The 110095-nt window shown below is 52.0% G+C and carries 129 protein-coding genes and 2 pseudogenes (1 of these 131 cut by a window edge); 30 read left to right on the top strand and 101 right to left on the bottom strand.

The annotated features are described in order from the left end of the window. The 10 genes and pseudogenes from B5P39_RS19600 to B5P39_RS19555 all read right to left on the bottom strand — a co-directional run. Positions 1–332, bottom strand: the 5' portion of a protein-coding gene (locus B5P39_RS19600; protein WP_001071288.1) for a hypothetical protein. The gene continues 4 nt to the left of window position 1, outside the view; only the first 332 of its 336 coding nucleotides appear in the window; the start codon lies at positions 330–332; its stop codon lies beyond the left edge, outside the window. A 61-nt stretch (positions 333–393) separates the two neighbouring features. Further along, positions 394–2190, bottom strand: coding sequence for a VWA domain-containing protein (locus B5P39_RS19595; RefSeq protein WP_000039318.1), 1797 nt, complete (start codon positions 2188–2190; stop codon positions 394–396). 84 nt (positions 2191–2274) lie between these two features. After that, on the bottom strand, positions 2275–3552 hold the full coding sequence (locus tag B5P39_RS19590) for a DUF3150 domain-containing protein (RefSeq protein WP_088212679.1): 1278 nt from the start codon (positions 3550–3552) through the stop codon (positions 2275–2277). Positions 3553–3751: 199 nt separating this feature from the next. Further along, entirely contained in the window at positions 3752–4762 is a 1011-nt protein-coding gene (locus B5P39_RS19585; protein ID WP_000706865.1) for a YqaJ viral recombinase family nuclease, read from the bottom strand. Between the two features lie 463 nt (positions 4763–5225). Further along, positions 5226–5814 (bottom strand): annotated as a pseudogene (bet, locus tag B5P39_RS25255) (phage recombination protein Bet); the annotation flags it as partial. 94 nt (positions 5815–5908) lie between these two features. After that, positions 5909–6439: a single-stranded DNA-binding protein gene (gene ssb / locus B5P39_RS19575; protein ID WP_088212678.1), complete on the bottom strand. Its 531-nt coding sequence runs from the start codon at positions 6437–6439 to the stop codon at positions 5909–5911. Positions 6440–6499: 60 nt separating this feature from the next. Beyond that, entirely contained in the window at positions 6500–7408 is a 909-nt protein-coding gene (locus B5P39_RS19570) for a hypothetical protein (RefSeq protein WP_088212677.1), read from the bottom strand. Positions 7409–7418: 10 nt separating this feature from the next. Continuing rightward, a complete protein-coding gene (locus tag B5P39_RS19565; protein WP_088212676.1) occupies positions 7419–8387 on the bottom strand; it encodes an AAA family ATPase in 969 nt (322 codons plus the stop codon). Positions 8388–8606: 219 nt separating this feature from the next. After that, positions 8607–8792: a hypothetical protein gene (locus B5P39_RS19560; protein ID WP_001186917.1), complete on the bottom strand. Its 186-nt coding sequence runs from the start codon at positions 8790–8792 to the stop codon at positions 8607–8609. 303 nt (positions 8793–9095) lie between these two features. Continuing rightward, positions 9096–9416 carry a hypothetical protein gene (locus B5P39_RS19555; protein ID WP_000547566.1) on the bottom strand — a complete coding sequence of 107 codons (321 nt, stop codon included), beginning with the start codon at positions 9414–9416 and terminating at the stop codon, positions 9096–9098. Between the two features lie 293 nt (positions 9417–9709). Here B5P39_RS19555 and B5P39_RS19550 point away from each other — a divergent pair, with 293 nt between their 5' ends. Continuing rightward, positions 9710–10351, top strand: a complete 642-nt coding sequence (locus tag B5P39_RS19550) for a hypothetical protein (protein ID WP_088212675.1) — start codon at positions 9710–9712, stop codon at positions 10349–10351. A gap of 122 nt (positions 10352–10473) precedes the next feature. Next, on the top strand, positions 10474–11334 hold the full coding sequence (locus B5P39_RS19545) for a hypothetical protein (RefSeq protein ID WP_088212674.1): 861 nt from the start codon (positions 10474–10476) through the stop codon (positions 11332–11334). Positions 11335–11372: 38 nt separating this feature from the next. On the opposite strand, the gene traN is transcribed toward B5P39_RS19545, so the two are convergent. The 24 genes from traN to mobH all read right to left on the bottom strand — a co-directional run bounded on the left by traN (position 11373) and on the right by mobH (position 39488). Beyond that, complete coding sequence (gene traN, locus B5P39_RS19540) at positions 11373–14171, bottom strand: conjugal transfer mating pair stabilization protein TraN (protein ID WP_219929108.1); 2799 nt, start codon at positions 14169–14171, stop codon at positions 11373–11375. A gap of 115 nt (positions 14172–14286) precedes the next feature. Continuing rightward, on the bottom strand, positions 14287–15270 hold the full coding sequence (locus B5P39_RS19535; RefSeq protein ID WP_015060043.1) for a TraU family protein: 984 nt from the start codon (positions 15268–15270) through the stop codon (positions 14287–14289). Between the two features lie 20 nt (positions 15271–15290). Next, entirely contained in the window at positions 15291–15962 is a 672-nt protein-coding gene (locus B5P39_RS19530) for an EAL domain-containing protein (RefSeq protein ID WP_088212672.1), read from the bottom strand. After that, on the bottom strand, positions 15959–17224 hold the full coding sequence (locus B5P39_RS19525) for a TrbC family F-type conjugative pilus assembly protein (RefSeq protein ID WP_088212671.1): 1266 nt from the start codon (positions 17222–17224) through the stop codon (positions 15959–15961). The genes B5P39_RS19530 and B5P39_RS19525 overlap by 4 nt, the downstream gene beginning before the upstream one ends. Further along, positions 17187–17717 (bottom strand): S26 family signal peptidase, encoded by a 531-nt coding sequence (locus B5P39_RS19520; protein ID WP_001010738.1) that lies wholly within the window; start codon positions 17715–17717, stop codon positions 17187–17189. The genes B5P39_RS19525 and B5P39_RS19520 overlap by 38 nt, the downstream gene beginning before the upstream one ends. Beyond that, positions 17714–18031: a hypothetical protein gene (locus B5P39_RS19515; RefSeq protein WP_000351984.1), complete on the bottom strand. Its 318-nt coding sequence runs from the start codon at positions 18029–18031 to the stop codon at positions 17714–17716. The genes B5P39_RS19520 and B5P39_RS19515 overlap by 4 nt, the downstream gene beginning before the upstream one ends. A gap of 14 nt (positions 18032–18045) precedes the next feature. After that, on the bottom strand, positions 18046–20493 hold the full coding sequence (traC, locus tag B5P39_RS19510; protein WP_088212670.1) for a type IV secretion system protein TraC: 2448 nt from the start codon (positions 20491–20493) through the stop codon (positions 18046–18048). Then, positions 20490–21197, bottom strand: a complete 708-nt coding sequence (locus B5P39_RS19505; protein WP_001259346.1) for a DsbC family protein — start codon at positions 21195–21197, stop codon at positions 20490–20492. Before B5P39_RS19505 ends, traC begins: the two co-directional genes overlap by 4 nt. 148 nt (positions 21198–21345) lie before the next feature. After that, positions 21346–26832 carry an Ig-like domain-containing protein gene (locus B5P39_RS19500; protein WP_088212669.1) on the bottom strand — a complete coding sequence of 1829 codons (5487 nt, stop codon included), beginning with the start codon at positions 26830–26832 and terminating at the stop codon, positions 21346–21348. A gap of 200 nt (positions 26833–27032) precedes the next feature. Then, a complete protein-coding gene (gene traA / locus B5P39_RS19495) occupies positions 27033–27416 on the bottom strand; it encodes a TraA family conjugative transfer protein (RefSeq protein WP_000993344.1) in 384 nt (127 codons plus the stop codon). 12 nt (positions 27417–27428) lie between these two features. Next, positions 27429–28007 carry a type IV conjugative transfer system lipoprotein TraV gene (traV, locus tag B5P39_RS19490; protein ID WP_088212668.1) on the bottom strand — a complete coding sequence of 193 codons (579 nt, stop codon included), beginning with the start codon at positions 28005–28007 and terminating at the stop codon, positions 27429–27431. Next, the gene (locus B5P39_RS19485; protein WP_172693100.1) at positions 28004–29317 is read right to left on the bottom strand and encodes a TraB/VirB10 family protein; all 1314 of its coding nucleotides are present in this window, start codon (positions 29315–29317) and stop codon (positions 28004–28006) included. Before B5P39_RS19485 ends, traV begins: the two co-directional genes overlap by 4 nt. Further along, positions 29317–30234 carry a TraK domain-containing protein gene (locus tag B5P39_RS19480; protein ID WP_088212666.1) on the bottom strand — a complete coding sequence of 306 codons (918 nt, stop codon included), beginning with the start codon at positions 30232–30234 and terminating at the stop codon, positions 29317–29319. Before B5P39_RS19480 ends, B5P39_RS19485 begins: the two co-directional genes overlap by 1 nt. Then, positions 30218–30844, bottom strand: a complete 627-nt coding sequence (locus B5P39_RS19475) for a TraE/TraK family type IV conjugative transfer system protein (RefSeq protein WP_001049717.1) — start codon at positions 30842–30844, stop codon at positions 30218–30220. Before B5P39_RS19475 ends, B5P39_RS19480 begins: the two co-directional genes overlap by 17 nt. Beyond that, on the bottom strand, positions 30841–31122 hold the full coding sequence (gene traL / locus B5P39_RS19470) for a type IV conjugative transfer system protein TraL (protein WP_088212665.1): 282 nt from the start codon (positions 31120–31122) through the stop codon (positions 30841–30843). The genes B5P39_RS19475 and traL overlap by 4 nt, the downstream gene beginning before the upstream one ends. A gap of 144 nt (positions 31123–31266) precedes the next feature. Beyond that, the gene (locus B5P39_RS19465) at positions 31267–31632 is read right to left on the bottom strand and encodes a hypothetical protein (RefSeq protein WP_001052531.1); all 366 of its coding nucleotides are present in this window, start codon (positions 31630–31632) and stop codon (positions 31267–31269) included. Positions 31633–31643: 11 nt separating this feature from the next. Next, on the bottom strand, positions 31644–31787 hold the full coding sequence (locus tag B5P39_RS24740) for a hypothetical protein (RefSeq protein ID WP_172693090.1): 144 nt from the start codon (positions 31785–31787) through the stop codon (positions 31644–31646). A gap of 180 nt (positions 31788–31967) precedes the next feature. After that, positions 31968–32630, bottom strand: a complete 663-nt coding sequence (locus B5P39_RS19460; RefSeq protein WP_088212664.1) for a hypothetical protein — start codon at positions 32628–32630, stop codon at positions 31968–31970. After that, complete coding sequence (locus B5P39_RS19455) at positions 32630–33007, bottom strand: hypothetical protein (RefSeq protein ID WP_088212663.1); 378 nt, start codon at positions 33005–33007, stop codon at positions 32630–32632. The genes B5P39_RS19460 and B5P39_RS19455 overlap by 1 nt, the downstream gene beginning before the upstream one ends. Before the next feature lie 9 nt (positions 33008–33016). Next, positions 33017–33463 carry a hypothetical protein gene (locus B5P39_RS19450; protein ID WP_000122507.1) on the bottom strand — a complete coding sequence of 149 codons (447 nt, stop codon included), beginning with the start codon at positions 33461–33463 and terminating at the stop codon, positions 33017–33019. Between the two features lie 9 nt (positions 33464–33472). Next, the gene (locus tag B5P39_RS19445; RefSeq protein WP_088212662.1) at positions 33473–34102 is read right to left on the bottom strand and encodes a DUF4400 domain-containing protein; all 630 of its coding nucleotides are present in this window, start codon (positions 34100–34102) and stop codon (positions 33473–33475) included. Next, entirely contained in the window at positions 34059–34604 is a 546-nt protein-coding gene (locus B5P39_RS19440; protein ID WP_247750980.1) for a hypothetical protein, read from the bottom strand. The genes B5P39_RS19445 and B5P39_RS19440 overlap by 44 nt, the downstream gene beginning before the upstream one ends. A 49-nt stretch (positions 34605–34653) precedes the next feature. Beyond that, the gene (traD, locus tag B5P39_RS19435; protein WP_012729609.1) at positions 34654–36513 is read right to left on the bottom strand and encodes a conjugative transfer system coupling protein TraD; all 1860 of its coding nucleotides are present in this window, start codon (positions 36511–36513) and stop codon (positions 34654–34656) included. A 2-nt stretch (positions 36514–36515) separates the two neighbouring features. Next, a complete protein-coding gene (gene mobH / locus B5P39_RS19430; RefSeq protein WP_088212660.1) occupies positions 36516–39488 on the bottom strand; it encodes a MobH family relaxase in 2973 nt (990 codons plus the stop codon). Between the two features lie 167 nt (positions 39489–39655). On the opposite strand from mobH, the gene B5P39_RS19425 reads away from it, so the two are divergent. From B5P39_RS19425 to B5P39_RS19410, 4 genes are read left to right on the top strand one after another with little or no spacing between them, the layout of a single operon-like run. Next, positions 39656–40273 (top strand): hypothetical protein, encoded by a 618-nt coding sequence (locus B5P39_RS19425; protein WP_001249395.1) that lies wholly within the window; start codon positions 39656–39658, stop codon positions 40271–40273. Further along, positions 40255–40488 carry a hypothetical protein gene (locus tag B5P39_RS19420; RefSeq protein ID WP_001191890.1) on the top strand — a complete coding sequence of 78 codons (234 nt, stop codon included), beginning with the start codon at positions 40255–40257 and terminating at the stop codon, positions 40486–40488. The genes B5P39_RS19425 and B5P39_RS19420 overlap by 19 nt, the downstream gene beginning before the upstream one ends. Then, a complete protein-coding gene (locus B5P39_RS19415) occupies positions 40488–42680 on the top strand; it encodes a DNA topoisomerase III (protein WP_088212659.1) in 2193 nt (730 codons plus the stop codon). Before B5P39_RS19420 ends, B5P39_RS19415 begins: the two co-directional genes overlap by 1 nt. Positions 42681–42694: 14 nt before the next feature. Beyond that, positions 42695–43147, top strand: coding sequence for a hypothetical protein (locus B5P39_RS19410; protein ID WP_088212658.1), 453 nt, complete (start codon positions 42695–42697; stop codon positions 43145–43147). A gap of 90 nt (positions 43148–43237) precedes the next feature. Here B5P39_RS19410 and B5P39_RS19405 read toward each other — a convergent pair whose 3' ends face one another. From B5P39_RS19405 to B5P39_RS19370, 8 genes are all read right to left on the bottom strand, one after another. Beyond that, a complete protein-coding gene (locus B5P39_RS19405; RefSeq protein ID WP_227524197.1) occupies positions 43238–43516 on the bottom strand; it encodes an ASCH domain-containing protein in 279 nt (92 codons plus the stop codon). A 61-nt stretch (positions 43517–43577) separates the two neighbouring features. Beyond that, positions 43578–45005 carry a DNA cytosine methyltransferase gene (locus tag B5P39_RS19400; protein ID WP_088212656.1) on the bottom strand — a complete coding sequence of 476 codons (1428 nt, stop codon included), beginning with the start codon at positions 45003–45005 and terminating at the stop codon, positions 43578–43580. Between the two features lie 3 nt (positions 45006–45008). Then, positions 45009–45509 carry a hypothetical protein gene (locus tag B5P39_RS19395; RefSeq protein ID WP_088212655.1) on the bottom strand — a complete coding sequence of 167 codons (501 nt, stop codon included), beginning with the start codon at positions 45507–45509 and terminating at the stop codon, positions 45009–45011. Between the two features lie 8 nt (positions 45510–45517). After that, complete coding sequence (locus B5P39_RS19390; protein ID WP_002210541.1) at positions 45518–45829, bottom strand: hypothetical protein; 312 nt, start codon at positions 45827–45829, stop codon at positions 45518–45520. A 5-nt stretch (positions 45830–45834) separates the two neighbouring features. Beyond that, a complete protein-coding gene (locus B5P39_RS19385) occupies positions 45835–46341 on the bottom strand; it encodes a hypothetical protein (RefSeq protein ID WP_088212654.1) in 507 nt (168 codons plus the stop codon). Further along, positions 46334–47008: a thymidylate kinase gene (locus tag B5P39_RS19380; RefSeq protein WP_088212653.1), complete on the bottom strand. Its 675-nt coding sequence runs from the start codon at positions 47006–47008 to the stop codon at positions 46334–46336. Before B5P39_RS19380 ends, B5P39_RS19385 begins: the two co-directional genes overlap by 8 nt. Continuing rightward, complete coding sequence (locus tag B5P39_RS19375) at positions 46983–47264, bottom strand: hypothetical protein (RefSeq protein ID WP_088212652.1); 282 nt, start codon at positions 47262–47264, stop codon at positions 46983–46985. Before B5P39_RS19375 ends, B5P39_RS19380 begins: the two co-directional genes overlap by 26 nt. After that, positions 47257–47607: a hypothetical protein gene (locus B5P39_RS19370; RefSeq protein WP_369596984.1), complete on the bottom strand. Its 351-nt coding sequence runs from the start codon at positions 47605–47607 to the stop codon at positions 47257–47259. Before B5P39_RS19370 ends, B5P39_RS19375 begins: the two co-directional genes overlap by 8 nt. Before the next feature lie 345 nt (positions 47608–47952). Between B5P39_RS19370 and B5P39_RS24735 the strand changes: the two genes are divergently transcribed. Both B5P39_RS24735 and B5P39_RS19360 read left to right on the top strand, forming a co-directional pair. Beyond that, entirely contained in the window at positions 47953–48096 is a 144-nt protein-coding gene (locus B5P39_RS24735) for a hypothetical protein (protein ID WP_172693091.1), read from the top strand. Positions 48097–48187: 91 nt separating this feature from the next. Further along, complete coding sequence (locus tag B5P39_RS19360) at positions 48188–48763, top strand: N-6 DNA methylase (RefSeq protein ID WP_088212651.1); 576 nt, start codon at positions 48188–48190, stop codon at positions 48761–48763. Position 48764: 1 nt separating this feature from the next. Here the strand turns inward: B5P39_RS19360 and B5P39_RS19355 are convergent, their stop codons facing one another. The 12 genes from B5P39_RS19355 to B5P39_RS19305 form a co-directional block, all read right to left on the bottom strand. Continuing rightward, positions 48765–50378, bottom strand: coding sequence for an IS1634-like element ISAs25 family transposase (locus tag B5P39_RS19355; RefSeq protein ID WP_010674210.1), 1614 nt, complete (start codon positions 50376–50378; stop codon positions 48765–48767). 225 nt (positions 50379–50603) lie between these two features. Then, entirely contained in the window at positions 50604–50876 is a 273-nt protein-coding gene (locus B5P39_RS19350) for a helix-turn-helix domain-containing protein (protein WP_000703827.1), read from the bottom strand. Positions 50877–50924: 48 nt separating this feature from the next. Then, on the bottom strand, positions 50925–52106 hold the full coding sequence (locus tag B5P39_RS19345; RefSeq protein WP_088212650.1) for a ParB/RepB/Spo0J family partition protein: 1182 nt from the start codon (positions 52104–52106) through the stop codon (positions 50925–50927). Positions 52107–52109: 3 nt separating this feature from the next. Then, positions 52110–52895: a ParA family protein gene (locus tag B5P39_RS19340; protein WP_001151305.1), complete on the bottom strand. Its 786-nt coding sequence runs from the start codon at positions 52893–52895 to the stop codon at positions 52110–52112. 274 nt (positions 52896–53169) lie between these two features. After that, positions 53170–53547: a hypothetical protein gene (locus tag B5P39_RS19335; RefSeq protein ID WP_088212649.1), complete on the bottom strand. Its 378-nt coding sequence runs from the start codon at positions 53545–53547 to the stop codon at positions 53170–53172. A gap of 13 nt (positions 53548–53560) precedes the next feature. Then, positions 53561–53779 (bottom strand): hypothetical protein, encoded by a 219-nt coding sequence (locus B5P39_RS19330; protein WP_088212648.1) that lies wholly within the window; start codon positions 53777–53779, stop codon positions 53561–53563. A 132-nt stretch (positions 53780–53911) separates the two neighbouring features. Beyond that, positions 53912–54094: a hypothetical protein gene (locus B5P39_RS24730; RefSeq protein ID WP_172693092.1), complete on the bottom strand. Its 183-nt coding sequence runs from the start codon at positions 54092–54094 to the stop codon at positions 53912–53914. A 37-nt stretch (positions 54095–54131) separates the two neighbouring features. Next, on the bottom strand, positions 54132–54332 hold the full coding sequence (locus B5P39_RS19325) for a hypothetical protein (RefSeq protein ID WP_217895750.1): 201 nt from the start codon (positions 54330–54332) through the stop codon (positions 54132–54134). Continuing rightward, complete coding sequence (locus tag B5P39_RS19320) at positions 54329–55582, bottom strand: DNA-methyltransferase (RefSeq protein WP_088212647.1); 1254 nt, start codon at positions 55580–55582, stop codon at positions 54329–54331. The genes B5P39_RS19325 and B5P39_RS19320 overlap by 4 nt, the downstream gene beginning before the upstream one ends. Next, positions 55572–55814, bottom strand: coding sequence for a hypothetical protein (locus B5P39_RS19315; RefSeq protein WP_225452413.1), 243 nt, complete (start codon positions 55812–55814; stop codon positions 55572–55574). Before B5P39_RS19315 ends, B5P39_RS19320 begins: the two co-directional genes overlap by 11 nt. Positions 55815–55936: 122 nt before the next feature. Beyond that, positions 55937–56179, bottom strand: a complete 243-nt coding sequence (locus tag B5P39_RS19310; protein WP_011872897.1) for a hypothetical protein — start codon at positions 56177–56179, stop codon at positions 55937–55939. Positions 56180–56222: 43 nt separating this feature from the next. Then, positions 56223–56711 (bottom strand): DUF1643 domain-containing protein, encoded by a 489-nt coding sequence (locus B5P39_RS19305; protein WP_172693094.1) that lies wholly within the window; start codon positions 56709–56711, stop codon positions 56223–56225. Between the two features lie 96 nt (positions 56712–56807). Here B5P39_RS19305 and B5P39_RS19300 point away from each other — a divergent pair, with 96 nt between their 5' ends. Beyond that, on the top strand, positions 56808–57149 hold the full coding sequence (locus tag B5P39_RS19300) for a hypothetical protein (RefSeq protein ID WP_172693095.1): 342 nt from the start codon (positions 56808–56810) through the stop codon (positions 57147–57149). 14 nt (positions 57150–57163) lie between these two features. Here the strand turns inward: B5P39_RS19300 and B5P39_RS19295 are convergent, their stop codons facing one another. From B5P39_RS19295 to B5P39_RS19275, 4 genes are all read right to left on the bottom strand, one after another. Beyond that, positions 57164–57634, bottom strand: a complete 471-nt coding sequence (locus tag B5P39_RS19295; protein ID WP_088212644.1) for a hypothetical protein — start codon at positions 57632–57634, stop codon at positions 57164–57166. Then, positions 57627–57998: a hypothetical protein gene (locus B5P39_RS19290; RefSeq protein WP_088212643.1), complete on the bottom strand. Its 372-nt coding sequence runs from the start codon at positions 57996–57998 to the stop codon at positions 57627–57629. The genes B5P39_RS19295 and B5P39_RS19290 overlap by 8 nt, the downstream gene beginning before the upstream one ends. Before the next feature lie 10 nt (positions 57999–58008). Beyond that, positions 58009–58203 carry a hypothetical protein gene (locus tag B5P39_RS19285; RefSeq protein ID WP_000391491.1) on the bottom strand — a complete coding sequence of 65 codons (195 nt, stop codon included), beginning with the start codon at positions 58201–58203 and terminating at the stop codon, positions 58009–58011. A gap of 340 nt (positions 58204–58543) precedes the next feature. Next, a complete protein-coding gene (locus tag B5P39_RS19275; protein WP_001061573.1) occupies positions 58544–59092 on the bottom strand; it encodes a hypothetical protein in 549 nt (182 codons plus the stop codon). A 162-nt stretch (positions 59093–59254) separates the two neighbouring features. On the opposite strand from B5P39_RS19275, the gene B5P39_RS19270 reads away from it, so the two are divergent. Both B5P39_RS19270 and B5P39_RS19265 read left to right on the top strand, forming a co-directional pair. Further along, on the top strand, positions 59255–59605 hold the full coding sequence (locus B5P39_RS19270) for a type II toxin-antitoxin system RelE/ParE family toxin (RefSeq protein WP_000270043.1): 351 nt from the start codon (positions 59255–59257) through the stop codon (positions 59603–59605). Positions 59606–59609: 4 nt separating this feature from the next. Beyond that, positions 59610–59912 carry an XRE family transcriptional regulator gene (locus tag B5P39_RS19265; RefSeq protein ID WP_000124640.1) on the top strand — a complete coding sequence of 101 codons (303 nt, stop codon included), beginning with the start codon at positions 59610–59612 and terminating at the stop codon, positions 59910–59912. A 26-nt stretch (positions 59913–59938) separates the two neighbouring features. On the opposite strand, the gene B5P39_RS19260 is transcribed toward B5P39_RS19265, so the two are convergent. From B5P39_RS19260 to B5P39_RS19175, 17 genes are all read right to left on the bottom strand, one after another. Then, positions 59939–60232 (bottom strand): hypothetical protein, encoded by a 294-nt coding sequence (locus B5P39_RS19260; protein WP_001239998.1) that lies wholly within the window; start codon positions 60230–60232, stop codon positions 59939–59941. A gap of 88 nt (positions 60233–60320) precedes the next feature. Beyond that, positions 60321–60593, bottom strand: a complete 273-nt coding sequence (locus B5P39_RS19255; RefSeq protein ID WP_088212642.1) for an HU family DNA-binding protein — start codon at positions 60591–60593, stop codon at positions 60321–60323. 57 nt (positions 60594–60650) lie between these two features. Continuing rightward, positions 60651–61247 carry a thermonuclease family protein gene (locus B5P39_RS19250; protein ID WP_000809130.1) on the bottom strand — a complete coding sequence of 199 codons (597 nt, stop codon included), beginning with the start codon at positions 61245–61247 and terminating at the stop codon, positions 60651–60653. 161 nt (positions 61248–61408) lie between these two features. Further along, entirely contained in the window at positions 61409–62266 is an 858-nt protein-coding gene (locus B5P39_RS19240; protein WP_001167032.1) for a hypothetical protein, read from the bottom strand. Then, positions 62253–62480: a hypothetical protein gene (locus B5P39_RS19235; protein WP_001447532.1), complete on the bottom strand. Its 228-nt coding sequence runs from the start codon at positions 62478–62480 to the stop codon at positions 62253–62255. The genes B5P39_RS19240 and B5P39_RS19235 overlap by 14 nt, the downstream gene beginning before the upstream one ends. 2 nt (positions 62481–62482) lie before the next feature. Next, positions 62483–63001 carry a nitrite reductase gene (locus B5P39_RS19230; RefSeq protein WP_000210756.1) on the bottom strand — a complete coding sequence of 173 codons (519 nt, stop codon included), beginning with the start codon at positions 62999–63001 and terminating at the stop codon, positions 62483–62485. Further along, positions 62998–63444, bottom strand: a complete 447-nt coding sequence (locus tag B5P39_RS19225; RefSeq protein WP_000919345.1) for a Fe3+-siderophore ABC transporter permease — start codon at positions 63442–63444, stop codon at positions 62998–63000. Before B5P39_RS19225 ends, B5P39_RS19230 begins: the two co-directional genes overlap by 4 nt. Continuing rightward, the gene (locus B5P39_RS19220) at positions 63444–63803 is read right to left on the bottom strand and encodes a hypothetical protein (RefSeq protein WP_000422768.1); all 360 of its coding nucleotides are present in this window, start codon (positions 63801–63803) and stop codon (positions 63444–63446) included. Before B5P39_RS19220 ends, B5P39_RS19225 begins: the two co-directional genes overlap by 1 nt. Positions 63804–63859: 56 nt before the next feature. Next, on the bottom strand, positions 63860–64288 hold the full coding sequence (locus B5P39_RS19215) for a hypothetical protein (protein ID WP_000591074.1): 429 nt from the start codon (positions 64286–64288) through the stop codon (positions 63860–63862). A gap of 33 nt (positions 64289–64321) precedes the next feature. Beyond that, positions 64322–65182: a DsbA family protein gene (locus B5P39_RS19210; protein ID WP_000139698.1), complete on the bottom strand. Its 861-nt coding sequence runs from the start codon at positions 65180–65182 to the stop codon at positions 64322–64324. Positions 65183–65197: 15 nt separating this feature from the next. Continuing rightward, on the bottom strand, positions 65198–66157 hold the full coding sequence (locus B5P39_RS19205; protein ID WP_000829616.1) for a S49 family peptidase: 960 nt from the start codon (positions 66155–66157) through the stop codon (positions 65198–65200). Next, the gene (locus B5P39_RS19200; RefSeq protein WP_000539392.1) at positions 66157–67011 is read right to left on the bottom strand and encodes a hypothetical protein; all 855 of its coding nucleotides are present in this window, start codon (positions 67009–67011) and stop codon (positions 66157–66159) included. Before B5P39_RS19200 ends, B5P39_RS19205 begins: the two co-directional genes overlap by 1 nt. Positions 67012–67015: 4 nt before the next feature. Continuing rightward, the gene (locus B5P39_RS19195) at positions 67016–67309 is read right to left on the bottom strand and encodes a hypothetical protein (RefSeq protein WP_001370730.1); all 294 of its coding nucleotides are present in this window, start codon (positions 67307–67309) and stop codon (positions 67016–67018) included. Positions 67310–67319: 10 nt separating this feature from the next. Further along, entirely contained in the window at positions 67320–67793 is a 474-nt protein-coding gene (locus B5P39_RS19190; protein ID WP_000057877.1) for a hypothetical protein, read from the bottom strand. 96 nt (positions 67794–67889) lie between these two features. Continuing rightward, positions 67890–68411 (bottom strand): hypothetical protein, encoded by a 522-nt coding sequence (locus B5P39_RS19185; protein ID WP_000805800.1) that lies wholly within the window; start codon positions 68409–68411, stop codon positions 67890–67892. 2 nt (positions 68412–68413) lie between these two features. Beyond that, the gene (locus B5P39_RS19180; protein WP_000393785.1) at positions 68414–68935 is read right to left on the bottom strand and encodes a hypothetical protein; all 522 of its coding nucleotides are present in this window, start codon (positions 68933–68935) and stop codon (positions 68414–68416) included. A 4-nt stretch (positions 68936–68939) separates the two neighbouring features. Beyond that, positions 68940–69548 carry a hypothetical protein gene (locus B5P39_RS19175; protein ID WP_000849071.1) on the bottom strand — a complete coding sequence of 203 codons (609 nt, stop codon included), beginning with the start codon at positions 69546–69548 and terminating at the stop codon, positions 68940–68942. A gap of 268 nt (positions 69549–69816) precedes the next feature. Between B5P39_RS19175 and B5P39_RS19170 the strand changes: the two genes are divergently transcribed. Both B5P39_RS19170 and B5P39_RS19165 read left to right on the top strand, forming a co-directional pair. Then, on the top strand, positions 69817–70932 hold the full coding sequence (locus B5P39_RS19170; protein ID WP_000946102.1) for a phosphoadenosine phosphosulfate reductase domain-containing protein: 1116 nt from the start codon (positions 69817–69819) through the stop codon (positions 70930–70932). Positions 70933–70949: 17 nt separating this feature from the next. After that, positions 70950–71384: a hypothetical protein gene (locus tag B5P39_RS19165; protein WP_000883925.1), complete on the top strand. Its 435-nt coding sequence runs from the start codon at positions 70950–70952 to the stop codon at positions 71382–71384. A gap of 86 nt (positions 71385–71470) precedes the next feature. Here B5P39_RS19165 and B5P39_RS24725 read toward each other — a convergent pair whose 3' ends face one another. From B5P39_RS24725 to mobI, 4 genes are all read right to left on the bottom strand, one after another. Then, positions 71471–71635, bottom strand: coding sequence for a hypothetical protein (locus B5P39_RS24725; RefSeq protein ID WP_014342194.1), 165 nt, complete (start codon positions 71633–71635; stop codon positions 71471–71473). Positions 71636–72420: 785 nt separating this feature from the next. Then, positions 72421–73485: a RepB family plasmid replication initiator protein gene (locus B5P39_RS19150; protein WP_000044787.1), complete on the bottom strand. Its 1065-nt coding sequence runs from the start codon at positions 73483–73485 to the stop codon at positions 72421–72423. A 20-nt stretch (positions 73486–73505) separates the two neighbouring features. Next, on the bottom strand, positions 73506–73793 hold the full coding sequence (locus B5P39_RS19145) for a hypothetical protein (protein WP_000127321.1): 288 nt from the start codon (positions 73791–73793) through the stop codon (positions 73506–73508). 4 nt (positions 73794–73797) lie between these two features. Beyond that, positions 73798–74337, bottom strand: coding sequence for a conjugative transfer protein MobI(A/C) (mobI, locus tag B5P39_RS19140; RefSeq protein ID WP_001447712.1), 540 nt, complete (start codon positions 74335–74337; stop codon positions 73798–73800). A gap of 498 nt (positions 74338–74835) precedes the next feature. Between mobI and B5P39_RS19135 the strand changes: the two genes are divergently transcribed. Genes B5P39_RS19135 through B5P39_RS19125 form a run of 3 tightly spaced genes read left to right on the top strand, consistent with a single transcriptional unit; the run spans position 74836 to position 76550 of the window. Further along, the gene (locus B5P39_RS19135; RefSeq protein WP_000077458.1) at positions 74836–75819 is read left to right on the top strand and encodes a ParM/StbA family protein; all 984 of its coding nucleotides are present in this window, start codon (positions 74836–74838) and stop codon (positions 75817–75819) included. Between the two features lie 16 nt (positions 75820–75835). Further along, entirely contained in the window at positions 75836–76129 is a 294-nt protein-coding gene (locus B5P39_RS19130) for a hypothetical protein (RefSeq protein ID WP_000919078.1), read from the top strand. A 1-nt stretch (position 76130) separates the two neighbouring features. Further along, positions 76131–76550, top strand: coding sequence for an H-NS family histone-like protein (locus B5P39_RS19125; RefSeq protein ID WP_000651490.1), 420 nt, complete (start codon positions 76131–76133; stop codon positions 76548–76550). A 59-nt stretch (positions 76551–76609) separates the two neighbouring features. On the opposite strand, the gene B5P39_RS19120 is transcribed toward B5P39_RS19125, so the two are convergent. Genes B5P39_RS19120 through B5P39_RS19105 form a run of 4 tightly spaced genes read right to left on the bottom strand, consistent with a single transcriptional unit; the run spans position 76610 to position 78582 of the window. Continuing rightward, on the bottom strand, positions 76610–77161 hold the full coding sequence (locus tag B5P39_RS19120; RefSeq protein ID WP_001020646.1) for a FlhC family transcriptional regulator: 552 nt from the start codon (positions 77159–77161) through the stop codon (positions 76610–76612). Further along, positions 77158–77766 (bottom strand): hypothetical protein, encoded by a 609-nt coding sequence (locus B5P39_RS19115; protein WP_000891157.1) that lies wholly within the window; start codon positions 77764–77766, stop codon positions 77158–77160. Before B5P39_RS19115 ends, B5P39_RS19120 begins: the two co-directional genes overlap by 4 nt. 10 nt (positions 77767–77776) lie before the next feature. After that, positions 77777–78310: a transglycosylase SLT domain-containing protein gene (locus B5P39_RS19110; RefSeq protein ID WP_000790610.1), complete on the bottom strand. Its 534-nt coding sequence runs from the start codon at positions 78308–78310 to the stop codon at positions 77777–77779. Then, positions 78310–78582, bottom strand: a complete 273-nt coding sequence (locus tag B5P39_RS19105; protein WP_000356489.1) for a helix-turn-helix domain-containing protein — start codon at positions 78580–78582, stop codon at positions 78310–78312. Before B5P39_RS19105 ends, B5P39_RS19110 begins: the two co-directional genes overlap by 1 nt. Positions 78583–79297: 715 nt before the next feature. On the opposite strand from B5P39_RS19105, the gene B5P39_RS19100 reads away from it, so the two are divergent. Further along, positions 79298–79660 (top strand): hypothetical protein, encoded by a 363-nt coding sequence (locus B5P39_RS19100; protein ID WP_000683483.1) that lies wholly within the window; start codon positions 79298–79300, stop codon positions 79658–79660. Positions 79661–79697: 37 nt separating this feature from the next. Here B5P39_RS19100 and B5P39_RS19095 read toward each other — a convergent pair whose 3' ends face one another. From B5P39_RS19095 to B5P39_RS19035, 11 genes are all read right to left on the bottom strand, one after another. Then, positions 79698–83312 (bottom strand): conjugal transfer protein TraG N-terminal domain-containing protein, encoded by a 3615-nt coding sequence (locus B5P39_RS19095; protein ID WP_000534551.1) that lies wholly within the window; start codon positions 83310–83312, stop codon positions 79698–79700. Between the two features lie 12 nt (positions 83313–83324). Beyond that, entirely contained in the window at positions 83325–84758 is a 1434-nt protein-coding gene (locus B5P39_RS19090; protein ID WP_000256129.1) for a conjugal transfer protein TraH, read from the bottom strand. A gap of 1 nt (position 84759) precedes the next feature. After that, the gene (traF, locus tag B5P39_RS19085) at positions 84760–85776 is read right to left on the bottom strand and encodes a conjugal transfer protein TraF (RefSeq protein WP_000749520.1); all 1017 of its coding nucleotides are present in this window, start codon (positions 85774–85776) and stop codon (positions 84760–84762) included. A gap of 134 nt (positions 85777–85910) precedes the next feature. Further along, complete coding sequence (locus B5P39_RS19080) at positions 85911–87422, bottom strand: UvrD-helicase domain-containing protein (protein ID WP_000811656.1); 1512 nt, start codon at positions 87420–87422, stop codon at positions 85911–85913. A 286-nt stretch (positions 87423–87708) separates the two neighbouring features. Further along, positions 87709–88749, bottom strand: a complete 1041-nt coding sequence (locus B5P39_RS19070) for a DNA-binding protein (protein ID WP_000101568.1) — start codon at positions 88747–88749, stop codon at positions 87709–87711. 152 nt (positions 88750–88901) lie between these two features. Beyond that, positions 88902–89777, bottom strand: a complete 876-nt coding sequence (locus B5P39_RS19065) for a DNA replication terminus site-binding protein (protein ID WP_001097010.1) — start codon at positions 89775–89777, stop codon at positions 88902–88904. A gap of 326 nt (positions 89778–90103) precedes the next feature. After that, a complete protein-coding gene (locus tag B5P39_RS19060; protein ID WP_000139717.1) occupies positions 90104–90595 on the bottom strand; it encodes a hypothetical protein in 492 nt (163 codons plus the stop codon). Next, the gene (locus B5P39_RS19055) at positions 90592–91461 is read right to left on the bottom strand and encodes a 3'-5' exonuclease (protein ID WP_000997323.1); all 870 of its coding nucleotides are present in this window, start codon (positions 91459–91461) and stop codon (positions 90592–90594) included. Before B5P39_RS19055 ends, B5P39_RS19060 begins: the two co-directional genes overlap by 4 nt. Before the next feature lie 4 nt (positions 91462–91465). Further along, positions 91466–92476, bottom strand: a complete 1011-nt coding sequence (locus tag B5P39_RS19050; RefSeq protein WP_000543934.1) for a tyrosine-type recombinase/integrase — start codon at positions 92474–92476, stop codon at positions 91466–91468. 2 nt (positions 92477–92478) lie between these two features. Beyond that, positions 92479–93015, bottom strand: coding sequence for a hypothetical protein (locus tag B5P39_RS19045; RefSeq protein WP_000949433.1), 537 nt, complete (start codon positions 93013–93015; stop codon positions 92479–92481). A gap of 298 nt (positions 93016–93313) precedes the next feature. After that, positions 93314–93595: a hypothetical protein gene (locus B5P39_RS19035; RefSeq protein ID WP_000575657.1), complete on the bottom strand. Its 282-nt coding sequence runs from the start codon at positions 93593–93595 to the stop codon at positions 93314–93316. Between the two features lie 200 nt (positions 93596–93795). On the opposite strand from B5P39_RS19035, the gene B5P39_RS19030 reads away from it, so the two are divergent. Then, entirely contained in the window at positions 93796–94458 is a 663-nt protein-coding gene (locus B5P39_RS19030; protein ID WP_015063586.1) for a hypothetical protein, read from the top strand. Positions 94459–94473: 15 nt separating this feature from the next. On the opposite strand, the gene B5P39_RS19025 is transcribed toward B5P39_RS19030, so the two are convergent. Continuing rightward, entirely contained in the window at positions 94474–94926 is a 453-nt protein-coding gene (locus B5P39_RS19025) for a hypothetical protein (RefSeq protein WP_000791469.1), read from the bottom strand. A gap of 166 nt (positions 94927–95092) precedes the next feature. Continuing rightward, positions 95093–95392, bottom strand: a complete 300-nt coding sequence (locus tag B5P39_RS19020; RefSeq protein WP_011872911.1) for a hypothetical protein — start codon at positions 95390–95392, stop codon at positions 95093–95095. A gap of 473 nt (positions 95393–95865) precedes the next feature. Here B5P39_RS19020 and B5P39_RS19015 point away from each other — a divergent pair. Beyond that, positions 95866–96156: pseudogene (locus B5P39_RS19015) on the top strand (IS4 family transposase); the annotation flags it as partial. A gap of 97 nt (positions 96157–96253) precedes the next feature. Here B5P39_RS19015 and B5P39_RS19010 read toward each other — a convergent pair. The 3 genes from B5P39_RS19010 to merR all read right to left on the bottom strand — a co-directional run bounded on the left by B5P39_RS19010 (position 96254) and on the right by merR (position 98328). Next, complete coding sequence (locus B5P39_RS19010; RefSeq protein ID WP_000787563.1) at positions 96254–96526, bottom strand: MafI family immunity protein; 273 nt, start codon at positions 96524–96526, stop codon at positions 96254–96256. Further along, a complete protein-coding gene (locus B5P39_RS19005) occupies positions 96523–97758 on the bottom strand; it encodes an RHS repeat-associated core domain-containing protein (RefSeq protein WP_016808914.1) in 1236 nt (411 codons plus the stop codon). Before B5P39_RS19005 ends, B5P39_RS19010 begins: the two co-directional genes overlap by 4 nt. A 114-nt stretch (positions 97759–97872) precedes the next feature. Next, positions 97873–98328: an Hg(II)-responsive transcriptional regulator gene (gene merR / locus B5P39_RS19000; protein WP_001166628.1), complete on the bottom strand. Its 456-nt coding sequence runs from the start codon at positions 98326–98328 to the stop codon at positions 97873–97875. A 71-nt stretch (positions 98329–98399) separates the two neighbouring features. Between merR and merT the strand changes: the two genes are divergently transcribed. From merT to B5P39_RS18950, 9 genes are all read left to right on the top strand, one after another. Continuing rightward, entirely contained in the window at positions 98400–98765 is a 366-nt protein-coding gene (gene merT, locus B5P39_RS18995; protein WP_001294656.1) for a mercuric ion transporter MerT, read from the top strand. A gap of 15 nt (positions 98766–98780) precedes the next feature. Next, on the top strand, positions 98781–99056 hold the full coding sequence (merP, locus tag B5P39_RS18990) for a mercury resistance system periplasmic binding protein MerP (protein ID WP_000732275.1): 276 nt from the start codon (positions 98781–98783) through the stop codon (positions 99054–99056). Between the two features lie 27 nt (positions 99057–99083). Further along, the gene (gene merC / locus B5P39_RS18985) at positions 99084–99509 is read left to right on the top strand and encodes an organomercurial transporter MerC (protein ID WP_000522996.1); all 426 of its coding nucleotides are present in this window, start codon (positions 99084–99086) and stop codon (positions 99507–99509) included. 38 nt (positions 99510–99547) lie between these two features. Beyond that, positions 99548–101242 carry a mercury(II) reductase gene (gene merA / locus B5P39_RS18980; RefSeq protein WP_015063453.1) on the top strand — a complete coding sequence of 565 codons (1695 nt, stop codon included), beginning with the start codon at positions 99548–99550 and terminating at the stop codon, positions 101240–101242. A gap of 17 nt (positions 101243–101259) precedes the next feature. Continuing rightward, a complete protein-coding gene (gene merD, locus B5P39_RS18975) occupies positions 101260–101622 on the top strand; it encodes a mercury resistance co-regulator MerD (protein WP_001277456.1) in 363 nt (120 codons plus the stop codon). Next, positions 101619–101855, top strand: coding sequence for a broad-spectrum mercury transporter MerE (merE, locus tag B5P39_RS18970; RefSeq protein ID WP_000993386.1), 237 nt, complete (start codon positions 101619–101621; stop codon positions 101853–101855). The genes merD and merE overlap by 4 nt, the downstream gene beginning before the upstream one ends. Further along, positions 101852–102559: an EAL domain-containing protein gene (locus B5P39_RS18965; RefSeq protein ID WP_000204520.1), complete on the top strand. Its 708-nt coding sequence runs from the start codon at positions 101852–101854 to the stop codon at positions 102557–102559. Before merE ends, B5P39_RS18965 begins: the two co-directional genes overlap by 4 nt. Before the next feature lie 74 nt (positions 102560–102633). After that, a complete protein-coding gene (locus B5P39_RS18955; protein WP_000179844.1) occupies positions 102634–104313 on the top strand; it encodes a Mu transposase C-terminal domain-containing protein in 1680 nt (559 codons plus the stop codon). Between the two features lie 2 nt (positions 104314–104315). Continuing rightward, the gene (locus B5P39_RS18950) at positions 104316–105176 is read left to right on the top strand and encodes a TniB family NTP-binding protein (protein WP_000344784.1); all 861 of its coding nucleotides are present in this window, start codon (positions 104316–104318) and stop codon (positions 105174–105176) included. A 50-nt stretch (positions 105177–105226) separates the two neighbouring features. Here B5P39_RS18950 and B5P39_RS18945 read toward each other — a convergent pair whose 3' ends face one another. Next, positions 105227–106771 (bottom strand): IS3 family transposase, encoded by a 1545-nt coding sequence (locus B5P39_RS18945; protein ID WP_000287615.1) that lies wholly within the window; start codon positions 106769–106771, stop codon positions 105227–105229. 122 nt (positions 106772–106893) lie between these two features. Between B5P39_RS18945 and istA the strand changes: the two genes are divergently transcribed. Both istA and istB read left to right on the top strand, forming a co-directional pair. Further along, on the top strand, positions 106894–108417 hold the full coding sequence (istA, locus tag B5P39_RS18940) for an IS21-like element IS1326 family transposase (protein ID WP_001324342.1): 1524 nt from the start codon (positions 106894–106896) through the stop codon (positions 108415–108417). Continuing rightward, on the top strand, positions 108404–109189 hold the full coding sequence (gene istB / locus B5P39_RS18935; protein ID WP_000983249.1) for an IS21-like element IS1326 family helper ATPase IstB: 786 nt from the start codon (positions 108404–108406) through the stop codon (positions 109187–109189). The genes istA and istB overlap by 14 nt, the downstream gene beginning before the upstream one ends. Positions 109190–109364: 175 nt before the next feature. Here the strand turns inward: istB and B5P39_RS18930 are convergent, their stop codons facing one another. After that, on the bottom strand, positions 109365–109865 hold the full coding sequence (locus tag B5P39_RS18930) for a GNAT family N-acetyltransferase (RefSeq protein WP_000376623.1): 501 nt from the start codon (positions 109863–109865) through the stop codon (positions 109365–109367). Between the last annotated feature and the right edge of the window lie 230 nt (positions 109866–110095).

Below are 110095 nucleotides of genomic sequence, written 5' to 3'. Positions count from 1 at the left end.
CTGCCCCGTCTTTTCAGTTCTTCGACCAGATGTTCAGGCACCTTACTCGCAGTACAGGCCAGCAATACATCGAGGCCTACCGGCTTGTGAAAGCGCTTATTTGACCAGGAATCGCCAACTGATGACTTTGCCCAGTCGATTGCTTGCCCAAGACTGTGGAACTGCCGCCTGCCTGTGTATCCCATACGACTATCCAAAGTAACACCCTGGAACAGTCTCCAGTACATCGGAGGAATGCGCTTAGCAAGCAGTAAAAAAGGCGTCTCCGGCACTGTAGCCCTTCTACCTTTGTTCCGATGATACAAATCCAAAGATGAATGGAATTGGTTCATAGACTCTCCAAATAAAAACGGCCACCCCCGAAGGGATAGCCGTTTGTCGTTTCACTTCCTGTTAAGCTGCAAAAGCAGTCAATGACCGCTCCATCAACTTAAACAGTGTGCGTTGCAGAGCTGCCGCATCATCAATGACAATGTTCTTTTGGAACAGTCCTGACACTGCGGTAGTCTCTACCCCTATGCCGATCACCTCAACATCGCTTCGTTCACAGAGGTCAATCACTGAGCGACATGCCGGGGCGCTTTGAGGCTGCCCGTCAGTCACTACGATCAACATTTTTCGCTCTTCACGGGTCTTGGTGAGTTCAAAAGCTGCATACCACATAGCTTCCGCCATAGGCGTACCGCCAGTTGCTTTGAACCCAAACCGACCGGCCCGATTCTGAACCGTATCTCCATGCTTCACGACACTGAACACTGGCTGGTTCCGGTTGCCACCAAAAAAGGTGACTGCCGGGTTTACGCCGGGTATTGCTTCCAGAGCCATCGAAATAGCCAAGGACGCTTCCCGCGCAATGTCTTGACGCTCCTTTCCATTGGCGGCCTTGTAGGCCATCGAGGAGCTCATATCAACCAGGATGTGAACCGCCGTATTAGGGCGTTTCTTGGCTTCCGGCTTGAGGAATACGCGGGTATCACCCGTCACTACACGATGTAGTTTCCGAGCATCCACACGCTTCCCTGATCGTTGGTTACGGTGAGCAACTCGCTGGCTGGCCTGGACCAATCCGTAGAGCTGCGTTCTTATCTTTGAAGTGGTGCTCTTCACATCCCCCACCAGGCTTTTGCCAACAGCAGGGTTGTCCTGGGTGTTCACAGCAGAGCGAACAGTCATATAGCTACTGTCCCCCTTATCTTGAGCCACCCGGTTGAGCTCGGCTTTAAGTGCATCATGCGCGTCACCACGCAAATCACCGGCACCGGCATTCAGAACCTGCTGGAGCATTTTGGCCGCGTCTTGTTTCGCCGCGTCAGAATTGCCACCAGCCTGGCTTTGTCCTGCCTTGCTGCCACCATCAGTATCCGACTTGCCTTGGTCGCCCTGTCCTTTCGGATCAGATTTCCCGTTAGCATCGTCTTGCTTCTGGTCTTTACCTTGCTGATCACCACCATTGGCATCAGGCCCTTGGTTTTGATCGTTACCACTTCCGCCCTGACTGTTCTGAGGTTGGTTGCCACCAGCATTCTGCTGGTTGTTACCATCCTGACCATTCAGGGGCTTTTGCTCTTCTTTCTCCTTTTCCTCCTCGATCATCTTGATGATTTGGTCGGCCAAGGATGTCACCTCTGCGGTTGACTTAGTGTTCACAGCCTTACGCAGTAAAGCGTTCAGCCGAACAACAACACCCTGAGGGAACACGCGCTCGAATACGGGGGTAGCCGAATCGAGATAGGGTTGAAGGACGGATTGCCCTACAGCCTTGGTTTGCAACCAGTACAAACAAAACCCTGTCAGAATGGAGGCAGGGGCCTCTTTGTCTGTGACGTGCTCGTAATGACCAGCTTGAGCCATATAGCGAGCAACCTCATTCAGGGTCTGCGACGTACCGGGGAAGAGTTCCATCATGGCCCGTTCTATGCGGCAGTCCTCCAAAACGTTGGACAACTCAGCATGAAGACCTCTGCGGCGCTCAACACCAAAGTCCGTAAACCGGACATGGGCTGCTTCATGGGCCAAATACCCCCAGACAGCATCCATGTGAGGATAGTCGTCGGGGATATTCGGAACCACGATGGTCTTACCATCGGTGTATGCGTCATCGTTACCGATGGCGACTTTGACACCGAGTTTTTCACCATAGGCTGCGGCCACGATTGGTAGAGCGCTGTAAATGGTGCGTTTTTTGGACATATCTTTTCTCCTGGTAGGGAAGGAGATAGTCCACCCCTGGAGGGAATGGCTATCCCCTCCGGGTCGGTTTAGTTGAAGTGACTATTAGAAGAAATAGTCGCCATCGTCGTCAGTTTTAGGCAGCTCCTGGTTGAGAGGCTCCTCTGTCGGCTCCTCTTGGACAGGCTCTTGCTCTACCGGAGTTTCCTCAGGCAAAACCTGCTCATCCTCAACATCAACGCGCTCTTCTCGAACCACATCACCGGCATTGGATTCATCTTCCGATTCACCCTCGCCTCGTTCTGCAAAACTCTTGAAGAAGTTGTCGATGTCTTCATCCAGGTCAACAGCGTTACCACCGCTGTTAGTCTGTTCTGATTGAACAGATTCAGTACCACCTACCTGTTGCTGCTTGGTTTCGCCACCCTCTGTTGCAGGGATAAGCTCACCGGCTTTATCGCTTTTCTGTTCGGCCTTTTCATCTTTAGAACGGTCCCCCATCTGGGCTCCCGAACCGCCAATGTCATTAGCCATGCCCTCTACAGTAATCGAGCCATTGGCATACTGCTCGATGCGGTCCCTCTCGCTCATGATCAGCACTGCGGCCACGACCTGATAAAAGAAAGGCGCAACGATGTTTCGGCCATCGGCATGTTGCTCGTATCCCCGGAGGGTTTGGTCGAGCAGCTTGACCAGAGGGTTAAAAGCGCTGTTCAGGAAGCTAAGCCCATCCACCTTGTCGCGGATGTTACGGAGTGTCTGCCGAGTAGTGACCGCACATTGGTCTCGACCGGCCAAACGTTCCATATAGAACTTATTCGCTTCCTGAACCACTTCGGAGATGAGATCGTCACCCAAGCGCTCAACCTTGCGGTTAAGGCGTTTGGCGTTGGCCTCATCTTCGTTCACAGGCTGGATCATGAACACCTGGTACTCAAAGCCAATCCGCTCCTCGACCGTTTCCTTTGGAAGGGCTCCGGCACGGATAGCTCGTTCATACTCAGGGTTCTCCTGACACCATTCATCCACGGCTTTGTTGTAACCTTTGATGAAATCCTGTTTCAGTTGGTTAAACTGAAAGTTTATGTCATTCAGCTTGTTACAGATTTCATCGGTCTTGCTGACGGGTACGGCAAATCCGTTCATGAACGGCATACCGAATTTCAGCAGGAGGCGACGAGTTTCTGTTTTCAGGCGATGAAAGCCTTTCAGCTTAGCCGGATCACAGATCTTCTTACTTCCCAGTTGAGCTACTTTCTCAGGTGGAATTTCACCACCCTCGCCCAGCTTGAGATCAGATGCAGACAAACGGGTTTGTCCACTCCAGATGTCAAAGTCTACGTGGATAACACAGAGGCTTTGTAGATGGTTCACTTTAGTCATGATGCACTCCAAAAAGTTGGGGGCGCACCACGTCCCGAACCGGGCGGATGCGCCCGGTTGGGCTAGTAAATTAACGTTAATTTGCTGTTTGTTTTTGGCGACCAGCTATCGCACTTTTCGCTCTCCGAAGAGAACAAAATCTTGCTTTCCGTTGGAGACTCCCAGAATCCCCAAGGGAAAGCGGGGGAAAATCCCCCACTCACCAGTAGAACGTCTCTACTTCTTCCGGCAAATCATCAAGAGGAGCAAGCACGTCCTCATCAACAATGTACCGTGGCTTCACAGAGCCAGTAACCGTTACACGGCACCGCTCTGATGACTTCTCTCTGTACTGGTCAACATCCTCAGGCTTCACGCCTGACGCCTTATCAGCCAACAGCTTTTTGTAGTCTACCCGGCCAGCCGCTTTGTATCTCGTTACCATCACACCGCAGTAGTCGGCATGGAAGTATTCCCCCATGAGGGACTTCATGGTGTCGAGATGAGGCTTTTGCCTTTCTTGAAGCTCAGACAGTCGCTGTTTCAGCTCCTGAATCTCAGCATCATAGAGGCGGTATTCCTCAGCAGCAGCAATCCAACGGTTGACCTCTTCACCTTGCGGTATGTACAGGTCTCTCTCTGGATCTTTGTCGGGCTCCTTCTTGTCTACTACCTGTTGCCAGAACTTTTTAGCCTCGGCCAAGATTTCTTGAATCATGGCTTCGTCTCGGAGTATTGGAAACTCCTGAATCTGACCTTCAAAGTAGAAGACTAACCAGCCTTGCTTGGCCCCCGTTACCAGGAGCTGGTGTTGCACCTGCGGGTAATAAAGCTGGTATGCCTTGCTGTTTGCTTTCTCAGCACAAACATCTTCCCAGACAGTCGCACTCGGGCTTTTCAGCTCGACGGGCTCCCCGTTATCTCTCAGGCCATCCAGGGAGGCCCTCATGAGCGGGTATTGAACCGATTCGACACAGGCGGGGAGCAGCATGTCATCATACTTCTCCTCGAAAGCGCGTCTTGCAGCATCTTCGTTTTCTATCCCCCGGCGAACCAGCGGATTAAGACTCAGATCGACTTCACGCGCATACCCAGTCTTCTCGGCCCACAGTCTCCATCGTGTTTTGTACGGAGACCGATTGAGCAGGATAGCGGCGTCAGTGGCTGTTACACCTTGACGCCGCCAATCAAGCCAATCTTCCTCTCGTTGCGATAGGTTGACTATTTTCATGGACCTCTCTCCAATGGTTAGGAGGGAGATCTCCCCCAGCGGGGGAGTCCCCCCCGTTGGGGTTAGTAGTAACTGCCTTCCGCGCCCTCCTCTTCTGTAACAGGGATCATGTCCTCGTCACTCAAAGGCGGCATTTCTTCGGCACCAGGTTCAGCATTTGCAGAACCACCAGCGGCGGACTCTTGCTCGTGCGCTTCCTGGTAGTCAGGTTTCGGAGGCTCCATTTGATCCATCTCCTTGTCACGAAGGAATTGAGTCGCATATTGCAGTTCCGAACCTTCATACCGTCCTTTCACATACTCATGCGCCGCAGACCATGCGTTTTCAGCAATGGCGCGATTTGCGAGTTTGGTTAGGATCGGGTCAAGCTCTTTGTGCTCAATAGCCAAAGGCTCTTGGCTTTGAACTTGAGATGGTGAAGGGAGATTGGCAATAGCCGGGTTAATGGCCGATGCCTGCTCCATTTCACGGATGCGTTCAGCTTCATCCTGGTCATAAATACCAGAGAAACCAAATGCGACACGAGAACACTGGATCAGCGACTTGTGCCGGAGTTGACGCTTGGTGTGCGTTTGCCAGGGGCCATCAACAGTGTAAGCACCATTGCGACCTTGACCCTGAAACGGTTCACGGTACACCTCATCAATGAACTCCTTGATGCGGATAGGGCGAGATCTGTCCTTACGGTAAATCACGCATTCAATCCACTCAGGGCAGTCAACTTTCGCCCCCTGCATTCTGACCATCTTGTCCGAATACACGAACTCGACGCCATCATACTGGGGATGCTCGTTGATGATGCGGCTCCAACCATCAACACCTACTACCGGAATGATCCCATTTTGCTTGTCAGGAAACGCATAGATTTCCCGAGTGAAAGGGTTCAAACCGTACTGTTCAGCCACGATCAGGAGCGTCATCATCTGCTCATCGGTCGGGGCACTTCCATCTCGCTGCTTGAATGCGGTCGCCTTCAAAGTTTCATAGAACTTTCGGGTGTCCACGCCAAACCGGCTTGCGATACGGGTTACAAGAGATTTGTTATCAGACATGGTGTTTCTCCAATTCACGAATGAACGGTTTGAGGACACCATGACCCCCTCGGGGCATGAGTGCCCCCGTGGGGTTTAGTAAGAGTTGGCGGTGTTACCCGCCAGCCAAGTGGTGCAGCCGCATGAACGGGATGTCATCATCCCAGCCATCAGGAGCGGGACCATAGCCTCCGCCCATACCACCTTGCGGTGCTGATTGCTGCACAGGAGCAGATTGCGTACCGGCTCCTGTACGTTGCCCTTTTTGGGGCGCTGCACGTTGAGAGTTGTCCTGAGGTGCATTTCCACGACCACCAAGCATCTGCATTTCAACGCAGTGTACTTCGGTGGTGTAGCGCTCGATTTGTTGGCTATCAGTCCACTTCCGGGTGCGGTTGCTCCCTTCGAGATAGACTTGGGAGCCCTTTTTCAGGTACTCACCAGCGACTTCCGCCAAACGACCTTTAAGCACAACACGGTGCCACTCAGTATGCTCTCTTTGCTCGCCAGACTGCTTATCGCGCCACGTATCCGTTGTTGCAACGTTGAAGTTGGCAACGGCAGTGCCGCTTGGCATGTAGCGAATTTCCGGGTCAGAACCGAGATTACCGACCAGAATTACTTTGTTGACGCCTTTAGACATCATGACCTCCAAGTTATTTGGAGAGGGCCAACGCCCCTTTCGGGGAGCAAGCCCCCGTAAGGGTTAAAAAAAGTGATCCTCTTGTTCGGCGTCGATCTCTGCCAGGCGAATCAGCTCAGATACAAGGCCAAGCCTTTCTGCATCTGCTCTTACTTCGTCGTAACTGAAACCAAACCGTTCAATGAGGGGTTTTAGTGAATCAAAACGTTCGTAGTCGAAGGTATCACCCTGTTCATCACAGAATGCCACCAGCGGCTTCTCTACGTTTGAAAAGTCATCCGCGAAACGCTGTTGCAGGTAAACCAACATCAGCAGGGGTTTGTGACCATGTTCCGGGCGGAGTTCACCAGCGCCTTCCAGCGTAGCTGGATGGATAGTGTTTTCGCCTAGTCCAGTGTTAACCCCAAGCTCATAACCGCTGTCAGTACGCATCAGCACACTGGGTAGCAAGTCATTTGAGCCTTCGCTCCGAGCAACCTCAAAGCCGATTAAACCGGCTCCTTTGGCAAAAACCCCAGCAACAAAACCTTTGAAGAGGTTTATGTCACCTGGAGGTAACTCAGAGGGCGGAGATAACAGCCAGTTGAGAGATCCCAAGTTGGCTGTTTGTCCGGCTGAAACATTCCCCCCTTCCAGCACCGTCTGTGTCTCTGCGTTTACCAGCACCTCATCCAGAAAGGTGTACCCCTGGCTGAGAAACTGTGACACATACTGGCTTTCTTTGTCCTTGTAGGACATTGGGATCGTGTCCGGGCCGTTAGCTTCAAAAGGTCCTTCGAGCATTGTCTCAGACCAATTTTCAGCTTTCCCATCAATGACGGTTCGGCGTAGCTCGACCATCGTGAATTGGCCTGGCTCCGAGGAGCTGGGCTCCCGGAGCAATTTGTAGCCAATGAAGACTTCTATTGTGGTTTCGTCATTACCCCACTCTTTAGCAGTGTAACGACGGCACAAACAGTCATTTTTCTTCATGCGTCACCCCTTAGCGCCATTGGTCCCCGAACACATCCTTCGCAACACGCAGGATGGCTTCACGCTCCTCTTTGGCCGCACGGATAAGCAGAGCTTGATCCAGGGCGTATTCAAGAGCATTTGGGGCACCACGGAACGCTAGAGACAGTTTCGCCCAACGCACCAACGTCCGAGTAGACATGGTGACGCTGATCTGACCATCTTCACCGTTTTCGCCAAGAAACAGTTTGCGGACCTGATTAGCAATCCGAACCATTCCCTTCCGCACATTTTCCGGAAGTTTCGGAGTAACACGGCCAAGAATGCTGAGTTCAGCTTCCTCATCCGCATACCCTACTTTGGTGAAACGATAGCGATCCATAGCTGCGAGGTTCTGCATCATCACCCCCTGGTACAAACCAGAAGCATCACCGGACCCCGTAGAGTTACCAGTAACGACCACACGAAACATCGGGTGCGGCTTGATGATTTCCCCGCCATTCTGAGCGATCACAAGGGGACGCCCTTCAAGGACATCGTTGAGACCAGCCAGCTCGGCAGGGTCGGCCAAATCCACCTCGTTGATGAGGAGCAGATGACCTTCACGCATAGCGACTGCCAGAGGTCCATACATGAACTTCATGACAGGTGGTTGACCAGGCTTTTCCGCGACCAGAGCGTGATGTCCAATTAGATCTGTGAGCTCCATCCGCCCGTGGGCAGTGATTTGCTGAACAGGCCAGTTGAGACGACCAGCGATCTCGGTGATACCTGAGGTTTTGCCAGACCCGGTAGGGCCGGTTACGAACAATGCGTCACCGCCAGGCTCTTTGAGATAGGCCAAGACCTCTCGCAGAAACTCTTTGCGGAAAACGTAGTTGGTATCAGTGGCAGGGATGAAAGGGTTTGAACCGTCAGCGTAGCCGATGGCCGTTACCTTCTCCGGAATGCTGGGCATACCGAAAACCTTGCTTACTGAGAATTGATAGTATTGAGACATAGGTGCGCTCCTATTGTGACAGGCGCACCACGTCCCGAACCGGGCGGATGCGCCCGGTTGGGCTAGTAAATTAACGTTAATTTGCTGTTTGTTTTTGGCGACCAGCTATCGCACTTTTCGCTCTCCGAAGAGAACAAAATCTGCTTACTGATGGTATTCACCATGAGTAAGAAGACTTTTAAGGAGCGAGGAGAGTAGCCTCTCCTGGAGGCTACTCCCTCAATGGACGAACATCACCACATCGTCGTTTTGACCAATGACCCCGGTTTCTTTGGCCCACTTCACTGCTTCACTGTGCGCCTGGTAGGAGCTGGAATACAGTTTCGGATCAAATTTCACCTCGCGTCCATCAGCCAGATAGATGATGCCTGCGTGATCGTCGTAAACATGAAGATTCTGTTGCATTCGACATTCCCCCTGTAGCTTGTCGTCAAAGCCAACTGACACCAGAAGACTTTGAGGACAAGCCACAGAGGCTTGACCAGAAAGAGAGGGGTTGCCCCCTCCCTTTGCGTTGACTATCAGCAGTAACCGAACGATTCAGCGATTCTCACGAAAGGACGAGAGATTGCCCAACCAGTAGGGATACACAAAGCGATGATAGCGATTTCCATGATGTTGCTCCTAAGCAAAAAGGGGCAACATCCCCGTCGGGGTATGGTTGCCCCGATGGGTTTGAAAGTGTCGAAGATTACTCAGCGACAGTTATTACCAAACAAGTTCCTTGCCCTTACGAAGGTAAGTCGGGATTTCGAGATAATCCCAGTCAGGTTCTTGTTTAGCGACTTCTTGAACTTGAGTTACCTCAGGTTCAACGACTGCTTTGGCTTGTTCAGCCTTGGCAGCACGTTCTTTGATGACGGCCTGTACAGACCGCATTGCAGGAACTGCGAATTTGTTCCAAAGGAACAAACCGATACGCTGGAACACTTTAGCGAGAACGATGAAGGAAAAAGCAAATGCCTTCGCGCCTACGTACAGTGCGCCCAGAGATGCAAGCAGAACTACAATGAAAGTGATGATGTGCATGGTGTTGCTCCTATGTAAAAAAACAGGGGCAACACCCGGAAACCGGGAGAAGCCCCCGGCTTGGGGTTAAGTAATGCCATACGGCATAAGACTAGATGCTGTTTGTTTTCGGAGACCAGCTATCTCACCTATAGCCGCAGAGCGACTAAGATGATTCAAATATAGCTCACCTTTGCTAAACAGAAAACGCTGTAACTGTCCATTTTGGGCACTTCGAGAGGTCAGGTTACAGATTGACCGCATTTATCCTTTCCAGTGCGTTTATCTGTACCTCAAATTTAGGAGTATCTCTAATGGCAGAAGCACAAGTAGCACTGGACACAAACAACGACCGCGGCAACCACTACTCTCGCCCTGTTTTCAAGCAAGTTCTGAAAGTAAACAGCCTCCAAGCTCAGCGCGTCATGGAACGCAGCTTTGAGCGAGTTTCCAACTCCCTGTTCTCCATCGACGTGATCCTTCGCATCATCGGTGAGCAGGAGGAAATTGACCAGGTTGAAACCGTCATCCTGGAACATATCTCCAAGGTCTCCGAAGATCTGGACAAAGCGACCGCTCAGCTCAACAAGCTGATGGAAGATAACGGCATCGACATGATGCCCGGCTACACTAACCCGAACGAATACACCATCGAGATCAACTCTCCTCAGGTTGCTCAGTTTGCACACCTGATCCGCAAACTGGATACCCTGATGGGGATCGTTGACACTCTCTGGCTGAACACCGTACTGACCAGCAAGCAGCGCACCGACGCCACTTACCAATGGCAGCAACGCCTCATCAAGCTGGCCGGTCGAATCATAGGCATCGAGAAACGGGCTCGCATTTCCGCCCACAGCAAAGGCAAAGAAGGTGAAGTGGCCGAAGCCGCTCCGGAATCTGCAACCGGCGACAAGGAAATCGCAGACGAAGCCGAGAAAACAAAAGCAGCATAACCCAGCCCAAACCTTTGCCCCTCGCCCGAGGGGCTTTTTTTTGTCTTTTATGGTTGCATTTTTTGATGCTGTGATATTATCGAAGTAAATCAGATTCAACTCAGGTAAGAACGGAGAACAACATGAAAAAGGCTTTAATCACCACCGTGGCTCTGGCTGTAGCAGCTCTATCTGGCTGTGCATCCACCAGCAGTTACGAACCCACAGCGTACAAAACCAATCACAGTCGCGCTTACAACATCGCGGAGGCCGGTGGCTTGGTAACAGGCATCCAAGACGCTTCTGTTCCGCGTGACAAGCTGGAGCGTCTGACCGACACCAAAACGTTTGGGGCAGCCTACGTGCTGTCTGGCTACATGTCACCTCAGCTCGGAATGACCGACTGGCAAGGTGGCTTGGTCAACCTTGCGAACTGGGCTATCGGCCCCAAACAGCATGGCGCTCGCAATAGCTTGATCGCTTGGATGCCTGGTAACGAAGCAGTTTCACCGGTAGACGCTCAGGCCAAATTTCTTTCACATGTGAAAGTTTCCATTGAGTCAGCGCTGACTGATTTGGGTGCCAATTTCACGCTTCTGTATGACAAAGACGGTCGCCTAACCTATCAGTTCTACAAGAATGAATGGGGTTGCCCGACGTGGGTGAACGGACAAAGTAAGGTAGCTGACATGTGTTCCGTTAAGGTGAAAATCGTGGAGCCTCGCCTAGGGTCAGCTCCTAATTTTGTCTCTGGCGTTCAAGGTACAGCGTATGCCTTCACATCAGGCCATGAGACCGCATACAACTTTGTGAATGTCGGTAATGGGGCGGCAAGCCATGCTCCTCAGCAAGCGATCTACGCAGCTATTAGCAAACAGCTACCAGCTTGGGCCTACCTCTACCTTGCTCCAAAATCGGTTGAGCTGGATAATGGCGAAAAAGTTGCTTTCCCTTACCTTCTTGATCAGGGAAAAGCAGAGCTATTTGTTTACCCAGAAGCGTAATCAATCTACATGAGAAAGGGGCCGAAAGGCCCCTTTTTTTATCCACCACCACCAGTTGGCGCGCCTGTTTGAGGGTCTATGCTGTTTGTCGCCTCTTTTCGCTTCGCGTCAATATCAATCCCTTCCAACCGCTCCAACGCCCTTTCCTGAGCATTCTTCCGCGTCCCGTCAATATTGAAGTCATTCCCTGCTCCAGTCAGCGAGTCGAGATTTATTGAGGCCGGATCAGGGAATTTACCGTTCTGCTGTAATATCCCAAGCCACTCATCCAAATTAATTTTGCTCCAATCAATTTCGGCAATTTTATCTAGTGGAATCCCTTCACACTGAGGATTTTTTGGGTCTCCAAAGTTCTGCCCCAATTGAGGGCGAACCTGTTCTTGTATAATACGAGAGAGCGGAGAATTGAAGCAGCAATACGCTTCTCTTTTTTCAATACAAGCACCTAACACCTTAGATTTACAATAAGAGCCTACATAGGTGCAATTCTTGAGCGCTCTTTTGGCGTTCATAGTGAACTCTTCTTCCTCGCACTTATAAATCATCTGGATCATCACCATCGCAACGACATAGACGGTATATATCGTCATGGCAGTGCTAAGCCATGTTGTCGCAGTCTCCATCATCGCTTCGGCAGCTTGTTCAGATGCTGCGGCAGCCGCCTGCTCTGTTGCTGCATCTTGGCCTGCTGATTTCATGACATCCATCATCACTTCTTTGACTTGCTCTTTGAGTTGGTCAATGAGTTGATCAACAAACTGCTCTACAGGCTGAAAGAACGAATCAACAGCACCTGAAACGTTCTCTATATAACTTGTGAACGGTTTTGTGACTTCTGTCCACCCTTGAAGGGCAGGTTCCCTAAGTACCTGATAAGCCCCTTTAAGCGCATTACCATCAGTCAGCCCCATCACTGCGCCATCGAGCTTTGGAACGGCCATTATTAGGGTCAGATAATCGGCAAGAGATATATTGGTTGGCTTTTCACAGCAATCAGAAACTCCCCCAACAGCTATCTTGCATTCGCCAGCTTCCCCTGCAAAAGCAGAGCAAATAACGTTTTCATCCCCGGTAGGATTGTCATCCCCATCTTGGCCTGTGCAGCTCATATCCTGCGTCATGAATTGGGCTGCATTGAGCAACGCAGTAGCGCGAGCAAAATCAGTGCTTTGTGTTTTGGTCAAATCAAGGCAGTCATCTCCCATGCAGCGTATAGGCCCACCGCACTGGTACTCAGTTTCCTTTTCCAAGGTCGGAACAGAAACATCTGTACCACAGTCATAAGTATCCTCGTGGACGTAGCACGTACCAGAACTTCCCTGAGCACCATCAACACATTTGGAACTGATGAAGCCGCACTGAGGGTTTTCTTCATATTTCTGACAGCTATCGAGATTCCCGCCCGTGTTTACCGGACAGTGCGTTTCACCTTGAGGGTCTGTCCAGCAGTCCATTTGCCCCTTATAGAAGTCATAGTCAGCTTTAACTCGAACCTTTTTGCATAGTTTGGGAATACCAGGCAAAGGTGACGGCTTGAGTTGAGATTCGCAAACTTTGATCCCATTGATGACTGTGCAGCCAGTAGCATCAGTCGGGTCATCTATACATGTGATCTCGCCTTCCGCAAAACCATCTACCACCCCTTTGGCTGAATCCATGCAGCTCTGTGGAGCCCACTCATCCTTGGTAATGGCTTTCGATGGGTCATAGCGGAGTTTTATGCGGCCAAAACCCTCACCTTCACCGGTCACTGAAACACGGATCTTGAATGTAACAACATCACCATCTTTCACGTTCTTAAAATAGGGAGTGACATCAACATTAGGGTTTCGCTCCCAACTCGTGGAGAGCTCACATCTACCGGCTGTTTCTGGAGGGAAGTTGCCATCTGGGCCAGACCACACTTTAGTCTCTTGGCCGGACTTACCGACCCACACTTGCATGTAATCATCCCACTTAACATATTCAAGTGTTGCGGAAACGATAGCATCCGGGTTACTAACCTGGACTCTTGTGTACTCTTCATAGATTTTACAGTTACCGGACCAGTAATCGTCCCCAACCTTACCAATCCAGAGTTCCGTGCATCCGTCACCACAGGACTTGAGGTTGTATGGGCCATCATAGTGCTTCACCACAGAGGCGTCGTAGTCATGGACAACCTCACAGTCCGCGCTTTGATCTACAACACGCTGACACCGTTCATACTCTGGAATGTGGGCGTTGATAGTATTCTGATTGATGGTTGTTTCGGCAGAACAATCCCCAAAGCCACCTGCGATGAGGTCCATATCCTCATAGGTCTTTTTGCTTAGATTTAGTACCGGGTCATTACTGAAATCAGGGCGTGATCGATTAGAGGCATCGAGAAGAACCTTGTATGCCGCACCAGAAATTGATGGATTAGCACTATTGGCATCACTCCACAGCGACCCTTTTGCATTATTCCCCACGCTGTCCATGTCATCGCCAGAGTCGTAAATGCCTTGCAGACCGCCCACATCAGGTTTATTGGCATCAGGGAAGTAATAACTATCAGGTTTATTGTTGGTCCCGCTCGTTCCGGGGAATAGATCATTGACATTAATCTGACTCCCCCCGTTCATTTGGAATTGACCGTCTTTCAACGTCGGCATAGAGATTGTGCCATCTTGCACAGTCCCCGAGCTCGACTTGAATGAGTTTGAGAGGTTTTGTCCGAAAGCCTGGGCCTCTTTACCCACCGCTGTGATGTCCTGGTCTTGGCTACCGTTAGCGTAGGAATGTATCGGCAGCGCAGACATGGTTACTGTCAACAGCGAGGCCACAGCTTTCATAAAGTAATTATGACTTCGCATTGTGTTCTCCATTTCAACCTTCCCATGCTATCTGAGAAGACAAGGGCCACCTGTACGTGTAGTGGCCCTTTTGGGGCATAATCTAAAATGCCCGTGCAAATTCGTTAGGGTCTGCTCAATTGTTACAGCAATCATTCCATCGCCAGATGGTGTAAATAGGGTCTTGCCCAATTGCCGGTATAGTTCGCGCCAGACCCCACGTAAGAGTGGATTCGCCAATTACGTGAGATGAGTTTGTCTCTGGAACCGGATGCAATAGCGTGAATTTGTACTGCGTTTTGGGTAGTGTTGGGCTAATAACGCCTCTACACATAGCCTCAGAACCCATTGTCTTCCACGCTAACCCCCGGCGATGCAAAGCAGCCAGAACCCTTGTGCTAAGAAGACTGCTATCGCGGATAACACCTTTTCCACCATTCTGGTTGCCACTAAATGGATACAGGGTGCCCCATGAACCAGCACACCAGAAAAGCTGTTTTAAAGGTTTTCCAGCGGTTGATGAGACAGCATCAGCAGTACACGCAGCCGCCGCAATTGGGTTTGCTACTGCCGCCGCCTCTGGATTGGTAAAAAAAGCGAGCTCATCATTGTTCCAGGTCGGGTCGAGCTCCGACATGTACATGATGTCGAGATCCATATACCCATCAGCATTACAGGTCTGCTTAATAAATAAATCGAGCATCACCAACAGAGGAAACGCATAGTAGTGATAGTGCATAAAAGAACCATCACCACCATCCATGTCTCCCATGCCATGATGCCCTTGGTTAGTCCTATCAAACGGGAACCTGACACCATTCAAGACTGATGAGCAGCCAGGCACTCTCTGAAATTCAACGAGCCGTGCTGGCTCCCACATAGAAGTGGTGACTCCAGGCCGAGGGACCCCTAGATTATCCTCGCACATACACAGAGGGTTGCTTACGGCTTCACTCGGGAATGATCCGCCTCCACCACTTATAGGAACCCCTGCTACTTTGATAGGGAAAATACAGCTCCAGCAGATGTCAGTAATCAGTTTTCCGCCGATCACTTCCGCATTCTGGCACCCAGGGTCAGCCGATACCGAACCAACCCAAAAGACCGCGCTAACGGCCATGATCCGTAGAATTTTTTGCATCATGGTAAGGCCTTTACGTAATTCAAATTTTTCTCCATGACAGCAGGCTTCCCGTGATAGAAACCTTGTTGCCATGACAGTCCAAGTAATTTGGCGTTCTCCCCCAATGGGAAGCTCTCCACCTGCTCAGCAATGAGCTGTATGCCTTTTCGGCGGCAGTGGAGGATGGCCGGGTAGTCTTCAAGCGACCGCAGTCTTCTCGCGTCAAACTTGCAATAGTGCCAGTCATAACGGCTCAGGCGATCCAGAGAAGAGTTTTTGTCTCCATAGTCATCCAGCGCCAGCTCAACCCCTATTTCGGTCAGAGCCTCCCATCTCGATGCGAGAGAGGCGTCCTGAATGCCCTCTGTAATCTCGATGACAAGCCGTGATGAGTGATTTTTAGCAATGTCGCGGACAACCCTACACCACGCCTTGAAGATGACGTCTGATTGCAAAGTTTGTTCGGAGACATTCAGAAAGAGAGCCGGGTACAGATCCAAGCAATAATGAAGGTTGTCCTGAACGAACCGTGCCATCTCCATATCCACCAGTCCCCAATAAGGAGGAGATGACAGAGAGGATGGTGTAAGAACCCGGCCTTCGTCGTACCAACGAGCCAGTACCTCAGCAGCGACAAACGAACCTGTGCCGACGTCTTTAATTGGTTGGAAAGCCGGGGCAAAAATCATTCACCGCCCTCCTCAGCAAGTTCGCGGACAACAAACTTCTTGCCTCTGGCAGTAATGACGCTCGGTGTGTGCTCCAGCTCGAACCGGGTAATCAGATCTGGCGTCAGCAGATATACCGGCGCGTCAAAGTTGTCGGTGACACTCTTGTAGGAATCCCAGCCTTTGTCTTTGTCGAACTCTGTGGCGATATAGGTGATCCGTTGTACGCCAGGCTCCAGCTTGATTTCAGGCAGCTTCTTGGCGAGTAGTTCCATTTGCTTTTTATCCAGAGGGTCGAAAACTACGACCGCTTGGGTAAATGGCCGCGTTCCAGGCTTGCAAACTTCCTTCGGATCGCACAATGGGTTGATCACGTCACCCGCGTGAGCGAACACAGTGCCATCCGGAGTGCTGATGTCACTGGTGATCATGACGCTAGGGTCAATTTCTCGTGTTCGAGATTTTGGCGCTCTGGGCAGCTCATTGAAATTCTGCTTGGTCCAGAAGCGCTCTATAGCCTGTTTCTTCTTCTCTTCCCAGTCGATATTGGCAAGGCGTTTCTTGGCAACATCAATAAGGTCTGGCTCACTGATTTTCTCCACCGGCCCCTTAACGCCGAGATCGCCTTTTTCTCCGTTATCCACTTCCCGAGCCAACCATAGCGGGTCGGACAACCCGGATACCTGGGCGACGACGTTTGGTTGTTCGCCAGGCAGCGGCTCATCCTCCAGCATCACAATCGTGGGAACGGCTGTGATGTTGTACGTTTTGAACAACGTAGGGTTGATGATGATGTTCGGCACTGGGTCTTTTTTGGCCGCGAGCGCCTGAATAGCTTTAACTCCCTGCCCCAAGTTCATTCCTTCCGGGATGCCACGGAACACAATTACAGAATCAGGCTGGCCTGACACCGCCGTTAGGACGTCATCTAACCCCTGTTCGCCAAGAGACAACGAGGCGAAAACCAGTATCCGATGGTCAGAGTAGATGCCCTTTTCAGCCTGTTTCCGGTGCATCTCCTTGAGCGTTGGGTTAGTAGTTTGGAGCTGCTTGAAAAATGCCTTGGCTTCGGCCTGAGCCTCGTCCATGTGTTGGTTTTGCAACAGAGATGGCATTTCCATCTTCTGGGTCTTTTGGGCAATTTGCTTTCCTTGCTCAATAAGCGCCTTATCCTGCTCTGTGAGCGGAGACTCTTGAGCGTATGCCCCGCCAGCCACAGAGAACATCAACGCCACCAGAACGCTCTTAGAACAGGGGATATGCGCGGCCAATGATCTGATCATTTTTCACAGTCCCCCAGTAACGTGAGTCGAAGCTGAATGGGCTTTTGCCCATAAACCAGTAGTTGTTCTCTTTCAGCGTGGTCTTGCCGTAAAAGTGGCTCTCTGGCAGATGTAGTTTCCCTGCGAGCTGGAGCCCCTCTCCGACGACATCACCATTGACGGTGATCTTCCACTTATCGTTGATCTCGACTTTATCCCCCGGCATACCGGTGAGGATTTTGACCATGCGAGTCCCGTCCTTGTAGAAAGGCTGCATGTTCTTGGCTTGGAAGGCGTAAACAGCTCCCCTCTCCAGAGTTTGGTCGTTCAGATCAATGAGGAAGAAGGTGTAACCCGGCAGGCACTTCTCCTGTTGTGGATCAATGCCAATACGGTAGCGGCTGGCAAAGGCCGCACCAGCAGCCCAAAGAACCAGTAGTGTCACACCAGCCTTAACCCCGAAGCGCTTCCAGGATTCCTTTTTGACGAAATACTTCTTGAGTGGAAAATTCATTTCAGCACCTCATCAGGGAGGTACACGTCACTTGGAGCCCCGACGACAGCACTTGCGTCAAGGACCAAATAACCTGCGTCTTTCAACTTCAAAATTGCGTCATTGGTCTTGACCATCAGCCTTTCAACTTCCTCCTGAGAGGCACCAGCGGGATACGCCGACGCCACTTTAGCGAAGTCAACCACGACCACTGGCGGGGTTTGATTCAAACGCTGATGGATGCTTGCCGTTTGTTCACTCATCACGTAGTAGCTACCGCCGAAGCCACCAGCGGCACCGAGAATGGCGGCGATTGCGATTGATTTAATGTCCATTACTGTCTCCCTGGTTATGCAGCCTGCCGACGGCTTCGCATTACGGCCTTGATTGCCTCAGGTATGCTCATGCCTTGTTTCACAAACTGGTCGATGGCGTTAACGTCCACCGGATCGGTCGAATAAAGTAGCTTCTGGAAGTCGCCCACTATCAAGCGACCGACGCCCATACCGCTCTTCGATTTGATAAAGATTTCTGAGTACACGCCTTGGATGGTGTGTACCGTCTTGAGGGTGTGGAACCCGCCCTCTGAAAGGGTCAGACGACCGCTACGTTTAACAGATTCCACGGTTTCTTCGGTTTGGCCGAGCAAGTACATGCTGGCCGAGTTCTCCGCGATGGCGCGGCCCACTGCGTTCTCATAGAGGTCGTTGATGGACTGCGTTGCAATGACAACGGAGCCACCGTACTTACGGAATTTGCGGTAGGCATGTTCCATGAAGACCGAGACCTCGCCTTCTTTGAGCAGGTCCCAGGCCTCATCCACGATGACGACTTTCTTGCGGTTACGTTCACCCAGGAATACTTCTTGTTGGATCTGGTAAATAAGCTGGAGTAGTACAACCTGACGCAAGTGCTTACGCCCTTGCAGTTCATCGAGCTCCAGTACAGTGAACTGGTTCTGGAAGCTGACGTTGTTCTTGCGAGAGAAGTATTTCCCGTAGCTGCCCTGCGACGTAAAGGCGTAGAGCTGCTGACCAATATCCTTGAGGCGCTGGTCATTTTCTTCTTCCAGGCAGCGCTCAGCGATGTCGTCAACCTTCATCTCTTTACCTTTCTCTTCCCACAGGCGAGAAAGGACCTGTTTCAACGCAGAGATTTGCCATTCATCCAGCAAGCCCTTAGCCGAAGCCATCGCACAAACGAGGCTGACTATCGCGTCTTCTTCGTCCTCGTAGTTCTGTATGAGCTCAAACGGGTTGAGGCAGACGTGCGTTCCTTCTTCAAAGTGAACGAAGTCGCCATTGAGCATTTCCGACAACTTCTGGTAGGACTTACCGGCATCAATAACCCAGACCTGAGCCCCCTCGGACAAGTAGGAAAAAATCAGTTCGTTGGTAAGGAACGATTTACCCGAGCCGGATTCGGCTGCGATCACCAGGTTCTTGTTGGTATTACTGTCGTGAAGAGACAGACTCATGAGCTGGCCGTTGCGGGAAATCAGCGCTGCATGATAGGTCCCGGTCCCCTTCCATTCCCCAAACACCGGCAGGACCACAGCAGCCTGCTCGGTTGTCATGGTCTTGTAGCGGAATAGGTCTCGCACTGCATCCCGGTCGGTACAGAATGGCAGGCAGTTGAGGAACATCGGCAGAGCAACGAACTTGTCCTCCATCAGCTCGAACCGAGATTCACGCCAGATGTTTCGTGCGGCCATCGCCGCCGCTTCAACACGTTCTTTGGTTGGAGCAAATAAAACCACCGAGTAGGTGATCTTGACTGGCTTAGCCCCCTCTTTCATGGACTCATAGAGAGTGTCGAAGCTCTCCTTTTTGTCCGCCAGCACCGGCACGAATTTGAGCATCGGCCCGTAGGCTTGGTTTACAGTGAACTGGCGTTTGCGCTCCAGAGTGTTTTTCGTGCTTTCTGCCTCAGGAAAAAAAACATTGGTCACGACCATGTAGTTTTCTTTGATGCTGGAATTGCCGCCGCTGAGATCCCCGACATAGGTCAACGCATCACCAAAGTAGAAAACGTCAGGCAGCTTTTTCGCTGACATGACTTTCGCGTGGTAGTCACCCAGCCTGATGCCATTCTTGCTGACTTCCACGTCGGTGCCGTAATCGAAGATTTGCTCGCAGATGGGCTTATCCATCTCCCAATCCACAGAGTCATGTCGCCATGAAGCATCCGGCCCCCAATTCAGGATGGTGCTCATGATCCGGATGTAGTTCACCGCCGTCATTGTGCGAGGACGCAGACCAACGGTTTGAAGCGATGATTCGACCTTCGTGCGAAGCTGTGCGAGCTGCTGGAGTTCGCTTTCAGTCGGGTTATTGTTCTTGATGGGGACTTTGCACGTAACGAACAGCTTGAGGTCTTGGATCAAGCCATTGTCGTAGATACCTTTGTTGGTCTTGGCAAATATACGATCTGTCGTGTGGTGCTGGAGGAAGTTAATCCGTTCCTTGATAACAGATGTCAGCAGCTCGTGACGGAAGCCATCACGCAAACCCATCATCCGGTACATCTCCTGATTGATGTCCGGGGAGCGGAACAGGACAAACTGGAGCGTAGTCTTCGACGGGAACTCCTGATTCAGGAAACCGTTCATTCGCTCCTGAACTTTTTCATCGGCACCACACAGGGGCTCGCACATGAAACCAAAGCCTGCACTGTGATCATCCATAAGGAAGACATGATCGTCTTCATCATAGGCAAGGACAGGAATAATCCCGGCAGCTCGCAAGTGCTCCGGTATCAACGTTTCTTCGAGTTTCTTTTTGATGGTTACGATCATTCAGCACTCTCCAACCATGATTTCAGGTTCTTCGGACGTCCTTTGCTGACACGACCATCCGGAGCAACAACGAACGGAACGCCCTCAATCCCAATGAAATGAGCTGTCAGCAGCGTTTGGTCGTATTGGCCGGGGTCGCAGGTTTCTTTTGAAGGAAGGGAACCCAGGGTGTTGTTCATCAGCGCATCGAGCGCGTGGGTTTTGTCTTTCGCGCAGTACAAGTTTTTTGCCAGGCGGTTGGACTCAGCACCCAGAGCTGGAATCACGATAAATTTAAAGGTGTAATCATCCACCAGCGATTTGGCATCACCCATGAGCTGATGACAAACCGCGCACCTAGGATCAACAAAGACCACCACCTCTTTGTCACCACGCCCCATCGACACAGTGTTCAGCGTGTCCACATCCATGCCCATGCTCTTGAAGTGGATACGCTCCGCTACATCCCTCATTTGGGACATCGTGTTGAGGGGCTTCTTGCTCCACAGGTCGTAGATTTGTCCTGAAATAACAAATCGTCCGTTTTCAGAGAGGAACATGATCTGCCCATCACTTTGGACGGCTCGAACCCCTTTGATGGGTAGCTCTACAATGTCCTCTATCTTCGCCGCTCTGGGATCGGTGATTTCCAATTTCGATGACGCATGAGCCGTGCCGGTAATAATCCCGAACACCATCAGCGCCCCAAGTAATTTTGTCCGCATGTCTATCCCCTAAGATTGGATTACTGGATGCTGGGCAGTGTATCCGGGGGATGGAAATAGACTCGCCTCTGTAATAGCCCAATTTGGACAATTCCAGCTCGATACAAAAAAAAGCCCGGTCTGAACCGGGCTTTGAGAGGAATGAACCTTAGTTCATGGTAACAGCTTCGGATTTGCCACCAGAGTCATCGACCCCAACCAGAGAGATGGTCGGCATCGTTTTATAGGTGCCCTTGCTGATAGTCACTCGATCAGAGCTGATGCTCTGCAACTCACCGGCAATGGTCCATTCGTAGGACTTCATGCGGCCATCGGTATCTTCGCAGTTCGCATAGACGATCCACGACCCAACGGTCTCTCGTGAGCTCAGGCTACATGCAGGCAACTTGTTCTCTGCAACATTGATGTTCACCTCGCCCTCAGCTTCATGCCCCATTTCTGAGGTTATTTTCAGCTTGATGCTGTGCTCACCAGCGCCCAGAGTTGCTCTGCCGTAGTAACCACTGCTTTCCAACGGTGTACCATCTACCGAATAAACACGAGTCGAAATACGGTCGCGTGGGTGGCCGCCAGAAATGTACGGTCGCAACAGCACATCCAGAGGCTCACGCTCGTATTTGTTCGAGCCAGAGTATTGCAAGTCAATGGCATAGGGCGCTGCCTGGCCGATCTTGAGCGGTTGCTCGATCACGGTCTCATGGCCGCGAGCATCACGGACAGTGACCTTGATGTTGTAATCACCCGGCTCATTGATCACAAAGGACCGGACAATATCCTGCCGCTGATCCTGAATCACAGCGCCTTCCGGCAACTCCCACTCGTAGGTCGGCTCTTCCAACTTGCCGTTGAAGGCAATTGGCCGCACTGACGCGGTGATCGTCGCAGGAGCCACGTCTGCGTTCTTCCCAACCTGCATTCCGAAGCTCGGCCATACATACTGCCAAACGCGGGAGCGTAGGCTATGCGAAGCCTCTGCACCCTGATCTCGGTATCCTTCGATCCAGGTGGTGTACTTCGTTTCTACAGTAGCCTGATTGAGGTCAGTGTCAGAGGGTTCGTACTCAGCAGTATCACCCTGCACAATCGAGCCATCAGGCAGCGTGAAGAACCCGTTCAGCTTCACGTCCATCCCACGGTAAGGCAGGCTGGTTTCGGCTTTGAACACATACTTCTTGCCGGTCTCAATAACTCGCGGCCCTGTCACGTAAGGACGAGGTGCCTTCACTGCTCGGAAGTCAACCGCCGTTTTCGCAACTTCATAGGCATAGCCGTCATCAGCCGGTGCCGTGGCAGAGCGCACACGAGCCCACAGGCGGTATCGGGTTTCTTCATCGCTCGAAAGCGTGATGCTATCCCCTGTCTGCGCGTAGGTTTTGCCACCGTCAGTAGACCACTCAACAATGGCATTGCCACCGGAGATTGGCTCATCGTTCAACGTCAGGTTCGCTGTGTACTTGCCTTCACTTCCGACAAACAACGTGGTCGGGCCGATAACAGCAATATCAGGTTTGTCGTAAGCGACAACACTGACCGCTTCGGTGTACTTTTCCGCACCTGAGTTGACGTTCACCACCTTGGCCCGAACCTGGTACTCCCCCTTGTCGAAGGTCTTCACAAGCTGATACTTGTATCGATCTTCTGGGATGAACTGCTCCCAGGTTTTACCGTCGTCCTTACTGGTTTCCCATACAACCTGGCCGGTAGCCCGGAGATCCTGACGGTCGTCCAAAGATAGCTTGAACACAGCAGTGAACGGAGCTTCACCAGACAACTTGCGAGCCTCCACGCCAGCACCGATGGCACCACCACGAAGCATTGTCAAGAAGGCAGGTCTGATAGACAACTCTGTGCGGTTGTAACCCTCAACAGGGCTTTCCAGAACAGCCTCAGCAGCGATACGGACGGAGGAAGTATCCACACCAGACAGGTCTACTGAGAACTGAGCTTCACCGTTCGATGCTTCCGCATAATCAGTGAGCGCAACCGTCTCGTTGTAGGCCTTTTGCTGGATCAGGCGTACTTTCCACACCCCCATCGTGTTAGCGTCATAGTCACCATCAGGTTTGTACTGATCACGGATGAGAACCCTAACCGGCAATGCCTGGGTGTCAATCGCGGTATCACCTTTAACTTCAACGATAGGACGGATACTGTCAGAAGGTGCAGAGATAGTCCGGTAGACAACCTCAGTCTTCACATCAGGCACCTTGTTGTAGGCCGCGTTCACCTTGTAGGTGGTCTCCTCCCACAACGCTCGCTCATCGGTATTGATGCGGCGATACACCTTATTGGTGGCACCCCATCCCGGAGTGAAGGTCTCAGACTCAAGAACATCAGAGTTGCGCGATATGGCAATATCCAGATCAGCTCGTTCAGAGTTGATAATGGCATCACCCAGGTAGTTACCTGTCATCGGCACCAAGTAGATGTTGTCTTTGAAGTTGTAGTCGGAGGCTAGTTCAACGGTCGGAGCTGGTGGGTCAACCGCTTCGACATTGAAAGTCTCGTCGTTCAACGTCACTCTAGTGCCGTTACGGGTGAAAATACTTACCCGCCACCCCAGTGGATGAACGCCGTTGGAGGCCAATGAACCAGAGAGCGAAGGTGATTCCGATAACGGGTCTTGGACCAATCCATCGGGGATCTGCTGCCACTCGAACAGACAGGCACGGCTTGCACTACCAACAGCCTTGTTCGCGGCCTCTTTTTTCGCACGGTCTGCGCTGAGGGTTATAGAACAGTCTGGCCCCTTGCTCTGCTTGAAGTTCACATCAAAATCTTCAATGACGCGATTCACCTGAGCAATGTCATCAATCGGGGTGTAGCCAACAGAGCCATAGGCAGTAGTTACCGTCAGGTTCTGAGAGCCAGAACCAACTTTTACCTTGGAACCGTCACCACTGAACAGGTACAGGCTGTATTCGACAGGTTGTTCACCAATACTCACAGCCTGCCCCACCAGCCCAGCAACTTTCATCCCGTTGTTGTCCTGCGTAGTTTGTTCAGCCTCATCTGGAGTTCTGTCCCACTGGAGCAAACACACCGGGTCACGAATTGGGTCTGCGGCCATAGCCACATCCTCTTTCGTGGTGAACCGGCAAGGCACACCCGACTCTGGCAGGGCATAGATTTTCACTGGGTCAATGACCTGGCGAATTGTCCATGATTCAGCAGAGAGCTTAGCCGTCCCTTTCCAGGTATTGATGTCTACAACCAAGATGGGTGAGTTCGGCGCGGAGGTCATGACAAGAAGGCTGGAAGAGCCGACCACATCAGGAACAGCAGGTTTAACCGGAATGCTCAAACGACCACCTGACGCACCGAAATCATGTTGGCTCATGATCCCCATTGTCTGGCCTGGCTCGATACGCACCCCATTAACCACCAGCGGTACTTTCGCATCAGAACGTAGGGTCGCAAACACATCGTATGAACCTGTCACGACAGCACCATCACTGAGCGTCAGCGGCTTGGTTTCGATGATCCGTTTTCCATCTGCATGAACAAATTCATGAGTGACAGCGGGGACCATGACCTTGCCATCCATCCCATCCGCCAGCATTACCTGACGAGGTTTGTACTCGAAGCCAACAGCCTTTTGAACCGCATTGCCTTGTGCATCCTCACCGGAAACAGTCAGCGTGTAAGATTCCCCTTCCTTCAAAGAAGGGAACATTACCGGGTACTCAAGGCGGAATCGACCTTTCGACTCCTCACGCCAAGACAACTGCACCTTGTCATTGGCAGGCCCCCCTACAAGGGCAATAGAGGTCAATTTAGGTGAAGGGTCGATAGCATCAGCCAAGGTAATAACAACATCATCCAGAGTCTGGATAGCTGCTCCATCTGCCACACTGAGTGTCATGGTTGGTGGCGTTCTATCAGACGTTATCTGGAACATTGGTTGTCGCGTTAAAGGCCCGTGCATCTCCTCTGCTGCGGCAACAAGACTGTATTGCCCCTCAGGGAGAGTTTTAAGATCCCACTGGTAAGTGTAGTTCTCCCAGTTGTTGGCTATTAATCCACCAGTTGGAGACAGCTTGTTGCCTTTGCTATCTTCAATCCATGCACTTCGCAGACGCAGCCTATCAAAGTAAGCGCCTCGTCCTGGCTGGTTAACGAATAAGGTAAATACCTTGCTATTTTGATCGAACTGCTGACTTAGCAGAGGGTAGTGCTGATCGTTCCAGTTAACCTCTGCCCAAAGAGGATTCGAGCGAAGAGATTTATCCGGATTGAAAACTGTCGCATTATCGTGGACGTACCCTGTTGTGCCTTTAGCCATTGTGAAGCTATTTGCAATCTCGCAGCTATCTTGACCAACAGGAATTTCACAGCTTCCCATGTGAACGGCAGTTTGAACGTAAGGCCTTGGTTCAACTTTGACACGGATACTGCTAACAGTGACAGGAAGAACAGAATTGTTCACCCAGTAGCGGTAAAAACTAGACCATCCTATATCACTGTAATTGTAGTCCACACCCAAAAGTCTGGGACTTTTAGGCGCTGATGGAGAGAGTGTGAGGTTATAAGCAATACCGCCTCCACCCCACTGGCCGAAGTTCACCCAACGCCAATAATTGCCGTCAGTATTGCCATAAGGTGCGGTTGTGACGAGATAAACATAGCTGGCATCTTCTCCTACCTTGGACATCTCTCCCAAGGCATTGGTCATATTTATCCCACCTTCTCTGTACTCATGCCAGTTATCACGCGGAACACGCCAAGCTAACTTGATTGGGTTAGTTTTAACTGTCATGCCCTCAGTGTAAGCAACAAATCCGGTTAATCCAGGGCCTAAGTTGTTTGTACTTGAAGGATCATAAACACCAAAAGGCGCAGACGGAGCATTGGCTATGTTATCAAACATCACTTTTTGGCGAGGCGTAAGATAGCTATTCCCAGCGCTATCACTTATCTCAAACTGAAGTGTAAACACCTCATCTAAGTCCGAATCGGGGAAAAATCCAGACTGGTAAGACTGTCTAGCTTGTCCATTTGCGTCATCGTAATTCACAGCCACATCTTTGTAGAGTGAACCATCCTGACGGTAGAGTTTCGCTTTAACTCCTTTGATGGGTGACTCATCAGAAATACCTGATAGTAAAAAGGCATTATCCTGAGAACCACCTAGACCTAATTTCCAAACATCGCCACTAATGACCTGTCCATAACCGCCATAAACAGGTGCAAGCGAAGAGTATGTCGGTGATGTAACATCGACAGTAAAGGGATATTCATCCGTCTGTACTGTAGAACCATCAGAGGCAAGAATTTCCGCCCTGATAGTGTATGCCCCACCAACTGGAGCTGGTAGTTGAAGTTCCGCACCATAGTAGGATTTTCCACCCACTGTGATGCGATCAGTAGCCCCAAGAAGGTGACTGGTCGCTGTCGAAACCACTGTTCCATCCGACCGAAGCACCGAAATCTTTACCTTTCGGTCGATACCGGCACTCAAGGCAAACGAGATATTGCCCGTTGGGTTGGCATAGTTGGCATTCGGAGTCAGAGACCGTTGCGTACCATCTGGAGCCTTAAAGTTGTATTCCAGCAGCTCTGCATGAGCAGCACCAGCGGTAAGAACCGCCAGAGCCCCAAGCATCGCCGGAATTTTAGGCTTGAAATTGATCATCGCATTCTCCATTCGTTTTGAGTTACAAGAACCCAATGCTGGAGGTTACGGGAGGGAGTGCATAAACATGGGCTGTGGAAGTGCCCTTTTTGAGCAAATAAGGAAATAGTTTGAATTTGTTATGACTGGACTTTTTGCCAAAAAATAAGGGCAGCTTTTAGGCTGCCCCTATCACCCGTTGATTAACGGCAAGGTGTCTTTTACACCCCCAGGCCATTGCTGAGTTGCACAACAGCCGGGATGACCTTCTCTGCATGTTCCAGAGTAGCAGACATGATGGATTCCACTACGGTCGGAGAGTTGTACAGGCCCATACCGCCACCGATACCCATAGCGAAAGCCATGAGGCTCTGGCGAGCGATACCACCAACAACACCGACCAGGATCATCGCACCCGCAACGATTCGACCCAAAGTACCTTGGGTCCAATCCTTGAGAGTTACCCATACGTCGTCAAACGCTGTACCACCAGTACCAGCGTGGGCCTGATCCGGCACGAGCAGGAAGGCTACCACCATCAACCCCAGGAAGAGGAAGAGTGCGTTGTTTTTACTTGAGGCATTCGCCAACTGATTTGCGTTCATCAAGAACATCTCCTATTTGGTTGTTTCAGACTTCGGTTCGTGTTGTACCGTTTGCAGCGGTCTCAAAACTGGCTCACTTTGCGGTGTGCCATCCCCAATCACCCACCTGCGCGGTTCGATTTCGGTATAGACATACCCTGTCACGATGAGATCACCATTGGTGTCCTCCCAGGGAGCTACCCAAATCCGCATAACCTGTGCTGGTGTACGAATTGGAATCGGGCGATCCGGAAGACGCGGTGCGACATAGTTGTCAATCACTGGGTCTCCGGAGCTAGATGAGTTCGCTGAAACGTTTGAGGAACCTTCGCCATCCGCTTCCGCTTTGGCCTCGACTTCCTCTGGTTTCATTGGACGCGGGACATTTCCGTCATTGGTTGCGGCGTAAACGTCTCGCGCTGACATACACTGAACACCATTCGGCATTCCCGGACAGCTATACTCATCCTTGCCGATGTTGAACGTCGAACAGCCCGACAAAATAAGTAGCGCTGCACCCACCCCCAACATCTTTGCGGATCTTACTGCCTGTTCCTTTTGAGCCTCGCCTCTGGAACTGCCCTTTCTGGTCAAAATGTTCATATTTTTCATTTCTTGGTTCCCCCGGTGGAACGAATTTGTAGCTTGGTTCCTTTGGTCACGATGATGTCTACCTGACGGCCAGCATCGACCTCGATAACAGGGAAGATGCCTTCGGCCATGTCGATATAGAACTGAGCGATGCGATCTAGCGCCTTACTGGCTCCCTTCACTGCTGCTCCCTGCAACATCTGGTCGGAGAACACAGACTGGTACTGGGTATTTGAGCCAGGGTTAGTGTTGACGACCGGCACCGGATTGACGTCAAAGGCTTCGGACGCGCCACCAAGGAAGCCCGCCATCAAGCTCTTGGCGATGATTTGCCCCTGCTTCGATACGACGCGACCACGGACACCGGCCTTACCGTCTTCACCCACTGCATAGGAATCCAGCTTCGCTTCTATGACACCCCCATCATCCCGAACGCACGAGAAGGTCTCGCCACGCAGGTACGCTCGCTCTGAACTGAGATCTCCATAGCCTGAAACAATCAGGAAGCACTCACGAACATCCGCACGGAAGCGGTTAGGCAAAATAGCCTCTTTCTGAATCCTGAGGGTCGAAGGGAACGGATCTCGACGAGCACCTTGAGATGTTGGTGCGTCCATACCGTTGATGAGCACCCCTGTCAGGATGGAGCCAGAAGGTAGGTAGATAGACTCATCATCCTTGTTGTCCTTATCTTCAACTTCTGGCGATTTCTGCGAGTAGCTCACTATTTGGATGCCTGGTTTAGTTGCATCACGACCGTCTCCCTTGCCAGTTGCAGGAGCCCCACCCTTCGCGTCAGGAAGCGGTGCGTCCCGAAAAAAGGATGCAGGATCTTTGTAGTCGAGCTTTTTCTCCATGAACTGACCATCACCACCAGATGCACCATTAACATCGGCTCTGGCATCCTCTGATGAAGAGGATGTTTTTCCACCAGCAGCGCCGGTTTCGACTTTCTTAGCCAATTCCATGTTCTTCTGGGTTAGGCGGTCCAAATCTTGACGAAGGCGGGTCATCTCACGGCCAACATCACTGGATTTCCCGGCAGTGGTTTTGGTTTCCTCCAGCTCTTTCTTGACTCGTTCCAGCTCCTTTTTCAGGTCGGAGTTTTCACGAGACACCATCTTCACATCGGCAGACAACGAATCTATCCCGATCTCACGGGTGTTTTTGTCTGTGAGAACGTGCTTGATGGTTTCTTGGCGACCGCGCTTCTCTTCTTTCTTGGGTTCACCAGAGAACATTGTCACGACCGCAAAAAGAACGAAGACGCCGCCAGCGATAGACACCCAACGCTTCTTGTTGGGGTCTAACTGTGTCCAAAATCGCTTAATCATTGGGCACCTCCCAGCAGCGATGGACGCTTAGACGTTGGTGCGAGACCACGCTTCTGCTTCTTTGCCACATAGATCTCCGTCTTCTGGCCGGGCTCAAGCACGTTAAGCGGCCACGTAGTCACCGCAGCCACATCCCAGCTCCCACACAACGCCTCTTTGAACTCAATAGGCTGATCAGAGACGTTCAGGGCGACACCGATGAACACGTTAAGGTGGTGGCCCATCATGTATTGCCCCTTGCTGAAATCCACCTTTACCCCAGGATGAGTGCAGCTCGGCACCGCAGCACCAGCAGGGATGCGGTTCAACGTGTAACCTTGAGGGACTTCACCAAGAGCAATCTTGCGGAATACCGACCGGATGGTTTCGACATAAGGCTGGCTCTGTTCCCAGGTCTCAGCCTTGGTATTGGCAAAAGCACCAGTGATACCTACACCACCATCGAGCTTGAGAAAGACTTCTCTGGGCGGAATACGACGGGGAACCATCGTCAGGCTGAGAGCTTGGGCTTCCGAGCCTTTTTCAGTAATGAACATAGTCACCGGATACTGCTTATCCGTGGCGACATAGACCACATTCTCTTTGATGCAGACCTCACCACACTGGCCGTTATCCGTCGCCCCGGTCAGAGATGTTGAAACGATCTCAGGATTGCTGAAAGGCGTGACGATTCGGTTCGGATGACCAACGGCTATCGGGATGATCTGGTTAACCCCCGGCTTCATCGTCAGTAAGGGGTTTTCATTCATGCTGCCCACAACCTCATGGGAGCTTTGTCCTGACGTCACAGGGGCAGGAACATCCTTTTTCATAACACTGGCCGGGACAACAGGAATGTCATCCGAGGCATAGGCCATTGAAGTTCCAAGCGCCAAGGACAGCGCCAGGAGCGAAAGTTTAGCGTTGTTCTTCATGCTTTCTCCGGTTTTCTTCTTTGCGCTGGAGTTGCTCCAAAACAGTTTTGGTGCGTGGCTTTCCTACATAGGTGTCGATGTAGTCCAGCACGGGCGCGTAGTTTGAAATCTTGATGGCGAACTCGTAGGAGCGTTCGCTACGCTCTTCGTTAGAAGAAGCCCCTTTGACGTAGGAATATCCGTAGACAAACACCTTGTCGCTCTTGGGCTCGTACTCAACAAAACGCGGCTCAAACCGCATTGTTACGCGGTCGTTCTTGATCTGTTGAGCTTGAATTTCGATGGCATCAATCACGTCCTGATAGATGCTCGGGGAGAGAAGCGGGGTGATCCGCTCTTTCACAAAGTCAACGGTTCCTGGCGTCACATTGCCAAGGAGCTGAGCAAAAGCGAAACCCCAAGCCTCTTTATAGGACTGAGAGGCGTTACTTTTCGTCACCCAGGCTTCTTCCGTGAGCGTGAAAGGCTGGATAGTGACGATGGTTTCCTTGCTGAATACTTGGACCACCAGCAGGAAAACGATAGCAATAAGACCACCCTGGAAGATTCGCCCCCACTTATTTTCTGTTTGGGTCCCTTCCCAAGTCTTGAGATACTTTTTCAGGTTCAAGGCAAATACCTCCGGACAAACGGGTTCTTGAGAGATTTGGCCTTGGTCATGATGAACCCGGCCCAGTAGAGCATGTGGAGCAGGTATCCATCCGGATGGTTATCCCTGAATCGGCGATAAAGGTTGGTTACAAGTAACCCCCCCAGAAAGCAGATCAGAGCCTTACCGATGATGACCCCTATCGTTAGCCCCAAAAGCATCGGGGCCAACTCATCTGCGCTCCACAACAGCAGATGCGGGGGCTCATCGACCCGGCGCGGTATCTTTACAGGCTTCATAGCAACCCTCTTCTTTTCCTAGTGGCCTGTATTCTCATTCAGGGTCACTGATTTTCTGCCACGGCTTCGCGCCCTTTTCGGGCACTTCCAGCGACAAATAAAAAAAGGCGGCCTAAGCCGCCTTTTTTGCGTTTACTGGATCGGTTATTGATTTTGAGGAACCGCTTCCGAATGTTTTTCCGAAGCCGCAACGCTAACTTCATTGGCCGGTCGGGCCACCCCCAGAGTTTTCACTTCCTTGTTAGCATTGGCTTTAAACTTGAACATCAGACTGTACGCCGCCAGCAGGAAGAAGCTGAGAATGCCCCAGTAGGTCTGAACCGTGCCCAGAGCCTTGGCCGGGTCACTTGCAGCTCTGTTGGCCGTATCAGCAGCCAACTTAACCCACTGACTCCAGTCAAAACCTGCCGCAAAAGCAGACAGCCAAAACGCGACGGCCACTGGAACGATGAAGATGCACATCAGCACCGCGTTCATCAAAAACCAGAAAAATTGTTTATTAAGGTTCACACTTCCTCCCATTAACCTAGAAAATTGAATGCGTGTTCCAGGTTCATCCCTGCAACAACACCTATAACGAACATCACCTGCCAGACAAGGAACTGCCAGGAGATGAATGAACCAGATGAGCTTTCGCTTTCTCTGACGTGAGTTTGTGCGGACATAGACCCTCCAAATAACTTGTCGTCATCACGGAGTAATCGTCTCTTAATTGATCAATCTAGGAACAGTGCTGTTACGGCCCATTTTGGGCACTTTATGGAGGTTTATTCGAGGAGATGATAAGAGCGGGAGGCGAAAAACTTTCACATGTGAAAGTTCAAAGCGGCCAATGGCCGCTTGTTTCACACTGTTCTATTGTAACGGAGTTCTCGATAAGCATCCCATGCTTGCTCTGATGAGACACCTCGACGACCAACATCTGTGGCGCACTCAAGGTCCATCTTGTACTGCTTAACCTTCTGGTCTGCTGTATCGCCCCAGCTCATGGCTGATGGGTACTTGGAAACACTAAACACATTTTCAAGTTCAGCCTGATAGTCGTCGTTTTGTAACAGAGGTTCGGTTTCACCATCATCCCAGCGAATGTAAGCCTTACCCTGGAGAGCCTTCAAATGCAAAGGCACCAGTAAGGTGGAAATCACTTCGTCAGCCCTGATGTCTTTGTAAGCACACCAGTGAGGTTTAACGGTGATCACACCATTTACCAAAACGATGTCACACGCCAGTGTCGCTTCAACATTATCGTTAACATCCTGCCGAGCGTAGATCTCCACGAAACCAACCTGCTCTGGATCAACCTTGTCGATGAAGCTCCAAAATCTGGGGTACGACGTTCCATCGCTGAGCGTCAACTGACCGTCATGCTCTTTCAGTATACGGTTCAGTTGTGCAGTGAAGAACTCTGCCGACACTTTTCTTGCCAATGGTTCCATATCACTCAGTCGTAGAGTGGCTCCTCCACTCCCCTCATACACCTCTCCAAAAAAGAAATCTCTCTTACGCATTAGACTTTGCCTCCTTTAATCGCTTGCTGGGTCAGCTTGATCCAGTTCAACGGGTTTTCACAGTCAACATGGTTGCCAGCGGCACCAACTACCGTTTTGTATGCCTCCGAGCCTGCCGCTGTGTGTACTGCCAGCATAAACGAAAACATAGGGTCATTTTGCATGGTGCCAATCATCATTGCACTGGAAGTGTCTTTGAGCTGGCAGTTTTCAACCCGCAGATTGAGTACATCTTTTGCCACCATCTGACAGTCGGGACACACCTTCTCAAGGTTCTTGAGCTTTGCGTCGTCATTGAGCACATCAGGAGCCGCGATGGCAGTACCGGCCATACACAGCCCCAGTGCCAGCAGTTGGAGTCTATTAGTTACTTTCATGGTTCCTCTCTATATCGTTCCAATTTCGTTTCGGTAAAAGAACAGTGGCCCAGTGACTGTTCTGAGTTCCGGCGTTACTTGCTTTACTCTTGAGCAAATATGCTGCTTGAAAAAGTTGTGGTATCCGTACAACGCTGGGCGTGTAAATACGGAAAAGATAATGAGGGTGATGGCCGCACCAGCGGCCCACCCGATCACGTCCGGAGAGATAAGTCCTGACACGTCTGAGATACGTTCTGGTTCAACCAAGCGGCACACCACCAGCACCCAGAACCACATTACCGGCATCACAAAGATCATCTTTCCGACGCAAGCAATGAGCACCTTCACCAAATTCAAGCTCTGCGCCCAGTAAAGCCACAACGCAGACAAGGATTGGCGACGTATCACCTGGTAGACGTTCAATGGGATGTCGCACAGATGCACCCCATCTTGATTTATAACGGAGTAGCTCATCCTCCCTCCCTATACCCGTTTCTGGAGGTTGCCGAACGTCAGGCCAACCAGGACACAGCACGTCATCATTGTTATCGGGATGACAACCGGATCGAGCGCTATGGGGATGAAGAACGCGATGAACAATCCGGCCATCAGGTACAGCGTTCCGCGAACGCTGTAACGATGGAGAACCGGACTCGCATAATCGAAGTTGGTCCGCTTAATTCGCCATGTCATCATCCCGTCATATACCGCAGGTACGAACAGGATCAGCATATAGGGAGCCCACGCGGCTAACAGTGCCAACCTTGTGTAGAACTGGTAAATGACGTTGACAAAGGCTTCCATGCGGCCTTTGACCCACACAAACCAGCCCTTGCCCATGTCCTGCATCCCCTTGGACTTCTGGCGCTCCTCTTCTGATGGGATCAGCGTTTGGTGCATCCCCTCATAAAATCCTGAATCAATAACGCTCGACCTGAACCAGGTAGATGCTTTGTTCTGTATCCAGTCTCTTGCTTCGACACCAAGACTCTGTTCCACCAGCTCGGATTCCCTTTTGATGGCTCTGTCTGTCCAGTCGCCAGGGATCAGCAGCAATATTGCCAGCAACTCAATAACCAGCAGCCATGCGACCAGCAACCACGGCTTCTTCATAGTCGGTTCTCCTTAAAACAGTTTTCACGCTCTCACAGGTGATGAGCTCATACAGCAAGCCACGCAAAGAGGTCTCATCCTCATGGGGCTGCGGGTTAATGGATAGTTCTCCTGGATGGGAAGAAAGCCACAGTGAGAACGACTCTCCTGAATCGACAGACCATGAATCACCGCAACTATCGACAATTTGCACTTCCAACGCCCGGCAGGTTTCGGTGATCAGGGTTTCCAGAAATGCCCCAATTCTGGCCGGGTCTTCATATTTCTCTCTCTGCTCATGAAACACGAGCTGGCTGTAGCGATGCAGAGCTTCTTCAATGATCGGGTAAATCACGGGCTCCTGATTAGCCTTAATCCCGTCTGTGATGTAGCAGCTCAGCTTCTCGATGATGGCCTCCGATGCAGGCCAGTCGAATTGGAGGATGCTCAGGATGTGAGCGTTCTTGCGGCCACGACTTTTCAATTCATTCATAACCCTGTCGAAAGGGTTCACATCGACCATGATGGCTACCTCGTAATTTCTATACTTCTTGTCACACATAGCTCTGCTCTTACTGGGTCAATATGGGCAGACGGCCTTTTACGATTGTTCCGCCTGAAATTTTGGCTATGTATTCCAGGTTCGGAAGCATTCCCAATAACTGGGCTGGGAACAGATCAGCTTCCTCCTCCATCAAACGCTCGCCTTGGTTGCCTCCGTGCATAATGGGCTCCTTGCCATCCGAGTTCTGGCCTTGAGTCCGCATGACGTACTTGAGCCGGGTCTTCGGCAAGTTATCTGCGATATACTCCTGTGTTTCTCCATCGACGATACGCAGAGCAAACGTGTTGTTGATGTTCCCCAACACTTGGAGCGCTTTGTCTTTGCTACCCAGTCGAGCTGCGAAGTCAGCAAAAGTCTGAGTTGCAACGAAAAGACGAAGTTTCGCACCGCGACCTTTGTTCAGGAGCTGGATGAACGGATCGTTGATCACCTCAGCAGCCTCATCAACAAAGATATTTACGGGTCTGTTGTTGACGCCGTAGTTGTATCTGTCACCGGCAACCGCTGTCAGGTCTGACAGGAAGATGGACCCCATAGCACTACCAACCATGTTGTCGGTCAGGGAGTCGAGCCCCAGATAAGCAACTTGAGCGTTGTTGATGATTTTTGCGGAATCAGTGATCTGGCGTTCGTCGCTCAAATCAGATGAGTCTGGAGACAGCAGAGGGCCTAGCTCCCCGGACGTCAGCATATTCATGATCGGCAGGAGGTTCGCCACCATCTTGGAGAAGTGGGTTTGGTCGTGCTGGAACATCGACAGCAAGCCTTCCAGATCAGAGTTTGGGTGCTCAGGTTGGATGATGTCGTAGTAGAACTTCATCAACGCGAAAGCGATCTTCTCACGCGAACCGTTTTTGACTTTCTCCAAATAAGCCGCTGCTTCTGCCTCCCAGTCGGGCATAACTCGCTCTGAGTAAGCCTGAACTGCCTTGATGACCAAGCCAGCAGCGCCACCTTCAAGGAATCGGCGGAGCTTTGTCAGGTTGGGACGATCATGAGTGATGACCAAGCCCTGAGCGATGTTGTTCAGTGCCTGCCATCCAAATGATTTGAACGGGTCGGCCCCTGCTTCGGACGGGATCAACGCTGCCAAACGACTTGCAATTTCAGTCACGCGGGTGAAGTTACGCAGAGGGTCGATACGCACCGACTCTTCCGGGAATGCTGGATGAAATGAGACGAATCTTTCCGGCTGCCCCATAGCTTCACAGGCACGTCGTGCATTGTCCCGCATCTCCTTGTCCCCTTTCGGGTCTATGATGATCACGGCTTCCCCACGCAGAATGGCCTGTGAAATCAGGATGTCGAACATACGGGTCTTGCCCGAGCCGGTGGTCCCAACGATCAGCGAATGCCCCTCAGTGTGCTTGAGTGGCTGCATCAGCTTCTCTTCTTTGGGCTCTACCCCGTGAATCCAGGGCTGGCCGATTGGCAGCTCCTTTTTCTTACCCTGTATCTTCCGGACAACCTTTTTGACCGTGGACTCTCTCCCTACGATGGAAGTCCAGTCGCGTTTCAGGATCTCAAACACGCGCTGGGCATGGCGGTTTTCCCACAGGAACCCACTACCAAGCCACATATCGTCCGGCGTGTCCTTGATGTACTTTTGGAGCTCCGCAATAGAAATAAACTCCAGATCACGCCCCTTCAAATGCTTTTGGAGCAGGTGAAGTTTGATAGCCTTTGGCAAACGAGCCATCGCCATCACGCCACAGATCCCCGTCATCCAATAGAAGGGCTCCGGAGGCATCGTGCTGACTTGCTCTACGGCCAAAGCCGCGCCGGAGGCGGCAAGCCAGCCTGCTACAGCATTTTTTTCATAGTTGGGCCGCCACGGCATCTCGTAGGCGAGCGGGTCATAACTCATTGTCATGTTTCATTTACCTCTAAATATAATTTTCCCTGACGTTTCTTGAGCAAAGGCCGTCTCTGTGCCCGGCTCAGCATCCCGCAGAGGATGTGTTTGCTGATGCCGATGTTTTCACCGGCAATCATGTCGAAGGCTTTGTCACTTGTTACTAAGCAGCCATCCTCTTCCAGGACTGGTGTCACGAGCCATCTGCCCGAGCGTTTTTGGATCATGTCCTTGAGCATCTGGAGTGCTTTCTGAGGCGTAACACCAGACGGCAAGAAATCTTCCGCGTTGATGTCTTTCGGGTTTGTTTTCGCCTTAGGCGGCTCAAACTCCCTAACCTCTGGCTCTTCCCTTTCTCGCACCTCGACGTGTCCCAATTCCTTCTCACGCTCAACTTTGGGCTCAGGAGCCACTGGTTGAACCTCCCGCTTAGGAAGGCGAGCCACGTTCTGTTTTTCTTGGACCGGCTTGCGCTGCGGCTCTTCAACCGGAGAAGTAACATCGACCTTCTTCTCCTTCGGCTGTGGCTGGGAGTCCTTACCTTTCGCCTTTTGTTCAGGCGAGGGTTTACCGGCGTTAACCTCAGGCTTCTGCTGCTGCGCCTTTTTTCGGCTTTGTTGTTTCGGTGCAGACTTATTCTTGTTTGCATCCAAGCGAGGGGGAGAGACGAGCTCAAAGGCATCCTGGTATCCACCCATTGACGCCTCGGCATCCTTAATGGCCGCCACGACTGCATCTGAAAGCTGCTCCGCCAGTACAATTGCCTTCACTCCGCTGAAATCACGAACTTTGCGACCTGGCATAATCGGGTCTGGAACAATCGCGTTGGCGTGGGACAGCTTCGAGAGAACCTCTGACGGCGCACCCAGCGACCGAGCGCCATCCGGGTACAAAATGACGGCTTGACCCTTCATCAGGCATAGGACTTCGCCCAGCGTCGTTTTACCTTCCAAAACAGGCATGATCGCTTGTTCAAGCAACGCCGATGCTTCTCCGTACCCGGCTAACATCTCAACGAGTAAGGTCTTTGCGTCTTTCTCATGCAGATTAGGTTTGTCCGTAGGTGGCATTGCTGGCGCTGGTGTTGTTTGTTCTGGTGCGTCAGTCAGCATAGGGAGCGGCTCAATCGCCCATGATGGCGGTTCATCAGAACTACCGAACATTGGAAAGTCATCGCCCTGCAGGGAGTTTTGTTCTTGTGGAACGAAGTCCTGTTTTGGCTGCTTCTCTTGCTTTCCGGGCATTGCCACATCTGGGATTTCTGAGTTTGTTGCGTCAGTGCTGGCTGTCTCTGCCGATGCGCTGAATGCGTCAAACGGAAAGTCGATGTCCCCCAGTCCACCCCCAACATCCTTGAGTGCTTGTAACGGATTGTCGTTTGCCAAAGGTGGTGCGTTTTTGGCAATGTCCTGAGGGGACAAATCCTCTTTTGCCTCTGGTTTGTGGGGTTGTTTCTCTGTATCACTCTTCGGTTTTGCTTTGCCCGGTTTGCTCTGCGGCTTACCCTTCTTGCCAGCGTCAGGCTTAGATGATTCCGTTGATCCCGCATCTTTTTGCTCTGGTTTCTCCTCGACAGCATCTGAGGTGCTTTTCAGCATCTCCATCGCATCACCAAAGCCAAGACCAGCTAGAGCTTTCTCTGCTTCCTGCTCTGCGGCCAACATGTCATCGTTCAGAGCTGACACATCTTCCTCTTGGTCGTCATCGACTTCCTCAGGATCAACGAACTCAATCTCAGCGTCCTCAACATCACCAACAACTTCCGCAGCAACAGCCGCAGGAGGCTCAGTCGTAAACACCAGGTCGTTTGATTCGAGTCGGAGCATCAAGATCTTCACCGATCCCGCCGCCTCCTGGAGCATCTCAGGCAAAACTTCCCAGTAGCGGTAGTACGCACGTTCACCCTTCTCCTGCACCGTGTTTGGTACAGCAAAACCACGTTCGATGAGAATGTCGGCCAGTGTGTCAGGGTCTCGTGGAATACCGGGGATCTTGTCGTGGCTGATCAAGTCATAAAGGTCCCCAAGCTGTTTCCAGGCAATGAATACACCTTGGTTGAGGTGCCAGACTTTCGCGCCTGGCTCATTGACCTTCCATTTTCCGGTTTTAACCAGGCGGCGGATGGCATCGAACACGTACCGCTCGACAGGCACACCATAGGAGAACTCGTCCACATCGAGACGACTCTGGCGAAGGTCCCGTGAGACGCTCTCTTGGTCAGCGCGAAGCATCAGCTTGGTCACAGGCTGATTGACGCTGGTTCCTGAGATAGCTTCCAGCATCGCTTCCATGATGGACGGGCCAGACTTGGACAGAAACTCCCGAGTCTCAGCCGGAATAATTCGATCCACCGCCAGCAGCGAGAATTGCTCATGTCTTTTGTGTCGCTTGTCGCGCCACCGGATAAAGTAACGGTCGATTTCGTGACGGTGTGCCCAGTCATGAAGTGACTCCGAATACGGGTTCCATGTGATTGACCCGTCTTTGTCCGTAATGGACACATCCGAGAGCGGTTTACCCACATCATGCAGCAGCCCGGAGAAACAGCTCGCCAGTCTCCAACGCGGCTCATTGTCACGGCGTTCACGAGGCGTCCCCTCGATGGAAAAGATAACTGACTCAGATGCCTGAGCTGCCCAGAAGGCCACTTCAAGCCCATGTCGGAACAGACCACCAGCGCCACGGTGGTGGTGTGATTCGGAAGCTGGCAACAGGTGAACAAACGCGGCATACCGCTGGATCACCGGCAAAACAAGCCGGTTGAAGTCGTCCACAGTGAAACCGAGAGAGTTCCGCACTTTCTCAATCAGTTCAGCTTGGGTTGCCAGTATCTTGTCTAGTGGGGCCACTGGCAGGCCCTTGGCAAAAGGTGGGTATCGAGGGATTTCTTCATCTTCCACGTCTTTAAGCGGCAATACTCTGACGCTCGGCGCGGTCTCGATCACTCCACTTCGCCCACCAAATAACTTGTTAAGGGCTTTCAGCATGTAGGTTGACCATATTCCTATCGTATTTCTCGTCGCTACATGCTCTCAAAACACCTTTAGATCGCACACACGCCTATCTGTCCAATTTGGGCAGTTTGAGAAACCAGCTTTCCATCCCCCCCCTTTTAGAATGGGCTCATCGACAATTTTTTATGAGGAACGACACGATGAGACAACTGATAGCAATTCTGGGAGTGGCAATTCTGGCCGGGTGTGCCTCTAACGCCCCCGAGCAAAAGCCTCAGCCCCAGACTGCCCCTGCCGAAAATGACAAACCTGCCAGAGTTAGCCGGGAACTGTCGATGGCATGGGACAACATGGGGCGCGGTGGTGCTGCATTACGTCAACCTGGTTATATCCATGTGCTGGGCGACGGTAATGTCAGCGCAACGATGAACAAGGTCAAAGATGACTCCGCTGGTTCAGATAAAACTCCAGCAGGGATCAAACAGCACGGGGATGTCAACGAAGCCATCAATACCTTCAAGTCCATGAATAAAGGCAAAGGCTACTCGCTGTACGAGTTGTCACGCTGGGAACGCTATTGCGATGGTGGCAAAGGTATGGACGAGCACGATTGGCGCTTTGTGGAAGCCGAGGGAACCACAAACATCCCCAAGGACGTTGTAACCGGCTGCATACCACCTACCCACACCTATAAAGATTATCTGAATGCCTGGACGCACTTTTGCACCAGTCAGGCTGTAACTGACGCAGATCGCCGCATTGTGCGCGAGTCCGTGCGTCCCTATTCAGTGGTGAACCCATGCAAAGCTCTGAAATAAGAAACCAGACAGAGCTAGGCCGTAAGGCTGAGCTCTTCGACGCTTTATTAATCATGCTCCAGGAGGCCGGTTCGAGGGGTAATTCCAGCGAAGCGGCCTATGTCATTTCTGGAGTCCTCGAAAACCTCTCCAGAGACTACCCCGAAGTCAAAGGTCTGGCTCAAAGCTGGACTGAGCTGGCGAATCTGGAATCAAAGATGAGAGGAGCTGCTTAATGGACCTTTATATCTGCGAGAAGCCTTCTCAGGCAAAAGATTTGGCTGGCGTAATGAAGGCCTCCCAACAAGGTGATGGATTTCTCCATGATGGAGGAAACCGCGTTATTACGTGGGCGTTCGGCCACCTGCTGGAATTGTATATGCCAGACGATTATGACGAACGCTACAAGTCATGGTCACTGGAGACCCTCCCTATTGCACCAGAGTCATGGCGGTACAACGTTCGCAAGAGTGCGTTCAAACAGTACAAAATTGTTGAGGGACTGGTCAAAAAGGCGAGCACCATCTACATCTCAACGGACTACGACCGAGAAGGTGAGGCTATCGCCCGTTCGCTTCTGGATCGATTCCGCTACTCTGGCCCTATTCGCCGAGTTTGTTTGACGGCTCTCGATGAGTCAAGCATCAAGAAAGCGCTGAACAACGTAAAGGATGGCAAGGATACGGTCTCACTCTACTACGCCGCATTGGCACGGCAACGCGCTGACTGGTTGGTAGGCATGAACGTGAGCCGCCTCTACACAGTGCTGGCCCGAGATGTCGGCTTCAACCACACTCTTCACGTTGGCAGGGTTATCACCCCAACCGTCGCTCTTGTTTGTCAACGGGACCGAGAGATCGCCGGTTTCACCCCCTCACCATACTGGACTCTGGGTGTGAACGTGTCCGTACAGAATGGACAGTTTGCCGCCCAATGGATACCACCAGAAGAGTGCAGTGACGAGCAAGGCCGGTGCGTCAATAAGGCCTATGCCGAGCAGGTAGCCTCCCAGGTCAATGGTGCCAATGCTGTTATCAGCAAAGCAGAAACCAAACCAGGTAAAGAGTCAGCCCCCCTCCCCTTCGATCTAACGTCGCTGCAACAATACGCGAGCAAACGATGGGGATACACAGCTCAGCAGGTACTGGATGCAGCTCAAGCTCTGTACGAGACGCACAAAGCGACCACCTACCCTCGTACTGACAGTCGTTATCTACCCGAGAGCCAAAAGGAAGACATTCCGGACATTCTCCAGGCGCTCATTTTGTCCGATCAGAACGTCTCTGGGCTGGTGGCTGGCGCAGATCCTCATCGCAAGGCCAGGGTATTCAATGACGCCAAAGTGACCGCGCACCACGCGATCATTCCAACACCGGCCAGAACAGACATCAGTGCCATGTCTGAGATCGAGTTCAATCTTTACGACGCCATCCGTCGTTTCTACATCGCGCAGTTCTACAGCGAGTTCGAGTTCACCAAAACCTCCATCGAGGTGCAGTGTGGGCGTCACCTCTTTGCGTCCGCTGGTAAGACACCTACCAAACAAGGCTGGAAGGTTTTGTTTGCTTCTGATAGTGAAAGCAGTCCCAAGGACGAGGGGGAAGACACCGACGCGCCGGTTGAACAAGAGAAGCTCCCCAGGGTTAGCCAGGGCGAACCTGCCTTGCTAAATGGGGCCGAGCTGGCAAACAAAATGACGCGGCCAGCACCGCACTTCACCGAAGCCACATTGCTTGCCGCGATGGAGAACATTGCCCGGTTCGTGACTGAGGAGAAGTTCAAACAAATCCTCAAAGACACAGCCGGTTTAGGCACTCCAGCAACACGCGCAAGCATCATCCAGGGCGCTGTTGATAAAGGCTACTTCAAGCGTCAGAAAAAGGTACTGCTTGCAACTGATAAGGCTCATGCGCTTATAGCAGTGCTTCCACCAGCCATCAAATCACCCGGCATGACTGCGGCTTGGGAGCAGGAGCTTGAAAAAGTTGCCTCCGGCTCCGGGAACATGTCTGTCTTCATGAAGCAGATTTCCACCTGGATCTGCCAAATGGTTGAGCAGCTCAAAGTGGCCGCACCGGTTCTGACCAAAGAAGGTGGCGCGATGGCTAAAGCCTTCGAGGGCGCGAAGCCTCCTTCACACGAATGCTTCAACTGCGGTGGAGAGATGCACCGGATCAAAGGGAAGAACGGTTTTTTCTGGGGCTGCCAGAACGAGGCTTGCAAGAAGACGTTCCCAGACAACCGAGGGAAACCCGAGAAACGTATCGCGGCGGAGGATTGTCCAGACTGCCCAGATTGCGGTAGCCCGATGCGTCTCAGGAAAGGAAAAGCCCCTGGCAAGAAACGAGCCTCTAAGTTCTGGGGCTGCACAGCGTATCCCGATTGCAAAGGCACTATGCCCTTCAAAAAGTCGGACTTTATGGATTGATAGAGGAATTAAGTATGTTTGGAAAAATCATTTTAACTGCGATGCTCACAACCAGCTCTGCCACTGCCGAAGATGCCGGGAAGAACATCGCCTCAGGCTTGGCAACTGCATCTACCCGCCAAATAGGTCAGGCCATCATGCCAACTCTAGCTATCGGCTCGGCCATTGCAAAAAGCGCAGGAAAAGGCATGGTGTTAGGTTTCGCTGAGACATCTGCCAGCTATATTTCCCACGATGACCTGAGCGCCACTCGAAGCTATCAAAACCCTGAGGCTGTTGATATGGCAAAAGGCCTGGGGACCTTGAAAGACGTCCCTGATTTCCTCTACGTCATTACAGACGTAAATGCCAACATGGCTGACAAATGCAAGCGCGTCTGGGAGCCTCAATCACTGGCTTTAAGCCAATTGATTGTTGAGCTGGTGGCACTGCGTAAGACGAACAACAAAGGTAGCTTCACAAACTAAAACAATTAAGGGGCCGTCGGCCCCTTATCTTTAATTACCCAAGTTCCTTTGATACCTGAGCTACAATAGTTTTAAATCAGAATTCCAAAATCAATTCACATGGATGGCGAATACTTCAACCGGATAATCTCCAAAGTGCGGGTGCGTTATGACGCTCCTTGAGAAGCCACGCCAAGGACGAATCTCTATCCTGGACATATCTCCAGCCTTTGGGTAGCCACACTTAACATGGACTTCATCATACTCGCGCCCCTCTAGTCTTTTTATCCAGTAGTCTGTGACGAGGCGATATTCATCTGGTTTTTCTCCAGATTTGATCTGATCGAAGTAAATCTTTTTTACGGGCAGATGAAGTATTCTCTTTTTCATAATCACCACCTGATAGCTCATCAGACTATCTGGGTTCCCTCGCCGTAGTAAATGACTGCCATTATTTACCTTCCTTACTTCTGATACCGTGCTGCACCACGGTATGGCGACCGCAATTCACATTCAGGTGATCCCGAACTGCGGCCATGACCGCTGAATGCAATCTGTAATCCACACTCTGCCCAAGTGTTTCTGTCGCTTGTTCTTTTGCCATCCACGAAATATCAAAGCTATCAGGTATCGACATCAACTCCTGAACCAGATCGACCGATGGCTTGTAAATGCGGCCACCGTCTTGGATGTACACAGCATCCTTTATCCCACGATCCTGAGACTTGAGGATGGTCGGGCAACTGGTGCTTTCTCTCGTCAAGAACGCAGGCATCCTGCGAGAAGTTGACTCTCTGGCCTGAATTGACTTCAACGCTGTGACGTCTGTACAATCCCCGAGGTGCTTCTCGATCACCGGCCACAATCGTCCACCAGCTCTCTGCTCAGGTTTCGGTGGAACGAACCCAGGGAAGACCGACGCCACCATGTAATAGCGTTCTCGCCCCTGGTACGCGCCGAAATCCAGACCGTTCAAGACCATCTCAGTGAGGAAGTACCCCATCCGCCGCAGTGTCGTTCCCATCATCGCCCCGGCTCCGGATGCTTTGAAGTTCGGGACGTTTTCCACCAGCACGACGGCAGGGTTCACGACCTCGATCTGTTTTAGTGCCGGGTAAACCATGTCGAGCATGGTGGAGAGATCTTCAAGAGAACGCTCTTTGTCCCTTGGACTTTTGGCGTTTGAGTGGTCATCACACCCCAACGAGTAATGGGCCAAACCAATTGGTGGGCACTCCGCCAGCAAGGCTCCAAGGCGATCCAGCTCCAGGTGATGAATGTCTTCATTCAGCAGGATACGCGGGGAGCTGTTCACCAGCGTATTGAGCGCATGTACTTCACTCAGGTTCCGCCCGGATGCTCTGTCTCTGGCTTCAACTGGACGATGTTCCAAAACAATCTCAGCCTTCCAGCCAAGCGCTTCCATAACATGAATGTCTACCCCGCCAGTCAATGCCACAAAGGCACGGAAAGGGCTGGTTTTTCTGAACCGATCAGCAATGGCAAAGGCTCTGTTTGCGACGGGAGTGAAGACTACTCGACCTTTTCGCATTTCGACGTGGAAACGCTCTGTATAGCGAGGGAAGCACTTATCTATGAGCCCTTGTCCCGAAAACTCAATAACGGTTTCCAGCGGGTTGTTGGAGCGACTCTTTGGTTGATACCGGCGCTGATAAACTTGATGTGTCTGTAGTTCATCGGTCGCCAGGATCACCGAAAAACCGCCCATCCCCTCCCTTGGCTCAACGGCGATGCCCATACCTGGCTTGAACCCCATAACATCCAAAAAGTTGGACGAAACCCTAACCTTGCGGTTATCGCCTACTCGATTGAACGCAAGTTGTTTGGTTACTACGGAGGGGGAGACGATCGGTAACATTGGTCAACCTCTTTTCTTCTTGTTTTGCTCGCGCTTCACCATTGCTCCAGCAGCTTTCAGAAGTCTCTGGTTCTCCGCCAGCTCATCTTGGAGTTCCTGAGTATCCTCTTCTGTCTGAGGCTTTTTCAGCTCGGCCTCGCAATATTGGACCTCTTCCTGCAAGCTGACTTTCGCAAACTTGAGAGCGGCCAGTCGCGTCGTATAAACGCCAAAAGGCAATTCGCCACCTTCCCGGAACTGCTTCAAGCACCAGCTCGGTATAGATGGCAACCAACCAAAGTCCCCATTCTTCCGTGACCTTTTCCCCCACGTAATCCCATCTAACTTTTGGGTAAGATTGACATAGCGTTGATCGCTGGTTGAGTTACGTCGTTTCTGAATAGAGCGAACTATCCACTCTGTAACCTCAACCTTTGCTTTATCATCATCAGAGATGTAATAAAGGGCTTCGTACAACACAGCGCCTTTACGAATGACTGATGGTGGGTATGCCTGGGCTTTCATCTATCCCCCTATCGCTTTTTCTGTCCGACAAGACGGAGATGATCGGCGGCCAAGTCATACTGCTCGTTTTTGTCGCGGCGGCGGAATCTGTCAAAAAACTTCCCTCGTGGCAGGGTTTCTTCCATAGCGATCAGGCGGTTCAGCCACACTTCTTGAGGTAGCATCCCTGCTGGAGTCGGCCCGAGCTTACGTCCTTCCTTGACGTGCTCCATTGTTTGCGTGGCAGTAAAAATCGCACCACCAAACTTTCTCCACTTGAATTGCAGGGGCATATCTGGAGACTCATCCAGCATCAATTTCTTATTGGTTTGTTCTGTCACGACAATTACTCCACCATCCATTCTTCACTAAGCAGGAACGCCCAGCGCTCTTCTGCTTTTTCTGGGTTGTCTTTGGCCTGTTTGATCATGATCTCGGCGGCGTTAAAGCCTACCTCTCCACTGAACCGGCCCCATGAATGGCTATGCCACTCGCGCATCACACTTCGGCCAAGCGATGCAAGTTCTGGACTTACACCCTCATGGAGGGCATAGAGCTCCCAAGCGTCCCAACCGTATCGTAATAGGTTGTGCCCTGGGGCGTTAAAGGCCTGAGCAGCCTTGAACCGCTCTCCAGGCTCCTTCCCTCTAACATCCACCCCCTGGAGCACCAACCCCATTACCACTTCAATGACAGGCTCGCGCTGCTTCTTTGCCAGCTCGATGGCAGCCATCAGCATTGCTTTGGCGTCAGCAAATTTCCCATGCCCTTGGCACATACCGCAGGTTTCTTTGGAAGGGGAAATGTCATAAACACCGGAACCAGCACAGAGGCGGCATGTCAGGTCAATCATGGGCGCTTCTCTCCTCATACTTTTCGATGCGCTCTTTCAGACGCCGAACCACTGGCGCGAGCTCAGGGATAGCTTCCGCTTCCTCAAGCGTGTATCGCTTGTCTTCCTGGTAATCAACTATTTGAGGAGGCCTTGGCTGTTTCGGTAACTCAGCAAAGTCATTCAGCGGCATCGAGGTAGGAAGTCCTCCTTCTATCTCACCTTTTTCGTTGAGTGACTGGGTGACGATAAGCTGTGTTCCACCCACCTCGGTATCAAAGCGGTCATCAAAGCGCTCACCGATAGTCCAGCCGCCACGGCCAAGAACACAGGTCGTACTCATACGTAGGCGATTTAATGCTTTAGCGTCATCCCAGTTCAAACGATTTTCATCCATGAGGAAAAAAGGCGCTTCGTCCCGAACGGGCACCTTGGACTTGGCGTTATCGAAGATCGGCCCAAACATCCCCTGCTGGAGGTATGGTTCGACTTTCTCTGCAAGATCCTGGTGCCCTTGAGAACGCAGCGCCTCATAAAGCTGGGTGATTGTTTGTTTGTCGGTGTCAGGAAGGCAGGACAACACTGTCTGCTTTTCCTCGTCACTCAGGCTTACCATTCTGGACAAAAAGCTGACTACCAGCTCGTTGTGCCCATCGACCGTTTCAATGTTGAGCTTGTTCTCGTCCATCTTCTTCCTCAGTAATCGGTTCGATAAATTCAATGGAGTCCATGCTTACATGACTGATAATGGCTTTCAGGCCGCAGCAGTCGCATGGTTCAAAGGTCAGTTCTGATCCCTTGGGAGACTGATGCGTGACCGTTGCCACAGCCCCTAGAGGGATCAACCCCCAGCCGTTTTTTAGTACCCGAGTAATTCTGACCAGCCGACCTTTGTACTCTCGTTTCAGTTTCGGATGCGGCACTACCGCATATCGCTTACTCATTTCGGTCCCCTTGTACCAAAGGCTCGATAACCAGCTCTTGAGCTTCGTCCCAGTCGGACACCTTTGCATCACCAAACGCAAAGGCAATTCGCATAGCCACTGTCGGCCTGCCTATTTTCATCAAGTAAGCCGCAGCACCGGCACACATCGACTCTTGTCCCGAAGGTGCATAGTTACCCTCTTCATCCCATTCACCACCTGACTTTGAATGCACGGTCTTGTGACAATGAAACGTCGTCATGTCGTTTTCAACGATGTCGTTGATGATGCCTTCTAATCGCCCAGGGGCCAGCTCGATAGCGCCCTCCTTCCGGAATGGACAGTTGGCGCAAGGTTTCTTCAAACGGAGATGATTTGCTTGCTTTGGCATACATATCACTTTTACAGCATCATTTTATGATTCTATGATATAGCCATATTCCGTGTAGTCAATATCTCAGTAACAATTACTTTCTATCGGACGCTTACGCGCCCATTTTGGGCAGATAGACAAGTTATTTGGGCGTTTGGAGTGTGCGAGGTGGACAGCGGGGAGACTTTCACATGTGAAAGTTTTGTTTCTTGGCATCGTTTTATTGTCTCTTGATATTATTTTATGATGCTGTAATAATCATAAATAAGGGCCGCATCGCTCTTCGACCTTCGTTGCAGCCCTTACAACACAATCAAGCAATTAAGGAGCTTTGTTATGCTGCAAGGCAATACTAACACGAATAAGCGCATCCCGCTCGCGGCGTTCATGAAATGGTCGCTGGCGAAACGTCAGGACTTCATCGACCGGGAAATGTCCGGTTGCCCCGACTTTATCAAGACGTCTTTGCTTCGGCATTAAGGCGATCAGGCAGGAAAGCAAAGAACCTCGCTTCGGCGGGGTTCTTCGTTTCTACCTCTTGAATGTTTCGTCAGAACAAACTGGAGCGCTTATGTCACCAGAAACACAGCAACTTACATCCAAGGCTTTATCTCTCATCGAGCAGTCCCGATACAGAATTGGCACATCTCGGTTTGTTGAGGCCTTTATTGACCAGTGGGCATACTTGCAGACTGGCCTATACCCAGCCAAGGAGGAGATCCCGGAAGAACTTCAGCCGGTCGCCTTCGAGCTCTCTCACGTCCTGTCTGCCGCCATTAAGCGCGACCCCACCAGCGATGTTTTGGGTTACGTCCTAAGCATGTCTGGCTTCCACAAGAAGGGCACCAATTACTTCCCCACTCCTCCAGAGATTGGCCGCTTGATGTCACTCATTGTTGGCTCACAGTCTTCGGCAGACTTTTATGAGCCCTGCTGTGGTTCTGGCATCAACGCCATTCACTGGATGGAAAACCTGATCGAGAACCACGGTCCCGAAGCATTGAGAGAAGCCTCAATCTACCTGGAAGACATCGATCCGTTGATGGTGAAGTGCTGCATGATCCAGCTATTCCATTATTTCGAGTCCCGCAATACCACTCCCAAAACGCTGAGTATCGTCGGCATAGACCCGACATTCCGCACCTGATTTAGGAATAAATTTGCCGATAGCGCTCACCCAATACCTCCAAAATGATCTGCTGGTCTCCTGTTAGCTCCGTTACTTGTGGCGGAGCTTCTCCCAGTCGATATTCATGGATGCCACCAAAGCGCAAAAAGATCCAACGGGCCGTCGGCTGCTGGGTCGGTTTCTTTTTCATATCCGCCACACTGCGATTCTGCTCCACTAATCCCTGCCGGATCCGGTGCTCCAACGCTGCGTAAATCATCAGGCTACAGGTCATCACCATGAGCAACGCTTCAATCCGCTCCGGCTTTTTCAGGTACAGTGAGGAGGTTAAAAACTCCGGGCTCTTGAGAAAACGAAAGCCCCGTTCGACATTCTGCTGCGCTTTATAGGTGGCCAAAAGTTCGGCCATGGTCAGCGTATCGCTGTGGTCATTGGTCGCCAGGATGAACACCCCGGTCTGGTTGCGGGCCTCTTCAACGCAAGCCAGGCTAGTTGCCGCCAACCCAGTGATTTGAAACTGATGGCCAATTGGCTCTTCGCCACGCTTGGGTCTGCCACGTCCTGTATAAACGGGTTCACCTACCACTTCGGCATCCAGTTGCAGCAGCATCAAGCTGGCGGTAAAACAGCTCAACTCAGCTTGGGCATCCGCCTCACAAGCAAAGCGTCGGGCACACAATTTGGCGAAGGCTTTGAGCTCGCGGGTACTGTCTTTGAGCAGGTTTTTGGCCAATGTCTGCTGCTCGCGGTGGCTGGCTTGTTCGCTGCGCACCAGCAACCAACGTTGCGCGACCCCGGCATAATTCGCGTGTTGCCAACGGCCATGATAGCCATTGCCCAGAGCGGTCAGCGGTTGTGCACCTATGGTTGCCACGGCCTGCTTTGCCTCATTGAGAGTGACGGGCACCCGGGTCACAAATAGTTGCTGCTGTTGCGCCAGTAATTGCAAGGTATCGGCGCAGTACAGTGCGGCATCGCCGACCAGATAACGGCACTCCTGCGCGGCCTTGAGACTGCTCAAATGGCGACGAACGGTCTGGGCAAAGGCTTTGGTGTCATTACTATTGCCGCTCAGGGCCTGCATATAGACAGGTAGGCCGGCCTGATTTTCACAGATGAGCTCAAGGATCACTTGATTCAGCTCTGGCCGGTGATCACGACTATAACCACGCACCAGTTGCAGCTTACCGACCAGATCCCCATCGGCACAGTCATAGGCGCCATCGACGTGGAAGCTGGTAATATCGAGGTGCACTGCGGTGCTTTTGAGCCCCAGCCGCTCGACAACTTGCGCCGCCATCACCTGATACAAGGCGCTGACATCGGCCTCAAAGAGGGCATCGAGACAGCGACCGAGCACATCATCATTGAGGTCATCAGCACAGATCCCGGGGCCAATCAGGCGCTCAACCGGCTTGTTAGCGAAGAATTGCGGGAACATGTGCAGGGTGCTGCTGTGAAAGCCGAGGCCGTTCACTATCATGGCGACCAAGGCTTCACCATGTGAGACCTTGAAAGGCGGGGTTTTGGGGAGCAAGGCATCGATCATGCGGGCAATGCCCAGTTCCTGGCAGAGTGCGGCGACCAAACCAAGGTGATCGAGGTTACGGATCGAGATAGCGGGTGCGGCCATGATGATCTACCTGCAAAAGAGAGTAATAGATCAGAACGGCCGATCGCCGTCAAGCACTGAAAATAGCAAAATCAGGTGCGGAATGACGGATAGACACCCTTAGCAGACGAACCAAGAACATCGCCTACTACGCCGAAAAACCTCCAGCAACCGCCGCTACCGTGGCAGCATAAAAAAACCCGCCGATTGGCGGGTTTTGCATTCAATGCGCTGCTCTATGGCACCTTACAGTTTTCCGTACCGGTTCAAGAACGAAGACCTGTCTAAGATCCCCCAGTCTGTCAGCATGTAGTAGCCGGTGGCACCTCGTTCGCCGGTAGACTCCCTGACGAACAAGATATTCATTCCGAACTCATCACGCAGGGCAGACAACTGTCTCTTGATCGTTGATTCAGGAATATTTGTTGCCTTGTGAAGGTCTTGGAGACTTGGCTTCTCCGTTTTAGACAGGGCATTCACCAAAGCAAATTTTCTTTTCATGTCCTGTGAGATCTTCATATTCACCTGTTCTTGACAGGCCCAACCTCTCTGGCTGGGCCTCCTTTATTAGCCTTCGACACTCAGGAGTTCAATGTCTGACACAGGCACATGAACATGCTTTTCCTTGCCTTCGCCATCGAGCGTTTTAACCCAGACAGTAGACGGAACCAGAGCAACACGGTCGGTCATGATGACTCCACGTTTGGTCTCGCCATCCAGGTTAACGTTGACAGCAAAAATCAAACTGTCAGCCCGGACGTTCTTCCATTCCTTGTCCTTCGGCAGAGGAGGAAGAGCATCACCGCCTTCTTCATCTTTGTCCTTGCCGCTGTTATCTGGCTGCTTGACAGGATCTTTGTGCTCACCCTCTTCATCACGCAAAGGGTCTTCGTCATCATCGTCCTGACCATTGGAATTTTTACCCCGTTCCAGTTCCTCCTGGGCAAGGTTCAGGTCGTCATTCCCGGTTTGTTCCGACGTACCATCCCCACCCGAGTTGAGGGATTGCTCGTCGGTGTTGCCAGCGCCAAGCTCATCATTCTGGTGGGAGCCAGTCAGTGGGCCTTTTTCCATTTCGTCTTTGATACGTTTGGCATCATTCAGCAGCTCACGGCTTTGTTTACGAGTAATCCCGTCAGACATAGCCACCGCGCAGACGGCGCGACATCTTTCTTCATTCAGATCGAACAAGAGACGAAGGTTATTCAAGGTCTCTGTATCAGAACATACTTCATTATCGTATAACTCACGCACACAGTCAGGTAGCTTGAGCAACGACAGATGCGTAGATACGAAAGTGATATTCTTACCGAGCCGATCAGCAATATCCTTTTGCTTCCAACCTTCTTCAATAAACAGGTTTAACGCCTCGGCAATCTCTACCGGAGTCAAGTCATCCCGCTGGATGTTTTCGATCAGCTCACCAGCAGTCTCGTCCAAGTTGTTCTGGACCTTATCATTCACCACCAAGTCAATGGTCTCGATACCAGCGTGTTTACACGCTCTCCAACGCCGCTCCCCTTTTTGGATGACGAACTTGCCTTCTTCGTTCTTCGGGAACACGATGATCGGAGACTGCTGCCCTTCGGTCAGCAAGGTTGCCGCCAGCTCTTCAATGTTACGGAAGCGCTTACGAACCTGGACCTTGGATACAACGTCGTCAACAGGTACGGTAAGAACCTCTTTGCCTTTCTTGCCTTTGGCGGCTTTAGCAAGTTCGGACAGGCCTTTTAAATTGTTCAATGCCATCGCTTAGCCCACCTTCTCTAATAGTTCTTCCAACACCGCCTCAACCTCTTTGGCCGCGACATGTCCATAGCGAAGCTCCCAGACAGGGATGCCATCAGTCGTCGCCGTATCGAGCGGAGGCCGGTGCATAATTTTGTTCTCAAACAGCAGATCCGGAACTGTGTTCTCCAGCGACTTGAGGGCCTTGTCGTGATTGACAGAGCGGTCCATGTCGTTGATCACGATGCCCAGGATCTCCAAATTTTGGTTGTATGCCTCGCGCACACCAATAATCGTGTTCAGGAGACCTTCTACGCCGTCCACAGCGAAGCCAGAGAGCTTTACCGGACATGCCACATGGGTAGACATCACCAACGCTGCCACCAGCTTTCTGCCGAGGCTAGGCGGACAATCAATCAGCACGTAGTCGTAGTTCTCAAACAGCTCAGCCAAATGGCGAGCCGGATTCATGGCTTGGTCAAGAGGCACAGCCTCCATCTCAAACAGATCCGGGTCATTCTTCGGCGTATGAATGAGGTCTGCACCGCAAGGGCAGTGCATGACCTCAATTCCGTCCAGCTCGTAAGCGAACAGCTCTGCGGTTTTGGTTCCAGTGAGGATGGGCTCGTAGTCACCATCCTCAAGCTCTCGTCTGGGGGCCAGTCGAGAGGACGTGTTCCCCTGACCATCCATATCCAAGACCAGCACTTTCTTTTTCTTCTGTAACGCCAGATAAAAGGCCTGCTGGATACAGAGGGTACTCTTACCCACTCCGCCTTTCTGGTTGGCGAAGCTGATTACTTTTGCCATACCCACCTCTATTTTGGTTTCTCGCAGGTGATCAAGACCACCCCCAAACTTTCACATGTGAAAGATTGTAGCGATCATAAAATGATACTGCAATATCTAATTATGGTTCTGTTAAAACAAACATTAAACAAAAAAACGGCCATGAAGGCCGCTTATTGACAAGGTTTGTGCTGTCAGCGCAATTGATTTGCTGCTCCAAGCTCATTCGCCAATAACTGCTTGGCAGTGCAGAACCTCGTTCCGGCGTGAGCCATTACACATGACAGCGTTTCTGTCAGCCTGTGGACTCTATGCCATTTTCAAAAACATTGAGCTCCAAACCACGGAGCTTCTCACCGGCTTCGCCAGTAGTAGAATCAGTAGTTAAGAGCGTATCAATAACATTTTTAACCCCGTTCAGGGCAGCAAGTGCTTTTAGATAGTTTTGTCCTGGATATTTTGAACCATAGGTCTCATTAAGTGGAATATATGAATACCATGTATACCAGTTTGGCTCACTGCTGTTATCTATGACATGCGAGTCATGAACTGCCTGTGCAGTAGTTGGTTCAATCGAAATCGGCCACTCCCAATCAGGAAGATTGTTAGATAGATGTTTATCAATCACTGACGGGTTATCGGTCCGAATATAAAAAATAAGGCATGTTGCCATGTTCGGTATCCTATTACTTATTTAGAATAAATGCTTTTACTGCCAGCTTTGCTCTAAACCAAGCGCAAGGCTTCTCTTTGTAGTGAAAATTAGCATGGTCATCACAGGCAAGCGCGTACTGCGCCTTATCAAGCCTACAACCGAACTGCAAAACCTCCACAAACAGGCGCAGGAACTCAGGCCCACGAATGATGAGCGCTATGGTTAAGAAATCCAGAAAACTTAGAATCATTTTGCGGATTCCTTACTTGTAGGTTTCAATAAGGCCTTTGGCTCGTAGCGCAGCCAGAGCTCGCTCAATTTTCCAAAGTGGCTGACCCAGTAAAGCGGCCAATTGCTGTGCTGACATACGATTTCCCTTCATTTAGATTTTAAAAAACTCAGATATTGACCCCAAGCCAGCCCTGTCAGAAATGACACTAGCTATTACCAAAAAAACAATTGGAATATACCAACCGCTCATAGTCAAACCTCCCGCCACCCAAAGCGTGAGCAGTGCTGATACAGAAGAAATCAATGCAATAAGAATGACTTTTGTTACGTTCATACAAACCTCTTTTTGTTATTAAATAATATCAACTAAGCTATTTCGACAATTTATAGCCCGTGAGAGCGGATAGCAAAATTTTCATCTCTTGTGTTAAATGCCTGGCAGCAACCACATCATCACCTTCATCGCAAGGATGAACTTCTACACGGTCTAGCTCTTCACGAAGCACAGCTTTGGCCGCCAACTCTAAGGGACTAGCATCTAGCCTTATTGATTCTAATAAATCACGCTTCATGAATATTGCCCTGCTCCCGTTCCTACCATTCCTATTGCTGGGTTCATCCAAAATCCATCAAAGCCGGTGAACATTTCCGCCTGGGTGCGAATGTACTCAAGAATGATGTCACAGGCGATCCAGCGCCGGTTATTCCTTTCTGCGGCCAACCCGCTCTTATTCGACCCACTGAACGGATCAACAACAAGGTCGCCCTCTTCCGTCAGAAAGCGGATAGCCATTTCAGGTATGTCTGTTGGGAACATTGCCGGGTGCGGTGGCAACCCCAGTTCTCTAGCGATTCTCCGAAGCTCCAGAGTATCCGCACAACGGTGGCCGCGCTGGATAACGTTTTTCGGTATCCGTCCTTCCGTGACGTTAGAGAATGCGTTCCCTCTCAGTCGATATGCCCCGTCACCATAACTGACCACTCTGTTATCACCGCCTTGGGCCATCAGCTTCTGATGTTTCTCTGTATGAGGGATCAGGACCCTTCTGTTGTCAGAACGCACCCTGTCAGGGTCGTTGGTGAACCAATAAACAGGCTCCCACCCGGCACACAACTGGTAACGGTTCACACAAGCCCAGTGGGTCGGACTTGGTGGTTTTGACAGGTTGATCCACGGCCATCTATCCATGAGAGAGAGCCCAAGCCGATCATGGAGCGCCAGCACCATTCGCTCAACGTAGAGAGATCTGGAGGGGCTCTTGGCCTCGAATATGTCATTGCTGACATTCAGGACAACGCTTCCTCCTGGCACCAGGTTCTTGACTATCGGTTCGAGTGCCTGAGTAATGAAATCCACCCATTTGGCTTCATCAACGTTTCCATAGCCACGCTGTATACGGAGCGGGAACGGCGGAGATGTCACACACAGATGCACCGGCTCATCGAGGTCAGAGAAAAAGCTCTTGTTGTTTGACCACACCGCCAGCCCAAGATTTGTTGAATAAGCGACCAGTCGAACGCCACCTAGCGCTTCATGCAGGCCCTTCTTGGTTTTGCTTGAGAGCTCCCAGACACCCCGCTCGCCGTCCACCTTCTGGAGAAGGTTCATCGACTTGAGGGTTTGCTGATACCAGCGTATCTGTCTTTTCAGCTTGCTCCGCTTGACCTTTGCCTTGCCAATTTCACTTTGTTCATTCAGAGCGCTTTTCGGGATTCCAGCGAGCTCTGCCACCGAATCGTAGAGCTCCTCATTCGATAACGGCTTATCGGCCTTGGCATACGCCTCTTGGACATGAAAGAGTTCTAGCTGGCTACTCATCATGCCCCTCCGTACCCTGGAATATGTCATTGAGCACAGAGGTCGCCTCGGCGCTCTTTACATCATGCTCGGTGTAGAAAGGCCACCAGGTTAATCCGCCACCTTCAAACCATGAGCAGCGGAACTGGATTGTCTGATCAGGAAGGACTTTGAACTCGACATGCTGGGGTTTGTCATAACGGCACATTGCACCAAGGTCTAGGCCAAACTTTTCTTTAACCAATGTGGATGACATCGACCCCTGCCTCAAACCTTGGCTGTTAACCCAATAGACCCGGTTGACAGCACCAGCAATACCGAAGAATAGGAAAGCCAGTATTGCCCCGGCCTTCAACCATACAAAAACACTTCTCACAATTATCCTTCCTGCTTTACAAATGGTCCTCTGCCATCGAGAGGCTTTGAAAAAATGGCCCCCGGCTCAGACATCGCCGCCTCGACCTCGTACTTGTTAAAAGTCTCCGTCCACCAGCTATTCATCTGGTAAATCGTGATATTAAGAATTGAAGCAGCCTTGCTTTTACTTGTGGCCGCAACGACAGTTCTGAGCTGCCCTTCGGCCCCATAAGTGATCCCGCCATAAACCTTCAACTTCGCCACTATCGTTTTCTCCACCCAAATATGTCTCTCACGTCCCGCACACTTATTTTCCTCCCCAAGGCACAAGTTTTGTCGAATATCCAAGCATTTGCGGGTGCTTCGGGTCCCCCGAACCAGTCACGCCAAATGCCAATACCGGCTTCCCAGATGCAACGAGCTGCTCTAAAAGCCTGTCCAAATGAACATGCAAAGACTTAGGCAGCTTAGTTCGGCTCCCCCAGCAGGGCACCAAGACATCAGCATCCCGAATAATCCTTTCCAAGTGGATTTCATTTTCAGGTCCCACAGGATCAACCGTCGTAGCCAGCTCTCGAACGTCGGTCGCCCGAAAAGCAAAAGCATTACCAACTATGAATCGCCTCCCTCCGTTGACCTTGGTAAACCCTATCCACTTTCTGACCGTGTGATCGTCCTCGGTGGCCGTGGCCGTAGAGCCGTTTACACCAAAATAACCGAACACAAGGCCTTCGGGTTGCACATCCCTTTCCAGACGGTATCTGTACATGCCGCACTTGCTGATAATTGCACTCAAAGTGTCACCTCTTTTTGAATGAAAAACGCCCTTTCACAGTTGCATTTTTTAACACTGTGATAGGATAAAAGTGTAAGTTGAAAAGGAGAGATGACCATGAAACATGTACTGAATATCGCGCTGATGGCTGTTGTTGTTCTTGGCCTGGCTATGCTTGAGTCCACCAACTGGGGTTACGCAGTGCTGGCTATCCCGGCAGTGATTTGGGCCAAGCCGGTGCTTAACCTTCTGCACAAGCTGCCAGTTCTGGCTGCTGCTTTTTGGATTCTTGTTGCTGTTTTCGCGTGGCAAGCGGCACTTGTTGGTATCCTGTTCTATGGCGTACTTGCGACCCCTAAAGCGCCAGCTCCAGCAAACACCAATGGCAAAAAAAGCCGTAAAGCCAATCTGATGGGCACGTACAGCTACGACTTTAAAACCGGCGAATGCTTTAGCTAAGACTGGCTCCACGGTTATTTCTCCTCAGCCTTCCTGATGGGCGCTCTCAGCGCTCTCAGGACAGCTTCTTCAAGAGCTGCGGCCCCCGCTCTATCTCGTCGCTTTGTTAATGCCCCATATTGCTTCCTGATGGGTAGCATAAGCTCTTCGAGTTCATTGCGCTTCCTATCGTCGGTTTCAAGTTTCTCGCTTCGCGCCAAGGCTTCGGCTTGCTCGCTTTTTGCTTGCCACTCTATCTTGTCGCCTTGCACTTCCCATGCTTTAACGTAATGAGCATCATCCAGACCTTTTGCTCCGTTGTCCGAAAACGTGGCCCCTGAGTAAATGCCACCGACAACCCAGCGCCTTTTGCTTTTTCCCTTTGAGAAATACATCTCACGGCCTAAAACACCATCGCGCAAAGTGGCTACCGAGATAAAGAGTCCAGCGTCCCCTTTCCTAAAGCCGCAGAACACAAACTCAAGCGGTTCGTATAAATCACTCATGCTGATCACTCCGAAGAACAGATAAGACCTTTTCAGCTCGCTCCTGGAGGTCTATGAGTTCGGCAGCATCATTACCGCTCAATGACATGTCCCCGCCATAGAGGCGATACTCAACGCTGTTCATCGCCTGGCGAAGCAATCTTAGAAGAGCATTCACGTTTGCCGGTGTTGATAGGGCGACGGCTTCACCTTTCAGCTCACGTCCATTAAATTCCGACCACTCGGCTATGCCTGTCAGTTCGCAACAATTTGAGCAGGACATACTGGCAACATTCTGGGGATCGTCTGGACAGTGTTCATTGATGACAAAGTTCATCTCGTCACTGCCGCACTTTCCACAAATGATGTGTACTTTTTTGCCCATGCTGCTGCCCTTAGTGGAGAGTCTGCTCTTCCACAACAATCATCCCGTCAACCAAGCTGATTGTGGCGGGACCGCAGTTACCCAGCACCTCAGCTTTGACTCCGTTGTTCAACGCGACATAAAGCCGTCTCGCCCCGTTGGTGACGCGGATGCCTTTCTGGTCGAGTTGTTCAAGCATTTCTTCGTAGGTAATTTTTTCTTCCATCAGTTCTCCTCAGCAAGGATCTCGTCGATGAGGTTCTTTGCTATCAATCTGGCATCCAAAGGGACAGCCAGGCTGTCAATTCTGCCTCTTTCATGGGCAACAATGAGTTGCGCCTTCCAAGCTATCCCGGAAAGAGAAGCATCAGGTTCTTTACCTGAGCTTCTCATACATCTTGCGTTTCGGTACGCCGCCAGCCACTCAGGTCTGGTTGAGTTATAACGCCCAAGGCCAGCTTTTCGTTGGAAGCACATTCATCTCGCACCTTTACAGATTCATTTTATGATACTGTAAACAATAAAAAGACACCTTGCAAGACTTTCACATGTGAAAGTTTTCTGGTTTACATCTGCTCGCTTGGATCAAACCCCAGAGCCTTGCACACGTCATCCAGGTCATCGAGCGTGAAGAATCCCAGCGTCAGCTCCCCGGAGCGCTTCGCGGGGTTATAGCGAATTTTGATGGGCCTACCCGTCGCATCGCTCATCAGGGTTTCCAGACGCTTAATGTCAGCATCCCTATCCACTTCTTTGCCCTTCGCTATCGCCTCATATGTATGAACCGGCGTCCTGGTATGCAGGAGATCCCTCAGGAGCTTTTCTCTCTTGCTGATAGGTAACTTAGCCACGGCTCTCACATGTCCCAGGGTGATCTTGCGTGGATTTCTGAGCCAGAGTGTGAGCTCTTCCTCCGACAGCGTACCGGCGCGTTTCAGGTGTGTAACCGTGTATACCTTCTCAATCCCCAGTTCCTCTCTGATCTGACTGTTTGAGCGCCCCTCTCCGCTTAGGAACGCGACCACATAGGCCTTTTCTGCATCAGTCATGTCTGGATGCTGGTGGTAGTAGTCAATGGCTTCTCTTGCGTCGAGCAGTAGGGGCAGGTTGTTCATTCAGGACACCTTTTAGTCACATGACTATATTGAGGCCTATTCTACCCCCTATTTTAGTCACATGACTACTTACCGGCATTTCGTCCCCCATAGCCGCCGATTTTTCTTGATTATAGGTTTGAATCTATATAGGATTGCACCTATATTAAGTAAGGAGAAACCATGTGGGTCATCGAGACAACCGACACCTTTGATGAGTGGTTCGATGCACTGGATGATACCGATAGAGCCAACGTGCTGGCTTCGATGATGGTGCTGCGAGATAGAGGTCCCATGCTGTCGAGACCATACGCGGATACTGTTAACGGTTCATCCTACAGCAACATGAAAGAGCTGCGGGTCCAAAGCAAAGGAGATCCTATCAGGGCATTCTTTGCGTTCGATCCAAAGCGTAAGGGGATTCTTCTCTGCGCCGGTAACAAGACCGGGGACGAGAAAAGGTTTTATGAAGTAATGATCCCAATTGCAGACCGCGAGTTTGCGGCGCACTTGGATAAATTGAAGAAGGAGTGACGTTATGGCAAGAACTCTTGACCAAATGCTGGCAACAGAAAAGCCTGAGGTTGTTGCCAAAGCACAGAAAGCGGCCACTGAGATGTTACTGAACATCCACTTGGCAGAGCTTCGTGATCGCATGAACCTTACCCAGGGGGAAATTGCTGCATCTCTGGGTGTGAGACAGCCGACAGTCTCCGAGATGGAAAAACCTGGACGAGATCTCAAGCTGTCGTCCATTAAGCGGTACGTTGAGGCCTCCGGTGGCAAGCTACGCCTCGATGTTGAACTTCCGGACGGCACCCACTACGGCTTTGCCGTTTAACTCGATACGCCCCGTTATGGGGCGTATTACTTATCTTGCACTTCTTCCAGCCGTTTGCGGTATATCTCTCCTGCACGTTCCCTACCATCGTCGGTCAGCCTAAAGGCCAGCTTTAGAGAAGCATTCCGGTACTTGTTCAACAGGCCGTTCTCCACCAGCGTGTGGCATGACGTTCGGAAGTTCGTTCCATGAATACCGCTCTGGCGAGCTGAGTTGATCATCTCCAGTATTTTTACACCTGGTACAGGCTCGGCTTTTCCACCGGCCTCAATTGCGTATAGAATGAACAAAACGTCCTTTTGAGTTGACGACAACCTCATTCCACCCCCTTATTCATGTCTGATATGAATAAGGCTCCCACGAAAGGAGCCTTATGTAAACCTTATTCATGTGTCACATGAGTAAGATCTAGTTCACGGAGTCTTTCAACCCCTTACCAGCTTTGAACCCAGGAATGTTGGCCGCCGCGATCTGGATGTTCTCTCCAGTCTGTGGATTCCGTCCGGTTCGTGCTGCGCGTTCCTTAACGTGGAAAGTACCAAACCCAGTAAGCGCTACTGTCCCACCCGCTTTAAGCTCCTCTTTCACTGAGTTGATCAGCGCATTTACCGCAGCTTCGGCCTTTGCTTTGCTAATGTCAGCGTCTTCGGCCACTTTCATAATCAGTTCACTTTTGTTCATCGTTATTCCTGTTTGTTTTCTTGGTTACTGTTTACACCTGCATACTCTGGGGTGTGGTTAGTGCTTTCTTCGCCACTCCCAAGGGGGAGTTCTCTCCGATTCCGGTAATGCCCAGAGACCTCGCTTATCGGCTTTGGCTTCGGCCTCCAGCTTGAACAGCTCCGGTGTTTTGGCGTACTGCCGGTACACCCACGCACTCCCAGAACGGACCATTTCGGCATTGACCCATTTGCCATCGACATAAAGGTTGGCGACCAGACGGCCATAACGGTCTTTGTCGATTTGCTCGACTTTAATCATTCGACCAAACACCAGATCGGACAACGCCTGTTTCGCCTTTGAGCCGTAGGGTTGTTTCTTCTCTGGGGTGTCGATTTCCGCCAGCCTTACCCGGTACTGGATTTTGCCGCTCCGGCAATCTTTCCCGGAGTCACAGCTTTGTTCAGTCAGGACCTTGACCGTATCACCGTCAGACACCCCCACAACCTTCGCAGTAAAGGTTTCTGCCCATACCTGAGGGGCCACCACCAGCATGGCTACCAGGAACGCTGAAACCCCCGTATTTTTCACAAAACCTAACCTCATAATCACTCCATCCAAATTACTTTTTTTTCCCAGCCGGTAGAGCCTTGGCCCAACAGAGCCTTGTTTCATCCACCTTGCTGTCTACGATTCGACAGGCATCCCAGTTAAGAGATGACCAGTGAGCAATGGCAGAGGCCAACCAGTACCACGGTGCCGTAAACACCGGCTGGCCCCCTTCCTTCGTTTTAAATACCTGGTATCGCATGTTGATCCTCCTGTTTGGGTGAGGCTTAGGCCTCGTAATAGAAATTTTTTGTGTCCGGATAGGGTTTAAAGCAATGAGCCGTGGCTCTCCCCAGGGAAAGCACTGAAGCCTCAGCTTCCGGCGCTTCCTCAGTGTCTTCACGAAATTCCCCGCCAAGTTGCTTCACCCATTCGGCAGCGAGCTGCACACCTTCATCAAAGGGAACTTTGTTCTTTTGAAGCACATCCAGATAGGAAAGCAGCAAGCAGTGAGGCGTAATGACGGCGGTGTTCCAATCGGTTGCGAGCCGTGTTTCGTCCATATCTGCATACCAGGCATCAACCTGATGTTTCAATCCGATCTCGGCCATCATGCCGTGCTTACCGGCGACCTTTCTGCCTTCCTCTACCACATCAACCGGGGCGTCCCAGTAGAGGACTCCCCCGTCCGCTTCTTGGGTCGCACAGGTTGCACCTTGCGGCCAATGCCTCCGTTCCATAACGAGCTCGCAGAGCGTTTGGTTGCCTACAGGAGCCTTGTAGTCCTCATCGAGATTCACCACGATGGTTTCCGGCTCCTGTTCAACCGGTGGCAGGTATCTGGCGACCAGAGGCATTGTCAAAATCACAGCCCCATCCATGTGAAAGGATGTTGGAGCCTTCACTATTCGGTCCATTACCCAGCACCAAGCATGAAGCAACCGATCCTCTACCTTGTCGTCAGCCTCAATCTCTTGAACGAACTGGTTGAAACGAACCTGACTATCCAGAAACAGGCCTGTGCTCTGACACTTATCGCTGATCGTATGAATGAGCTCCGCCTGCTCCAGAAGCATTTCTCGGGTGACTTCCTCCACATCACCAAATGCGTCAAACAACTTTGTCATGTAGTCACGAATTTGCATGTTCTTCCCCCTCGGCATCGAATTGCTTTGCAAGCTCAGGATCACCGGCCCAGCGAAGGGCGTCTCCCATATGCGTGAAAGCGCGTTTATTGTTATCCTGCTTATTCACCCTGACCGGCGTCTTTTGGTCACGAGGCTGTAGTAGCCAGTACCCGGCCTCTTCCCTGATTAGTTCTGCGGCCACCAGAAAGCCGTTCTTCGTTGCAATGATCATCATCAGCTCCCGTGGTTAAGCCAGTAGGCATAGATAGTGATGGCAAGGCCTCCCGCGAGCACAATGACTGCGGCGGTACGCTGGACCCACTTCGATGCACCAAACCGCGCCAGGTGTCTCCCCAGGAACTGGAAAGGTGCTGTCTTTCCGATAGCGCGAATCACCCAGGAGATTGCCAACAGAAGGATGGCTGTGGCCGGGTATATACCAACCCCTAAGAGATTCATCTCTCCGACCGCGAGCTGATAGATGAATGCCAACAGCATGGCTACCGCAGTCAATACAGCTACAACCTTGGTCCCGTTTCGCCAGTCCCACGCTCGACGTGCGTCACTGGTAAAACTCACCATCGAGACAAGGAACGGCATAAATGGCAGGTTCATGCTGGTGGGTTTATCCATGAATGCGTCAAGACCCACAAACATGGCCGTCATCACCACATAGAACAACAGGGCGGGGACAAGCATGTCGCGTAAAGACCGAACCTGGTTGGCGTTCGCGTTTTGAGTATTCGTCGTCATTGTGTTTGCCCCTTCAACATTCCCCATAGCTGACGGTGAAGATCAGCGATTACCTTGTACGTCCCCTTCACTGCTGGTTGCTCAAGGGTCTTGAGCATCCACAAAGCAATAAACAGGCTGGAAAGCAGTGCCACCACCAACTGGATGTTGTGGCTACTCAAATAGACGGCATAGCCGTTTAGGCAGGCACTCAATAGCAACCAGACCCTGGCCGTCATCAGCCCCCAGCGGTGATAGGTCACGAGCAGGTAGGCTGTTACGACAGAACAGAGTGTCATGGCACCAGAAGTGGCTAGGTAAACGACCCATGTACTGGCCTCGCCAGTGACGTAAGTGCCACCAACGGAGAAGGACAAGCCAAAGATCCAAATTGCTGCATTCCGGAGTAGGGCATCAACAATGATGTAACTAGCAGCGAGATTGATAATTCCGCGTTTTAGCATTACCCCCTCCCGTTATTCTGATACCTGCCCAGCTCAGCCCTGAGCCTATTAATTTCTTCCGTGGCTTCGGCCAACTGCTCCCGATACTTCTTGAACTGCTGATATGAATGCCAGGACTGTCCTTTCGATACTGACTTCGTGATGGCGGCGACCTCATCCGGCGTCAACCGGGTGAGCTGCTCTTCCGGATAGATCAGGATGGTGTTGCTGTCCCAGTCAAAGCCTGCGTGAATAGCTTTCACCCCCACTGTAGGGGTTCCACCAATCCCACCTGGCTGGTGGATGACAAGCCTCAAAGGCGCTGAGGCCTTGTGTGGATGAAGGCTATCGAGAGCCTCTTTTGCTTCTTGTAACTCCATAGATTCACCTCATAGTGAAATCAGGCCCCGGAGAGCCTGACTTTCACATGTGAAAGTTAATTTGCCTTCTGCTGTCTGGCAGAAACCCTCAAGGCCAGCGCCTTTTGCATGTCGGGCTGCTGGAAACGCACCTTGGTCCGATCAGGCCAACTGTCCATTTCATTGCACCGCAGGGTGTCTATGGCCGCATCACGGTAAACCTGATAGAAGTCGGTTCCACCTATGGAGTTAATTGCCATCATGGCGGCAAACATCGGGTTACTGTTCATGACGCTTGTAAGAGTCTCGGGGGTCATTGGGGTGTCGCATGACTTGTTGAGGGCAACCAGCAGGTCATTACCAACCAGGGCACAGGCAGCGCATACCTGTTTGGTATCATCCAAGGCCTTCGCGTATTCGTTGTTTGGCTGAGGGACGCTTGAGCAAGCCGACAGGACAAGCAGCCCCGCCAGAAGGCATCCCAATTTAGTTGTAATCTTGATCATCAGTTCTCACTCCACTTTCACATGTGAAAGTTTTTATTGGTTCGCGGAGTCGTCTTGTTGCGACTCAATCATCATTTTTCGCATCACGGCCATGATGGCTTGCGCCGGTTGAGCGCCGCCGAGAAGCTGGCTCTTGCCGGTATGGTTGTCCACTACAAAAGTGGCTGGTGTCCCGTTGACGCCATAGCTCTTGGCTTTCTGGATGTCAGCTTCAACCTTGTCTTCGTACTTTCCTGAGCCGAGGCACTCCCGGAACGCATCCAGATCAGCACCAACACCAGTGACAACAGAGGCCAGGTCAGCAACACCGCCACCATTCCCCTGGGTATGGTGGAAAATGTCGTTAACGAAGACCCAGAAGCCACGGTTGCCCTTCTGCTCAGCAATACATTCAGCGGCCAGAGCTTCCTTGTGAGCTGCCGGGTTATGGAAATCGAGAGGCATGTGCTTCCACTGCCAATTCACATTGCCTTTGCTGGCATCCACAATTTGTTTGGGTGTGTCGTGGAATCGCTTGCAGAATGGGCACTCCATATCGGAGAACTCCACCAGCGTGAACCGAGCACCAAGGTCCCCGTAGATGTGTTTGCCTTCTTCGACCTTCTCAGGTGCTGCCTCGAACTGGGCATACTTCTGATCGATGTCGGCTTGTTGTTTCTGCGCGACAAACTTGTTGATGCTTTCGGCCACAGCAGCTTCAAACTCTGCCTTGCTTTTGAAGGTGACGCCTTCGGCATCCTTCACCTGGTTGACCGTAGACTTCACGTTGGCGATCTCTTGCGCCAGATCCTTCTCTTTCACGAACTGGTAGATCCCGAACCCGGTTCCTACGAGCCCCAAAAGAATGGCGGCAACAACCCCGAGACGTAGTGATTTGGTACTTTGTTCTGTCATATCAAACTGCTCCTATCAGTAAACTTTCACAGCGCTGAGTTCTTGCACGAAGGAACTGGCTTCGAGCTTCGCTCGTTGGGTCAGTCGCCGGATGATGTCTTCGGTTGGTGTGTAGTCCACCAAGTTGCTCTGGTGGATGACGTCTCGCGCCACGGAGTTCAAACTACCCAGGCCATCAATCAGCCCAATGTCTTTGGCCTGCTCCCCGTTCCAGAGCAATCCAGAAAACACCTCTGGGTCGTCTTTCAGTCGATCACCCCGCCCAGCCTTCACTCGTTCGATGAACTGCTGGTGGGTTTTCGATAGAACGCCCTCCCAGAATTTCTTCATGTCAGAGGTAAGAGGGGAGAATGGGTCGAGAAGCGCTTTGTGCTCTCCGGAAGTGATAGCCCGGCGCTCGATGCCGAGCTTGTCCATCAAGCCGGTGAATCCAAACCCCGAGCTGATGACGCCGATAGAACCGACAAGGCTGGCGCGGTCAGCATAGATTTCATCCGCAGCAGAGGCGATGTAGTAACCGCCAGAGGCACCGATGTCATCAATGATGGCGTAGACCTTTTTCTCCGGATGAAGGGCTCGCTGCGCCTTCACTTCGTCATAAATCCGTCCTGCTTGAACCGGGCTACCGCCAGGGCTGTTTATGCGAAGCACGATAGCTTGTGAGTTCGGGTTGTCGAATGCAGCTTGGATGGACGGGATAAGGTGATCAGCATCGGCCAGAGTGCCAGCAGCAATTTCACCACGGATGTTGATATACGCGGTGTGAGGGGCTCCTGCCTTGGCGCTTTGCCACGGCATCCCACCCGGATTAGATGCCAAAATGATGAAGCCGATCATGAGAAGCACGAAACCAGATGCGCGAAGCACACGCAACATGGTCCGCCAGCGCCGGTCTTTCACCTGCTCTTTATGCAGGGTGAACATGTACTTCTCAATGAGTTCTTTCTCCCAGGGGATCTCTTTGTTTTCTGCCATTAGTTTTTCCTTTTGCATGTTTCGATTATCAGTCCCCAGAACTCTTCATCAGCGCTATCAGCCCGGTCTTTGACTTTCTGGTAAACAAGGTTGGTGTTGAGCTGATGCTCACGACAGAACTGAGCAATGTTGCTGTAGGTCCTGTCCAGATAGGTGAAGGGTTTCCCTTTACCTTTTTTCTTGGCGAGGATGAGCTTCCACTCATCATTGGAGAGTTTGTCTGCGGCCTTCCCGGTGTCCGCAATGCGCCTACGCACCGTTACCGGATCAAGTCCATGTGCTCTGGCTATGCTGGCAACGCAGTTGAACTTCCGACCGTCAATCATGACAGTAGGCAAATCACCAGCGGCAGCCTCCTTGAATCGGAAACCTCTGTAACCTGGTTTGAAGATCCCAGGAGCAAGTTGCTCACGGAACTCGATTGCTTGTTCTGACCTGACAAACTTGCTGTCGATTTTGCCGAGCATGTACTTAGCCCGAGCGATTACCTGGTAAAGCGTCTTCTCCAGGAGCATGGCGTCAGCAGCTCGACTCGGAAGACCTATGTCGTCTTCTTGCTCGATACCCAACATTTCTGCATGGCTGGAGCCTTCTGCATGTCGGAAACAGCCGTCGTACTCAAAAAGAAAGGAGGCCAAACCTCCTCTCAGCTTTGCTTTGAACCGGGTGTTGGCCGCGTTCTCTGGCGCTGGTGCCAGCTCGGACACTTCAAGCCCTAAATTTGCGGCCAACTTCCGCAGGTCTTCCTCTCCAATTCGGCATCCAGGCTGCATAACCTGCGCCAGAGCAGATTCATCAGCACATCCGCGTTCTTTCAGCTCAGCCAAGAGGTAGGGAACTCGTACTACCCCCATAAGCTCAAGCTCCCTGAATCGCGTGGACCACCAGCTCACAGAGTTTCCCGTACACAGGAGCAAGGCAGAGTGAAGCCATCACCATGCCAAAGGCTTTCGATGGAGCCTCTTTGGCGAACTTGGTCAACCACGGCATCATGCCGCACAGAGCAGCAACCATAGCGCCAGCCACCCCCAGGGAAGGGAATGCCATCACTTGGGCCAGAATGAAGAAACACTGGGCGTATGCCGCATGGGTCATCGCCTTCTTATCTGCTGCCGTGAACTCCACGGCATCTACGCTTTTGACTTTTTCCATCACATTGTCCTCATGCAACATCAGGTTTTCCGAAAAATTTCTCATACACTTCGAGGTCGAAGGCCAGCATGGTCTTTGCCGCCTTTTCACTAAGCTGGTGGAGGCTAAGCATCTGAACCTTGTCAGTGCCGGTCACTTGCAGATCCACCGCGAACCACGTCCCACCTTTGGTCACGGCCAGAACTTGCACCGCCCAGGGCTTATCCAGTCGTTCGGGCGGAGTGATCATGTTCGACACTTTGGCGACCGTCGCGGTTGAACCTACCCAGTGCTTGTCGAACGCAATGACGTTCAACGCTTCAAACGCATCCTTCGCAGCTTTAAACCGGCTCCGGACAGCATCTTGTTGCTTCCAAGCCATGAACTGGAGAAGGGTCATTCCACCAGCCATAAGGGTGAGAAAACTCAAGCCATTGGCGGCAGCTACGACCGTCGCTACCAAGGACCCCAACATGACGAAGCGGTTATGTTTAAGCTGGGCCACTATTCACCTCCTATACCAACCAGCGTACAGGACTTTTCAAAAATGCAACCCCGCCTAGCTGCCCAATTCGGGCAACCCTGATTCAATCCAGAACTTTCACATGTGAAACTTTCCGCCACAGGAACAGGAGGTTTTTACCTGACCAGAACGGATGGATTGATAGCGGTGCCACAGCTTGACCACTTCTTTTTCGCTGAGAAGGTTTGTCTTGATGTAACGGACTCTATCCCCGTCCGCTGTCTCAACAACGGTTCGGACATAGCCGTACTTGGCAACGGGTGCCTTGTACTTGTGTGACAGAATTACCCGGTAAACCGAGAGCTGGATAATGTCCGACTCATAGATGTGGTTTACCTGGCGCAGCTTGGTGTCCAAGGGAATGAGAACCCCATTCTTGGTTTGGTACACCTGATCAACCCTGCCGTGCATGGGCACCGGCTGTGTGGTTGATATGTCCTGTTCGGACAAAAACAGAGTGGCCGAGCGCAGCTCATAAGGCATGTTCTCTGATTTCCACCACGCCCAGGTGTCTCCAATGCCGCGTTTGCGCCATTGGTCCACTTTCGCAATGACGAAAGGGGCGATGATCAGGACGAATATCCAGAGAACTGGCTTCATGACTACCTCCGGCCCCTAAACCACTCTGGATGATTGGATACATCCATGCTCTTAACCTGTGATGAGAAGACCAGTAGCTCTTGGGTCGTCAGGACGGTCTCAGGAGCCCGAGCGATGAAAGGTCTCAGCAATTCAGAACCCGCATAGATATTGATGACCATATGCAATCGCTCTGTTGCTCCAGAAACTCTCCGCCAGCTCCGGTAGGTTTCTGTTGATTTGGCATAGCCAACCAAGGCAGGAGCCAGCGTGTCGGACTCCTTCGTATTCAACTTCCCTTTTGCTGCCTTCGATACGAACTCAGCGATCACCGAAGCCAGCATGTCGGAGGTAAGGTGAAGCGGCAGCTTTATCGTGTCGAAGTCAGCCTGCTTGATGGTGAACAGGCGGATGTGATCGTTGCGGTAGTCACGCACATAGATGACATGACTCTCAAATGGGTTGGAGTGGTTAAAGGCATCCATACCCCAGCCTGCGGCCTCAAGATGTGCGTTTGATACTGACTTGTCGTAATCAAATTCCACGCTATTACTCTCCGTCTTGTCGTTCAGGAACTTTCACATGTGAAAGTTTTCCGTCGGTCATGATGTCCAGGACGGCTTTGCCCAGTCTCATCCCTTTATGGTTTTGAACCGGGTCTCCCTTGTAGAAAAGTCCTGGCTCGTTATCGGGATGGAATACCCCGTGAGGAATGTTGTCGTGATCGCCCAGCCACATGCGTAGCCTCAGATCCACCAGCCACCCATCATCCAGGACAACCCAGAAATGCGGTGTCACGATGTCCTTGGTCTGTTCGTTTCGCACAAAGCCATACATGCAGTCATGAGGTACACCCGCTTCATTGAGTAGGTGGCTTACTGCCCATGTCATACCGTCACATTCCATCTGGCAGTCATCCAAGGTCATAAGGACGGCTTCCAGTTCCCGGTGCCACTCCGTCATTTGCTTGGCCGCAGGTTTTACCACCAGCTCGTTTTTGTTTTCTGCCAAGATGATGTCTTCCTCGTCAATATTGCATTCGTCTATCGCTTCCGAACGGATGGATACCGCTTCATCCCAGTCATCGCTCGATCCGAAAATGCTCCAACCCTCAAGACCGTAATTCACCCATACGATGAACCGCTTTATCGTTTTCATGTGCGGCCCCCTTTAACCGTGCAACGTTCCCACATACTCACCCCTTCAAACCGTAACCCCACCAAAAAGCCACTTCTTGATGATTTCCAATCAGCAGCGGCAGGTTGCCCCTGAACTAACCTCACCGAAAAACCACCTTTAGATTGCTTTCTGGTGCTTATCAAGTTCTCCTGAGTGATTAGTCGTTCTGAAAACTTTACTTTTCACAGTATCATTTTATAATACTGTAAATCATAAAAACAACCCAGTAAAGAAAAAAGAGCGACTTATGTTGAGACGAGAAAACCAAGGAGATTTGTTCGATGACCAGGTGGTGTTGCCATCACTGGAGTCGGTTCTTACCGGCATATCTTCCAGTCAGCGTTGTGACGATAGAACAACGTACTTCTCCGCTCCGGATGTGGACCTGAGTTTGTACGATCACATCATTGTTTGCCTGTCTGGAGGCAAAGACTCGATTGCTGCGTACTTGCGGCTGGTGGACATGGGTGTTGATAAGTCAAAGGTGGAGTTCTGGCACCATGATGTTGATGGTCAGGAAGGCAGTTCGTTGATGGATTGGGCCTTCATGCGTGATTACTGTCGTCAGCTCGGGGAAGAACTGGGTATCCCAATGTACTTCTCGTGGCTTGAGGGCGGCTTTGAGGGCGAAATGCTCAAAGACAATGCCTATAGCCACCCCCATCGTGTAGAGACGCCTGAGGGGCTTCTGGTGCTGCCTAGAGACCATAAGCGCTCTAAGCCTGGTACGCGCCTTCGTTTCCCTCAGCAATCGCCATCACTCCAAACAAGGTGGTGCTCATCAGCCTTGAAGATCGATGTTGGCCGCAGAGCTCTTAATAACCAGGAGCGCTTCAAGGGGAAGAAGATCCTTTTCATCACTGGTGAGCGCCGGGAGGAAAGTGCAAACAGATCCAAGTACAACCAGCTTGAGGCTCATGCCTGTGACAGAAGATATGGGAAGACTGCACGGTTAGTTGATGCCTGGAGGCCCGTTCTTCATTGGACTGAGGAGGAGGTATGGGAAGTAATCGAGCGTCACCGCATCCTGGCCCCAGTCCCTTATCGCCTTGGCTGGAGCCGGTCGTCGTGTATGACCTGCATCTACAACTCACAGCGTATCTGGTCCACGATCCGTCACTACTGGCCTGAACGAGCTGGGAAAATTGCTCAGTATGAACAAACCTTTGGTGTGACGGTATCAAGAAAAAAAATCGACGTAATAGATTTAGGTTCTGCTGTTGCGCCGATACAGATTAGTGATGTTGAGGCATTGGAGCAGGTATCCAGAGAAGATTACACGCTCCCGATTTTTGTGCCGGAGGGGCAGAAGTGGGTTCTCCCTGGTGGCGCATTTGGCCGAGAGGCCTGTGGTTCTGATTGATTTGTGCAGAGGTGGCAATGTTGGATTTTGTTTTTTTGGTGTTTTTGGGGTTGGGCATATCTACGGTGCTGGTGCGTCGGTCTTCCCGTAAGGGGATGGATCTTGAGCTGACATGGCTCCAGTCGTTGAAGGTCGTGCTGGTTCGTGGAGCTGTTGCATTGGGCCTGGGTTTTGGCATTGGCAGGCTTGTATTGATGGGGATGCAGTATGGTTTCCTGAGTGAGTCTGTCCTGAGGGAACATGCACTTGTCTCCGTAGCGGTGGTTCTGATCTGTGGGCTTGGTTCGTTCGTTGCGTTTCAGTGGATCATCGGGAGGATCTCTGGAAGATCGATCAGCGTCGTTTCTGTGATCAAAGCTGTGATGTACGAGTCTGGTTACTTTGTGCTGTCGATGCTTATCTTGTTGGTGATACTCGTCCTGTTCGGCCTTGCATACGAGACTTTTTTCTAAAAAAACAGTGTTGATTATTTTTTGTTCAGTGATCAAAAGGATAAATATAAAGATCTTTAGATCTTTGTATAAAGGATTAAAAACGGTTAAAGACAGGTTAGGCGTTCTAAATCACCACTCAACACATTGATATTACTGGTGTTTTCATATTTATTCCGTGCAACAAACCCATAGGTTGCCGTGCAGCGTTCCCATAGGTTGCCGTGCAACGTCCCCACATACCCTTGGATCTTATCCACTGTTATCCACACGGAACCCCTCTTTTTTCCACAAAATCCTTACAAAACAGAGCTTTCGTGCAGCGTTCCCACATATCAGATCTGGTGTTCGTGCAGTATTCCCACATGTCTAAGGTCATACGTGCAGTCGCCCCATATACAATTTTCTGAACGTGCAACGTACCCACATGTCAATTTTGGTCGTTTTTTGCACCGTGCAGCGTACCCACATATGATCGTGCAGCGTTCCCATATACCAAAACCCCGTTTATGCACAGGAAATGTGGATAACTTTTGGCCTCTTTTTGTGTGCGCGTGATCACTTTATGGACTATTAGAGTCATTTTGACTGCTTTTTTAGGTTTGTCCTGATCTGTCAATCTTTGTTCTGCTTCGTCAATCGTGCAGAGTTCCCATATATCGAGAGGTTCAGGACCTGCTTTCGTGCAACGTACCCACATATCAAATCTCATAACGTGCAGGTCCCCCACATCCTCACCCTTTAACTATCAATACCTTACGGGAACCACTCTACGGGAACCACTGGAGCAGCATGGCACTTATCCTTCGTCGTGGCTTACGCTTGCACGATACTGAGACTCAGCTTGCGACTACCGTGCAGCGATCCCATATATAGAGCCCCAGCCCACGCTGCATCTGGGGTCACGTTCGCTCTATCCGTGCAGCTCCCCCATATGCGGAGGCATTCCGTTTCCGGTCCTGCCTGGTGGGCGTACCTTGTGCGCTTTCTTCTGGCATAAAAAAAGGCGCTGACGCGCCTATCTTTCTTTTCCCTGGGGGGTGGGAGATTCTGGTGGCTATCTCCCCTTACGTTGGGGTTCATCAATGATGTCGTGGTCGATCATGCCGTGCTTGATGGCCCGTAGCTCTGTCTGCTGCTTACGCTTGTTGGACGCCATCACCTGCTTCACGAAGTTCTCATGAGGCCTTATGACGTACCGCACGTCGATGACTCTGCGGCCATCCTTGATCTGGTTCGCGTCGTAGTCGCTTATGACCTCTTGTTTGATGAGGGCCTCCAGAGCGAGCTTCATGGCTCTGACGTTCTCCGGCATCCGTGGGCTCAATTCACGAGGGCTCTGGGTCAGGAAGCTGATAAGCGATGGCGTGTACGGCGAATCTGGTGATGCTTGAGTCCAGTAGTGGCTCATTCGCTTGTAGATGTACCGTGCAAGAGGGGAGCGGATTTGCATTCCGATTTTGTAGTTGTACTGACGAAACGACAGATTCATGATCGATTCGTTTACCAGCGGGTTGAACTGCACATAGCACCTGGCGTTCCCGCCTTTCTTGCGAAACTCACCTCTGGTGGTCAGTCCCACCATCGGGAAGAAGCTGGAGCTGATGAAGGCTTCACCGTCATCACTGATACATTCGAGTGTTGCGCCACGACAAACCTGGATTGCTTCCTTGATTTCGTTCAGGTTGTACCCGTGACCCATCTTCGAGAGCTCTTTCTGGAGTTCGTACAGAGTGAACATGACTCCAGCCTTGCCCTCGATGATATGGCCTTTCCCGTTCACTGCGAGCTTGCGTAGAGCATCCTCAAGGATTTCCTCTCGCTGTCCCGCGTAGATCAGCACGGTTCTTCCGTCATCCTTCTCGATGATGGCTGGCTTCACCTTCACCGTGAAATGCTGGCCTCTGATGGTGCATTGTCGTGTCACTACAGCGTTGGATAAATCTTCATGCTCACGCTTTTGGTCCCAAATGTACTTCGGCAGCGCATCGTAGATCTCGATGGTGTTGGAGTAGTCGTCTTTCTTGGCCGGAGATTCAATGATCTCAAACAGGCTCATTTGCGGTGAGTCTTTGATTACGTCGAGTTTCTCCAGGTCTTTGTCTTTGGTTCTCTTGCTCATGATTGTTCCGTCGATACTTTCTAGCTGGTGGTCCATGCCGCCAGCATTGTCAATGCTCCCGCTGCTACCGTCGCTGAAAACACTAGCTGGTAGATGCGACGCTTAGCCCCCGCAGTGCCGCTCATAAAACGCAGGGCTGCCGCTTCATATCGGAAATGAGCGAACTCACCCCGAAGGGTGCTATCTGTCCCCTGTGGCGATTGTGGGCGCTTTGACAGGGCAGGGCGAGGATGGCTGGCGACTTTCTTGATCATCGCTTCACATTTCCCCAGTTTCGCCAATTCAGTGGCCGCTACAGATGCTGTCATGTTGTCACACCTCGTCGCTATGTGTCTTGTTTAGCTGGCGCTCGTACTCGTTTAGCGCCCGGCGAATTTTTGCTAAGGCAGTGGCGCGTTGTCTTAACACGGCATACCTGGTTTCAACTTGCTGGATCAACTCTTGTGCCCAGACAGGCTCTTTCTTGAAGTGCGACATGCTGTAGGCATGACCGCGACCCTTCTTGATATGTGTCGATAGAACCCTTTTCTTTTGTCCGGGAACTTGTTCGACAAATCTGTTGCGATACCACTCTGCAACGAGTGATACGCCTAGAATGCGAACCCGTGTACCGACACGCCCTTGTTCGTCCTCTGACGCTTCTTCACGCGCTGATTTGTGCGCGTTCCAGTACATGTCCGCTTCCTGCTGCGCCTCGACAGCAAGAACCGCTAAGGCGTGATCCAGTTTGCTCCGTACCTCTGCAACAAACTCTCGTCCCTCTGCCTCTAGCAGATCCTCTGTTATCTCGGATCGTTCTTCTTCGAGCTTCGGATCTAGCAGATCTAGCCATCGCTCTGTTGGTAGACTCACCTCAATACCCTCCCAATTCCTATCCAATTCCTATCCACATAACTATCTATCTGGAATTTAAAGCTGATTATTCCAATACTGGAATCTAGTTCTGTCACTAGGCTAACCCATCTTTGGAATTTGTCAAATTTCCCTCTATCTATCTGGAATCTTGATGCTCTTATTCTTTCACAGCCTCTTTACATATGAATCTATATTTAAAGATTCCAGATATATTGGATATGGCATCAAAGATTCCAAATGCCTCTTTACCACCGTCTCTCGATGCTGGAGGGCAAGCGGTTCTCGATGCGAGGGTAAGGTCTGTTTATCTGAGCCTATCCGTGCAGCGTTCCCATAGGTTCCCTTACTCAACGATCAAAAAGCCACCGAAAAGCAACCTATATGCCCCTTTTGGGCAATTACACAGGCCATCTGTCCCCGCTTTTAGCCTTATTCTCTATCCAACACGCGGCAAGCAATCGAAAAGCAATCTAAAAGCAATCTTTGGAGGATTTCATGAGTCAATTTGTTCTGGGTTTGGATATTGGTTACTCCAACCTGAAAATGGCAATGGGGTATAAAGGTGAGGAAGCTCGCACAGTCGTCATGCCGGTGGGGGCAGGTCCATTGGAACTGATGCCACAACAGTTAACTGGCGGTGCAGGGACCTGCATTCAGGTTGTGATTGATGGAGAGAAATGGGTTGCAGGCGTCGAGCCTGACCGATTGCAAGGATGGGAGCGTGAGCTTCACGGCGACTATCCTTCGACCAATCCATACAAGGCTCTTTTCTACGCTGCACTCCTGATGTCCGAGCAGAAGGAGATCGATGTGCTGGTGACTGGCCTGCCTGTTAGTCAGTACATGGACGTAGAGCGCAGAGAGGCGTTGAAATCTCGGCTTGAGGGTGAACACCAGATCACGCCAAAACGATCGGTAGCGGTTAAGTCTGTCGTGGTTGTACCTCAACCTGCCGGTGCTTACATGGATGTTGTAAGTTCAACCAAAGATGAAGACCTCCTGGAGATTATCCAGGGAGGAAAAACCGTTGTAATTGACCCTGGGTTCTTTTCTGTAGACTGGGTAGCTCTTGAAGAGGGAGAGGTCCGCTATCACTCATCTGGCACCAGCCTCAAGGCGATGTCGGTGTTGCTACAGGAAACGGACCGGCTAATTCAGGAAGACCACGGCGGTGCCCCTGGCATCGAAAAGATCGAGAAAGCTATTCGTGCCGGTAAGGCCGAAATCTTCCTCTACGGTGAAAAGGTATCGATCAAAGACTACTTCAAGAAAGCCTCAACCAAAGTCGCTCAAAACGCCTTGATCCCTATGCGGAAGTCAATGCGTGAGGACGGGATGGATGCTGACGTAGTTCTGCTGGCTGGCGGCGGTGCCGAGGCTTACCAAGATGCGGCCAAGGAGCTTTTCCCTAAGAGCAGGATCGTACTGCCCAACGAATCCGTGGCATCCAATGCCAGGGGCTTCTGGTTCTGCGGCTGATAGATAGGAGGTCGTTGTGGCTGGTAGCAAATGGGATGGAAAAATATCTAATCTGAACATATCGGAGCAAGCCTTTCCGGAGCTCTATCGTGAACTGTCCCAGATGCAGCATAAGGCGCGTAGTGATCGGCTCCGCGCCCTTGCTCTATTGGGTCTTTATTCTCTTCGATTTTCTGGCAACATTGGGTCTTTTGAGCAACAGAGTTCAGAGAGTCAACCTGCACAGCATCAAAATTCGCCAGTGCAGACTGACGCAAAACTGAACTCTCAACGTGATTCACTTAAAGGAAAACTGATGGGCTCCGTATGACATGAAAGACCACGAGGAGTTCTCTACGCTATCAGCGGCTGAACGTAGAGAGTTAATAATCGCAGAGTTAAAGCGTAAAAGCCGCATTCGCACCCTGTTGCGAGGACTCCCGTTAGATGAAGTTCGGGAGATCATTGACAGAATGAAGGGCGTTCTCAATGAACTGGAGGAAGAGTACAAAAAGCGAGAAGAAGAAGAAAAAGAAAAGCGAGCTCAGGCTGAGCGAATAATGAGCGACATGGAATCCTGCGGTGTGGACATCGGCTTGCTCAACGAAATGTTCACGAGCAGATCAGAACCTGATAATGCTAAATATTCAAAAGACGGAGTTTCGTGGAGTGGGCAAGGACGTCGCCCGGATGCTTTCAAGGGGTTGGGAGCTGTCGAGCTGGAGCGCTACCGTATCCCACAGAAGAAGTAAAAAAATGAGCGCCGCAAAGTTTGGGCGCTCATCTTCTGGTCCGAAATGTCATAGTCTACTCAAGCACACTCTTTCTCCCCACCACCATGCCTTCCTTGTTCTTTGCAGAACGGACATTCAACGCAGGTTCTTTGATTAACAGAGGTGAAGTACGTACACTTGCAGTTGTCGCACACCTCCAGCATTGCGTCCCCACTTCTCAGCTCCGAAGCAAGACACCAGGCATCAGTAATATCAAACGGAGCCCACCGAGCACCTTTCATTCCGGGCACTTCTTTGCGGATTGCGTGATACATTCTAAATGCCTTGTTCAAGGCTTTGATGTTCACAGACCGCAACACGGCTTCTCCACCAATGTTGAAGTAGAGCTGCATTAGAAGAGAGGCCTGTATCTTGGATGTGTGACTATGAATCAGTGTCGCACCACCCCGGAAAGTTCTGGATTTTCGTTCCAGAGTATATCCGTCCCTCTCCAGATCCTGGTAAAGCCGTCTGACCTGTTTGTAGGTCAGACCAGTCTCGATCATGATGATTTTTGTGATGTACCCAGCAAGGGCCATGTGTCGAGCTGTAACCCAGCGACCCAATGTACCAGAGTTGCCAATGTTCATCTCCACCTCCCACGTCCCTGTAGAGACTGTTGCAGTTTTTTCAATACCGGGTGTGTTAACTCTTCCCGGCTGTCATCGAGAATTTCTTCAATGATGCTCGGAGCAAAACGAAGCGTAAAATGCGTAACCGTTGTTCCAGACATGTGGCGCAACTGGCTGTCTGTTGCCTTAGCCACCAGCTCCGCAAGCTCTCTCGAAACCCCGAAAACTTCCTTTGCCATCTCCGGGTCTCTCGATGCGACGCGGTTAAATAGCAACCAGTAGGCAGCATCAAATTCATCAACACTATGGTTGATAAAAACTACAGGGTCGTAGTCGCCAGAGAGTCGCGTGATGATGTTCTGCTCTGCTGTTTCGAGTTTGAAAGAGATCAACACGCCAGAGGCCAGAGCTTCCAATTGGGAAGGTGTTGCCAGTGACAGCTTTTGAACGGTGTCCATGCCCAAAGAAAATTGTGAGGCCGCATCATCTGGACGTTCTTTTGCCAGAGTGGATAGCAGGTTCCACAATGTCAGATCGAACTCGTAGACGTTTCTATCAGCTTCTTCTTGATCGAGGTTGACGGCTCTTGCATCCCACGCACCAATAATATCCAGTTCCAACATTCCGCCCCCCTCACAAATCACGAAGGTTGCGATAGATAGCCAAGACTCGGCTACCATAGTTTCTGGCTCGGATTTCGTCTTCCCAGGCGTGATAGCGGCCAACGCCAAGCTCCAAGTCATTTGGAGATGACTGAATGGCTTCTGATAGCACCTCTGCCCCAACCATGACGTTGGTCTCTGGGTCGAGAAGATCTGCTGGAGAAGAAACTCTATGACCATTCCACCGGATGCTCACTTGCATAAACCCGACATCAATGGCACGACCGTACTGCTGCTGAAACTCAGCGAGCTTAGCCTTTGCCTGATCTTCCGACTTAGCATAGAAAGGAAGCCCAGGAACGCGAAGCGTCCAAGGCCAAGGACTTATAGAGCCATTACCTCTCCCTGATGCAGATTCGGCCAATGCGACCGAATACACTAGAAGAGGGTCGAGGTTATATGCTTTCGCTGCTTTGTCGAAGATGGTTCCGCTCAGGTCAATAGCATTCGCTGTTGATGAAAGGAGAGCCGCAGACAGAACTAGCGCCTTGGCTTTGTTCTTCATCAGCTTGCCTCCTTATGTCTGAGGGGTATTTCGTGTTCTTCGTCGTACCGCTCCGGCCAAATCTCAGACGGCTTCACACCCAAAGCTGTAGCTATCTCATGTTCCCAGCGTGGACTGGGCTTATAGAGTGCCGTAGACACCACCTGCCGAGATGTTTTGTGTTTTCTGCCCAATGCGGCCAGAGAAAGCCCCTGGATCTTGAGTTTGTACTTGATCCACTCACGTTTCTTCTCTGGGTCGCTTGGGATGTCTATCAATTGGCATTTATCCATTGTTTGCCACCCTTTAAACTGCGTTGTTAGCCATACAAAAAGTGCGTTATTCGATGAACGCTTTTAGAGTTCTTCTATTGTCACAAACTGACACATTTTGCGCCTTTATAAGCCCAAATAATGATGCTGTCAACAATAAAAAACCTTTAAAAACATACACTTAACTTTGTACCGACGGAACAAAGTTACAATACTTTTAGTAATCAATGGGATACGGATATTTTTGCGATAGTAATGGAAAGTGCGCCAAAAGAATGGCGGAAATAGCGCACGGGGAGTGCGGTATTTTGTGATATTAAATAGCGTTTAGGTATAAGTGATTTTAGGGATACAGCGAGGGCTGAAATTGCGAATACAGCAGGAGCTGAGGAGGGCAGGGAAGGCAAAGGCGCATCCCGACCACACAAGGATGATGGTGTTTACAGAAAGAGATATTTGAGAAAGAGAACTCTGCGGTGTTGCAGATGGGGACCAAAGCGTTAGCAATGGCCTATTCCATAGTGTATGCGATTTGTTTGACATGTTCAACTATGTAATGCTTTGTCAATAAACGCCTTGTTCCGTAAGGGCAAACTTTCACATGTGAAAGTTTGAGGGCAAATTCTAATCGAAGAAGTTGCCAATGGAATGGTTGTTTAGCAAAAAATAGTCAAACTTTCACAGTTGCATTTTTTGATGCCGTGGTAAACTGGAGGTAAAGAGTAAGGGGGTTGATATGAAACATGTGGTCAATATTCTTCTGCTGGGAATGGTGCTTCTGGGAATAGCCATGATGGCTGACACACCTTGGGGACTTGGTGTGGCGCTGGCTCCCTTCGGCGTTTGGGGTGCTCGTTTCCTATTTCTGGTTCACAAAAGCCTTTGGGCTGCTGTTATCTTTTGGGGAGGGATCGCTTACTTCCAGTGGCAAGTTGCTTTGGTTGTCGGGGCTCTGTTTGGACTAACGTGCTTTATCCGCGTTGCGCGGTCAGCATATAAAGAGGCACCACCTACCCGGCGCAGAAAAAAACAAACTGGTGGGTTTCAAGATTCCTATGATTTTGACCAGCGCTTCCATATTGGAGCTGGAGACGAATAAGGGGGCCTGCTGGCCCCCTTATTATTTGGTTGGTCTTTTAGAACCTTTGATTTGCTATGTTGTACCCCCTGACGGCAGTCAAATAGCTACCTGAACGGTCTCCAGCTTCCGTCGAGTTCTGCAATACGTTTACCAGCTTGTCCGTAAACTCTTCGTTTTGCTGAGAAAGAACAGGCTGACCTCCTTGCATCATCGGTGAGCCATCCGGGTTACGTTCTGCATACTCCATTTTCAGATTCTGAACAGCCTGGTTCATGCGACCTTCGTTTGTGTCAAACGATTCGGCATAAACAGCGGCTTGGGATTCAGTCAGCCCATAACGGCTTTGAGCGATAGACTGCATCGTTTCTTTGAACTCATCACCGTACTGGTTCATAAACTGCTGCGCGGCTCCACCACCAGCTTCTGCGGCAGAGGATAGCGCTGCTGCATAGAACGCGCCGCGTTCCTCAATGCTCATCCCTTTAGCGGCTTCCGATAGATCAGATTTACCAGTTAACCACTCCTTCGCTGCATCATAGCCGCTTGCAGCAGCTCCCATGACGTTGCGGCCAAGTTTAGCCATACCGACCATCGCATCACCGGCCCAGCCAAACTCCTCTTGCACGGCCTGGTCGCCGCGTTGAGTGGCCGCGATGAATTGGTCGCGTTGTTCAGGTGTCATCGTTCTCATTTGATCCATCGCTCTTGAGAACGCATCAGCGCCAGCTTGACCACCAGCAATGAGAGCTCCACCTGCTTGTTCAGCTCTGCGGCCCATCCAATCACTGGAGTTGTCCCACGCTCCCCACGCCGAAGCGCTCCAAGACATTTCCGGAAGCGAGTTCATAAGGTTATCTTGGGCTTTTTTCAGTTCAGGAGCAGATACATTTCGCTCTGTTTGCTGTGCTTGGTTATGAAGAGCTGACGTACCGGCTGCATGTTCATTTTGAACAAGGGGGCTATTCGTTGGTAACTGCCCAGCTTCTGATGCCGGATTAGTTCCAGCCATCCCAGCCACATTCTCCCGGAATCCGGTTGGGATGTTAGGTCCACTGCCTACAGCCCCTTGAACCTGACCTGGTAGGCCTTGAACATTCGGGCCTTCAATGCCGTTATTTCCGTAAGCATCACCACTAAATGCTCCGTTGCGACCGGACGCGGTATTGATCGCCTGTAGTGCGGCTTGATACCCGCCAAGCTCCTTACCCTGTTCGTAATTTTTGGAGTTGGTCATTGCTGTCATTCGCGCTGCTGCCTGGGCCACTTGAGGAGACATTCCGTAGGCTTGGTATCTTTGCTGTAGTGAAGCCGCCTCGTCTTTAACCGATTGCGGCGCGGCATTTCGGAAATAGTCATTCAGTTGGTTCATGGCCGCAGGGGTTTGTGCTACTGCACCACCGAGAGTTTTAAAGTCGGTATTAGTCATGGAGCCCATTTGGTTTTGGAGCTGACTCATTGTTGTGAAGGTGTCCGATGCAGACACCAGTTCAGAAGCGGACTTGGATAGGTTCTGGGATAAGCTATCGCCCCAGGTTTGCTTGAATGACTCGCTTCCAGAACGGCTGAAACCCTGCGCTAATTGATTTGTCAACGCCTGGCTATCGGTTTGCGAATAGCTCACACCCTTCATGAACTGGGACACATCACTCGCTGACCAGCTTGAAGAGTCTTGAGTTGATGACTCTGTTGCTCCCTTCGCTTGCGCTTTGATGTCCAGGACATCACTGCCGCCGCCTGATTCGCCATTACCACCAGCAGGAACTAGGGCTGTACTGTTTGATTTCACACCAGCAGCGGCCTTCATTGCTGCCCTGGCCTTGCCAACCATAGGCATAAGCATGGACGCAGCTTCGTCAACATCGAGTGTGCCCATAGCCTGCATGGCAAAAGCACCTTTGACAGCATCAGAGTGGCTATCATCCACCTGGAACTTATCCATGAAGTTCTTGGCTTGCTGGTTGATCAATTGGCTTTGAGCTGTGTTTTGCGACGAAACGTTGCGCCCGACATTGGAGAGTCTTGAATAGGCTTGATCCTGACTTACTCCATCAGAAAAACCTCGACCAAGAGTGCTTTGGAAAGCCTCCGATTTCTGACTTTGTAATGCCTGTGCGGAGCTCACGCCTGATGCCAAGGTGGAGCCAAGCGAGAAGGTACTGATCATGCTTTCTGCGCCGTTTGCAATCGCACCACTGAACTGGTTGTGATTGTACGCTGGCTGACTTTGCATAACCGGACCTTGCTTGAGTAGATCTGGCGTTTGCATCTTTTCGTCAACGTGGTCAGAACCACTTATTCTCGATGCCAAGCTGGTGAAGGCGTAGGTGCTACCTGTGACGATAAACAGGGAAATCACCGGAGTGGCCGCAGCCAACATGCCGCCGGTTGCAATCCAGTGTTGCAGAACATCTCCAGTTGAGGAAAGAGCGTACATGGAGTTGAGACCACCAGCACTGAGGCTAGACATCTCATTTGACGCGGCGGTATGAACAAACAGGTTTATAATTGAGAGGACTGGCATCCATAGCTGAATCCAGAGGATGGTTTGTACATATTTCCCGGCTAACTGGAGGCCGAAGCTGCCCATCACGATAATAAAAGCAATGATCGGGGTTATAGCATAAATAAAGCCTTCAAAGAACGTCAGCATTGGTCGGACGACGGTCATGAACATCGACTGCTCTGCGGCCCACTGTGTGTTCCGTTGCTGAATAGCCTGGTTGACCATCAATGCAGAGCCATAATCCTGGAGGTCCTGATAACGTCCTGCTGCGGCTTCATAATAGAGGGGCTCCAGAACGGCGGCTTTCAGATAGTCGATTGATGACGTAGTTGTGGCACCCATCGCTTGAAGCGAATCGGTCAGCTTCGTTAGAGCGTTGTCTCCAGTTGACGTGTCAATACCCAGTAGGCTGTTAAGAGCATCAACAACAACCGGGCTGCTTAGGTTGGCGGTTGCAGTGCTAATAGCCACCCATCCGTCAGTACATGTGTAGTCAGCGCCGTCAGGGTTTGCTGTAGACAAATACAACCTAGTTCCGTAGAGCTGTGAGTTGAATCGCAAAGCTGAGTCAGTTGAACGGTTCATCAACTCATCAAGGGACATTAGGTTGAGATCGACTTTGGTTAACGTGCATTCCCGAATGTAATTGTTCCAGGAACGCCTCACGTCAACATAGCCGCCTCCATTTGCTGAGTTAAGCGCAGTAAAAACTCCTGTGTCATAGGCTCGCCGTCTGACGTCATTCAACAGTTTCAGTGTTTCGGAAAAGTGGCTTTCCGTGACATTGGGTACGATTACCCCATATCCAGTTTCAAACAAATTGGTGATGGTGTATCCCACGTTGGATATGACACCTCCAGCAAAGCCTACCCCAATAGGGACATTGGCGACGACTCGAACCTGCCCTGTATAAGCGTCCTCGATAGTCACAGTTGTGGTTGGGCCGAAGAAACAGGCATATAGAATCCAACCTACCAGCACTTGCTGGAGGTTGATTTGCTTTGCGCCCTGAAAGACGGACTGAATACAGATCATCAAGACCCCAAGAAGCAGGCCAATACTGACCATCTTCTCGAAATCCCCGGTGCCGGTGATCATTGATACTGCAATCAGGATTTGCTCCAGAAAAGCAGAGTCACCGATAGAGTGGATTGAAAAAGATCCCATTCCAATAGCTCCTTAGTTCGTGCTAGGAGGATTGGACAAAGTTGCCAGCATGTATTTTTGCTTGCGGATGTTGTCCAGTAGGTTGTTGTATTTCTCAATTTGGCTTGCCAGATCGCCGTATTGAGAGGACAGGATTGTGTATTCAGCACGGATTTGCTGTTGCGATTGCGCGAGAAGCTCTAGTGCCTCTTTCTTGTAGGGTGATTTGCTGTTAGCCATCGCAATGCGAGCTGCGCGGAAGAACTCTTCCGAGAAGCTATACATCATGGTCAGGGCTATCGCTCCTGATGACTCTGTTGCGAACAGGTTAGCGCCGTCCTGTGAAAGGACAGACAAGTTACGAACAATGGTGCCAATCCCTCCGGGGAGGTTAGAAACAAAGGCCTTTTCTGGGTCGGTTAAGGTTCCAGAGTTCGTTGCGTATTTGTAGATCACACCAGGTGTAGAGCTTGTTCCTAACAGCATATCGGTGATCTGGTTCTTGATACCTTTGAGCACGACAGTTTTATTGCTGGAGCCAGCACTCAGGCAGTTGGTCGTATCAGAATCACAGGAATAGATCTCAACAGAACCGCCTGAAATCAGGTCTGACAAGGTGATCTTGTTACCTGGTAGGGTCGTCAGAGGGGTTGTTTTCGCACCAGTGCCGGTTGAGTTCGGGTCGTTTACCAGATCACCAATGATGACTGTGCCGGTTAAAGACATGATCGCTTCAAGAAGGGTGTTATCCCCGTACTGGAACCAGGTGTTGGCGTTGTTGCTCTTGAGTTGCTTCCAGACGATGTTGCCAATCATCTTGTTGTATTCGTCAGGTTTGTTGGCTTTCAGTTCTTCCAGAGGACTCTTGCCGCTGGTTTCCTGCTTGGACCCGAAGAAGTCTTCATACAGGCCGGAAGTTGTCGCGGTTATAGAAGCATCAGTTTTGTGTTTAAGGTCCATGCCGCTGGTTAGGTCGTTCACGAAACCTTGAGCGAGCTGGCAGGAGTTGCCCAGATGTTGGTTGAGCGCTTGCACTTTCTTCTGGAAGTTCTCTATCCACTTCGCTCCGTCCGGGAAAACGTTATCGAGCGCAAGCTGGAAGGCATAGCCCTTGGCGTTGGCTGCTACAGCCCGAAGGAGTTGGACAATTTGATCCGCGTTAATGAAGGAAAGCGAACCGCCGAACAGATCTACACCACCGCAACCAGCTTTCCATGATGGAGGGGCAAAGCTCACCAGGTTCTCGTCGAAGATTCGTGTCTTTGCAGTGAACCGGCCACCAGCTAAAACGCCACGTCGTTGGCTTTCATAAACCCCAGGTGGTGTTGTGTTGCTCATTTCATTGAAGAGTTTGTCCATCTGTGATTGGAGGCCGTTAGCGGCTATCGCCCCTGTCGGTGCCATGACGAGACTGGCCGCCACACTCAGGGCAAGCAGGCTCCTTTTTAATGTCTTGTGCGTGACCATCTTAGTTCTCCTGTAATTTGTCCCGGATGTACTTCATGAGTTGTTCCGGTGGCACAAAGTTGTCTTTATCACCGCTCGCTTGAGATAGCTGTTTGAGGTCAGAGCCCAGCTCTGGTGAGGCCAAGCGTTCGGCTATGTTGTTTTCCAGGTTGAGTACCGGACGTGTACGGTTAAACTCTTCGTCTGTGACCCAACCATTGCGTTTTGCTGCGACCAAAATCCTGTGATTCAGCTCAGGAAGAGACATTGGCCCTTGTCCTATAGGAGCGAACTGACCGTCTGGAGATGCGAGGTAAACAGCAGGGAAAGTTACGATACCAAGTTGTTTGGCATGGCCTTCATCGGTTTTGTAATGGGGGAAAAGCCCACTGGGGAGTGGTTTGCCGTCCATAGATACAGGAATGATCGAGAATCCTTCTCCTTGTTCCAACATCTTGATGAGCGGTGCTTGCAAGTCACTGTAGTCATCGTCGGACTTGTAGAAGAAGAATATCCCTACGCGTTCGGCTACGCTTTTGAGTAGCATGTTTTTGGCGTTACCAGCGTCACGATCAACTTGTTGTGAGGCAAACGTGGCAGCAGGACGTCGAGTAATTTCATCCAAGAAAGGATCACCTACGACCGCCAGCTCTGTAGCATCGGAAAATTGTTCAGAGCGATCTATCGCAAATCGTTGCAAGTAGAGAAACGTCCTGACGTTTTCAACGGTAGGATTGTTCCAAGCAAGGTCTTTGTACTTGGGTAAGTTTTCCCGGAACCATTCCGCTGAGAACATTTCTGGGCCGCTCGGAAGCGGAGCAGCAGGCTTAGGCTGTGTAGGCTTCGCTTCTGCCACAGGCTTTGGTTTGGGCTTTTCGGGTTTTTTCTCTGGTTCTTTGGGCTCTTCCTTGTACCAGAACCAACCCTCTTCCTTTCGCTCATAAAAACCAGGTCTTGTGCCATCTTGAGCCCAAGCCTGGTGTGATGCCCCCAGCGTGAGCGCTGCAAGGAGCAGTAAATTCAAAGGTGATTTTTTCATAGTCTCACGCACGTATTTTCCCATGCTCGATATGGTAGAGGTGGGAGGCGTGAAATTAGGCAGGTGTAAGCGCCCATTTAGGGCGCTTAGAGCGTTTTATTTGTCAACTTTCACATGTGAAAGAATTGACCAAACTATTTGGTCGTGTCCTCTTCAACTTCTGTCGCTTCTGCGGCCATCTTCATCTGCTTCTCGACCATGCGTTTTTGGGTGATGTAGCGGATAACCATCTCGACAGCGCTGTTCAACGCAAGGATTCGCATCGCTCTGGTGGATGCAACGTAGAGCAGGTTTATTTCATCGTCACGGGCCATTGGGTCGAGCTCTGGGTCCAGGACATCCGGAAAGTCGTCATAGAGCTGAACAAAGTCCCACTCCAACCCTTTGCACCGATGAGCTGTTGAGACCGTAATGTCAGCCCCAAACTCTTCTTTGACTGTATTGCGTCGTAGAGTGGTGAGTCGTTCAGGGATTTCATCGTAGCTGTTGATGATCTTGACAGCCCTCATCATCTCAGGGTCTTTGGTCGCCTTCGCTACTTCTTGATACTCGAAGTAGTCTTCATACTCATCAAGCAGTTTCTTATTCTTTACCCGGTCTGGCTCTGCCATCGAAAACCAGTACAAATCCTGGAGCTCATTGATCTGGTAAGCGTCGATTCCACCGACCCAGAATACCTGCGCTCCGGATTCGGTCGCAGAGAGCGCCGTCTCTATAACCCCCATGACGGTTCGGTGAAGTATTGCGCGGTGGCCCACGTCACCTGGTAAAAACATGAGTACCTGATCTGCTGGTCCCCGGCCAACAACAGGTCGTGTTTCACCTTTGAGTTCAAGAAGGGCGTTTGCCACCAGCGAAACGTTGGGGCCAAAGCGGAAGCTATGAGTGAGATAGAGTTGGTCGGCGTTCATGAGCTCTTTGCTATCAAGGGCGTTGTTTGCGCCTCTGAACCTATAGATCTGCTGGTGGCGATCTCCAACCAGGATTACCTTGCAGTTCTGCTGTAGGACGATGCTACTTGTTACGGGGTTAGCGTCTTGTGCTTCATCAAAAAGAATGGTGGTGTACCGGCGAGACAGATTCGGCATCCCGAGCTGATACTGTTTGAGGTAGCAATCGTGTACGGTCGGGAACGGATCTTGAACGTTTGTCATCCGTTTCCATATGAGCTCAGCACCTTCGACCACCTGGATTTGGTATCTCTCCTGTTTGGACGTAAGCACTTTACCCGTATCGGCGCGAGCAAAATGCGTATAAAGAATCCGCATGTCTGCACTACACATAAAGGCGTTGAGCGTATCGAGAATATCTTTGGCAAACGTCCAGTTCTTGGTATTCACCGCTTGGGCAATATCGGTGAGCCTTAGGTTGCCGGAGAGTTTGTGCTGGTAGCCCCTTCCTATAGTGGCGTAGGCAAGCTGGTGGGACGTTTTGCAGTCTACGTTTGCAGGAAACTTTTCTCTTGCCTCGTCGCGGATAGCCCTGTTGTATGCCAAGTAGAGGATACGTGAATCGAGGTTGTTGTGGGCGTACTTCACCAGTGTCGTGGTTTTACCCGTTCCAGCGTAGGCCTTAACGACAAGGCGAGGCCCTTTGTACTGAGTGATCAGTGATTGTTCTGGTGTGTCAGGAGGAAGTTGTTTCATGAGGCCCCCTACGACAAACACATCTGGAGAGTGATGCGCTTCTTTTGTGTCGAGAGGAACGTACTGATCCGCTTTTCTTCTCGGGGGAGGGATACTTCACAATCCAGATCTGTCCACCAGTCTGGGGCTTTACCTTGAGCCACCTCCGTAACCCAACTATGGAGACGGTGTAACCAGCGATAGTCGCCAATAGATGAGGTGGCTAGTGTCATAGCCTCCTCAATCTTGGTTTGAAGAGCCGCAGCTCTGTGTCGCCACTCTTCTGAATATTTAGCCTTTCGCGCCATCAGTTTTCCTCTTTCTTTTTCCCTCCCTTACCAGCTTTAGCGAGCTCTTGCTCCAACCCAGAAATTTTGGTCAGTGCATCATTGAGTCTTTGTTCGAGGCTCTTGGCCTGCTGGTCTTTTTCCTGCAACTGACCAGCCATCATGCCTTTGTCTTGAACAAGAGCGCGAGCTTCTGCTTCGGCGCTGGATAATTTGGCGTCCAGCTTTTCTACCTCTCCAGATAGGCGCTGGCACTCTCGTTCAGCGGATTCGCCATGAGCTTTGGCTGTGGCAAGGGAGTCCTGTGATTGGGCCAGTTTGGCCTGTACATTTTCGAGCTGCTCTTTCAACGATGTTTTTTGTTCCTGAGCGGCCCGGAGCTTTTCTGTCTGCTCTATACTCTTGCCTTTTTGCTCCTCCAACTCACCCTCTGTAGTTGCCAATTTTTGGCTCAAAGAGCGATTTTCGCTTTTAGCTTGCTCCAGGTGATCCTGTGCTCGGGTCAGATCTGCGGCTTTCGCCTCCAGCTTGCCCTCCAACTCAACGATCCGCTTTTCCAGCTTATCAATGTCAGCCAGTGAGCGTTCTAGCTCCGCAGACTTGAGGGATAGCGAGTTTTCTGCCTTACCAAGGGCCGCATCGAGCTCTGATTTTTTGTTGGTGAGAGCTTCAAGTTGTTCCTCCAGTAGCTCAGCCCGTTCGGTGGCATCATTTGCCATGTCCACGGCTTGCTGCATATCTTCCTGGTACTCAATTTCTTTCTGTCGTAGCAGTTCACGCTCGCGCTCAAGCTGTTCATCGGCGCTTGCTTTGGCTACCGTATAGATCTTCTGTAGGAAGAGCTCAGCATCGCTCATAACCGATTCTGGAAGGACTACCTCTACCAGCTCTTCATCGAGGGAGTGTTCCTCTGACCACTGTTTGAGATACGTTGAAATGGTGGTAAAGCTCCCCTTGCCAATGATGTCTCTGATAGCGATGACCGTTGGGCGTTTACCGGCGTCCTTGAGCTTTTGGGCCGCAGCCGCTACATCGTCAAACTCAACCAATTTTCTTGCCATGAGAACGTTCCTTTTAATTTGTAATGTTTACGATAATTACGATAATACGGTAATTATCATAATTATATATCATGCTGCTGTCGATTGGAATTGTTTGTGTGGGACAAAGCCCTTCCGGCTGCGGAAAAGCCTTGTTACGCGGTCACGCTGATTCATCCAGGGAAGGATTCGATAGTGACTCCACCGAAGGTGCCAAGGATTTCCGATGCCGCTTTATCAGATCGAGTTTTGCGTTGTTCTGAGGCGTCAAAGTTACGAAGCAATTTGAGCTGAACATCCTTATCCTGGAGCACGATCAGGGGCATTGGCGCGGTAACGGTTTTGAGTACCCCTGCGGCCATGACGTTTGCCACCGGTTGAACCTTTACTTCCCTTCGCTCCCGGAGATAAGGCTCCGGGGTGCTGGCGATCTTCTGGATAAGCTGCTCCAGGGGAAGTTGATAGTCTGGCCCAGATCGCTCCAGCTCCTCTCTGATGCGTTGCAAAAGCTCCTCTTTTACGGGCTTCTTCAAGGAGTCCTTCCGTTGCCAGGTGAAGCGGATAGAGTCGATGTCGCCATTGGTATAGCACCGAATTTGTCTGTAAAGGTGGAGAGTCATGACACCAGGGCAGTCCGCTCGAAGTGCTTCAAACCTCTCTTGCCTGGTGGGGTACGTCGAGATAATGAACTCCTCGATACCAGCTTTGGCCGCGTTGATGCGTTCAACCGTCGCCGCAATTTCGTCAGCTACACCAATCCTGGAAGGGGAGAACCAGAGTACCCCCACGGTGCGCCTGGCAGACTTCTGCGAATAGTCTGGGTTGATGTGAAGATCTCTGTAGCTGTGCGCTGCCAGCTCAAGAGCTTCGCGCCCAGTTTGTTCAGTTACGACAATCTTGTTGACGGGCTCGTTCTCCATTCCTTTTCCGGTAGGAGGGATGGCCGCAACTTTTGCGTACCGTGGCGGTAGTCGTTTGATAAGAGAGGACAGGTTCGTTAAGTCGCGGCACATGGCCGAGAATTGTTCTGATATGAAGTTTTTAGCCATGCTGCCGCCTATGTGTGGGTTTGTTCTAACAGTTCATTGGTTACATAGTAGACAGATTTAGACCATCATGCAACGAGGGGGAGGGGCAAGAATACGCCTCCGCTTCGCGTCGGCGGGTGCCCTGTTTGACCTTCGTGTGTGAGATTAGATTGAGAAAGAGAGAGAAAAAGAGAGAAAAAGAGAGAAAGAAGAAAAGCGCGGGGCAAGCCAGAAATGTGGCTGAGGGGGACTGCTGGGGTGGGGCTGGCACCCTCTATACCCCACTTTGCATGATGGTCTAACTTTGTGGTTATAGGACGACTTTTAGAGTGCCTAGATTTGCTCGATTAGGACAAATTTCGGTCCATCCACGCTGATTGGCGTAGCAGCGCGATGGCATCAGAAGGGGTAACTTTCCATGCGTTGGAAAGCTGGCGAACTGCGAAGACTGCGAGCTCCATTCGGTCGTCATCATTGATGAAATTCTGGAGCTGGTTTCCTCGCTCACTAAGGATGATCGCAACACCGGCCTTGCCGTTGTTGTAAACCGCAAAGCTCTTATTCTTCGCGTCGCCGTGATAGGAACCCTCAGCCTTGCTACGCAAACCAAAGAGAACGCTGCAAAACGCCGTCAGTTCGCCGCGAGTGAGCTGCACCGTGATCTTGCTTTTCCAGTCTGGGCTGGACCCCGATGCCCTGATCGGCGCAATCTCGATGCTGACCGTAGGATATTCACCTCTGGTTAGCGTGTGTTGCACATTCAGGCCGGTGCGTTTCGCGGGGTCCTTCTGCCAGTCTGAGAAAAATTTGAGACTTTCGCCGTAGGATTGTTCTGTCATTCCAAATTACCTTTGCTTTGAAGCTCCTGGAGCTGGACCACGAGGTCACGTTGGACTTTGGCTATCTCTGTCACCAAGTCGGCGGTGGCAATAGCGTCGGTCGCTGCTGAATGGGCTCGACCTTTCCAGCTCACACCTGCCTCGCAGGTGGCATCCGCAAGTGAGATTGTGCCGTGCCGGTTGGTTGAGCCAAAGGCATCAGCCGCCAGCTTCATCGCGCACAGACAGTTCTGCTCTTGCCACCAAGAGAGTTGGTCTCCAAATGCACTGGCTGTTTGCCTCAACATCCTACTGTCGAAACTGGAGTTAAATATCACCAGATGACGGCCCGACAAAAGCCGGGCGAGAGCTGGCGCAACTTGAGTCCACGTAGGCTCATTCGACAGCTCAGTCTCGGTGATGCCATGAACACCCATTGCCTGAGGGTCTATTTCCACGGTTGGCCGTAATCTGGTGCAGAGGAGAACCGCGCCTCTGATGTCAGTAACAGCCAGCTCGATCACCTGGTCTCTTTCACCAAGTCCGGTCGTCTCGGTATCGAGAACCAGAGGTTCCAGAGCGACCCACCTTTGTGCCATGACAGAGGCCTTTGCCAGGTTGCTACGCATTCTTGCCTTGACCGAAAGGATGGATTGCGCCCTTATTTGCTTTTGTGATGCCGGTGAACAACCCCTTCTCCGCATTGGTTGGCAATCTGCTATCCGGTACACTCCAAATTGGCCACCATACCCGTTTTTGTAGAACGAAACTGGCTCTACTCCTGGCTTAGGCTTCATCCGAAATTCGTCCCTGAGCCGTCCTTTTGAAAAGCACCTATCGGCTTTCATGGCTTCGGCTCTGGCAAGTTCGAGTTCTTCATCATTCATGCTGTTAATCCGCTATATCGAGGCGTTGGCTCGCTCTCTTCAAACGCTCATCGCCGCGTCTGTCATATTTCTGGGTAGTTGCAATGCTTGAGTGGCCCATTGCGTCCTTCACGGTCACAATATCCTCACCGTTATCCAGCATCGAGGAGGCAAAGGTGCGTCGCAGGTCATGGGGCGCAAACATCTCCAGACCGGCTTCAACTCTTCTGGTCTCCAAGATGTGGTAGATGGCCTGATCCGACATCCGCTCTCCAGTCACATCATCAAACCGCCTGATCCTCGGGAATAAAGGCCCTTCATGCGTTCCTCGAACCTCTTCAACCCACTTATCCAGTCTTTTCCATGCGCCACCAGGCACATACGCCATTCTCTCTTTGTTGCCCTTGCCAAGAACCTTGAGAGCGCGGTCCTTGTAGATCATGCTTCCCATGTCCAGCGCAACGATTTCCGAGCGGCGCAAGCCACACCCGAGGAGCACCCCGAGAATGGCCGCATCCCGAAGCCCTTTGGCGCTTGAATCACTTTCACATGTGAAAAAGAGGCTGCGAATCTCATGGCGTTCAAGTGCCCGCCCTTTAGGAAGTCGAGATCCACGTACTGAACGGACTTGCTTAATGTGCTGGAAGCTATCCGTATCAATTTGCTTCATCGTCCAGGCTTCAAGAGCCACCCCTTTGAGCGCTGACAGGTAGGTGTTGATCGTTGCCGGAGCCTTCCCTGCATCCCCCAGCATTTCCAGCACCGCCAATATGTGGTGCCGCCTCATTGAGCTCCATGCACAGTCACGAAGGTTCTGAAACCCGATCATCTTGGCGACAATGTTGAGGAATGAGCTCATGGTCTGCCTGCTTCGCTTTGACCCGAGGCTCACCAGATAGGCGACGGCGGGGTTGTCCTGGATGTTCCGGAGCGAGCTCGATGACGGCAACAGTTCACCGCGAATGCTTTGTTCTGCCGGAACATTTACTTTCGCATGTGAAACTAGCTCTTCCTTGTCATTGTTTGTGTCGTGCAAAGTTACCTCCTAAGCCCGACCGCAACGAGAAGAAAATCCCATATTTTGAGGTGAAGAGGTAGTTCCTCCTCCATATGTTGCGTTTCGTAGCTTTGCATCAGTGGTTCAAACTTGGTTGGATTGCACAGCAATTCGTAAACTGTTCGGTTGGGCTTGGTGATCGGCTTATTCGGAGTGAATCCATGTTTGTTCTGGAGGTACAGCGCTACCGCGCCACTTCTGGATTCTCCGTAATAGCAATGAACGAAGATCTGATCGATACCGCTACCAACCAATCCATCCAGGAAGGTGGACAGCTTTTCAGCCTGGGATGAGTCAATGTAAGAGGCGTAATTCATCCGGAACGCTGCCTTCATCGTGTGGATGGTGTTCTCAGAATAGCCGCCGTCATAGAAGCTATCGCGGTACAACTGCCCCCACTGTCCGAGAGCGGCAGGGGACTTGTCTGGGTCAGTTATGGAGATCATGGCCGCACCGGGAACCGGCTCCAGTCTTTCGGCCTCCGCTTGACTAATGAAAAAGACTTTTTTGCTAAGCATGTCCCATCATCCCCTTACAAGGATGTGTTGCGAGTAGCTCACGCGCCTGACTTTGCCCCTCTTGAGTATCTACAGGAGCGGTCGTATACACACCTCCATGCCGCAAGTCCACAATACTGGTCCGACAGCAAGAACCTACGTTCTGAACTTTATTGTCCGAATCCAAACCAGCAAAAGTATGGCACGGTCCAGGGAATGGTTTCCTGCAAATAGAGCAGCGCTCAAAGTTCTTATCGAGGATTCTCTTTAAAACTTTCTCAAATTTGTTTTTGTTTAACATCGAGTTCTCCACACAAAGTTACTGGCCGAGCATCCCAGCCAAGGTGGTCTGCTGGCCTTCGCTACAAGGTGCAAATCCGGCAAAAGCACCGGCATTAACCTTGAGCTCATCAAAGCGTCCATCGGTGTCCCGGTAGTACACCTTACGTTTTCCAATTCCACCTTCGAGGTTTGCGGCCAACCAGGCGATCACTGCATCAGCATCGTTCGTAACTGATGCTCCCTGATCCAGATCGATAAGTACCAGGTGGGTGTCCGTCTGGAGTGCCACTTCAAAGGTCGCTCTTACATCAAAAATCACTGGTCGCGCTCCTTGTAAAAAGTGGGCATTCGCACCACCTATCCTATTCCAAAAACTCTACTTTTTCAAAGATACATTTTAATAAGTAGAACAACAGCAAGAGGAACTCAAATTTATTTACCGTAATTATCATAATTACGGTAATACGGTAATTTTACAGATTTGGATGGAATGGTATAAGATGTCTCGCTGGAACATACTTGCTGAAAAAACGCTTAACAACGATAGTGAAAACATCATGTACAGGTGCGAGAGATAATATGTATAAGAGCCTTGAAGATCTGATGGCGGGTATTTACGAGATGGCAGCGCCAGATGGCATCATCTGTAACGAGGTTTCCAAATTCCTTGCGGCCAACCAGGTCAAGCCGGAAGACATAAGCTCTGGGATCTGGTTTTTCCTGTGGCTGAAATCAGCTCCCAAGGATGCGAAGCCAATCCAAAAAGAAATCCCCGGATTTGGAGTTGTTCTCAACATGCCGACTTATGGCGGAACGCTCAACGAAGCAATCACAGGGTTGATCGAGAACGAGTGCCGTCAAATAGAGCTCGCTGAGGGACATCCGAGCCTTGAGGCTTGGGTTGAATCAGTATTAGCCGGTCGAGATGACGGAGAGGAAAATGAAGCTGCGGCCAATATCGTGGATCTGCTTAATGGGTGTCACGACCTACTGGATACAGCAATAATCAATTACCTTTTTAAGGTGGGAAAAATCAACGAGCAAGAGATTTTGTCGCTCATCTATTATGGAGAGCTATGTGACCACTCTCTTGTCGGTACGCCTTTTTCAACGTTACATATCCCGAGTGAAAATAACGTCCACGAACGTAACATCATCCCCATTAAAAAAGGAGCCAGTTAGGCTCCTTTTTGTTACTCAGGGTTTGCTTTGAGAAACAACTTCATTCCAAGTATGCAGCACCTTCGATAGGTGCTGATGCTTTCTGGTGAAGTCCTTATCATCCAAGAGTGCTTTAAATGGCGCGTTCAGGTCACTGCATGTGACGTTCTTGCCGATCACAGACAGGGTATCCTGGAGTGATCCACCAGCAGCATCAAGCCCCATTCTATCGACGGTCTCACTACTCACCATTGCCTGGACAACATTGGTGAATGCCTTTGAGTTGAGCTGCTCAACGCTCAGGGCTGTATTGCATTTCTGCTCAACCGCTTGCTTGTACTGGATGGTGTACTTTGCAGTGATAGGTGACATGGTGTTCATCGCAAGTATGTATGCGTCTACCTCACTGGTCGGTAATGTCGCGGCATAGACTGACGAGCATGATGCGGCTGCGGCCATTATCAAAGTTATTACCTTCTTATTCTTCATTTCTCTGAAATCCCCCTTTAAAATATGGAGCTACAACTCATTTGTACCAATCATAATACTATTGATTTCCAAAAGTATCTCTCTCTACTGACTCTATGATGGCTCGCCTTCCAAACACTTGGCCGCTGGCGGCGGCTGGGCCAACGCCAGAGCCTGATCCACACTATCATCCGCCTGAAAAAAATCTCATTACCTCTGACGGATAAAGAAACAGATTTCCCCCTTTGGCAAAAAACAGATACCAAACAGAAAAAGCCACAGAAAAAACACCTGCAACACACACTTCAAATCTATTTCTTGCAGAGAAATACTTGTAGTGCTTTTTTTCGTATCTCGGGGCTCTCATTTTGACTAGATTTTTCAATGTCAACCAAAGAAAGATAACCCCAGTAGGAAGGATAACTATCACAACCCCAAAGAAATAAATTGTGTATATAATAAAATCAAACCAGTTATTGATTTCCATAAGCCGTCCCCAATGCTGCGCCAATAGCAGAACCATGTGAGCCGTATTTAATCCCTGGATTCCTCATTAGCTCTCTTTAACTTTAATATTTTCCTTAGATTTAAGTATCCATAGATTCCTGAGAACACTCCATACCCCCCCCAAACACCAACGGACAGATATAAGGCGAATTTGCTTAGAGGCCCATTCACATAATTTAATAAAGCGAACACTGCAATTCCTATAAAGGCTCCACATACGTATGATCTTTAGGATTTGAATAGGTGCTTCATTCGTGATCTAATTGATTTTGCGAATAAAATAGAACGCCCAGAGGGCTAAAACGAATGAAGCAAAATCAAATTACCGCATTTTCAACCATTTTTGAAGCCCTGTTTTCAGAGCAACAATTAAATTCACTTGGTGTTCAAACTCACATGATTGAACGCTTTCGCCTGATCACTCCCGCAAAACTTTGCCTGGCATTTGTGTGTGCCGAAACGTTGATTTGGGGAAGTCTGCTGGCGGCAACGCTCAAGCGTTGGTTAATCAACGGAGCACAGCAAAAATATCGGCGAGTGTTGTCCATGTTCAGCGGGGCCAAAACAGCCAATCAGTGGTGGCTTCCCTTTTGTATAAAATGGGCTTGTTCAGGGATAACTGAAATTGCTGCGGAATTGGGTAAGGTTTTTGCGTTTCTCGCGGAACATTGCCAGAGGGTAAATGTAAAGCGAGATCAAAAATCAGGGGCTTTTAAAGTGTTGGAAATCACATATGAATCATGATGTTAGTTCGCTAAAGACATACGTATGAAAGGCTCCAGCTAACGGAAATCCAAGCAGATATACTGCTCTATATTTTAAACCGGTTTTTTTCATCTTATTATTTATCTATATGTTTTGAAATCTTATCTACAATGGATGTAGTATCCATATTCATTATCCTCCCTGCTTTTTCAATCAGAAACTCAGCTTCATTTGTTATGTTCTTTGACTCTTCATTAATAATGTCAATGATAGTTTCTAGTGCGATTCCATACTCACCCACATCAATAAATTCTTGCACTTCTATACTTTCAGATTCAGAAAACGAATCAGACAGCACCATAAGCAAAAGATCTAGCGTGGATTCAATTTCTCTATATTCATTTTTCATTTTGGATTCCTTGGTACGTTTGTTGGAAAACCTGAAACAATATCACCATTAGATTCTTGTATTACACGAACATTAATACCTTCTTTAACTGCCTCTGCAATAGTCCTACCACCGCGCCCAGCCTTTCGAGAAACATTTGGATCGGTAGCTATATCGGAAATGACGTGCATAATTTTTTCATCAGACCAACTTTGAGGAAACTCACTTTTTCCAGGCTTGCCTGTTCCTGCTCGATGCCCTCCACCAGTGGCGTCACCATCAAGAATATGCTTACGTCTCTGGGAACTGGCTAGGTCTACAAAATCATCAGCCGTATTTTTAAAAGCGCGTTCCGCAACATTCCCTAGCGCCTTATAGTTGCCAGGCAGGATAATCCCAGCAGCAAAAAGCCCCCCGGAAATCCACTTTTCTCTTGAGGTCGCACAATCACTGGTGATGGTCTTGAAGGTGTCATAGGCGTCCCAAGCGCTCAAGGCAAAGTCTATGGCAACATAAGCCCCCAGAAGAAGCGGCACAAACTCCCCTGTTGGATCTGCATTGCCTATCGGGTTGCTCAGCGCATAGGCATAGGTGTTAATCCCACCAGCCAGCCCAATCGGGTCACTGGTGATGTAACGCCCGGTATTCGGGTCGTAGTAACGCCGCCAGTTGTAGTGGAGCCCGGTCTCCGCGTCGTAATACTGTCCTGGGAACCGCAAATTGAAGGTCGGCCCCTGAGTGGTGATGCTGGCCTTACCGAACGGGCTGTAGCTCGCCTTCCAAACCACTTGGCCGCTGGCGTCGGTTAGCGCCTTCGGGGTGCCCAGATGATCGACGTGGACTTGATAGGTCTGTCCTGACTGAGCAAAGCTCAAGGGGGTGCCATCGAGCCAGATATACTCCGCCAGCACGTCTCCAGTGGCTGCGTCCAGCTCCTCGATGAGGTTTCCTGCCAAGCCGTAAATCAGTAGGCGGGTCTGGCCGTTTAGGGTCTTAGTTACACGCTGATCCAGATGGTTGTAGGTGTAAGCTGCTGTCACTCCAGCGACCGTTGCGGCCACCAGCCGGTTCTGGCTGTCATAGGTGAAGGTATCCGCCCCCTGCTTCGTCAGGTTGCCATTGGCGTCATAGCTTCTGGAGGTTTGCCCAGTCTTCACCAGCCAGTTGTTCATGTAGTTGATGGTGTAGCTTTGGCTCAGGCCATCGGTCGTGATCGAGGTCCTGTTGCCGGTGGCGTCATAGCCATAGCCCAAAACGCCATAGAGCCCCTCAGCAGAGGTGATGCGGCCAACCGCGTCATAACCGAGTGACTGATTGACTGATGAGCTGAGATTGGGGTCGTCTCAGAATTCGGAAAATAAAGCACGCTAAGGCGTAGTCACCCCGTGACTCCCCCGCGCCGATGCAGCGAGCTTCGTTCCGTCTTGCAGTGACGCAATCAGCGGGCAGGAAACGTTCCCTTTCCGCGCATGGCAGGCGCACACCAGTTCAGACAGCACGGCCTCCATGCGTGCCAAGTCGGCCATCTTCTCGCGCACATCCTTGAGCTTGTGCTCGGCCAGGCCGCTGGCTTCCTCGCAATGGGTGCCATCCTCCAGCCGCAGTAGCTCGGCGATTTCGTCCAGGCTAAAGCCCAGCCGCTGGGCCGATTTCACGAACCGCACTCGTGTTACATCCGCCTCGCCATAGCGGCGAATGCTGCCATAGGGCTTGTCTGGCTCCGGCAGCAGGCCCTTGCGCTGGTAGAACCGGATGGTCTCCACATTGACCCCGGCCGCCTTGGCAAAAACGCCAATGGTCAGATTCTCAAAATTAATTTGCATATCGCTTGACTCCGTACATAACTACGGAAGTAAGCTTAAGCTATCCAAACCAAATTTGAAAGGACAAGCGTATGTCTGAACCACAAAAGTCTGAACCACAAAACGGGCGCGGCGCGCTCTTCGCCGGTGGGCTGGCCGCCATTCTTGCGTCGGCCTGCTGCCTGGGGCCGCTGGTTTTGATCGCCTTGGGGTTCAGCGGGGCATGGATCGGCAACCTGACGGTGCTGGAACCCTATCGCCCGATCTTCATCGGCGCAGCGCTGGTCGCGCTGTTTTTCGCCTGGCGGCGCATCTACCGCCCGGCGCAAGCCTGCAAACCGGGTGAGGTCTGCGCGATTCCCCAAGTGCGAGCTACTTACAAGCTCATTTTCTGGATCGTGGCCGCGCTGGTCCTGGTCTCGCTCGGATTTCCCTACGTCATGCCATTTTTCTATTAATCACAGGAGTTCATCATGAAAAAACTGTTTGCCGCCCTCGCCCTCGCTGCCGTTGTTGCCCCCGTGTGGGCCGCCACCCAGACCGTCACGCTGTCCGTGCCTGGCATGACCTGCGCCTCTTGCCCGATCACTGTCAAGCACGCGCTTTCCAAGGTTGAGGGCGTGAGCAAGACCGACGTAAGTTTCGACAAGCGCCAGGCCGTCGTCACCTTCGACGATGCCAAGACCAACGTCCAGAAGTTGACCAAGGCGACCGAGGACGCGGGCTATCCGTCCAGCCTCAAACGCTGATCCGTTAACCGAACTCGGGAGCGACACATGGGACTCATCACGCGCATCGCTGGCAAAACCGGCGCGCTCGGCAGCGTCGTTTCCGCGATGGGCTGCGCCGCCTGTTTTCCTGCCATCGCCAGCTTTGGCGCGGCCATCGGACTGGGCTTCTTGAGCCAGTACGAGGGGCTATTCATTGGCATCCTGCTGCCGATGTTCGCCGGCATCGCGTTACTCGCCAATGCTATCGCTTGGCTCAATCATCGACAGTGGCGACGCACGGCGCTCGGCACGATAGGCCCGATCTTGGTGCTGGCAGCGGTGTTTTTAATGCGGGCTTACGGCTGGCAGAGCGGTGGACTGCTCTATGTCGGCCTGGCCTTGATGGTTGGGGTGTCGGTCTGGGATTTCATCTCGCCAGCACATCGCCGCTGCGGGCCGGACAGCTGTGAATTGCCAGAACAACGTGGCTGACGGCAACAGCCGTAGCCACCACAGAAAAGGAAAAATACATGACCACCCTGAAAATCACCGGGATGACCTGCGACTCGTGCGCGGCTCACGTCAAGGAAGCCTTGGAGAAAGTGCCCGGCGTGCAATCGGCGCTGGTGTCCTATCCGAAGGGCACAGCGCAACTCGCCATTGAGGCGGGCACGTCATCGGATGCGCTGACTACCGCCGTGGCCGGACTGGGCTACGAGGCAACGCTTGCCGATGCGCCACCGACGGACAACCGCGCCGGCCTGCTCGACAAGATGCGCGATCTGCTGGGCAGAAACGACAAGACGGGTAGCAGCGGCGCATTGCATATCGCCGTCATCGGCAGCGGCGGGGCCGCGATGGCAGCGGCGCTGAAGGCCGTCGAGCAAGGCGCACGTGTCACGCTGATCGAGCGCGGCACCATCGGCGGCACCTGCGTCAATGTCGGTTGTGTGCCGTCCAAGATCATGATCCGCGCCGCCCATATCGCCCATCTGCGCCGGGAAAGCCCGTTCGATGGCGGCATCGCCGCTACCACGCCGACCATCCAGCGCACGGCGCTGCTGGCCCAGCAGCAGGCCCGCGTCGATGAACTGCGCCACGCCAAGTACGAAGGCATCTTGGAGGGCAATCCGGCGATCACTGTGCTGCACGGCTCCGCCCGCTTTAAGGACAATCGCAACCTGATCGTGCAACTCAACGACGGCGGCGAGCGCGTGGTGGCATTCGACCGCTGCCTGATCGCCACCGGCGCGAGCCCGGCCGTGCCGCCGATTCCCGGCCTGAAAGACACTCCGTACTGGACTTCCACTGAAGCGCTGGTCAGCGAGACGATTCCTAAGCGCCTGGCCGTGATTGGCTCATCAGTGGTGGCGCTGGAGCTGGCGCAGGCGTTCGCCCGACTCGGAGCGAAGGTGACGATCCTGGCTCGCAGCACGCTGTTCTTCCGCGAAGACCCAGCTATAGGCGAAGCCGTCACGGCCGCATTCCGCATGGAGGGCATCGAGGTGAGGGAACACACCCAGGCCAGCCAGGTCGCGTATATCAATGGTGAAGGGGACGGCGAATTCGTGCTCACCACGGCGCACGGCGAACTGCGCGCCGACAAGCTGCTGGTCGCCACCGGCCGCGCGCCCAACACACGCAAGCTGGCACTGGATGCGACGGGCGTCACGCTCACCCCGCAAGGCGCTATCGTCATCGACCCCGGCATGCGTACAAGCGTGGAACACATCTACGCCGCAGGCGACTGCACCGACCAGCCGCAGTTCGTCTATGTGGCGGCAGCGGCCGGCACTCGCGCCGCGATCAACATGACCGGCGGTGACGCGGCCCTGAACCTGACCGCGATGCCGGCCGTGGTGTTCACCGACCCGCAAGTGGCGACCGTAGGCTACAGCGAGGCGGAAGCGCACCATGACGGCATCAAAACTGATAGTCGCACGCTAACGCTGGACAACGTGCCGCGCGCGCTCGCCAACTTCGACACGCGCGGCTTCATCAAACTGGTGGTTGAAGAAGGCAGCGGACGACTGATCGGCGTGCAGGCAGTGGCCCCGGAAGCGGGCGAACTGATCCAGACGGCCGCACTGGCGATTCGCAACCGGATGACGGTGCAGGAACTGGCCGACCAGTTGTTCCCCTACCTGACGATGGTCGAAGGGTTGAAGCTCGCGGCGCAGACCTTCAACAAGGATGTGAAGCAGCTTTCCTGCTGCGCCGGGTGAGGACAAGGAGGTGTGCGATGAGCGCCTACACGGTATCGCAACTGGCCCATAACGCTGGGGTGAGCGTACATATCGTGCGCGACTACCTGGTGCGCGGCTTGTTACGGCCGGTGGCCTGCACCACGGGCGGCTACGGCGTGTTCGACGATGCGGCCTTGCAACGGCTGTGCTTCGTGCGCGCGGCCTTCGAGGCGGGTATCGGCCTGGATGCCCTGGCGCGGCTGTGCCGTGCGCTCGACGCAGCGGACGGCGCACAAGCCGCAGCGCAGCTTGCCGTGCTGCGCCAGTTGGTCGAGCGGCGGCGCGCGGCGTTGGCCCATCTGGACGCGCAACTGGCCTCCATGCCAGCCGAGCGGGCGCACGAGGAGGCATTGCCGTGAACGCCCCTGACAAACTGCCGCCCGAGACGCGCCAACCCGTTTCCGGCTACCTGTGGGGTGCGCTGGCCGTGTTGACCTGCCCCTGCCATCTGCCGATTCTCGCCGCCGTGCTGGCCGGGACGACCGCCGGTGCCTTCCTTGGCGAGCATTGGGGTGTTGCCGCGCTCGCGCTGACCGGCTTGTTCGTTCTGGCCGTAACGCGGCTGCTGCGCGCCTTCCGGGGCGGATCATGACGAGTTCGCAGCCCGCCGGATGGACGGCGGCCGAGTTGGCGCAGGCGGCGGCGCGCGGACAGCTTGACCTGCATTACCAGCCGCTGGTCGATCTGCGCGATCACCGGATCGCTGGCGCGGAAGCGTTGATGCGCTGGCGGCATCCGAGGCTTGGCCTGTTGCCGCCCGGCCAGTTCCTGCCGCTGGCCGAGTCGTTCGGCCTGATGCCGGAAATAGGCGCGTGGGTGCTGGGCGAGGCCTGTCGCCAGATGCACAAGTGGCAAGGACCGGCATGGCAACCGTTCCGTCTTGCCATCAATGTGTCCGCCAGCCAGGTTGGGCCAACGTTCGACGACGAGGTAAAGCGGGTGCTGGCCGATATGGCCCTGCCCGCCGAGCTTCTGGAGATCGAACTGACCGAATCGGTCGCATTCGGCAATCCAGCCCTGTTCGCCAGTTTCGACGCCTTGCGCGCCATCGGCGTGCGCTTCGCCGCCGACGACTTCGGCACCGGCTATTCCTGCCTGCAACATCTGAAATGCTGCCCCATCACCACATTGAAAATCGACCAATCCTTTGTCGCCAGGCTCCCGGATGATGCCCGTGACCAAACTATCGTGCGGGCGGTGATCCAGCTCGCGCACGGGCTGGGCATGGATGTCATTTTCAGAAGACGACTGCACCAGTTGATTGGGCGTAATGGCTGTTGTGCAGCCAGCTCCTGACAGTTCAATATCAGAAGTGATCTGCACCAATCTCGACTATGCTCAATACTCGTGTGCACCAAAGCGAGGTGAGCATGGCGACGGACACCCCACGGATTCCAGAACAAGGCGTGGCCACTCTGCCTGATGAGGCTTGGGAGCGTGCGCGCCGTCGTGCGGAGATCATCAGTCCGTTGGCGCAGTCGGAGACGGTCGGGCACGAAGCGGCCGATATGGCGGCTCAGGCGCTGGGCTTGTCTCGGCGCCAGGTATACGTTCTGATCCGGCGTGCCCGGCAAGGCAGCGGCCTCGTGACGGATCTGGTGCCCGGCCAGTCCGGTGGAGGTAAAGGTAAGGGGCGCTTGCCGGAACCGGTCGAGCGCGTCATCCACGAGCTACTGCAAAAGCGGTTCCTGACCAAGCAGAAGCGCAGCCTAGCGGCCTTTCACCGCGAAGTCACTCAGGTGTGCAAGGCTCAAAAACTGCGAGTGCCGGCGCGCAATACCGTGGCCTTACGGATCGCTAGCCTTGACCCGCGCAAGGTCATCCGCCGGCGGGAAGGCCAGGATGCCGCTCGTGACCTACAAGGTGTGGGCGGCGAGCCTCCTGCCGTGACCGCGCCGCTGGAGCAGGTGCAGATAGACCATACGGTCATCGACCTGATCGTGGTCGATGACCGCGACCGGCAACCTATTGGCCGCCCGTACCTGACCCTCGCCATCGACGTGTTCACCCGCTGCGTGCTCGGCATGGTCGTCACGCTGGAAGCGCCGTCTGCCGTTTCGGTTGGCCTGTGCCTCGTGCATGTCGCCTGCGACAAGCGCCCTTGGCTGGAAGGACTGAACGTGGAAATGGATTGGCAGATGAGCGGCAAGCCCTTGCTGCTCTACCTAGACAACGCGGCCGAGTTCAAGAGCGAGGCCCTGCGCCGGGGTTGCGAGCAGCATGGCATCCGGCTGGACTATCGCCCGCTGGGACAGCCGCACTATGGCGGCATCGTGGAACGGATCATCGGCACGGCGATGCAGATGATTCACGACGAACTGCCGGGAACGACCTTCTCCAACCCTGACCAGCGCGGCGACTACGATTCCGAAAACAAGGCCGCCCTGACGCTGCGCGAGCTAGAGCGCTGGCTCACATTGGCGGTCGGCACCTACCACGGTTCGGTGCACAACGGCCTGCTCCAACCGCCGGCCGCGCGCTGGGCCGAGGCCGTGGCGCGTGTCGGCGTACCGGCCGTCGTCACACGCGCTACTTCGTTCCTGGTCGATTTTCTGCCGATCCTCCGGCGCACGCTGACCCGCACCGGCTTTGTCATCGACCACATCCACTACTACGCCGATGCGCTCAAGCCGTGGATTGCGCGGCGTGAACGCTGGCCGTCCTTTCTGATCCGGCGCGATCCGCGCGACATCAGCCGTATCTGGGTCCTGGAACCGGAGGGACAGCATTACCTGGAAATTCCCTACCGTACCTTGTCGCATCCGGCTGTCACCCTCTGGGAACAACGGCAGGCGCTGGCGAAACTGCGGCAGCAAGGGCGCGAACAGGTGGATGAGTCGGCGCTGTTCCGCATGATCGGCCAGATGCGTGAGATTGTGACCAGCGCGCAGAAGGCCACACGCAAGGCGCGGCGTGACGCGGATCGCCGCCAGCACCTCAAGACATCAGCTCGGCCGGACAAGCCCGTTCCGCCGGATACGGATATTGCCGACCCGCAGGCAGACAACTTGCCACCCGCCAAACCGTTCGACCAGATTGAGGAGTGGTAGCCGTGGACGAATATCCCATCATCGACCTGTCCCACCTGCTGCCGGCGGCCCAGGGCTTGGCCCGTCTTCCGGCGGACGAGCGCATCCAGCGCCTTCGCGCCGACCGCTGGATCGGCTATCCGCGCGCAGTCGAGGCGCTGAACCGGCTGGAAGCCCTTTATGCGTGGCCAAACAAGCAACGCATGCCCAACCTGCTGCTGGTTGGCCCGACCAACAATGGCAAGTCGATGATCGTCGAGAAGTTCCGCCGCACCCACCCGGCCAGCTCCGACGCCGACCAGGAGCACATCCCGGTGTTGGTCGTGCAGATGCCGTCCGAGCCGTCCGTGATCCGCTTCTACGTCGCGCTGCTCGCCGCGATGGGCGCGCCGCTGCGCCCACGCCCACGGTTGCCGGAAATGGAGCAACTGGCTCTGGCACTGCTGCGCAAGGTCGGCGTGCGCATGCTGGTGATCGACGAGCTGCACAACGTGCTGGCCGGCAACAGCGTCAACCGCCGGGAATTCCTCAACCTGCTGCGCTTCCTCGGCAACGAACTGCGCATCCCGTTGGTTGGGGTAGGCACGCGCGACGCCTACCTAGCCATCCGCTCCGATGACCAGTTGGAAAATCGCTTCGAGCCGATGATGCTGCCGGTATGGGAGGCCAACGACGATTGCTGCTCACTGCTGGCCAGCTTCGCCGCTTCGCTCCCGCTGCGCCGGCCTTCCCCAATTGCCACGCTGGACATGGCTCGCTACCTGCTCACACGCAGCGAGGGCACCATAGGGGAACTGGCGCACTTGCTGATGGCGGCGGCCATCGTCGCCGTGGAGAGCGGCGAGGAAGCGATCAACCATCGCACACTCAGCATGGCCTGTTGAGTTGCATCTAAAATTGACCCACTGGGGGTGCGGACGATTTCTTGGACGGTTTATACGGACATCAATCCGACCGCATGACGATACTCGATGGGACTACGCCCGCCAAGCGACACTTTGATGCGGCGCTCGTTGTACCAGTGGATATAGGCATCGATTCGCGTCATGAGGTCTTTCAGCGTCACGTGCTGCCAATTCCTCGGGTAGATTAGTTCGGTCTTCAATCGTCCGAAAAAGCCCTCGCATGCAGCATTGTCTGGCGAGCAGCCCTTTTTGGACATCGACCGCGTTAATTGGGCATTTTCAGTGCGGCGGATCCACGCAGGCCAGCGATAATGCGAGCCCCTGTCCGAATGGATAACCGGATGCTCACCGGGTCGCAGTGTCCGTACCGCGTGATCCAGCATGGTATTGACCAGGTTCGCATCCGGGCTGGTGCCGATATTCCAGGCCACCACCAGCCCATCGAAGCAATCGACGATCGGCGAGACGTAGACCTTCCCTGCCGGAATGTGTATTTCCGTCAGATCGGTCAACCATTTCGTATTCGGCGCCGACGCGTGAAAGTCGCGATTCAGCAGATTCGGGACCGCTGGTGTCGGGTCGCCAGCATACGCCGAGAAGCGCCGGCGGCGCGGTGTTCTCACGACCAGACGCTCTTGCGCCATCAAGCGACGCACGACCTTCTCGGACACACGCATGCCACCAAGGCGCAAGGCACTATCAATGCGTCGATAGCCATAGCAGCGGTAGTTGTCCTCGAAGATAGTCCGAATGACCTCACGCACCTGCGTGTACTTGTCGGGCCGCGTCTGCCGCAGGCGTTGATAGAAGTATGTGCTGCGCGCCAGCTTCAGGCCGCACAACAGATTGGCTAATGGAAACGTGACTCTGAGGGCATCAACCACCTTCGTTTTTTCTCGGCTTGTCAGTTCGAGGGGGTTGATGCCCATGTCTTTTTTTATCAATTCACTCGCCTTCTCCAGAATTGCATTCTCCATGCGAAGCCGCTGGTTCTGGCTCTCCAGTTCGGCCAGTTCCCTGAGTAGTGCCTCATGCCGCTGCTCGAGCGAGGTGTCACCTTTCTTCTTTGTCATGGGTTTTAGGGGCACTTTGCCAAGTAATCGATGCTGCCAGTTATACAACGTTGGTCGCGATACACCGACAGTGTCGGCCACATCCTTTGCCGAACCTACGCGCAGGTTCAGTGCAATGACGGCTTGCTGCTTCTCGAGGCGAGAGCGGGCGACTGTGGGAGCGCTGCTGCCGACGACCGTCCTAGCGAATTCAGGGCGTAAATCACGGATCCAGGCACGCAAGGCCTCGCGGCTTGGGTAGCCCAGGCTTCGGATTGTGTGACTCAGGCAGTAGCCTTGTTCGATATAGTGATCTACTGCCCGTTGCTTTTGCTCATCGGTGTACTGCCGTTTTATCCGTTGATAGCCTCGGCGAAGATCCTGATTCCGTTCGAATTCTGCCAACCAGGCCTTCAGCGAGTTCTTGGTGGGGTATCCCAGCTGCCGTAGTGTGGCGCTCATCCGGCGCCCAAGCTTCAGGTACAACCTCACGGCTCGAAGGCGATCTTCATACGAATACATGAACTACTCCTAAAGTAGTCCAAGATTTTGTCCGCACCCCAACTTAGGGTAAAGATTTGCGTCGAAATTTGACCCACGTATGACACTGTTTCCCGTCTGGATATGGCGGGAGAAATCAAGGAGTGATAAACGTGGCGATATTGAGCGCAATTCGACGCTGGCATTTTCGCGATGGTGCGTCGATTCGGGAAATAGCCCGACGAAGCGGCCTGTCCAGGAACACCGTTCGCAAGTATTTGCAAAGCAAGGTGGTTGAACCGCAGTACCCAGCGCGAGACAGCGTTGGCAAGTTAAGTCCTTTTGAGCCCAAGTTAAGGCAGTGGCTCTCCACCGAGCACAAAAAGACAAAGAAGCTGCGCAGAAACCTGCGCAGCATGTACCGGGATTTGGTCGCTTTGGGCTTTACCGGGTCTTATGACCGAGTGTGTGCCTTTGCCCGACAGTGGAAAGATTCCGAACAGTTCAAGGCGCAAACCTCGGGCAAGGGTTGTTTCATCCCCTTGCGCTTTGCTTGTGGCGAAGCCTTCCAATTCGATTGGAGTGAGGACTTTGCCCGCATAGCGGGCAAACAGGTCAAACTTCAGATTGCCCAGTTTAAGTTGGCCCACAGCCGGGCCTTTGTGCTTCGGGCTTACTACCAGCAAAAACATGAAATGCTGTTTGATGCCCACTGGCATGCCTTTCAAATCTTCGGTGGCATTCCCAAGCGCGGCATCTACGACAACATGAAGACCGCTGTGGATTCGGTGGGGCGTGGCAAAGAGCGCAGGGTCAATCAGCGGTTCACTGCCATGGTCAGCCACTACCTGTTTGATGCGCAGTTCTGTAATCCAGCATCGGGTTGGGAGAAAGGCCAGATTGAGAAGAACGTGCAGGATTCCCGCCAACGCCTGTGGCAAGGGGCACCAGACTTTCAAAGCCTTGCTGATTTGAATGTGTGGCTTGAGCATCGCTGCAAAGCGCTGTGGTCTGAGCTGCGCCACCCCGAATTGGACCAAACCGTGCAAGAGGCCTTTGCCGATGAACAAGGCGAGTTGATGGCGCTACCCAATGCCTTTGATGCATTCGTGGAGCAAACCAAGCGAGTCACTTCAACCTGCCTTGTTCACCACGAGGGCAATCGCTACAGCGTTCCTGCCAGTTACGCCAACAGGGCCATCAGCCTTCGGATTTATGCAGACAAGCTGGTGATGGCTGCCGAAGGCCAACACATTGCCGAGCATCCAAGATTGTTTGGCAGTGGCCACGCTCGGCGTGGCCACACACAATACGACTGGCACCATTACTTGTCTGTGCTTCAGAAGAAACCTGGGGCGTTGCGCAATGGTGCGCCATTTGCTGAATTGCCACCCGCGTTCAAGAAGCTTCAATCCATCTTGCTGCAACGCCCCGGCGGTGACCGTGACATGGTGGAAATTCTGGCCCTTGTATTGCACCACGATGAAGGTGCGGTACTCAGTGCTGTGGAATTGGCATTGGAGTGTGGCAAGCCATCGAAGGAGCATGTGCTTAATCTGTTGGGACGTTTGACCGAAGAACCTCCACCCAAACCGATTCCAATTCCCAAGGGGTTAAGGCTGACATTGGAACCACAGGCCAACGTGAACCGCTATGACAGTTTAAGGAGAGCCCATGATGCAGCATGAAGGCCATGTGAGAATCCTCAAATCCTTGAAACTCTTTGGCATGGCACACGCCATTGAGGAGTTGGGCAATCAGAATTCACCAGCATTTAATCAAGCCTTGCCCATGCTGGACAGCTTGATTAAAGCTGAAGTGGCAGAGCGTGAAGTACGTTCGGTGAACTATCAATTGCGGGTGGCCAAGTTCCCCGTGTATCGGGACTTGGTGGGCTTTGACTTCAGTCAAAGCCTGGTTAATGAGGCCACGGTCAAACAATTGCACCGGTGCGACTTCATGGAACAAGCCCAGAACGTGGTGCTGATTGGTGGGCCAGGCACAGGCAAGACTCACCTGGCCACAGCCATTGGTACACAAGCAGTGATGCACTTGAACCGACGGGTGCGTTTCTTCTCCACCGTGGATTTGGTCAATGCACTGGAGCAAGAGAAATCATCTGGGCGTCAGGGACAAATCGCAAACCGTCTGTTGTATGCCGATTTGGTGATTCTGGATGAGCTGGGATATTTGCCTTTTAGCCAAACCGGTGGGGCACTGCTGTTTCACCTGCTCTCAAAGCTGTACGAAAAAACCAGCGTGATACTGACCACCAACTTGAGCTTCTCGGAATGGAGCCGAGTGTTTGGCGATGAAAAGATGACAACAGCGTTGTTGGACCGACTAACCCACCACTGCCACATCCTGGAAACCGGCAATGAAAGTTACCGCTTCAAACACAGTTCAACTCAGAATAAGCAGGAGGAAAAACAGACCCGCAAACTGAAAATCGAGACATAATTCTGACAACAAGGGGTGGGTCAAAATTCAATGCAAATCCCGGGTCAAATTTGGGTGCAAATCAACAGATATCGACAACCTCTCGCGCAACCAAGACATCGCGGTCGGACTGCAAGTGATCTTGAAGCCACGGGCCCGTCCCACCCCGACATGGACCTCGATGCCCGAACGGACGTTAGATTTCGAGTTCTAGGCGTTCTGCGATGAAGGTTGGATCCCAGCCGGGATTGAAAGTGTCGACGTGGGTGAATCCGAGCCGCTCGTATAGGCCACGCAGGTTCGGGTGGCAGTCGAGCCGCAGCTTGGCGCACCCCTGCGTTCGCGCGGCATGGCGGCAAGCCTCGATCAGCGCGGAGCTGACACCCCGGCCCGCATGTGTCCGTCGCACCGCGAGCTTGTGCAGATATGCGGCCTCCCCCTTGAGGGCGTCGGGCCAGAACTCGGGATCCTCGGCCGACAAGGTGCAACAGCCGACGATGCCGTCGCTGCAACTCGCGACTAGGAGCTCGGATCTCAGGACGAAGGTCTCCGCGAATGTCCGGTCGATCCGCGCGACGTCCCAGGCGGGCGTTCCCTTGGCGGACATCCACGCCGCAGCGTCGTGCATCAGCCGCACAACCTCGTCGATATCACCCGAGCAGGCGACCCGAACGTTCGGAGGCTCCTCGCTGTCCATTCGCTCCCCTGGCGCGGTATGAACCGCCGCCTCATAGTGCAGTTTGATCCTGACGAGCCCAGCATGTCTGCGCCCACCTTCGCGGAACCTGACCAGGGTCCGCTAGCGGGCGGCCGGAAGGTGAATGCTAGGCATGATCTAACCCTCGGTCTCTGGCGTCGCGACTGCGAAATTTCGCGAGGGTTTCCGAGAAGGTGATTGCGCTTCGCAGATCTCCAGGCGCGTGGGTG

It is taken from the genome of Shewanella sp. Shew256 (assembly GCF_002196695.1).
Taxonomy (GTDB): Bacteria; Pseudomonadota; Gammaproteobacteria; order Enterobacterales; family Shewanellaceae; genus Shewanella; species Shewanella mangrovisoli.
The sequence above is the reverse complement of the archived record's forward strand: the minus strand, read 5'-3'. Positions and strand labels throughout refer to the sequence as shown.

Bases quoted from the DNA above. Each gene is read 5' to 3' on its own strand.
- B5P39_RS19595 (WP_000039318.1), bottom strand. From the start codon at position 2,190: ATGTCCAAAAAACGCACCATTTACAGCGCTCTACCAATCGTGGCCGCA.
- B5P39_RS19590 (WP_088212679.1), bottom strand. From the start codon at position 3,552: ATGACTAAAGTGAACCATCTACAAAGCCTCTGTGTTATCCACGTAGAC.
- B5P39_RS19585 (WP_000706865.1), bottom strand. From the start codon at position 4,762: ATGAAAATAGTCAACCTATCGCAACGAGAGGAAGATTGGCTTGATTGG.
- ssb (WP_088212678.1), bottom strand. From the start codon at position 6,439: ATGATGTCTAAAGGCGTCAACAAAGTAATTCTGGTCGGTAATCTCGGT.
- B5P39_RS19570 (WP_088212677.1), bottom strand. From the start codon at position 7,408: ATGAAGAAAAATGACTGTTTGTGCCGTCGTTACACTGCTAAAGAGTGG.
- B5P39_RS19565 (WP_088212676.1), bottom strand. From the start codon at position 8,387: ATGTCTCAATACTATCAATTCTCAGTAAGCAAGGTTTTCGGTATGCCC.
- B5P39_RS19560 (WP_001186917.1), bottom strand. From the start codon at position 8,792: ATGCAACAGAATCTTCATGTTTACGACGATCACGCAGGCATCATCTAT.
- B5P39_RS19555 (WP_000547566.1), bottom strand. From the start codon at position 9,416: ATGCACATCATCACTTTCATTGTAGTTCTGCTTGCATCTCTGGGCGCA.
- B5P39_RS19550 (WP_088212675.1), top strand. From the start codon at position 9,710: ATGGCAGAAGCACAAGTAGCACTGGACACAAACAACGACCGCGGCAAC.
- B5P39_RS19545 (WP_088212674.1), top strand. From the start codon at position 10,474: ATGAAAAAGGCTTTAATCACCACCGTGGCTCTGGCTGTAGCAGCTCTA.
- traN (WP_219929108.1), bottom strand. From the start codon at position 14,171: ATGCGAAGTCATAATTACTTTATGAAAGCTGTGGCCTCGCTGTTGACA.
- B5P39_RS19535 (WP_015060043.1), bottom strand. From the start codon at position 15,270: ATGGCCGTTAGCGCGGTCTTTTGGGTTGGTTCGGTATCGGCTGACCCT.
- B5P39_RS19530 (WP_088212672.1), bottom strand. From the start codon at position 15,962: ATGATTTTTGCCCCGGCTTTCCAACCAATTAAAGACGTCGGCACAGGT.
- B5P39_RS19525 (WP_088212671.1), bottom strand. From the start codon at position 17,224: ATGATCAGATCATTGGCCGCGCATATCCCCTGTTCTAAGAGCGTTCTG.
- B5P39_RS19520 (WP_001010738.1), bottom strand. From the start codon at position 17,717: ATGAATTTTCCACTCAAGAAGTATTTCGTCAAAAAGGAATCCTGGAAG.
- B5P39_RS19515 (WP_000351984.1), bottom strand. From the start codon at position 18,031: ATGGACATTAAATCAATCGCAATCGCCGCCATTCTCGGTGCCGCTGGT.
- traC (WP_088212670.1), bottom strand. From the start codon at position 20,493: ATGATCGTAACCATCAAAAAGAAACTCGAAGAAACGTTGATACCGGAG.
- B5P39_RS19505 (WP_001259346.1), bottom strand. From the start codon at position 21,197: ATGCGGACAAAATTACTTGGGGCGCTGATGGTGTTCGGGATTATTACC.
- B5P39_RS19500 (WP_088212669.1), bottom strand. From the start codon at position 26,832: ATGATCAATTTCAAGCCTAAAATTCCGGCGATGCTTGGGGCTCTGGCG.
- traA (WP_000993344.1), bottom strand. From the start codon at position 27,416: ATGAACGCAAATCAGTTGGCGAATGCCTCAAGTAAAAACAACGCACTC.
- traV (WP_088212668.1), bottom strand. From the start codon at position 28,007: ATGAAAAATATGAACATTTTGACCAGAAAGGGCAGTTCCAGAGGCGAG.
- B5P39_RS19480 (WP_088212666.1), bottom strand. From the start codon at position 30,234: ATGAAGAACAACGCTAAACTTTCGCTCCTGGCGCTGTCCTTGGCGCTT.
- traL (WP_088212665.1), bottom strand. From the start codon at position 31,122: ATGAAGCCTGTAAAGATACCGCGCCGGGTCGATGAGCCCCCGCATCTG.
- B5P39_RS24740 (WP_172693090.1), bottom strand. From the start codon at position 31,787: ATGTCCGCACAAACTCACGTCAGAGAAAGCGAAAGCTCATCTGGTTCA.
- B5P39_RS19460 (WP_088212664.1), bottom strand. From the start codon at position 32,630: ATGCGTAAGAGAGATTTCTTTTTTGGAGAGGTGTATGAGGGGAGTGGA.
- B5P39_RS19455 (WP_088212663.1), bottom strand. From the start codon at position 33,007: ATGAAAGTAACTAATAGACTCCAACTGCTGGCACTGGGGCTGTGTATG.
- B5P39_RS19450 (WP_000122507.1), bottom strand. From the start codon at position 33,463: ATGAGCTACTCCGTTATAAATCAAGATGGGGTGCATCTGTGCGACATC.
- B5P39_RS19445 (WP_088212662.1), bottom strand. From the start codon at position 34,102: ATGAAGAAGCCGTGGTTGCTGGTCGCATGGCTGCTGGTTATTGAGTTG.
- B5P39_RS19440 (WP_247750980.1), bottom strand. From the start codon at position 34,604: ATGGTCGATGTGAACCCTTTCGACAGGGTTATGAATGAATTGAAAAGT.
- traD (WP_012729609.1), bottom strand. From the start codon at position 36,513: ATGAGTTATGACCCGCTCGCCTACGAGATGCCGTGGCGGCCCAACTAT.
- mobH (WP_088212660.1), bottom strand. From the start codon at position 39,488: ATGCTGAAAGCCCTTAACAAGTTATTTGGTGGGCGAAGTGGAGTGATC.
- B5P39_RS19425 (WP_001249395.1), top strand. From the start codon at position 39,656: ATGAGACAACTGATAGCAATTCTGGGAGTGGCAATTCTGGCCGGGTGT.
- B5P39_RS19420 (WP_001191890.1), top strand. From the start codon at position 40,255: ATGCAAAGCTCTGAAATAAGAAACCAGACAGAGCTAGGCCGTAAGGCT.
- B5P39_RS19415 (WP_088212659.1), top strand. From the start codon at position 40,488: ATGGACCTTTATATCTGCGAGAAGCCTTCTCAGGCAAAAGATTTGGCT.
- B5P39_RS19410 (WP_088212658.1), top strand. From the start codon at position 42,695: ATGTTTGGAAAAATCATTTTAACTGCGATGCTCACAACCAGCTCTGCC.
- B5P39_RS19405 (WP_227524197.1), bottom strand. From the start codon at position 43,516: ATGAAAAAGAGAATACTTCATCTGCCCGTAAAAAAGATTTACTTCGAT.
- B5P39_RS19400 (WP_088212656.1), bottom strand. From the start codon at position 45,005: ATGTTACCGATCGTCTCCCCCTCCGTAGTAACCAAACAACTTGCGTTC.
- B5P39_RS19395 (WP_088212655.1), bottom strand. From the start codon at position 45,509: ATGAAAGCCCAGGCATACCCACCATCAGTCATTCGTAAAGGCGCTGTG.
- B5P39_RS19385 (WP_088212654.1), bottom strand. From the start codon at position 46,341: ATGATTGACCTGACATGCCGCCTCTGTGCTGGTTCCGGTGTTTATGAC.
- B5P39_RS19380 (WP_088212653.1), bottom strand. From the start codon at position 47,008: ATGGACGAGAACAAGCTCAACATTGAAACGGTCGATGGGCACAACGAG.
- B5P39_RS19375 (WP_088212652.1), bottom strand. From the start codon at position 47,264: ATGAGTAAGCGATATGCGGTAGTGCCGCATCCGAAACTGAAACGAGAG.
- B5P39_RS24735 (WP_172693091.1), top strand. From the start codon at position 47,953: ATGCTGCAAGGCAATACTAACACGAATAAGCGCATCCCGCTCGCGGCG.
- B5P39_RS19360 (WP_088212651.1), top strand. From the start codon at position 48,188: ATGTCACCAGAAACACAGCAACTTACATCCAAGGCTTTATCTCTCATC.
- B5P39_RS19355 (WP_010674210.1), bottom strand. From the start codon at position 50,378: ATGGCCGCACCCGCTATCTCGATCCGTAACCTCGATCACCTTGGTTTG.
- B5P39_RS19350 (WP_000703827.1), bottom strand. From the start codon at position 50,876: ATGAAGATCTCACAGGACATGAAAAGAAAATTTGCTTTGGTGAATGCC.
- B5P39_RS19345 (WP_088212650.1), bottom strand. From the start codon at position 52,106: ATGGCATTGAACAATTTAAAAGGCCTGTCCGAACTTGCTAAAGCCGCC.
- B5P39_RS19340 (WP_001151305.1), bottom strand. From the start codon at position 52,895: ATGGCAAAAGTAATCAGCTTCGCCAACCAGAAAGGCGGAGTGGGTAAG.
- B5P39_RS19335 (WP_088212649.1), bottom strand. From the start codon at position 53,547: ATGGCAACATGCCTTATTTTTTATATTCGGACCGATAACCCGTCAGTG.
- B5P39_RS19330 (WP_088212648.1), bottom strand. From the start codon at position 53,779: ATGATTCTAAGTTTTCTGGATTTCTTAACCATAGCGCTCATCATTCGT.
- B5P39_RS24730 (WP_172693092.1), bottom strand. From the start codon at position 54,094: ATGAACGTAACAAAAGTCATTCTTATTGCATTGATTTCTTCTGTATCA.
- B5P39_RS19325 (WP_217895750.1), bottom strand. From the start codon at position 54,332: ATGAAGCGTGATTTATTAGAATCAATAAGGCTAGATGCTAGTCCCTTA.
- B5P39_RS19320 (WP_088212647.1), bottom strand. From the start codon at position 55,582: ATGATGAGTAGCCAGCTAGAACTCTTTCATGTCCAAGAGGCGTATGCC.
- B5P39_RS19315 (WP_225452413.1), bottom strand. From the start codon at position 55,814: ATGTCATCCACATTGGTTAAAGAAAAGTTTGGCCTAGACCTTGGTGCA.
- B5P39_RS19300 (WP_172693095.1), top strand. From the start codon at position 56,808: ATGAAACATGTACTGAATATCGCGCTGATGGCTGTTGTTGTTCTTGGC.
- B5P39_RS19295 (WP_088212644.1), bottom strand. From the start codon at position 57,634: ATGAGTGATTTATACGAACCGCTTGAGTTTGTGTTCTGCGGCTTTAGG.
- B5P39_RS19290 (WP_088212643.1), bottom strand. From the start codon at position 57,998: ATGGGCAAAAAAGTACACATCATTTGTGGAAAGTGCGGCAGTGACGAG.
- B5P39_RS19285 (WP_000391491.1), bottom strand. From the start codon at position 58,203: ATGGAAGAAAAAATTACCTACGAAGAAATGCTTGAACAACTCGACCAG.
- B5P39_RS19275 (WP_001061573.1), bottom strand. From the start codon at position 59,092: ATGAACAACCTGCCCCTACTGCTCGACGCAAGAGAAGCCATTGACTAC.
- B5P39_RS19270 (WP_000270043.1), top strand. From the start codon at position 59,255: ATGTGGGTCATCGAGACAACCGACACCTTTGATGAGTGGTTCGATGCA.
- B5P39_RS19265 (WP_000124640.1), top strand. From the start codon at position 59,610: ATGGCAAGAACTCTTGACCAAATGCTGGCAACAGAAAAGCCTGAGGTT.
- B5P39_RS19260 (WP_001239998.1), bottom strand. From the start codon at position 60,232: ATGAGGTTGTCGTCAACTCAAAAGGACGTTTTGTTCATTCTATACGCA.
- B5P39_RS19255 (WP_088212642.1), bottom strand. From the start codon at position 60,593: ATGAACAAAAGTGAACTGATTATGAAAGTGGCCGAAGACGCTGACATT.
- B5P39_RS19250 (WP_000809130.1), bottom strand. From the start codon at position 61,247: ATGAAACAAGGCTCTGTTGGGCCAAGGCTCTACCGGCTGGGAAAAAAA.
- B5P39_RS19240 (WP_001167032.1), bottom strand. From the start codon at position 62,266: ATGCAAATTCGTGACTACATGACAAAGTTGTTTGACGCATTTGGTGAT.
- B5P39_RS19235 (WP_001447532.1), bottom strand. From the start codon at position 62,480: ATGATCATTGCAACGAAGAACGGCTTTCTGGTGGCCGCAGAACTAATC.
- B5P39_RS19230 (WP_000210756.1), bottom strand. From the start codon at position 63,001: ATGACGACGAATACTCAAAACGCGAACGCCAACCAGGTTCGGTCTTTA.
- B5P39_RS19225 (WP_000919345.1), bottom strand. From the start codon at position 63,444: ATGCTAAAACGCGGAATTATCAATCTCGCTGCTAGTTACATCATTGTT.
- B5P39_RS19220 (WP_000422768.1), bottom strand. From the start codon at position 63,803: ATGGAGTTACAAGAAGCAAAAGAGGCTCTCGATAGCCTTCATCCACAC.
- B5P39_RS19215 (WP_000591074.1), bottom strand. From the start codon at position 64,288: ATGATCAAGATTACAACTAAATTGGGATGCCTTCTGGCGGGGCTGCTT.
- B5P39_RS19210 (WP_000139698.1), bottom strand. From the start codon at position 65,182: ATGACAGAACAAAGTACCAAATCACTACGTCTCGGGGTTGTTGCCGCC.
- B5P39_RS19205 (WP_000829616.1), bottom strand. From the start codon at position 66,157: ATGGCAGAAAACAAAGAGATCCCCTGGGAGAAAGAACTCATTGAGAAG.
- B5P39_RS19200 (WP_000539392.1), bottom strand. From the start codon at position 67,011: ATGGGGGTAGTACGAGTTCCCTACCTCTTGGCTGAGCTGAAAGAACGC.
- B5P39_RS19195 (WP_001370730.1), bottom strand. From the start codon at position 67,309: ATGGAAAAAGTCAAAAGCGTAGATGCCGTGGAGTTCACGGCAGCAGAT.
- B5P39_RS19185 (WP_000805800.1), bottom strand. From the start codon at position 68,411: ATGAAGCCAGTTCTCTGGATATTCGTCCTGATCATCGCCCCTTTCGTC.
- B5P39_RS19175 (WP_000849071.1), bottom strand. From the start codon at position 69,548: ATGAAAACGATAAAGCGGTTCATCGTATGGGTGAATTACGGTCTTGAG.
- B5P39_RS19170 (WP_000946102.1), top strand. From the start codon at position 69,817: ATGTTGAGACGAGAAAACCAAGGAGATTTGTTCGATGACCAGGTGGTG.
- B5P39_RS19165 (WP_000883925.1), top strand. From the start codon at position 70,950: ATGTTGGATTTTGTTTTTTTGGTGTTTTTGGGGTTGGGCATATCTACG.
- B5P39_RS19150 (WP_000044787.1), bottom strand. From the start codon at position 73,485: ATGAGCAAGAGAACCAAAGACAAAGACCTGGAGAAACTCGACGTAATC.
- B5P39_RS19145 (WP_000127321.1), bottom strand. From the start codon at position 73,793: ATGACAGCATCTGTAGCGGCCACTGAATTGGCGAAACTGGGGAAATGT.
- B5P39_RS19135 (WP_000077458.1), top strand. From the start codon at position 74,836: ATGAGTCAATTTGTTCTGGGTTTGGATATTGGTTACTCCAACCTGAAA.
- B5P39_RS19125 (WP_000651490.1), top strand. From the start codon at position 76,131: ATGAAAGACCACGAGGAGTTCTCTACGCTATCAGCGGCTGAACGTAGA.
- B5P39_RS19120 (WP_001020646.1), bottom strand. From the start codon at position 77,161: ATGAACATTGGCAACTCTGGTACATTGGGTCGCTGGGTTACAGCTCGA.
- B5P39_RS19115 (WP_000891157.1), bottom strand. From the start codon at position 77,766: ATGTTGGAACTGGATATTATTGGTGCGTGGGATGCAAGAGCCGTCAAC.
- B5P39_RS19110 (WP_000790610.1), bottom strand. From the start codon at position 78,310: ATGAAGAACAAAGCCAAGGCGCTAGTTCTGTCTGCGGCTCTCCTTTCA.
- B5P39_RS19105 (WP_000356489.1), bottom strand. From the start codon at position 78,582: ATGGATAAATGCCAATTGATAGACATCCCAAGCGACCCAGAGAAGAAA.
- B5P39_RS19100 (WP_000683483.1), top strand. From the start codon at position 79,298: ATGAAACATGTGGTCAATATTCTTCTGCTGGGAATGGTGCTTCTGGGA.
- B5P39_RS19095 (WP_000534551.1), bottom strand. From the start codon at position 83,312: ATGGGATCTTTTTCAATCCACTCTATCGGTGACTCTGCTTTTCTGGAG.
- B5P39_RS19090 (WP_000256129.1), bottom strand. From the start codon at position 84,758: ATGGTCACGCACAAGACATTAAAAAGGAGCCTGCTTGCCCTGAGTGTG.
- traF (WP_000749520.1), bottom strand. From the start codon at position 85,776: ATGAAAAAATCACCTTTGAATTTACTGCTCCTTGCAGCGCTCACGCTG.
- B5P39_RS19080 (WP_000811656.1), bottom strand. From the start codon at position 87,422: ATGAAACAACTTCCTCCTGACACACCAGAACAATCACTGATCACTCAG.
- B5P39_RS19070 (WP_000101568.1), bottom strand. From the start codon at position 88,749: ATGGCAAGAAAATTGGTTGAGTTTGACGATGTAGCGGCTGCGGCCCAA.
- B5P39_RS19065 (WP_001097010.1), bottom strand. From the start codon at position 89,777: ATGGCTAAAAACTTCATATCAGAACAATTCTCGGCCATGTGCCGCGAC.
- B5P39_RS19060 (WP_000139717.1), bottom strand. From the start codon at position 90,595: ATGACAGAACAATCCTACGGCGAAAGTCTCAAATTTTTCTCAGACTGG.
- B5P39_RS19055 (WP_000997323.1), bottom strand. From the start codon at position 91,461: ATGAATGATGAAGAACTCGAACTTGCCAGAGCCGAAGCCATGAAAGCC.
- B5P39_RS19045 (WP_000949433.1), bottom strand. From the start codon at position 93,015: ATGCTTAGCAAAAAAGTCTTTTTCATTAGTCAAGCGGAGGCCGAAAGA.
- B5P39_RS19025 (WP_000791469.1), bottom strand. From the start codon at position 94,926: ATGAAGAATAAGAAGGTAATAACTTTGATAATGGCCGCAGCCGCATCA.
- B5P39_RS19020 (WP_011872911.1), bottom strand. From the start codon at position 95,392: ATGGAAATCAATAACTGGTTTGATTTTATTATATACACAATTTATTTC.
- B5P39_RS19010 (WP_000787563.1), bottom strand. From the start codon at position 96,526: ATGAAAAATGAATATAGAGAAATTGAATCCACGCTAGATCTTTTGCTT.
- merR (WP_001166628.1), bottom strand. From the start codon at position 98,328: ATGCAAATTAATTTTGAGAATCTGACCATTGGCGTTTTTGCCAAGGCG.
- merT (WP_001294656.1), top strand. From the start codon at position 98,400: ATGTCTGAACCACAAAAGTCTGAACCACAAAACGGGCGCGGCGCGCTC.
- merP (WP_000732275.1), top strand. From the start codon at position 98,781: ATGAAAAAACTGTTTGCCGCCCTCGCCCTCGCTGCCGTTGTTGCCCCC.
- merC (WP_000522996.1), top strand. From the start codon at position 99,084: ATGGGACTCATCACGCGCATCGCTGGCAAAACCGGCGCGCTCGGCAGC.
- merA (WP_015063453.1), top strand. From the start codon at position 99,548: ATGACCACCCTGAAAATCACCGGGATGACCTGCGACTCGTGCGCGGCT.
- merD (WP_001277456.1), top strand. From the start codon at position 101,260: ATGAGCGCCTACACGGTATCGCAACTGGCCCATAACGCTGGGGTGAGC.
- B5P39_RS18965 (WP_000204520.1), top strand. From the start codon at position 101,852: ATGACGAGTTCGCAGCCCGCCGGATGGACGGCGGCCGAGTTGGCGCAG.
- B5P39_RS18955 (WP_000179844.1), top strand. From the start codon at position 102,634: ATGGCGACGGACACCCCACGGATTCCAGAACAAGGCGTGGCCACTCTG.
- B5P39_RS18945 (WP_000287615.1), bottom strand. From the start codon at position 106,771: ATGTATTCGTATGAAGATCGCCTTCGAGCCGTGAGGTTGTACCTGAAG.
- istB (WP_000983249.1), top strand. From the start codon at position 108,404: ATGATGCAGCATGAAGGCCATGTGAGAATCCTCAAATCCTTGAAACTC.
- B5P39_RS18930 (WP_000376623.1), bottom strand. From the start codon at position 109,865: ATGGACAGCGAGGAGCCTCCGAACGTTCGGGTCGCCTGCTCGGGTGAT.